This is a genomic window from Paraburkholderia sp. IMGN_8, assembly GCF_038050405.1.
Taxonomy (GTDB): domain Bacteria; phylum Pseudomonadota; class Gammaproteobacteria; order Burkholderiales; family Burkholderiaceae; genus Paraburkholderia.
Map to the genome: position 1 here is coordinate 228557 of NZ_CP150901.1, position 115343 is coordinate 343899.

At 60.9% G+C, this 115343-nt stretch carries 103 protein-coding genes, 3 pseudogenes and 1 riboswitch (2 of these 107 running past the window's edge); of the genes and pseudogenes, 66 read left to right on the top strand and 40 right to left on the bottom strand.

The genetic code is table 11. The features are described 5' to 3' along the window. Together WN982_RS22275 and WN982_RS22280 are read right to left on the bottom strand one after the other, a co-directional pair. Nucleotides 1–605: the 5' portion of a transporter substrate-binding domain-containing protein gene (locus WN982_RS22275; protein WP_341317859.1), read on the bottom strand. The gene continues 214 nt to the left of window position 1, outside the view; the window shows 605 of its 819 coding nt (coding positions 1–605); it begins with the start codon at nucleotides 603–605; its stop codon lies beyond the left edge, outside the window. A 37-nt stretch (nucleotides 606–642) separates the two neighbouring features. Further along, complete coding sequence (locus WN982_RS22280; protein ID WP_341317860.1) at nucleotides 643–1965, bottom strand: FAD-binding oxidoreductase; 1323 nt, start codon at nucleotides 1963–1965, stop codon at nucleotides 643–645. Between the two features lie 139 nt (nucleotides 1966–2104). Between WN982_RS22280 and WN982_RS22285 the strand changes: the two genes are divergently transcribed. Continuing rightward, nucleotides 2105–3007 carry a LysR substrate-binding domain-containing protein gene (locus WN982_RS22285; protein ID WP_341317861.1) on the top strand — a complete coding sequence of 301 codons (903 nt, stop codon included), beginning with the start codon at nucleotides 2105–2107 and terminating at the stop codon, nucleotides 3005–3007. 172 nt (nucleotides 3008–3179) lie between these two features. Here WN982_RS22285 and WN982_RS22290 read toward each other — a convergent pair whose 3' ends face one another. Both WN982_RS22290 and WN982_RS22295 read right to left on the bottom strand, forming a co-directional pair. Beyond that, the gene (locus tag WN982_RS22290) at nucleotides 3180–3725 is read right to left on the bottom strand and encodes an SRPBCC family protein (protein WP_341317862.1); all 546 of its coding nucleotides are present in this window, start codon (nucleotides 3723–3725) and stop codon (nucleotides 3180–3182) included. A 106-nt stretch (nucleotides 3726–3831) separates the two neighbouring features. Next, the gene (locus tag WN982_RS22295) at nucleotides 3832–5979 is read right to left on the bottom strand and encodes a SulP family inorganic anion transporter (RefSeq protein ID WP_341319595.1); all 2148 of its coding nucleotides are present in this window, start codon (nucleotides 5977–5979) and stop codon (nucleotides 3832–3834) included. A 557-nt stretch (nucleotides 5980–6536) separates the two neighbouring features. On the opposite strand from WN982_RS22295, the gene WN982_RS22300 reads away from it, so the two are divergent. From WN982_RS22300 to WN982_RS22315, 4 genes and pseudogenes are all read left to right on the top strand, one after another. Beyond that, a complete protein-coding gene (locus WN982_RS22300; RefSeq protein WP_341317863.1) occupies nucleotides 6537–9821 on the top strand; it encodes an adenylate/guanylate cyclase domain-containing protein in 3285 nt (1094 codons plus the stop codon). 396 nt (nucleotides 9822–10217) lie between these two features. Then, the gene (locus WN982_RS22305) at nucleotides 10218–11621 is read left to right on the top strand and encodes a GGDEF domain-containing protein (protein WP_341317864.1); all 1404 of its coding nucleotides are present in this window, start codon (nucleotides 10218–10220) and stop codon (nucleotides 11619–11621) included. Between the two features lie 428 nt (nucleotides 11622–12049). Then, a pseudogene (locus tag WN982_RS22310) lies at nucleotides 12050–12766 on the top strand (PLP-dependent aminotransferase family protein); the annotation flags it as partial. 112 nt (nucleotides 12767–12878) lie between these two features. Further along, nucleotides 12879–13085, top strand: a complete 207-nt coding sequence (locus WN982_RS22315; protein WP_341317865.1) for a hypothetical protein — start codon at nucleotides 12879–12881, stop codon at nucleotides 13083–13085. A 153-nt stretch (nucleotides 13086–13238) separates the two neighbouring features. Here WN982_RS22315 and WN982_RS22320 read toward each other — a convergent pair whose 3' ends face one another. Further along, nucleotides 13239–13373, bottom strand: a complete 135-nt coding sequence (locus WN982_RS22320; protein WP_341317866.1) for an entericidin A/B family lipoprotein — start codon at nucleotides 13371–13373, stop codon at nucleotides 13239–13241. 534 nt (nucleotides 13374–13907) lie between these two features. Between WN982_RS22320 and WN982_RS22325 the strand changes: the two genes are divergently transcribed. Next, nucleotides 13908–15875, top strand: coding sequence for an SMP-30/gluconolaconase/LRE-like region family protein (locus tag WN982_RS22325; protein WP_341317867.1), 1968 nt, complete (start codon nucleotides 13908–13910; stop codon nucleotides 15873–15875). Between the two features lie 142 nt (nucleotides 15876–16017). On the opposite strand, the gene WN982_RS22330 is transcribed toward WN982_RS22325, so the two are convergent. Continuing rightward, a complete protein-coding gene (locus WN982_RS22330; RefSeq protein ID WP_341317868.1) occupies nucleotides 16018–16416 on the bottom strand; it encodes an alpha/beta hydrolase in 399 nt (132 codons plus the stop codon). A gap of 477 nt (nucleotides 16417–16893) precedes the next feature. Between WN982_RS22330 and WN982_RS22335 the strand changes: the two genes are divergently transcribed. Both WN982_RS22335 and WN982_RS22340 read left to right on the top strand, forming a co-directional pair. Continuing rightward, nucleotides 16894–17895 carry a winged helix-turn-helix domain-containing protein gene (locus tag WN982_RS22335; protein WP_341317869.1) on the top strand — a complete coding sequence of 334 codons (1002 nt, stop codon included), beginning with the start codon at nucleotides 16894–16896 and terminating at the stop codon, nucleotides 17893–17895. Nucleotides 17896–17942: 47 nt separating this feature from the next. After that, nucleotides 17943–18452: a hypothetical protein gene (locus WN982_RS22340; RefSeq protein ID WP_341317870.1), complete on the top strand. Its 510-nt coding sequence runs from the start codon at nucleotides 17943–17945 to the stop codon at nucleotides 18450–18452. A gap of 67 nt (nucleotides 18453–18519) precedes the next feature. On the opposite strand, the gene WN982_RS22345 is transcribed toward WN982_RS22340, so the two are convergent. Continuing rightward, complete coding sequence (locus WN982_RS22345) at nucleotides 18520–18783, bottom strand: hypothetical protein (RefSeq protein ID WP_341317871.1); 264 nt, start codon at nucleotides 18781–18783, stop codon at nucleotides 18520–18522. 737 nt (nucleotides 18784–19520) lie between these two features. On the opposite strand from WN982_RS22345, the gene WN982_RS22350 reads away from it, so the two are divergent. Then, nucleotides 19521–20213 carry a phosphatase PAP2 family protein gene (locus WN982_RS22350; RefSeq protein ID WP_341317872.1) on the top strand — a complete coding sequence of 231 codons (693 nt, stop codon included), beginning with the start codon at nucleotides 19521–19523 and terminating at the stop codon, nucleotides 20211–20213. 491 nt (nucleotides 20214–20704) lie between these two features. Then, nucleotides 20705–21694, top strand: a complete 990-nt coding sequence (locus tag WN982_RS22355; RefSeq protein ID WP_341317873.1) for a helix-turn-helix domain-containing protein — start codon at nucleotides 20705–20707, stop codon at nucleotides 21692–21694. A gap of 124 nt (nucleotides 21695–21818) precedes the next feature. Here WN982_RS22355 and WN982_RS22360 read toward each other — a convergent pair whose 3' ends face one another. After that, complete coding sequence (locus WN982_RS22360) at nucleotides 21819–22952, bottom strand: LacI family DNA-binding transcriptional regulator (protein WP_341317874.1); 1134 nt, start codon at nucleotides 22950–22952, stop codon at nucleotides 21819–21821. Between the two features lie 133 nt (nucleotides 22953–23085). Between WN982_RS22360 and WN982_RS22365 the strand changes: the two genes are divergently transcribed. The 7 genes from WN982_RS22365 (at nucleotide 23086) to WN982_RS22395 (ending at nucleotide 31017) form a co-directional block, all read left to right on the top strand. Continuing rightward, complete coding sequence (locus WN982_RS22365) at nucleotides 23086–24240, top strand: ATP-binding cassette domain-containing protein (protein WP_341317875.1); 1155 nt, start codon at nucleotides 23086–23088, stop codon at nucleotides 24238–24240. Nucleotides 24241–24260: 20 nt separating this feature from the next. Beyond that, nucleotides 24261–25496: an ABC transporter substrate-binding protein gene (locus WN982_RS22370; RefSeq protein WP_341317876.1), complete on the top strand. Its 1236-nt coding sequence runs from the start codon at nucleotides 24261–24263 to the stop codon at nucleotides 25494–25496. Nucleotides 25497–25512: 16 nt separating this feature from the next. After that, entirely contained in the window at nucleotides 25513–26460 is a 948-nt protein-coding gene (locus tag WN982_RS22375) for a sugar ABC transporter permease (RefSeq protein WP_341317877.1), read from the top strand. 16 nt (nucleotides 26461–26476) lie between these two features. Beyond that, the gene (locus WN982_RS22380; RefSeq protein WP_341317878.1) at nucleotides 26477–27328 is read left to right on the top strand and encodes a carbohydrate ABC transporter permease; all 852 of its coding nucleotides are present in this window, start codon (nucleotides 26477–26479) and stop codon (nucleotides 27326–27328) included. A gap of 83 nt (nucleotides 27329–27411) precedes the next feature. After that, complete coding sequence (locus WN982_RS22385; protein ID WP_341317879.1) at nucleotides 27412–29421, top strand: beta-galactosidase; 2010 nt, start codon at nucleotides 27412–27414, stop codon at nucleotides 29419–29421. A 539-nt stretch (nucleotides 29422–29960) separates the two neighbouring features. Then, complete coding sequence (locus WN982_RS22390; RefSeq protein WP_341317880.1) at nucleotides 29961–30242, top strand: DUF3303 family protein; 282 nt, start codon at nucleotides 29961–29963, stop codon at nucleotides 30240–30242. Between the two features lie 37 nt (nucleotides 30243–30279). Further along, on the top strand, nucleotides 30280–31017 hold the full coding sequence (locus tag WN982_RS22395) for a hypothetical protein (RefSeq protein WP_341317881.1): 738 nt from the start codon (nucleotides 30280–30282) through the stop codon (nucleotides 31015–31017). A 240-nt stretch (nucleotides 31018–31257) separates the two neighbouring features. Here WN982_RS22395 and WN982_RS22400 read toward each other — a convergent pair whose 3' ends face one another. Further along, on the bottom strand, nucleotides 31258–32028 hold the full coding sequence (locus tag WN982_RS22400; protein ID WP_341317882.1) for an SDR family oxidoreductase: 771 nt from the start codon (nucleotides 32026–32028) through the stop codon (nucleotides 31258–31260). A 108-nt stretch (nucleotides 32029–32136) separates the two neighbouring features. Here WN982_RS22400 and WN982_RS22405 point away from each other — a divergent pair, with 108 nt between their 5' ends. Continuing rightward, nucleotides 32137–32547 carry a helix-turn-helix domain-containing protein gene (locus WN982_RS22405; protein ID WP_341317883.1) on the top strand — a complete coding sequence of 137 codons (411 nt, stop codon included), beginning with the start codon at nucleotides 32137–32139 and terminating at the stop codon, nucleotides 32545–32547. Between the two features lie 588 nt (nucleotides 32548–33135). Here WN982_RS22405 and WN982_RS22410 read toward each other — a convergent pair. Next, nucleotides 33136–33867, bottom strand: coding sequence for a GntR family transcriptional regulator (locus WN982_RS22410; protein WP_341317884.1), 732 nt, complete (start codon nucleotides 33865–33867; stop codon nucleotides 33136–33138). Between the two features lie 160 nt (nucleotides 33868–34027). Between WN982_RS22410 and pcaB the strand changes: the two genes are divergently transcribed. Together pcaB and WN982_RS22420 are read left to right on the top strand one after the other, a co-directional pair. Next, complete coding sequence (gene pcaB, locus WN982_RS22415) at nucleotides 34028–35398, top strand: 3-carboxy-cis,cis-muconate cycloisomerase (protein ID WP_341317885.1); 1371 nt, start codon at nucleotides 34028–34030, stop codon at nucleotides 35396–35398. Between the two features lie 26 nt (nucleotides 35399–35424). Beyond that, nucleotides 35425–36840: a cation:dicarboxylase symporter family transporter gene (locus WN982_RS22420; RefSeq protein WP_341317886.1), complete on the top strand. Its 1416-nt coding sequence runs from the start codon at nucleotides 35425–35427 to the stop codon at nucleotides 36838–36840. 555 nt (nucleotides 36841–37395) lie between these two features. On the opposite strand, the gene WN982_RS22425 is transcribed toward WN982_RS22420, so the two are convergent. Both WN982_RS22425 and WN982_RS22430 read right to left on the bottom strand, forming a co-directional pair. Next, on the bottom strand, nucleotides 37396–37632 hold the full coding sequence (locus WN982_RS22425) for a PhzF family phenazine biosynthesis protein (protein WP_341317887.1): 237 nt from the start codon (nucleotides 37630–37632) through the stop codon (nucleotides 37396–37398). 83 nt (nucleotides 37633–37715) lie between these two features. Further along, nucleotides 37716–38666, bottom strand: coding sequence for a LysR family transcriptional regulator (locus tag WN982_RS22430; RefSeq protein WP_341317888.1), 951 nt, complete (start codon nucleotides 38664–38666; stop codon nucleotides 37716–37718). A gap of 222 nt (nucleotides 38667–38888) precedes the next feature. Between WN982_RS22430 and WN982_RS22435 the strand changes: the two genes are divergently transcribed. The 6 genes from WN982_RS22435 (at nucleotide 38889) to WN982_RS22460 (ending at nucleotide 46609) form a co-directional block, all read left to right on the top strand. After that, nucleotides 38889–40244 (top strand): MFS transporter, encoded by a 1356-nt coding sequence (locus WN982_RS22435; protein WP_341317889.1) that lies wholly within the window; start codon nucleotides 38889–38891, stop codon nucleotides 40242–40244. Nucleotides 40245–40272: 28 nt separating this feature from the next. Continuing rightward, entirely contained in the window at nucleotides 40273–41064 is a 792-nt protein-coding gene (locus tag WN982_RS22440; RefSeq protein WP_341317890.1) for an SDR family oxidoreductase, read from the top strand. Nucleotides 41065–41140: 76 nt separating this feature from the next. Next, entirely contained in the window at nucleotides 41141–42898 is a 1758-nt protein-coding gene (ilvD, locus tag WN982_RS22445) for a dihydroxy-acid dehydratase (protein ID WP_341317891.1), read from the top strand. Beyond that, on the top strand, nucleotides 42895–43827 hold the full coding sequence (locus tag WN982_RS22450) for an NAD(P)-dependent oxidoreductase (protein WP_341317892.1): 933 nt from the start codon (nucleotides 42895–42897) through the stop codon (nucleotides 43825–43827). The genes ilvD and WN982_RS22450 overlap by 4 nt, the downstream gene beginning before the upstream one ends. A 127-nt stretch (nucleotides 43828–43954) precedes the next feature. Continuing rightward, nucleotides 43955–45262 carry an MFS transporter gene (locus WN982_RS22455; RefSeq protein ID WP_341317893.1) on the top strand — a complete coding sequence of 436 codons (1308 nt, stop codon included), beginning with the start codon at nucleotides 43955–43957 and terminating at the stop codon, nucleotides 45260–45262. Between the two features lie 105 nt (nucleotides 45263–45367). Beyond that, entirely contained in the window at nucleotides 45368–46609 is a 1242-nt protein-coding gene (locus WN982_RS22460) for an L-dopachrome tautomerase-related protein (RefSeq protein WP_341317894.1), read from the top strand. Between the two features lie 88 nt (nucleotides 46610–46697). On the opposite strand, the gene WN982_RS22465 is transcribed toward WN982_RS22460, so the two are convergent. After that, on the bottom strand, nucleotides 46698–47192 hold the full coding sequence (locus WN982_RS22465) for a nuclear transport factor 2 family protein (protein WP_341317895.1): 495 nt from the start codon (nucleotides 47190–47192) through the stop codon (nucleotides 46698–46700). 460 nt (nucleotides 47193–47652) lie between these two features. Between WN982_RS22465 and WN982_RS22470 the strand changes: the two genes are divergently transcribed. Then, nucleotides 47653–48243 carry a DUF2867 domain-containing protein gene (locus WN982_RS22470; RefSeq protein WP_341317896.1) on the top strand — a complete coding sequence of 197 codons (591 nt, stop codon included), beginning with the start codon at nucleotides 47653–47655 and terminating at the stop codon, nucleotides 48241–48243. A gap of 173 nt (nucleotides 48244–48416) precedes the next feature. On the opposite strand, the gene WN982_RS22475 is transcribed toward WN982_RS22470, so the two are convergent. Continuing rightward, a complete protein-coding gene (locus tag WN982_RS22475; protein WP_341317897.1) occupies nucleotides 48417–49076 on the bottom strand; it encodes a M24 family metallopeptidase in 660 nt (219 codons plus the stop codon). 142 nt (nucleotides 49077–49218) lie between these two features. On the opposite strand from WN982_RS22475, the pseudogene WN982_RS22480 reads away from it, so the two are divergent. Further along, nucleotides 49219–50247: pseudogene (locus WN982_RS22480) on the top strand (NAD-dependent formate dehydrogenase); the annotation flags it as partial. A gap of 8 nt (nucleotides 50248–50255) precedes the next feature. Further along, complete coding sequence (locus tag WN982_RS22485) at nucleotides 50256–50768, top strand: HPP family protein (protein ID WP_341317898.1); 513 nt, start codon at nucleotides 50256–50258, stop codon at nucleotides 50766–50768. An 18-nt stretch (nucleotides 50769–50786) separates the two neighbouring features. Here the strand turns inward: WN982_RS22485 and WN982_RS22490 are convergent, their stop codons facing one another. Continuing rightward, complete coding sequence (locus tag WN982_RS22490) at nucleotides 50787–51245, bottom strand: MEKHLA domain-containing protein (RefSeq protein ID WP_341317899.1); 459 nt, start codon at nucleotides 51243–51245, stop codon at nucleotides 50787–50789. Between the two features lie 565 nt (nucleotides 51246–51810). On the opposite strand from WN982_RS22490, the gene WN982_RS22495 reads away from it, so the two are divergent. After that, on the top strand, nucleotides 51811–52095 hold the full coding sequence (locus WN982_RS22495; RefSeq protein WP_341317900.1) for a cupin domain-containing protein: 285 nt from the start codon (nucleotides 51811–51813) through the stop codon (nucleotides 52093–52095). Between the two features lie 250 nt (nucleotides 52096–52345). On the opposite strand, the gene WN982_RS22500 is transcribed toward WN982_RS22495, so the two are convergent. Both WN982_RS22500 and WN982_RS22505 read right to left on the bottom strand, forming a co-directional pair. Next, entirely contained in the window at nucleotides 52346–53449 is a 1104-nt protein-coding gene (locus tag WN982_RS22500) for an alpha/beta hydrolase (RefSeq protein ID WP_341317901.1), read from the bottom strand. Between the two features lie 410 nt (nucleotides 53450–53859). Then, nucleotides 53860–54861 (bottom strand): AraC family transcriptional regulator, encoded by a 1002-nt coding sequence (locus WN982_RS22505; protein WP_341317902.1) that lies wholly within the window; start codon nucleotides 54859–54861, stop codon nucleotides 53860–53862. Nucleotides 54862–55103: 242 nt separating this feature from the next. Here WN982_RS22505 and WN982_RS22510 point away from each other — a divergent pair, with 242 nt between their 5' ends. The 9 genes from WN982_RS22510 to WN982_RS22550 all read left to right on the top strand — a co-directional run bounded on the left by WN982_RS22510 (nucleotide 55104) and on the right by WN982_RS22550 (nucleotide 63840). After that, nucleotides 55104–56159 (top strand): 3-keto-5-aminohexanoate cleavage protein, encoded by a 1056-nt coding sequence (locus tag WN982_RS22510; RefSeq protein WP_341317903.1) that lies wholly within the window; start codon nucleotides 55104–55106, stop codon nucleotides 56157–56159. Nucleotides 56160–56313: 154 nt separating this feature from the next. After that, a complete protein-coding gene (locus tag WN982_RS22515) occupies nucleotides 56314–57633 on the top strand; it encodes an MFS transporter (protein ID WP_341317904.1) in 1320 nt (439 codons plus the stop codon). 112 nt (nucleotides 57634–57745) lie between these two features. Beyond that, nucleotides 57746–58726 (top strand): quinone oxidoreductase, encoded by a 981-nt coding sequence (locus WN982_RS22520; protein WP_341317905.1) that lies wholly within the window; start codon nucleotides 57746–57748, stop codon nucleotides 58724–58726. A gap of 10 nt (nucleotides 58727–58736) precedes the next feature. Then, on the top strand, nucleotides 58737–59585 hold the full coding sequence (locus WN982_RS22525; protein WP_341317906.1) for a TauD/TfdA family dioxygenase: 849 nt from the start codon (nucleotides 58737–58739) through the stop codon (nucleotides 59583–59585). A 19-nt stretch (nucleotides 59586–59604) separates the two neighbouring features. After that, complete coding sequence (locus WN982_RS22530) at nucleotides 59605–60165, top strand: alpha/beta hydrolase (protein WP_341317907.1); 561 nt, start codon at nucleotides 59605–59607, stop codon at nucleotides 60163–60165. Next, nucleotides 60152–60514 carry a Rieske 2Fe-2S domain-containing protein gene (locus WN982_RS22535; RefSeq protein WP_341317908.1) on the top strand — a complete coding sequence of 121 codons (363 nt, stop codon included), beginning with the start codon at nucleotides 60152–60154 and terminating at the stop codon, nucleotides 60512–60514. The genes WN982_RS22530 and WN982_RS22535 overlap by 14 nt, the downstream gene beginning before the upstream one ends. A 42-nt stretch (nucleotides 60515–60556) precedes the next feature. Then, on the top strand, nucleotides 60557–62185 hold the full coding sequence (locus tag WN982_RS22540) for a 3-(methylthio)propionyl-CoA ligase (RefSeq protein ID WP_341317909.1): 1629 nt from the start codon (nucleotides 60557–60559) through the stop codon (nucleotides 62183–62185). Nucleotides 62186–62277: 92 nt separating this feature from the next. Beyond that, nucleotides 62278–63423, top strand: a complete 1146-nt coding sequence (locus WN982_RS22545; protein WP_341317910.1) for a porin — start codon at nucleotides 62278–62280, stop codon at nucleotides 63421–63423. A 30-nt stretch (nucleotides 63424–63453) separates the two neighbouring features. After that, a complete protein-coding gene (locus WN982_RS22550) occupies nucleotides 63454–63840 on the top strand; it encodes a BON domain-containing protein (protein ID WP_341317911.1) in 387 nt (128 codons plus the stop codon). 321 nt (nucleotides 63841–64161) lie between these two features. Here the strand turns inward: WN982_RS22550 and WN982_RS22555 are convergent, their stop codons facing one another. Next, nucleotides 64162–64401 (bottom strand): hypothetical protein, encoded by a 240-nt coding sequence (locus WN982_RS22555; RefSeq protein ID WP_341317912.1) that lies wholly within the window; start codon nucleotides 64399–64401, stop codon nucleotides 64162–64164. A gap of 434 nt (nucleotides 64402–64835) precedes the next feature. Here WN982_RS22555 and WN982_RS22560 point away from each other — a divergent pair. Further along, a pseudogene (locus WN982_RS22560) lies at nucleotides 64836–65045 on the top strand (IS5/IS1182 family transposase); the annotation flags it as partial. A 1088-nt stretch (nucleotides 65046–66133) separates the two neighbouring features. Next, nucleotides 66134–66811, top strand: a complete 678-nt coding sequence (locus WN982_RS22565; protein WP_341317913.1) for a hypothetical protein — start codon at nucleotides 66134–66136, stop codon at nucleotides 66809–66811. A 216-nt stretch (nucleotides 66812–67027) separates the two neighbouring features. Here the strand turns inward: WN982_RS22565 and WN982_RS22570 are convergent, their stop codons facing one another. The 3 genes from WN982_RS22570 to WN982_RS22580 all read right to left on the bottom strand — a co-directional run bounded on the left by WN982_RS22570 (nucleotide 67028) and on the right by WN982_RS22580 (nucleotide 71017). Continuing rightward, entirely contained in the window at nucleotides 67028–67690 is a 663-nt protein-coding gene (locus WN982_RS22570) for a hypothetical protein (RefSeq protein ID WP_341317914.1), read from the bottom strand. Between the two features lie 196 nt (nucleotides 67691–67886). Then, nucleotides 67887–69428: a hypothetical protein gene (locus WN982_RS22575; RefSeq protein ID WP_341317915.1), complete on the bottom strand. Its 1542-nt coding sequence runs from the start codon at nucleotides 69426–69428 to the stop codon at nucleotides 67887–67889. Between the two features lie 20 nt (nucleotides 69429–69448). Then, complete coding sequence (locus WN982_RS22580; protein WP_341317916.1) at nucleotides 69449–71017, bottom strand: OmpA family protein; 1569 nt, start codon at nucleotides 71015–71017, stop codon at nucleotides 69449–69451. 729 nt (nucleotides 71018–71746) lie between these two features. Here WN982_RS22580 and WN982_RS22585 point away from each other — a divergent pair. Together WN982_RS22585 and WN982_RS22590 are read left to right on the top strand one after the other, a co-directional pair. After that, a complete protein-coding gene (locus WN982_RS22585; protein ID WP_341317917.1) occupies nucleotides 71747–72754 on the top strand; it encodes a DUF2167 domain-containing protein in 1008 nt (335 codons plus the stop codon). 10 nt (nucleotides 72755–72764) lie between these two features. Beyond that, nucleotides 72765–73493 (top strand): site-2 protease family protein, encoded by a 729-nt coding sequence (locus WN982_RS22590; protein WP_341317918.1) that lies wholly within the window; start codon nucleotides 72765–72767, stop codon nucleotides 73491–73493. A 346-nt stretch (nucleotides 73494–73839) separates the two neighbouring features. Here the strand turns inward: WN982_RS22590 and WN982_RS22595 are convergent, their stop codons facing one another. Continuing rightward, nucleotides 73840–74154, bottom strand: coding sequence for a DUF3303 family protein (locus WN982_RS22595; protein WP_341317919.1), 315 nt, complete (start codon nucleotides 74152–74154; stop codon nucleotides 73840–73842). Nucleotides 74155–74718: 564 nt separating this feature from the next. On the opposite strand from WN982_RS22595, the gene WN982_RS22600 reads away from it, so the two are divergent. The 10 genes from WN982_RS22600 (at nucleotide 74719) to WN982_RS22645 (ending at nucleotide 81592) form a co-directional block, all read left to right on the top strand. After that, complete coding sequence (locus WN982_RS22600) at nucleotides 74719–74970, top strand: hypothetical protein (protein ID WP_341317920.1); 252 nt, start codon at nucleotides 74719–74721, stop codon at nucleotides 74968–74970. A gap of 146 nt (nucleotides 74971–75116) precedes the next feature. Continuing rightward, nucleotides 75117–75557: a DUF3237 family protein gene (locus WN982_RS22605; protein WP_341317921.1), complete on the top strand. Its 441-nt coding sequence runs from the start codon at nucleotides 75117–75119 to the stop codon at nucleotides 75555–75557. Between the two features lie 120 nt (nucleotides 75558–75677). Next, nucleotides 75678–76439, top strand: coding sequence for an SDR family oxidoreductase (locus WN982_RS22610; RefSeq protein ID WP_341317922.1), 762 nt, complete (start codon nucleotides 75678–75680; stop codon nucleotides 76437–76439). A gap of 49 nt (nucleotides 76440–76488) precedes the next feature. Next, the gene (locus WN982_RS22615; RefSeq protein ID WP_341317923.1) at nucleotides 76489–77511 is read left to right on the top strand and encodes a sigma-70 family RNA polymerase sigma factor; all 1023 of its coding nucleotides are present in this window, start codon (nucleotides 76489–76491) and stop codon (nucleotides 77509–77511) included. A gap of 28 nt (nucleotides 77512–77539) precedes the next feature. Beyond that, entirely contained in the window at nucleotides 77540–77761 is a 222-nt protein-coding gene (locus tag WN982_RS22620) for a hypothetical protein (RefSeq protein ID WP_341317924.1), read from the top strand. Between the two features lie 97 nt (nucleotides 77762–77858). Beyond that, complete coding sequence (locus WN982_RS22625; protein ID WP_341317925.1) at nucleotides 77859–78275, top strand: hypothetical protein; 417 nt, start codon at nucleotides 77859–77861, stop codon at nucleotides 78273–78275. Nucleotides 78276–78366: 91 nt separating this feature from the next. Further along, nucleotides 78367–78975 (top strand): isochorismatase family protein, encoded by a 609-nt coding sequence (locus WN982_RS22630; protein ID WP_341317926.1) that lies wholly within the window; start codon nucleotides 78367–78369, stop codon nucleotides 78973–78975. Between the two features lie 66 nt (nucleotides 78976–79041). Further along, nucleotides 79042–79257, top strand: a complete 216-nt coding sequence (locus tag WN982_RS22635; RefSeq protein WP_341317927.1) for a glutathione binding-like protein — start codon at nucleotides 79042–79044, stop codon at nucleotides 79255–79257. A 183-nt stretch (nucleotides 79258–79440) separates the two neighbouring features. Further along, complete coding sequence (locus tag WN982_RS22640) at nucleotides 79441–80130, top strand: NAD(P)H-binding protein (RefSeq protein ID WP_341317928.1); 690 nt, start codon at nucleotides 79441–79443, stop codon at nucleotides 80128–80130. A gap of 994 nt (nucleotides 80131–81124) precedes the next feature. Further along, a complete protein-coding gene (locus WN982_RS22645; RefSeq protein WP_341317929.1) occupies nucleotides 81125–81592 on the top strand; it encodes a hypothetical protein in 468 nt (155 codons plus the stop codon). Nucleotides 81593–81695: 103 nt separating this feature from the next. Here WN982_RS22645 and WN982_RS22650 read toward each other — a convergent pair whose 3' ends face one another. From WN982_RS22650 to WN982_RS22670, 5 genes are all read right to left on the bottom strand, one after another. After that, a complete protein-coding gene (locus WN982_RS22650; protein ID WP_341317930.1) occupies nucleotides 81696–82058 on the bottom strand; it encodes a cupin domain-containing protein in 363 nt (120 codons plus the stop codon). Between the two features lie 126 nt (nucleotides 82059–82184). After that, nucleotides 82185–83231: a polyamine ABC transporter substrate-binding protein gene (locus tag WN982_RS22655; RefSeq protein WP_341319596.1), complete on the bottom strand. Its 1047-nt coding sequence runs from the start codon at nucleotides 83229–83231 to the stop codon at nucleotides 82185–82187. Nucleotides 83232–84032: 801 nt separating this feature from the next. Further along, nucleotides 84033–84362 (bottom strand): DUF4148 domain-containing protein, encoded by a 330-nt coding sequence (locus WN982_RS22660; RefSeq protein WP_341317931.1) that lies wholly within the window; start codon nucleotides 84360–84362, stop codon nucleotides 84033–84035. A gap of 175 nt (nucleotides 84363–84537) precedes the next feature. Next, entirely contained in the window at nucleotides 84538–85608 is a 1071-nt protein-coding gene (locus WN982_RS22665; RefSeq protein ID WP_341317932.1) for an aldose epimerase family protein, read from the bottom strand. A gap of 32 nt (nucleotides 85609–85640) precedes the next feature. Beyond that, a complete protein-coding gene (locus WN982_RS22670) occupies nucleotides 85641–86858 on the bottom strand; it encodes a DNA-binding transcriptional regulator (RefSeq protein WP_341317933.1) in 1218 nt (405 codons plus the stop codon). Between the two features lie 273 nt (nucleotides 86859–87131). Here WN982_RS22670 and xylA point away from each other — a divergent pair, with 273 nt between their 5' ends. From xylA to WN982_RS22690, 4 genes are all read left to right on the top strand, one after another. Continuing rightward, a complete protein-coding gene (xylA, locus tag WN982_RS22675) occupies nucleotides 87132–88454 on the top strand; it encodes a xylose isomerase (protein WP_341317934.1) in 1323 nt (440 codons plus the stop codon). 171 nt (nucleotides 88455–88625) lie between these two features. Then, nucleotides 88626–89654, top strand: a complete 1029-nt coding sequence (gene xylF, locus WN982_RS22680; protein WP_341317935.1) for a D-xylose ABC transporter substrate-binding protein — start codon at nucleotides 88626–88628, stop codon at nucleotides 89652–89654. A 79-nt stretch (nucleotides 89655–89733) separates the two neighbouring features. Beyond that, complete coding sequence (gene xylG / locus WN982_RS22685) at nucleotides 89734–91302, top strand: D-xylose ABC transporter ATP-binding protein (RefSeq protein ID WP_341317936.1); 1569 nt, start codon at nucleotides 89734–89736, stop codon at nucleotides 91300–91302. Further along, nucleotides 91299–92498 (top strand): sugar ABC transporter permease, encoded by a 1200-nt coding sequence (locus WN982_RS22690; protein WP_341317937.1) that lies wholly within the window; start codon nucleotides 91299–91301, stop codon nucleotides 92496–92498. Before xylG ends, WN982_RS22690 begins: the two co-directional genes overlap by 4 nt. A gap of 24 nt (nucleotides 92499–92522) precedes the next feature. On the opposite strand, the gene WN982_RS22695 is transcribed toward WN982_RS22690, so the two are convergent. Continuing rightward, complete coding sequence (locus WN982_RS22695; RefSeq protein ID WP_341317938.1) at nucleotides 92523–93965, bottom strand: aldehyde dehydrogenase family protein; 1443 nt, start codon at nucleotides 93963–93965, stop codon at nucleotides 92523–92525. A gap of 104 nt (nucleotides 93966–94069) precedes the next feature. Between WN982_RS22695 and WN982_RS22700 the strand changes: the two genes are divergently transcribed. Further along, the gene (locus tag WN982_RS22700) at nucleotides 94070–94957 is read left to right on the top strand and encodes a LysR family transcriptional regulator (protein WP_341317939.1); all 888 of its coding nucleotides are present in this window, start codon (nucleotides 94070–94072) and stop codon (nucleotides 94955–94957) included. A 58-nt stretch (nucleotides 94958–95015) separates the two neighbouring features. Here the strand turns inward: WN982_RS22700 and WN982_RS22705 are convergent, their stop codons facing one another. Continuing rightward, entirely contained in the window at nucleotides 95016–95183 is a 168-nt protein-coding gene (locus WN982_RS22705; protein WP_341317940.1) for a hypothetical protein, read from the bottom strand. Between the two features lie 487 nt (nucleotides 95184–95670). On the opposite strand from WN982_RS22705, the gene WN982_RS22710 reads away from it, so the two are divergent. Next, nucleotides 95671–97941, top strand: a complete 2271-nt coding sequence (locus WN982_RS22710) for a xanthine dehydrogenase family protein molybdopterin-binding subunit (protein ID WP_341317941.1) — start codon at nucleotides 95671–95673, stop codon at nucleotides 97939–97941. A gap of 38 nt (nucleotides 97942–97979) precedes the next feature. Further along, the gene (locus tag WN982_RS22715; protein ID WP_341317942.1) at nucleotides 97980–98441 is read left to right on the top strand and encodes a (2Fe-2S)-binding protein; all 462 of its coding nucleotides are present in this window, start codon (nucleotides 97980–97982) and stop codon (nucleotides 98439–98441) included. A gap of 280 nt (nucleotides 98442–98721) precedes the next feature. On the opposite strand, the gene WN982_RS22720 is transcribed toward WN982_RS22715, so the two are convergent. The 6 genes from WN982_RS22720 to WN982_RS22745 form a co-directional block, all read right to left on the bottom strand. Beyond that, the gene (locus WN982_RS22720; RefSeq protein WP_341317943.1) at nucleotides 98722–100227 is read right to left on the bottom strand and encodes an efflux transporter outer membrane subunit; all 1506 of its coding nucleotides are present in this window, start codon (nucleotides 100225–100227) and stop codon (nucleotides 98722–98724) included. After that, nucleotides 100224–101237, bottom strand: coding sequence for an HlyD family secretion protein (locus WN982_RS22725; protein WP_341317944.1), 1014 nt, complete (start codon nucleotides 101235–101237; stop codon nucleotides 100224–100226). The genes WN982_RS22720 and WN982_RS22725 overlap by 4 nt, the downstream gene beginning before the upstream one ends. After that, a complete protein-coding gene (locus WN982_RS22730) occupies nucleotides 101234–101443 on the bottom strand; it encodes a DUF1656 domain-containing protein (RefSeq protein ID WP_341317945.1) in 210 nt (69 codons plus the stop codon). Before WN982_RS22730 ends, WN982_RS22725 begins: the two co-directional genes overlap by 4 nt. Nucleotides 101444–101489: 46 nt before the next feature. Continuing rightward, nucleotides 101490–103592, bottom strand: a complete 2103-nt coding sequence (locus tag WN982_RS22735) for an FUSC family protein (protein ID WP_341317946.1) — start codon at nucleotides 103590–103592, stop codon at nucleotides 101490–101492. Nucleotides 103593–103598: 6 nt separating this feature from the next. Beyond that, nucleotides 103599–104159: a MarR family transcriptional regulator gene (locus WN982_RS22740; RefSeq protein WP_341317947.1), complete on the bottom strand. Its 561-nt coding sequence runs from the start codon at nucleotides 104157–104159 to the stop codon at nucleotides 103599–103601. Between the two features lie 652 nt (nucleotides 104160–104811). After that, the gene (locus WN982_RS22745; RefSeq protein ID WP_341317948.1) at nucleotides 104812–105384 is read right to left on the bottom strand and encodes a histidine phosphatase family protein; all 573 of its coding nucleotides are present in this window, start codon (nucleotides 105382–105384) and stop codon (nucleotides 104812–104814) included. Between the two features lie 54 nt (nucleotides 105385–105438). Next, a riboswitch (cobalamin riboswitch) is annotated at nucleotides 105439–105579 on the top strand. A gap of 42 nt (nucleotides 105580–105621) precedes the next feature. Between WN982_RS22745 and WN982_RS22750 the strand changes: the two genes are divergently transcribed. Both WN982_RS22750 and WN982_RS22755 read left to right on the top strand, forming a co-directional pair. Continuing rightward, nucleotides 105622–105843 carry a CbtB-domain containing protein gene (locus WN982_RS22750; protein ID WP_341317949.1) on the top strand — a complete coding sequence of 74 codons (222 nt, stop codon included), beginning with the start codon at nucleotides 105622–105624 and terminating at the stop codon, nucleotides 105841–105843. Between the two features lie 11 nt (nucleotides 105844–105854). Then, on the top strand, nucleotides 105855–106604 hold the full coding sequence (locus tag WN982_RS22755; RefSeq protein ID WP_341317950.1) for a CbtA family protein: 750 nt from the start codon (nucleotides 105855–105857) through the stop codon (nucleotides 106602–106604). Between the two features lie 185 nt (nucleotides 106605–106789). Here WN982_RS22755 and WN982_RS22760 read toward each other — a convergent pair whose 3' ends face one another. Then, nucleotides 106790–108712, bottom strand: a complete 1923-nt coding sequence (locus tag WN982_RS22760; RefSeq protein WP_341317951.1) for an FUSC family protein — start codon at nucleotides 108710–108712, stop codon at nucleotides 106790–106792. Nucleotides 108713–109099: 387 nt separating this feature from the next. After that, nucleotides 109100–109888, bottom strand: a complete 789-nt coding sequence (locus tag WN982_RS22765; protein WP_341317952.1) for a 2OG-Fe(II) oxygenase — start codon at nucleotides 109886–109888, stop codon at nucleotides 109100–109102. 74 nt (nucleotides 109889–109962) lie between these two features. Between WN982_RS22765 and WN982_RS22770 the strand changes: the two genes are divergently transcribed. Further along, nucleotides 109963–110136 carry a hypothetical protein gene (locus WN982_RS22770; RefSeq protein WP_341317953.1) on the top strand — a complete coding sequence of 58 codons (174 nt, stop codon included), beginning with the start codon at nucleotides 109963–109965 and terminating at the stop codon, nucleotides 110134–110136. A 93-nt stretch (nucleotides 110137–110229) separates the two neighbouring features. Here WN982_RS22770 and WN982_RS22775 read toward each other — a convergent pair whose 3' ends face one another. Genes WN982_RS22775 through WN982_RS22785 form a run of 3 tightly spaced genes read right to left on the bottom strand, consistent with a single transcriptional unit; the run spans nucleotide 110230 to nucleotide 111589 of the window. Continuing rightward, complete coding sequence (locus WN982_RS22775; RefSeq protein WP_341317954.1) at nucleotides 110230–110793, bottom strand: cytochrome b/b6 domain-containing protein; 564 nt, start codon at nucleotides 110791–110793, stop codon at nucleotides 110230–110232. A gap of 32 nt (nucleotides 110794–110825) precedes the next feature. After that, nucleotides 110826–111269: an SRPBCC domain-containing protein gene (locus WN982_RS22780; protein ID WP_341317955.1), complete on the bottom strand. Its 444-nt coding sequence runs from the start codon at nucleotides 111267–111269 to the stop codon at nucleotides 110826–110828. After that, the gene (locus WN982_RS22785) at nucleotides 111266–111589 is read right to left on the bottom strand and encodes a metalloregulator ArsR/SmtB family transcription factor (protein ID WP_341317956.1); all 324 of its coding nucleotides are present in this window, start codon (nucleotides 111587–111589) and stop codon (nucleotides 111266–111268) included. Before WN982_RS22785 ends, WN982_RS22780 begins: the two co-directional genes overlap by 4 nt. 326 nt (nucleotides 111590–111915) lie before the next feature. Between WN982_RS22785 and WN982_RS22790 the strand changes: the two genes are divergently transcribed. The 3 genes from WN982_RS22790 to WN982_RS22800 form a co-directional block, all read left to right on the top strand. Beyond that, nucleotides 111916–113415, top strand: a complete 1500-nt coding sequence (locus WN982_RS22790) for an aldehyde dehydrogenase family protein (RefSeq protein WP_341317957.1) — start codon at nucleotides 111916–111918, stop codon at nucleotides 113413–113415. Nucleotides 113416–113548: 133 nt separating this feature from the next. After that, nucleotides 113549–114721, top strand: a complete 1173-nt coding sequence (locus WN982_RS22795; RefSeq protein ID WP_341317958.1) for an FAD-binding oxidoreductase — start codon at nucleotides 113549–113551, stop codon at nucleotides 114719–114721. Nucleotides 114722–114842: 121 nt separating this feature from the next. Then, nucleotides 114843–115343, top strand: partial view of a PLP-dependent aminotransferase family protein gene (locus WN982_RS22800; RefSeq protein ID WP_341319381.1) — the start only. Its footprint extends 696 nt past the window's final position; the window shows 501 of its 1197 coding nt (coding positions 1–501); it begins with the start codon at nucleotides 114843–114845; its stop codon lies beyond the right edge, outside the window.

Here is a 115343-nt window from a genome sequence, read left to right on the forward strand (position 1 = left end):
TGCGGATACTTGCCCTGCAAGCCCTCTACGAGCGTTTTGTCCACGAAGTAGCCGTCGATGTATTTCGAGCGCATCGCCAGGAAACCCGCGTTCAGGTTCGGAAAGCGCACGATCTGCGCGCCCGGCAGGTAGCTGTCCGAATACGTGTCCTCGATGGTGCCCTGCACGACGCCGATCCGTTTGCCTTTCACCGATGACGGATCGCTCGTGATCGTGCTGTCGGGCAAGGTTGCTACGCTCAGAAGACCCGTCAGATAGCCCTCTGAGAAATCGACCATCTTCAGGCGTTCCTTCGTGATCGAAATCGACCCGGCGGCCAGATCGATCTGCTGGTTCGCGACGCTCGGCAGCAGTCCGCTGAAATCCTGCGCGCGGAACTCGGCGCTCAGGCCGAGTTTCGCCGCGACGGCGCGCAGCAATTCGACGTCGAAGCCCGTCATCTTGCCGTTGTCGATATACGAATACGGCTTGTTGTTCGCATCGACGCCGGCGACCAGCTTGCCGGGCGTCAGCGTGCCGACGTCGTCGGCACGCGCGTTGCCTGTCAACGTGAACGATAGGGGCACGACAACCGCAATGAGGCTGAGAAGATGGCGAAAACGCATGATATTTGCCCCGTCGAAAGGACCTGCGGTGAAAACGTCAGGAAAGGGCGGCGCGCACGCGGCCGCTCCAGAGATCGTCGAACGTATAGAGCGCCGTGCCGACCGGCACGCTCAGGCGGCTCGCCATGCCGGCCGGACTGACCGGAAACGCGCCTTCGCCGAATGCGCCGGGCAGTGCGTCGAGCCCGAGCATGTGTTTCACGACCCGCGCGCCCAGATAGCTCATCAGCGCGACGCCGTTGCCGTTGCAGCCCAGCGCGTAGTGAATGCCGTCCTGTTCGCCGATATGCGCGAGCTTGTCGCCCGTCATCGCGACATAACCCTTCCACGCGTGCGTGATGCGCACGTCGCGCAATGCGGGCCACAATTCGATCAGCTTCGCGTGCAGCATCCTCGCCGCGTCACGCTCGCTCACTTCGCGGATCGCCGGGCGCGAGCCGAACAGCATCCGCGTGCCGTCGGGCGACGGCCTTGTGTAGAACAGATTGCGCTTCGAATCGCTAATCATCCGTCGCCCGGGATTCAGCACGACCATTAGTCCAGGCGGCAGCGGTTCCGTCGCGATCTGGTAACTCGCAACCGGCAGCACGCGCCGCGAGAAGAACGGCAGCAGCCGTCCGGTATAGCCGTTGGTCGCGACCAGCACATGCTTCGCGTCGATTTTTCCCCGCGTTGCGTGAACCCTAAAACCCGCGCGATTGCGTTCGATCCGTTCCACGCCTGCATGCGAATGCAAAGTCGCGCCGCAACGCCGTGCGAGATCGCGCAGCGCGCGATGATATTTGGCCGTATGCAGACCGCCGTATTCATCGACGAGAATCCCGCCGTAGTAGTAGTCGGAGCCGATCACCGCATGCTGATCCGCGCGCGGCACGACATGCACCGTTACGCCGGTCTTGTCGCGCAACAGATCGCCCTGGCGCCGCAGGCGGTCGAAGTGACGCGGGGTGAATGCGCCGAAGAAGCGACCGGTGATCTGCAGATCGGCGTCGAGCGATTCGTCGGCGACAAGGCGCTTCAGATAGTCGAAGCTCGCCATCGACTCGCACATCAGCCGTCCCAACCGTTCAGCCGACACCCCACGAATCGCGTTGGTCAGCGCGAGCTTCTGCCCGCTCGACACCATACCGCCGCTGCGCGTGCTGCCACCCGCGCCGATCTCGGCGGCATCGAGCACGGCGACACTCGCGCCGAGTCGCGCAGCTTCCGCTGCCGCGGACAAGCCGCAATACCCGCTGCCGACGACCACCACGTCGACGCCGGACGGCAACGCGTCGCGGACCGTCTCGGGCGGCGCGGCGTCCCACCAGTACGGGGCCACGCGAAAATCGTCATGAAACAGCAGGGTGTCGGAGCGCATCGCGTATCGCCGGTGACGGAATGCGGACCAGTCTAGGTTTTCGTCCTCCATCCGGTCAAATACGACCAAAAACGCCTGCCATTCAATTTTGATATGGCAAGCTGAGAATTGGATCGACGAAAGCAGACGAGGCGAGCGGATGAATCAACGGCAAATCGAAGCGTTCAGGCTGGTCATGTTGCGCGGCTCGATGACCGCCGCCGCCGAGGAACTCGGCACCTCGCAGCCGAGCATCAGCCGGTTGATTGCGGAACTGGAAGCATCGACGGGACTCGCGCTGTTCACGCGCAACGGCGGACGGATTCAGGCCACGGACGCGGGGAGTGCGTTCTATCGCGAAGTGGACCGGAGTTTTGTGGGCCTCGAAAAACTCGCGCATTCCGCACGTGAAATCCGCCAGTTCGGCAATGGCCGTCTGCGGCTCGTCGCGGCGCCGGTGCTGGCGTTGTCATTCGTGCCGATGGTGATCGAGCGTTTTCTTGCCGCGTATCCCCGCATCGCGATATCGCTGGAAATGCGCAGCGAAGGCACGATCCAGCGGTGGGCTTCGTCGGCCTATTGCGATATCGGATTCGCCACGACGACGCCCGATGCGTTCGGTGTGACGAGCGCCGAGTTATACCGGCTGCCGGGTGTGTGCGCACTGCCGACCGGGCATCCGCTGGCTGCGCGCAAACGTATCCACGCGCGCGATCTGCGCGGTGAAAGCCTGATCCTGCCCTCGTATGCGGACGACACGCGTTCGTCGCTGGATCGCGTGTTGCGTCAGGCGGAAGTCAATCAGGTGCCGACGATTGAAACGCCATACGGCGCGACGATTTGCGCGATGGTGTCGCGCGGTTTGGGAGTCGGCATCGTGAATCCGCTTGCGACTTTCGATGCCAATACCACGAAGATCCAGTTCCGGCCGTTTTCACCGGACGTCATGTTTCGGGGATTCACAGTGTGCCCGCAGCTTCAATATACGAATCCGATCGTCGACAGCTTTCTGAAGATCGCAGACGACACAATGATGCTTGAAGCAAAACGCTGGGCAAAATAATGTGACGGGCAGGTCCCGGTAGTCTGGCCCTGTGCTGACTCGTATGCTCTCGGCATATGACGCTCCACTCCTACGCTTCGTTCCTCCTTGCGAGAGGCCGTCAGTCGGTTTGCATTGGTCGATCGCGGCTGGGCGCCAAGCGGCAAGCCGGAACGCCAGCCGAACAAGATTGCTAATGCTGCGGCGTAACTTCGAGAAGGCTCTTAAGTCGCAAAACTGCCTCGTCGGATTCCGATTGAATCCGCGCGCGCAGAACAAGCCAGTTGAGTATCGCGAACCACATCGACGGTGCGCGATAAGTGAACGCTCGCTCGAAGCGTGTTCCGCTCGCGGTCGACGTCAGTGAATACGTCACGGTGCCAGCCGGTCTGCCATCAATTTTTCCCTCTATCGTCCATTTGCCTGGAGGCTCCCGTGCAGTGACTGTCCACACGACGCTGCCGCGTCGGCCCGCCACACGAAACTCCTCCGCCACCTGCTCGCCCAGATCGAGCGGATGGTCAACGGAGCCACTGACCGCGAGCGATGACGGATGCCACACTGGCCAGTGAGCGGGTGTCGTGACATAGTCGAACACGACTTTGGAGGGACGTTGGATCGACGCAACCGTAACGATTCGCGTGTCGAGTCCAACCTGCTGCGGCAATGGCATAAAGAGCAACGCGATGACAACGAGCACGGCCAATATTGCCGTTACGTACCGAGTAGGGTTTCTCATAGCGATTTGTACCCTACGCGCTCAGGACGAAGGTATCTGACTGCGAATAGCCCCCCACGGCGGAGGCGCTCCTTTGATGGTCAGCCTCAATGATCAGGGTTGCCTTTCAATGAGCCGCGCGCAAGGCTTCGTCCGCAACAGCCAGCCGCGACGCCATGACCTTGACGACAAAACGATGGATTTGCCGCGCGGTCACGGGATCGTCCTGCTCGAGTGCATGCAACGAGTCAAGTGTCAAACGCCGGACACGCGCGGGACCCTCTGCGAGCACATCCGCACTACGCGAGCGCTGCGTGTACACCGCCATTTCGCCGACGATCGTACCTGGCCCGAACGAGCGCAGCCTGAGGGATCTGCCGTCCGCAAGCGGCAGTAAGACGGTGACACGGCCGCGCTCGACAAAGTACATGGCGTCCCCCGGCTCGCCGTGACGGAACACTGGCTGCCCCGCGCCAAGCTCGCGCACTTCCAGAAGGGCCAACAGCCTTTCGAGCGCGTATGACGTGAAATGCGGCGCGAGCAGCGCCTGAAAATCCTCTTCGCCGCAAGGCAGCACGCGTGAATCCGACGCGAGAAGCGTATCTTCGATCCATTCCAGCCCTGCATCCAGCGTAGCGAACTCGTGAATCCGGAGGTTCAGCGTGCCGGTCTTCATGAGCAGTTCACGCGATCGTGTCGGCAGCCCCGTCAACACCAGGTCCGCATCAAGCGTCGCACACAGCTGCCTGAGCTTGACGAAGCTGACCGATACCGACGCGTCCATGCCGTTGGTCGAAGCGAAGTCGAGCACGACAAAGCGAACCGGTAGCGGCCCGTGCCTGGCCAGCCGTTCGCGTACGCGTTGCAAGATCGAATTGGCGGTGCCAAAGAACAGGAACCCCTGCAGACACGTTCCGCACACCTGTACACCGAGTTCGTGAAGCCGTTCGGTTGCCTCGATACTGCGCTCGACATTCGATGTGCGGGTACTGCCATCGAACTCCATACGAACGCAACTGACGCGGCCGTACAGCAGGGCGAACATCACACATGCGGCGATGATTCCCGCCACGACGCCCGTGATGACGCCGTAGAACGCAATCGCGCCCAGAATAAGCGGTACAAGTAGATACTCATGCCAGTTGAGCTTGCGATACGCACCGACTAGCCACTGGATCAACAGACGCAGTCCCATGAAGAGCTGCAGCCCGACCAGCACCGGCACCGGGAATAGCGCCACCATGTCAGGCGAGACGGCCAGCACGAACAGGCACGCGAGGGAGGCGAATACGCCCGCCATACGGCTTGTCGCGCCCGTGCGCGCGTTGAGCATCGATCGGTTGAACGATTGGTAACCGACCATCCCGCCTAACATCCCGCTCGCGATGTTAGCTATTCCGGCGGCCCTCATTTCGCGGTTCAGATCGACGTCTTCGCCCGTGGCTGCGCCAATCGCTGTCGAATTCATCAGGATCGTGATCGCCGAAATCGAGGTGACCACGAGCGTCTCCGGCAAGTGCGCAGCGATTGCCGGCCAGTCGACGCTCCCGCGCGTCAGCAATGCCGGAACATGCAGTTCTGGAATCCGGATCGGGTGCAGTGCCACACGCGGAAGCAATAATCCCGTGTTGCGGGCGTCGTCGATCGACAGGCCTGCAGCAAGCAGGAACAGGTAGAACAGCGCGACACCGAGTACAAGGGTGATCGGCAGCGCCGCAGCGTGTTTCCAGGTGCGTGACAGGAGCGTGGCTGACGCGCACACCAGCACAGCGGGTGTCCACACCAGCCAGTTCAGGTGCGTCATCAGCGCCAATGTGTGCCAGTTCGAGGGCGCGCCGGTCGCGACCCGAAACGCGCCGGCAAGCAGGAGGTAGCCAGTACCGGCAAGGAAGCCACCTACGACCGGGTAGGGCAGGAATTGCAGGGAACGGCTGCGCTTCGACGAACCGACCGCATACAGAATGACGCCCGTCACCACGGAACACAGCGCGATGGCGATCAACACCGTCATCAGAATTGTCTGGGGCGTACCGCCGTCAGCCCGCACGCTGCTCGCGACGCCTGCCGCCACACCGGCAAGAAACGCCGTCGCGTTGCCGTCGGGTCCGGCGATATTCATGCGCATCGAACTTGTCAAGGCGATCACCAGTGCCGTTACCACGCAACTGATGAAGGCGGTGGGCACGCCAAGCTCGGCGTAACGGGCGAGATCCGCACTAAAGATCAGGGTGCCCAGGCTCATTGCATAGCAGAGCATGACCAACGTCGACACCATGCCGGCCGACAGGTCTCCGACCAGGCCCGTGATGCGTGGCCCGGAGCGGGCATCGGGTGAGGAACCTGTCGCAGCTGGCTTCACAGTGCTTCCCGGTGAGGGCGGACGGAATCTGGCCTGGGCCGTGCGGTTCGCGTGGCGCGCGGCGGTTGGGCTTTACCCGGACGTCACCCATCGTCTCGAACGACGAACGACTGCACGTTGCGCTTGCCTGCTCGCCCGACACTGTGGCCGATTCGCTAAGCAGTATCCGTCGTGGCCGCAGCCAGTGTCAAACGCACTGCGGCGCGCCGTCGCGCTCCTGGCCGAATCTGCATCCACCTCGTCGCTCATGCCGGGTATCCGTTTCCTTCGCGCTGGACGTACACTGTATTTTCGGCAGGAAGGCCTTGAGCATGGAGTACGTTGCACCGTCACGGCCAGGCAACCGGCGGTGCGTCGATTCGTATGATCTGTTGGTGCAACGCGGCCTGGTTGGGGTATACGGTTCGCAGCCTGCGCGGCCACGAACTGCGACGGAGTATGCGTGTTCGAACGCACCGGATTGGGCGGCGGCGATGGATATCGATCAGTGGCTATATGCATTGGGGCTTGAACAATACGCACCTGCATTTGCCGAGAACGACATCGATCTCGCGATGCTGGCACAGCTCGACGACGCGGACCTGAAGGAACTCGGCGTCGTCTCGCTCGGCCACCGTAAGCGCCTGCTGGCGGCGATTGCCGATCAGCGCGACGCCGTATTGTGCGCAGCGTCGCCTGCTGTGAATGCGCCGGCAAGCGAGCGCCGACAAGTCACCATTCTCTTCGCCGATCTGTGCGGTTTTACCGCGCTGTCGCAAACGCTCGATCCTGAAGAGTTGCGCGAGTTAACCGGTCGTTACACAGCGCTCGTCGATGGGATCGTCCTCAGTTACGGCGGCACGATCGACAAGCACATCGGCGATGCCGTCATGGCAATCTTCGGTGCACCGCGCGCGCACGATACCGATCCGCTGCGCGCGGCGCGTGCCGCGTTGGAGATTCATGAGGCCCTCAACGGACTGGGCAAGCAAGTGTCGCCTCCGCTGAGGGCGCATGTGGGCATTGCCAGCGGCGAAGTGGTAGCGGGTCCGCTCGACCGCGCAGACGTTCAGGACTATACGGTCCTCGGCGACTCCGTGAACCTCGCCGCCCGGTTGGTTGCCGCCGCCGGTCCCGGGGAAACGCTGCTCTCCGATAGCGTGCATCGCGCGCTCGGCAACTGCGTGATGAGCGACGCCGTCGGTGCGATGCGCTTCAAGGGGATCGACTCGCCGGTACGAGTATGGCGTCTGCGCGGTCTCGCCTTTGAACCCGTCACGCCAAGCCGCAGTGTGTTTGTCGGCCGCAAGGCTGAACTCGAGCAGTTCAAGGGCCTCGCCCGCGCGTGCCTCGAACAGCGGGCCGGCCAAGTCGTCTATGTCCGCGGTGAGGCGGGCATTGGCAAGACGCGGCTCGTCGACGAGATGCGCCGCTTCGTCGAAACGCTGGGCTTTGTCAGTCACCGCGGCCTCGTACTGGATTTCGGCGTGGGCAAAGGCCAGGACCCCATCCGCACCATCGTCGGCAGCCTGCTGGACCTGCGGCCCGCGGCCGGGTCCGATGAACAGCGCGCCGCCGCCGGACGGGTTGCCGCATCCGGGGCCGTCGGCCCCGATCAGCTGATGTTTCTCCACGACATCCTCGACCTCACGCAAACCGGCGAATGGCGCACGCTTTACGACGCGATGGACAATGCTGCACGCACGCGCGGCAAGCGCGCGGTCACCGCAGCGATCACGGAGAATGTCTGCCGGCACCAGCCAACCATGATTGTCGTGGAAGACCTGCATTGGGCCGACCCGCAGGTGCTCGGTTATCTCGCCGCCCTTGCCGGTGCCATCGCGAACGGTCCAGGCCTGCTTGCGATGACGTCGCGCGTGGACGGCGATCCGCTCGACGCGGCCTGGCGTGCAAGTTGCCGCGGCACGCCCTTCACCACGATAGACCTCGGCCCGCTGCGCAGCGACGAGGCGCTGAACCTTGCCGGCAGCTTTATCGATGCGACCGAGCGTGTCGCGCGTGCCTGCATCGAGCGAGCCGGCGGCAATCCGCTGTTCCTCGAGCAACTCCTGCATAACGCCGAGGAAGGCAGCGAGGAAGCGGTCCCCGCGACGATCCAGAGCCTCGTGCTGGCGCGCATGGACCGGCTGACTCCGCGCGACCGCGAGGCGTTCCAGGCTGCCTCGGTAATCGGACAGCGCTTTGGCCTCGCCTTGCTCCGGCGGTTGATCGATGCACCGGAGTATGTCTGTGACGGTCTCGTCGCCAACGCGCTCGTCCTGCCCGAAGGCGAAGATTTCCTATTTTCGCACGCGCTCATCCAGGAGAGCGCCTACTCGACGCTTTTGCGGGCGCGCCGGCGCGACTTGCACCGCCTGGCGGCCGACTGGTTTGTGGCGACCGACCCGGTGCTGCGCGCCCAGCATCTCGATCGCGCCGAGGACAAGCGCGCACCGCAGGCCTATCTCGACGCCGCGATCGCACAACGCGCCGCCTATTTCACCGAGGCGGCATTGCGGCTAGTCGAGCGAGGTCTGCAAATCGCACAATCGGATACGGATCGCCACGCGCTGATCTGTTTCAGGGGCGAACTCCAACGAGATCTCGGCGACATCGCCGCATCTATCGCGACGTACCGTGCGGCCGTGGCCGCCGCTCCTGACGAAGCGAGTCTCTGTCAGTCCCAACTTGGGCTCGCCGAGGGTCTGCGGGTGAGCGAAGGCCTCGCCGAAGCCCTCTCGCTGCTCGACGCCGCCCAGCAAGTGGCGCAACGTCTGGATAAGGTGCCTGAACTCGCGCGCCTGCATCACCTGCGCGGCAACATCCTCTTTCCGCTTGGCAGGATCGAAGATTGCCGCACCGAGCATGAGCGCGGGCTTGCCTATGCACAGCGCCTCGGCTTGCCGGAAGCCGAGGCGCGCGCGCTCGGCGGCCTCGCGGATGCTGCCTACGCGCAAGGGCGCATGCGCACCGCTTTCGGGCACTTTAGCCGGTGCGTTGCGTTAAGCCGCGAACACGGCTTCGGCCGCATCGAGGTCGCTAATCGTTCGATGGCCGGCTTCAGCAGGATCTACCTCAACCAGGCACGCGCGGCGCGCGAGGACGTAAGCGCCGCCGCACCGGCCGCCGCGCTGGTCGGTCAGCCGCGTGCGCAGATGCTGTGCGAAACGTTGGGCGCCTTTGCCTGCTACGAAATGGGCGACATGGCGGCGGCCCTCACCCATCTCGAACGCGAGACGCAGATCATCCGTCAACTGGGAGCTCGCCGCTTCGAGGCCCAGAATCTGGAAATGCGGGCGCGAGTGCTGCTCGATAGCGGGCGTCGGCGAGAGGCCGCCGAATTGTTGCGTGAAGCGCTGGCGATTTGCCGCGAGGTGGGAACGCAGTTCAGCGCGCCCAAGGCCGTGGGTGCACTGAGCCGCGCTGTCGAGGACGACGGCGAACGGGTGCGTCTGCTCGCCGAAGGTGCCGATATGTTGCATCGCGGCGCGGTTGGTCACAATCACCTGTGGTTCTATCGCGATGCGATCGAAGCGATGCTGTCCGCCGGCGACGCAGCCGGCGCACTGCGCTATGTCACCGCGCTCGAAGACTATACGCGCGCTGAGCCGCTGCCGTGGGCGGAGCTGTTTGTGGCGCGCGGCCGCGCCCTCGCTCGCGCGCAGCAAGACCATCCTGGGGAAGAAGCGCAGCGCGAACTCAAGCGTGCACGCGCAGCCCTCGTGGAAGCCGGCTTCAACAGCTATCTGCCTGCGGTGGACGCTGCGCTCGTCGCGTAGCGGAGGCGTTGCCCGAAGCGTTCCATCGAATCGGCTCGCTCAACTGTCAATGCGCGGAGCTGATCGACAGCCCCTGCGTTATCTGACGTCGCCGCCGTCCTCCCCCGTCGCTACAGCCGAAACAACTATGCACTGCGCATAGAGGGTGCTTATTGCCGCCATCCTCCTTGACGTTGCGCTACCGGGGATGCCGTCAAGGTTCGGATTATTGGGTGCATCATTGAACGCCTTGTCAGATGAAACCTGACGCTTATACTTCCAATTGCCTGAAGATAGTCCGCTGCGCGGTATGTTTGGCTCTGCACGACGGCGTGGTCCCGTGTCCGAGTCGGCCGATTCACGCGTCAATCGCTCGGCGATGCGAAAAACCACAACAATATTGTCGGAGACCGGCACATGAGCACGACCATCTCAATCGAAGAGCCGCCCCGCATTATCGGGATCGTGACCAAGGTCTACTCGGGCTTGCTGATCATTGGTTTTGCGCTCATTCCCGCCTACCTGATTGCTTATCTGGCTTTCTTTCAAGACCCGAGCCTGAAGTTCGAAAACCACGCGTTCCACGAAATCGCGATCGCGGCCGCGACGCTCGAGGGGCTGTTTGTCACCTATGTAACCTGGCGTTGTTATCTGTCGTCGGGTGAACCGCAACTGCGGTGGCTGACTTTGGGCTTTCTAGGCTTTGTGCTGGTCTATGCGCTACACGGCGTATTCACCGGCATGGCTCACCACAATATCTGGCTGTTCCTGCTCTACGGACCAGCATCGCGTCTGGTGATGTCGGTGCTGCTGCTGGTCGGGCTTCTCTCGTATCACCACGCGCCGGACGCGGTCGAGCGGCGCTCGAAGCCGCGCCCGTGGCTGACCGCGATCGCCGGGTTCGTCCTGATCGACCTGGTCGTTGGACTCATCGCGAACTCGTCAATTGCGGGCAGCCTTTCGGTGCGACTGTCGATGGAGGGCGGGGCGCTCATCTTCTCGACGCTGAACGTCATGGCGCTGCTGCTGCGTCGCATTCGCTCGCCGCTGATGGTGATCTACGGCATCTCGATCACCTCCTTCGCGCTTGCGTCTCTCGCGTTCATTCTCGGCAAGCCCTGGAATCACATGTGGTGGCTGGCGCACGCGATCTTTGCCGCCGGCTTTTTCCTGCTAAGTTATGGCGTCGTTCAAGCGTTTCGCACGACGCGGTCCTTTTCGACGATCTACGGGCAGGAAGAATTGATGGCTCGCCTCGCGGAGGCGATGGCACGCACAGAAAGCGCGCTGCAGGAGCTCCAACGCACCAATCACAAGCTCGAGCACCTCGCCGCAACCGATCCGCTGACGGGTGCCGCGAATCGGCGCGAGTTTATTCAACAAGTGGAAACGGAAATCGCACGAGCCAGGCGAGGCGGTGCGCCGTTCTCGCTGCTGGCGCTGGATCTCGACCACTTCAAATTGATCAACGACAACTATGGCCATCAGGTGGGTGACGAGGTGTTGCAACGATTCGTGCAGAAATGCCTCGGTGCCATTCGTCCCTATGACGGCGTGGCGCGGGTTGGTGGCGAAGAGTTTATGGTGCTGCTGCCCAAAGCCGCGCTAGACGCGGCCCGTTCGATCGCGGAGCGCGTGCGGGGCGCCGTGGCCACCGAGGACTTCTATACCGGAACCGGGCGGGCCGTCGCCGTTACCGTCAGTGTTGGCATCTCGGAGTTCGGCCGCGACGGAGACACGATCGACACCCTCTTACGAGTCGCCGATGAGCGACTCTATCGAGCCAAGCACGATGGCCGTAACCGCGTGGTGGCCGGATAGCGGTTTACTCTCCATAGCTGTAGCAGCTTGCAATCGACGGCGGCCATGCTCGCAATCAGCGCGGTTTTCGGCTCAGAATAGTTGCAACTGACATAGTCCGCGCGCGAAGATCCGGTGTCCGGGCGCAGCCGACGTTCAACCGTCCGAATGAAAGCGCGAGCCAACGGCCGCTCCTGGCCGCACTGAGGCGGATGGCGACCGTCTCAGCTCGACCCCGCCTGCTCGTCGTAAATTACCCGTGCAAAGCACGCACACATGGCTTCTTAAGGCCGCAGTGCCCATCGGAGCGATCCGCTCAGCTGAGCCTCGGGATTGCAGCCGACCAAAGTTTGATGATCGTCCTGTCAGCGCTGGGCCACGTAGAATGCCAGTCCACTGGATTTCGACGAGAAATTCACCTTGGCGCCGGCGGAAAACTGGATAAGGTCGGCCCTGACCTGAAGGCCCTGGAGCGGCTATGCAAGAATCGGCAAGTGCGTGCCGTTTATGCGATGCCTACGCTGCACAACCCGCTGGGATGGGTGATGAATGCCCAACAGCGACACGAATTGGTGTCGATTGCCCGTCGACATGGGCTGCTCATCATCGAGGACGCGGCCTATGCCTTCCTGGCCGAAGACCCGCCTGCTCCACTGGCAGCGCTCGCGCCTGAGACAACGGTATACGTCTCGGGACTGTCAAAAAGTGTAGCCACCGGACTCCGGGTCGGATTTGTCGCAGCCCCGCGTCAGTGGGTGCCTCTGATCGAGCGGGCGATCAGGGCCACTACCTGGAACACGGCCGGCGTGATGACTGCTATTGCCTGTGGCTGGCTCGACGATGGCACGGTCACCCGGCTCGAGATCGAAAAGCGTCATGATGCGATGGTCCGTCAATCGATGGCTGCCGAAGTTCTCTTCGGACTGCGACGCGTCTCTCATCCGGCGTCATACTTTCTCTGGCTCCCTTTGGCCGAGGAGGTTCGTGCCGACCTGGTTGCGATGGCGCTCGTTCGCGAGCACATCTCCGTGTCGACCGCTGAACCCTTCGCGACATCGGAACATGCGCCGCATGCGATTCGCCTCGCACTCGGATCCGTAGATTTGGCCACGCTCCGACAGGCGTTGAAAAAGGTTAAAGACGTGATCGGCGCTTACACGTATTAAAGCGTACTCACCAGGCCGTAGTCGCCCAGAACAGGTTGCCGCATGCAAATGAGGATTGTGACCGCGATATGAGCGCTTTTGTTGGCCGAACTTCGTCCGACGTCGAACTTCCGTGGTCAAGCCGTTGCGGCCGGTCGAGCGACGAGAAAGCGGCCTCTCGCTGACTTCGATGGACTGCCGGAACGGACGGTTCTGGTTCTACGATGTACTTCACCATGTCGCTGCTTTGCTTTGCTTTGCTTTGCTTTGCTCGGCGATGGCGCGGCGATGGCGCGGCGAGACGGGCAATATGAAAATTGGACGGGATGGCGCCGCCTGACGAAGCCGGCCTTCGCGGACTTCACTAATAAACAGCCACGTCCCGCCGTTGGTCGGGCAGTTGCCCACTTCCATAAACCAAACGGGCAGAGAAGGGCAGGCGCGCGAAGGTGCGGCACGATGTCGGACAGTTGGCGCGTGGCGCTAGCGTCGCTTATTTGGCTTGCTCGGCCGAGTTACGGATGGTCTGGCCACCTTTCGATATGTCCTCGCCGGCTCCAGCTATCGTGTTGCAGCCCGCAAGGACAGCAGTACCAGCGACTAGAAGCAAAACAATGAGTCGTGTCATGTTGGCTCCTCCGAGAGGTCCCTGGTGTTGGATGCGGTGCCGACACCAGACCGCCATGGGTGTCGCGGGTTCATCGGGACCACCGCAAGCATGCATGCTTGTATGAATCTTATTGTAAGCGAGACGTTGGGCCAGCAGTGACATCAAACTTACGTAAGACTTGCGGTTCGAAACGCGAATCCCTATGGCGCTCAAAAGAGCGCGCCATCTTCGCCATTAACGGGTTATTTACTGCGCCGAATCCGAACCCAGGATTTGACTCCGTTGCGCACGGATCGACCATCTGCCGCGGGGCATTGACCGGTGCCGGCGCGAGCTGGCGCCCCGGCGTAGCGGCAAAGGCCGGCCCTCAACTCCGGCGGCGAATAGCCGTTAACCCGGTCGATATCCCGCACAAAATCAAGGCATCGGCTGCCGTGAACGGGCTGTACTGGCTCGGATTGTTCGGACCCCAGACTGGAAGCTTGCCGGGATTGGCAGGACTGCACGTTAGACACCTGCACAGTACGGCAGGTGCTTAAGAGAGCACCACTCATGATTGTGAAACGAATCTATACCGCGTTGCTTGCGGCAATCCTGGTCGCAACGATTGCACCGGAATGTCAGGCGCAGTACACCACCGCCTGGATGGCGAACACATTCGGGACCAACGCCAACCGCGTGGGTAATGCCGCCCGTTCCATGTGGGTAGCGTCTGAGGGCGTTATCTATACGGCGTCCATGTGGGACGAGAACGAGGGCGGCGTTGCGATGTATCAGAATGGCCAGAACATCGGTTCCCTGGGCGCGCACGGCGAATTTCAGGGCGGCGCCATTACGGGCAATGCAACTTCGATCTTCGCTGCTTTGCAATTTAACAAGACTCACGGCAGCGGCAAGGTGGGCCGATACGACCGAACCAGTCGCACTTCCGATCTTCTCATCGCCGTCAGCGCGACGACCACCGAGCGGCGGGCGGATGTCATCACCGGACTCGCGACCTCAGGCTCACTCCTCTATGCGAGCGACTTTCCAGGCAATCGGGTCCGGGTCTTCACCACCGCCGGCGTCTGGCAGCGGGATATTAGCGTCTCAGGTCCGGGCGCGCTCGCCGTGGACGGCGCAGGAAATATCTGGGTTGCGCAGAAGAACTTGGGCACCATCGTCGAATTCAATCCGGCCGGCGCGTCGCTGAACACCATCCAGATGTCGGCTGCCTCTCGACCGTCCGCGCTATTTTTCGATGCGGTGAACACGCAGCTCATGGTCGGCGACGAGGGGCCCGACATGAACATCAAGATCTACAACGTAGCGAGTACACCATTTCGGGCCGGCACGTTCGGCATTCGGGGCGGTTATCTCGACACTACGGCTGGCATCAAAGGCCAGGTGGGTGACAAGCGGTTTACCCGCGTCACCGGCATCGGCAAAGACTCCGCCGGCAACCTGTATGTGCTGAACAATCCATGGGGCGGAACCTGGGACCTCGGTCGCGACGGCGGCACCGACATCCACGCCTACGACGGCGCAGGACACCTTCGATGGACGCTTCAGTCGCTCAACTTCGAAGGGAACGCCGCGCCTGATCCGGCCACAGACGGCGCTTACTTCTATGGAGGCACCAACATCTACGCTGGTACCAATGGAGGAACCTTCGTAGCGAACACCGTCGATCCAATCGATTATCCAGGCGACCCACGAATCGACATTCACGATCACGGACGCGGTGAGCACTTTGCTCAACTCGCCACCGTCGGCGCAAAGCGGATCCTTGTGGCGGCCGGCCAGAATCCCGATATCTTCTACTTCTTCCACTTCAACGCTGCGAATGGCTACATCGCCATTCCAGACGCGACGATTCCGGGTACTGCATTCAATACGAGTGCAAGGATCCGCAATGGGTTCTGCCTTGATAACAAAGGGGACGTCTGGGCGGGCTTGGACAAGACGAATACCATCTCGCACTATCCGCTGACCGGCTTTGACGCGAGCGGTAAGCCGAATTGGGGAGCAGCGATTTCAAAGCCCATTCCGGGCACCATCGCACCGCTGACGCGAATCATTTACTTGCCCGAGACCGACACCATGATTCTGGCGCAAGGCATTGTCGGCAGCATAGACTGGACGGCGATCGGGTCGAGGGTTGAGGTGTATCACGGCTGGCTCGCAGGCAACACCACCGTTCCCAATCCGGTGATCAACATTACCAGCGCGAATCCCAAGTCGATCACGGCAGCCGGCAACTACCTCTTTGTTGGGTACGTGCACACCGTGCCCAACATCGACGCCTTCAATCTCACCACAGGCAAGCTGGACAACACGTTGGTCAACAGCAGTCCCAATACCGTGTACCCCGGCAATGACGTAGATTCGATGTACGGCCTTAGATCGTACCTTCGCTCGACCGGAGAGTACGTGGTGACGAAGGACAACTACAACGGCTCCGGCATCGTTGTTTATCGTTGGACCCCGAAATCAACCACCGTGCTCGCCACGAAAACACTGGTTTCTCCTTTCAAATGATGACGAGGCTACTGTTGCTGCTTTAGGCCCGACATAGGCGGCTGCGCGAAACAATTCCTGGTCTGAGAATAGACGTGACTTGTAAGGCCCGCTTGGCAAAACGCCCTTCAAGGCTCAGCTCGAAGGGCGTCATGCGCTGTGCCTAGTTTCTCGAAGTAGCGGCTTGCTCGATGAGGGCCGCGACAGCAGCAGGCTTCGACTCGTATACGGCATGGCTGCCCGGCGTTTCAACTACCGTGGCGCCGGCGCGCCTGGACATCTCGCGCTGAGCGTCCGGTGGAATCATCTTGTCGTCCTTGGTGACCAGGTACCAGCTCGGCTTCGCGCGCCAGGCAGCCGAGGCGACTTCACCAGCCAGAGCGTCCACTCCCCATGGCACTTGGGCGTTCGCCAGGAAGGCGGCACGTTCAGCTTTCACGTCGCCAGCGAAGGCCGCAGCGAACTTCGTCTTGTCCAGCATCAGGAAGCCATTGACCGGCGGCAGGATGGGGGCCACCACCGTCGACGAAGCCGCCGTGGACCAGCACCACGTTGTTGACACGCTCGGCGGCGGCAGGGCTTGGCGCCATGACGCCGATGGCCATCGACGTGAAACCGAGCATGCCAAGAATGGTGCGCCAGGAGGGGAAAGAATTGGGTCGCATCGGATACCTCATTGATAGAGTTTGATGGAAGTGTGCGCTCGTCAGGCGTGACTGCCGTCCGAGGTCAATCGCACGGCGGAATTCAGATCCTGGAAACCGTAACCGCTTCGGCGGCCGCCTCGATCAGTTCGGCCACACGACCACGCCATATACGAGCACGATGGCCGTCCGGCTCGCGACTGACGGCGCGGGCGATGGTAGGATTGTCAATTCGTCTGCCCCTCCTTTTTGTATGGCGGTTGTATTTGTGCGGCGACCAGAATTGATCAAAGGGCCGCAGCGTGGAGCAGTATCGCGACAGCAAGCGCTGACGTATTGAAGGGCTGCCGAATAATGTCCGAATAATTCCCGAATCTGTTGCGGCACGGAGTCATATGCAGGGACAGCGTTTCACCTTCGGTCCGTTCTTACTTAATCTCGACAACGGAACGCTGCAGCGGCAAGGGGAGCGCGTGGCGGTTGGGCGCCGGGGCATCCTGCTTTTGGCCGCTCTGCTCAAGCGGCCGGGAGAGATTGTCACCAAAGCGGAGCTCATGGACGCGGCTTGGCCTGGGACCGCTGTCGAGGAGAGCAATCTTTCGGTCCAGATCGCTCTGCTGCGAAAGGCGGTTGGCCTCGCGTCCGATGGCGAGGGGTGGATCACCACCATTCCGCGCATTGGATATTGTTTGAAGGGCTCTGTTGCGACTTCTGAAGAAGCTGTCGACCAGCCTTCAAAAAAGCCGTCACTGGCAATCCTCCCGTTCGCCAATCTCAGCAACGATACCGATCAGGACTTCTTCGCCGACGGGCTGGCGGACGAGATCATCACAACGTTATCGAAGATCCCGGGCCTGGTCGTGATCGCCCGAAGCTCCAGCTTTGCCTACAAGGGCATGTCCATAGACGTGCGACGCATCGCAAGCGAGCTCGGCGCCCGCTACATTGTCGACGGGAGTATTCGGAAAAGCGGCGACCGCATTCGCGTGGTCGCACAATTGAGTGATGGGGTAAGCGGTAGCCATCTGTGGGCCGAACGATACGACCGGGAACTTCATGACATGTTCGCGGTACAGGACGAGGTCGCTCGAAAGATCGTTGCTGAGCTAAACGCCGCGTTGAGCCCAGTTGAGGTCGCCCTATACCCCGGCGTTGCATCCGGCGGAACGACGCATATGGAAGCCTACCAGTGCTTCCTGCGAGGCCGCGCGATGCAGCGGGGCGCGACGCAGAATGTTGCCGTCTTCGAGCGAACGAGCGACCTGTTCCGGCAGGCGATCGCTCTCGATCCGGACTATCCGGCCCCCTATGCGGCGCTAGGCATGGCCCTCGCCTATGCCTATTACAACCGCTGGACCGACGACCCCGAACGCTCGCTCACCGAAGCCGAGAGCTGATCGACAACGCGATCGAGCGCGATCCGGGCGAGCCGTTCGCGCACGGCGTGGCCGCATTGGTCGCGATGTACCGGAAAGACTTCAGGCGCTGGGCTCTCGAAGTCGACGAAGCGCTTTCGCTCAACCCCAACTTCGCCCCAGCGCTGTCTCTCCGGGCAACGCTGAACATCTATTCGGGGCACCCTCGGGTGGCGATTCGCGATCTGGAGCGGGCCATGCGGCTCGATCCCTATTTCACCCAGGGCTATCTGCACCATCTCGGCGTGGCCCATATCGTTGCCGGCGACTATGAAACAGCCGTAGCGATCCTGCGGGAGCGCATTCTTCTTGTCCCTCAGACAGACATGAGCCGGGCTTATCTCGCTTCGGCACTCGGGAACCTTGGTTACCTCGACGAAGCGCGTGGCATCTGGGACGAGCTCATCGCCATCAACCCGGCCTACTCGTTCGCCGACCGCATCGCTCGTATGCCATTCAGGAATCCGGAGGATCTGGCCCGTATCGCGAAGGGTCTGGACAGAGCTGGATTGCTTACATCCTCCAACACGCTTCCCTGAGTATGGGCTATACCGCGGTCGCGCGACGATAGGCAACCGGGGAACAAGTTCGTAGATCGCCTGGCCGTCACGCCCTCGAGACGACGAACGCGCAATCGACGAAAGTATGAGCACGACGCTGACCGTAGGCAACAGCCTCCTCCGGCCATGCAAATTCAAGCGGCTCTGCATAACTCGCAATCACGTTTTCCGGAAAGAAGCGATTTTCCTCATGAACATACCAGGTGACGGTATAGCGTGGCTCGACACCGTTGAACGAAAGCGCGGCGTTCTCGGCGACGCGCACGTGCACTCCGAGGCCTCGGTAAGGTTGGCAGTTGTGGTCGCTCATGTTTCCTCCTCAGCGTTCGGACAGCGGATGAACGCCTCTTTGCAACGGCCGGGACTGTCGACGGCTCGCACTGCGCAACGCGGCAATCGGAGCGCCGGGGGTATAAAAGGCGGCGTCACCAACCGGGAATTGGGACGCCGTTGAAACACACACCCGCGGGACTGGGTAGACCGCACGAGTGACTTGAAGATATCGTCCGTCCTTCCTCGCCTCAAGATGAAAAATCTTCGTTTGTAACAGCGTCCAAAGTATTTTTTGCATCATTAAATCTGATGATTCTGGTTGAGCAACTGGCCACGATGCTCCGCTGGCGTCAGCGCGCGCAGGTCGCGTTTGTGAATTTACAAATTCGAAAATTTCTTACAAAACTGCTTATCGGTTGAATCCGGCCGGCGCTACCATGGCTGACAAGATGGAGGGCCGTTGTGCACCCGTCACGAATCCATGCTTTGTCTTTTCGAATATTGATGAGTCCGCCCGCCTCAGGCCGACCGAGCCCGCGTCGACGCTGAACTTCCGTGGCCGACCCGCAACCGCCACTCGGAATTGATGTGTGAATGTCCGAAGGGGGGCTCGTAGTGGTCACTCGACCAAAGCCCAGCGCTAGTTATCGGATCTCGGGAATAGTTTATGCGTGGTCTCTGGCTTTTACGTTTGCGGTGACTTACTGTCCGGACCTCCTCCAGGAGAGAGGGCGGCCCCATTCTGCTCGCACTGCTCCCATATTGCCTACAAATATGAACAGCTTAGATACGGTCATCGAGACACTTCTTACAAACCTGAGCTTTGGCTTTCTACTTAACCATGCAATAAGAGCCGTCACAGATCTGTATACGTTCAAGGGTCTCGTGCTCATCCCCGTTTTGTGGTGGATATGGTTCCAACCTGGCGAGCGTCGCGAATGGCAGCGCGAAATTGTCATCGCAACGATCGTGAGTGGTCTGTTGGCACTCGCTACGGGAAGACTACTCGCTGATTTATTGCCATTCCGGGTACGTCCTGTCTACGACCCCAACCTCAATCTGCACTTTGCATTTGACCCGCAACGGGATGCCGTGCTGACAACATGGAGTTCGTTTCCGAGCGATCACGCAATGCTGTGGATGTCGGTCGCGACAGGCATTTTCATTGTCTGGCGCCGAGTTGGTGTGCTGGCGCTTCTGTACACCGTTATCTTCATTTGCATCCCGCGCGCCTATCTCGGCTATCACCACCCGACCGATTTACTCGCGGGGGCCGCGATTGGGATCGCCATTACCTACGTCATGACGCGGGACTCCGTTAGAGCGCGTTATGCGCCTCAATCGTTGCGATGGATTGAACGCTACCCAGGACAGTTTTCGATGCTGGCGTTCGTCCTTTGCCTCGAACTGGTCACCCAGTTCGACGAACTACGGAAGTTAGCGAGCTCCGCTTCCAAATTTCTGTGATTCCTTTCATCCCCCGCAATATTACCTGGAGCCATCCGGAACAACATCGGCCGCGTTGGACCTGTCGAACTCGAAGAGCGGTACGCAACCACTTCCCGGGATCTCAGCGCGTTATGTTGACTTCCCGAATTCGTGATTTCAAAAACCCCGCCGACTCAGGAAGAGTCATTCTCCCGTTCATCTAACGGCTCTCCTCTCAAGGTGCCTGGAAAATCTGGCTAAAGATTGGCTTTTCGGACGCCGTTAAGCGTATAACGCCACGAGGTACCGCGACCGGAGGTTTTGTCGTGTCCGGCCCTCGCGTCAATCGGTGCAGGCGTAAATTGGCGATATTAAGATAAGCTTGTGTGGCTAAAAGCGCTAACTGGTTGCGCGGAGGCGGCGGGGCGCCACCTCGGCACTCGCCCGAAACTCAGCTGCGAGATCGTTGCGACCGGTTTCTCGTTGCCGGATCGCATCCTCATCGTCCTACTTTGCCACGGGATCACGATATGCTCGCGAATGGCATCGCTTACAACCGATTCGATGTTTCCGGGCTGCCGCCGCAACAGCAATTGCTGGCTTATTGGGAGCAGCTTGGCCAGATTATCGAGATCGTGCCGTTGCGTGAGCAGGTTCTACAGCCCTTTATCTGCATCAACGACCGTTACGACATCGGCGAATTCCGTATCAGCGACACCTATACCGATCACGTCATGATCGAACGCACCGTCGCCCGCATTTCGCGCGATAGCGCGCGCGGCATCGGTTTTACCATCTTCCTGGACGGTGAAGCTCATTCGGCAACGACGCTCGCCAAGAAGCGCGAGTACCTCTTGTGTGGGGGCAGCGTACTTGCCACCGACTTTGAACAACCCATACGTTTGCGGCGGCAGGCGTGCCGGTACATCACGCTCGTTGTGCCCTCCAACCTGCTGCGACACGTGTTCTCTGACCCGGGAGCACTACACGGACGCGTGCTCGACCCGAGCAGGCCTGCCACGCGGCTTATCGTCGAGTGCGCTACGACGCTAGTCGAGAACTTCCGATACATGCCGTTCGAGGATGGTCATCGCAAGCTCACCGGCCTCATTGAACTGATCGCAGCCGCATTCGGGGAAGAGGCTGGTTTGAGTGGCAGCAAACGAGCCGTCGGCCGTGCGCTCATGTTCGAATATACGCGACGCTACGTTCGCGAAAACATACAGGAATACGAACTATCGCCCGATAGCGTAATTGAATCGTTGGGGCTCCCACGCAGCACGATTTATCGGCTATTCGAACATGAAGGCGGGCTTGGTGCTTATATCCGTCATCTTCGCTTGCGCGCCGCCGCAGACGAGCTCGTTCGATTTCCGAACGTTCCGATCAAGGACGTTGGCTATTCAGTCGGCTTTAAAAGCGCATCCGACTTTACGCGTGCCTTTCGGCGCGCCTACGAGATAACACCTCAAGAAATGCGCCTGAACGACTACCGATATCTTCATGCTGAACAGCGGTAGCCAGCCGTATCGGCGTCTATCACTGCCTGCGCAGGCAGTGATAGTCGATCTCGCAAGGTCCGCTCTTCGGTACAAAGCGGACGTGCCATTTCATCGTTTAAGCGGCGTCGGAACGCCCAGAACTTCAAGGAGATACCGTCGCTCGAGCTGTGGACCCTCGAACGATAAGCTTCGGAGGCGATGTGTGGATGACCGTTGACTCGTTCGCCCGCCCGGCCATGAGCTCGATGAGAAGGCCTATCCCCTGCTCGGCCAGTTCGGCCGTTGGTATCGCGACAGTAGTCAGGCCCGGGCGCGATTGGCGTGCGGGGATAATATCGGTGATGCTCACAATGGATAAATCGTCGGGCACCGAGTATCCAAGGTCCGATGCAGCGTTCAACACACCAAGCGCCGGAAGGTCGTTGGAGACAAAGAGCGCCGTCAGGTCGGGACGGGCCGAAAGCAAATGCTTTGCAGCTTCGTAGCCGTCTTCGAAGGAATCCTGTGTGAATCGCTCGTCCGCTGCTAAATGCCGAATTCTGGCTTCTCGCATGACCTCCCGAAACCCATCATATCGTGCTCGGTGGATTCCGTTTCTCGAGCTACCAATAATAGCGCCGATGCGCCGGTGCCCATATTCAACCAGGTGCTGTGCGGCGAGTTTGCCCGCACCCTTTGAATCGAACGTGACGCACGGAATGCCAGGCGGTTCGTCTGGCAGTTCCCACACGGATATGACCACCGGAACGCCTCGACGCTGGAGCCTGCGTAGCTCGTCAATCGGTAGGTCCGCATAGTTCGCAACGAGAACCCCATCGGAAAGAGAGCCGGCGACTTGCTCCAGGAAACGCGTACCGCGGTCCGGCTCATGGTCTGTGTTGCAGACGAGCAGATGGCGCTGGTGCTTTAACGCTGACAGATTCGCCGCGAGCGTAAATTCCGGATAGAACGGGTTGGTGATGCAACTGAGCATCAACGCAAGAGTCGGCGCCTTGCGTTCCACGAGTGCGCGTGCCGTAAGGTTCGGCCGGTAGCCTTGGCGCTCTACCACCTCGAGAACTCGCTGCCGCGTCTCTTCACTCACGCGTCCCCGACCGCGCAACACATTCGAGACGGTCATGACCGAGACGCCAGCGTGTTCAGCTACGTCCTTGATCGTCGCGGCAGGGGTGAATTGTTTGCTGCTCATAGTAAAAACACTCTTCGGCGAAGCTGCAACAGGATTTTTAGCATCATTCAATCGACGCGACACGGCGTTGTCAATCATATTGCCCATGAAAAAGCTCTTGCGCCTGTCGGGAAACGGGCGTAGAGTCCATCGCAAATACAAGGACAGTTGCTCCCGGTCAGGCCTCGCGGCCTTTTTTTAAACCCCGTTGGTGTAACGTTAAATCAAGCTGGACGGAGACATGGCAGCCATCACACTGAGAAGCGTGACTAAGGCGTATGGAGAGCACGCGCCTGTACTACGCGGAATCGACCTTGATATCGGGGAAAACGAGTTCTGTGTTTTCCTGGGGCCATCTGGCTGCGGGAAGTCGACGCTGCTGCGCATCATTGCTGGACTCGAAGACGCGACGTCTGGTGACGTGCACATTGGTGGGAAGCTCGTGAGCGCCGTACCCCCTGCCAAACGAGGGGTAGCGATGGTCTTTCAAAGCTACGCCTTGTTTCCCCACATGACCGTCGAACAGAACATGGGGTTCGGCTTGAAGTTGGCCGGTCTGCCCGCGGGCGAAATCACGCAAAAGGTCAACCAGGCGGCGAAGATACTGCAATTGGATGTTCTGCTCAATAGAAAACCAGCGGCGCTCTCCGGTGGCCAACGCCAACGCGTCGCCATCGGCAGAGCGATCGTGCGCGAGCCGGGCGTGTTCCTGTTTGATGAACCGCTCTCGAACCTCGACGCAATGCTTCGGGGCCAGACACGCGTCGAGATCGCGAGGCTCCATCGTCAATTCGCGCAAGCCAGTACAGTCTACGTTACTCACGATCAGGTAGAAGCCATGACACTCGGGGACAAGATTGTCCTGTTGCGTGCCGGGCAAGACGCTGAGCGCTTCGGCAGCATCGCGCAGGTCGGTTCACCGTTGGAACTTTATCACCGTCCAGACAGCCGATTCGTCGCCGAGTTCATCGGCAGCCCGAAGATGAACTTTCTATCTGCGTCGGTCATATCCTTGGGGTCCCAAGATGTCACCGTGAAATTGACGAAGTCCAACGACGTAGTGGTGGCGAAGGTCGATGGTTCGCCCCTGGAGGTCGGGCAATCGGTTACGGTCGGAATCCGACCTGAACACATCGAGAATGCCTCGCTTCGCGACACCTCAACGGCCCCTGAACCTCACGGGGAGATGCAAGTTTTGTGGCGCGATGTCGCTCTGGTCGAACGACTCGGTGAGCACAGCTATCTGCACGCCGATGACCCCGGCGGAACGACAATCATTGCAAAGCAGCCAGGCGACGCGAACCACCTGACCGGCGCTCGCGTCGCACTGGCCTTCAGGTCCCATTCTTGCCACATGTTCACCGCCGACGGCCGCGCAGTGCCGAAACTTCAATAGAACGACATCCGGAGACATCGATGAAACGACTGCTTGTGCTCTCAGCCTTGGGTGCGACCCTCTCTTTCGCGAGTGTGGTCGATGCGGGGACTCTCCAGTTGAATATCGCTTTCAAAGGCGCCGACCAGCGCGCGGTATGGGAGCGGCTGATTCAGGGATTCGAAAAGGCCAACCCGGATGTGACGGCGAAAGTCGCATTCGTCGAGGAAGAGACGTACAAGGTGCAGCTTCCCGGTTGGTTGACATCGGTCGCACCCGACGTGATTAATTGGCATGAAGGCGAGCGCATGGCCTACTACGCACGCCGTGGTTTGCTCGAAGACCAGTCTGCGGATTGGCAAAAGAACGACTGGAACACGCAGTTCGCGTCACTCAAGACTGCGTCCTCGTACGATGGCAAGCAATATGCGATGCCTACGCAGTATTTTGCGTGGGGGCTGTTCTACAGGAAGGATCTGTTCGAGAAAGCTGGTATCAAAGGTGAACCGGCCACGTGGGACGAGTTTCTTGAGGCGTGTCGTAAGCTCAAAGCGGCGGGTATTGCGCCGATTGCAGTGGGTGGGCGCGACTCATGGACGCTGGCAGCGTGGTTTGATTACCTCGACCTCCGCATGAATGGTTACGACTTCCACATGCAACTCATGAACGGTGACATTCAGTACACCGACGCCCGCGTGAAGAAGGTCTATCTGGCGTGGAAAACGCTCATTGATAGTAAATACTTCATCGACAACCCGCTCTCCTACAGTCTCGACTCCGTGCAGCCGCTCTATATTCAAGGCCAGGCAGCGATGATGTTGATGGGCACATTCCTCTCGCCCGGTTTGCCCCCTGCGACGAAGACACAGACAGGCTTTTTCCGGTTTCCGACGGTCGACCCCAAAATTGCCGCTGCAGAGGACGGCTCTGCCGAATGCCTCAATATTCCAAAGAGGGCTGCGAACAAGACTGACGCTCGAAAATTCCTTGCGTTCATAGGCCGACCGAATATCGACGGGGAACTCGCAAAGGGCGTAGGTACGCTGCCGGCCAACAATCAGTCTGCAATGCCTGAAGACCCGATTGCAAAAATCGGCTTCCAGATTCTCTCGAAGACCACCGGCGGTGTCGCACAATTCTATGACCGTGACATGACCAAGGAAATGGCCGATGAGGGCATGAAGGGTATGCAGCGGTTCATCAGCGATCCGTCCAAGCTCGACGAGATTCTTGGACAACTCGAAAAGACGCGCAAGCGCATTTACAACAAGTCTTAACAGTGCGAGGCTTGCCATGGCTACAGCCGAGACGAGAACGTCAGTGCGAGAGAGTTCGCCCACAGACCAGCCTTCTCGCACCAAACGCGCGTTGGCGGGACGGCAGGCTACACCTCTGGCGAGCAGGCGCAAGCGAGCAGCCTTCCTGTTCCTGCTGCCCGCTTGCGCGATGTTTTGCATGTATGTGATTTACCCGATCATCAGCAGCATCGTGCTCAGTTTTTATAACTGGGATGGCATGAGCGACAAGGTCTTTGTGGGATTCGCGAACTACAGGGAGCTCTTTCATACCGACACGTTCTACATCGCACTGGAAAACAACTTGTTGTGGCTTGTGCTCTTTCTGCTTGCGCCACCTCTGGGACTGGTCTTCGCGCTATATCTGAACCAAAGCGTTAGAGGCATGCGGCTGGTCAAGTCGCTATTCTTCTCGCCTTTCGTGCTGTCCGGAGTGGTGGTTGGCCTTGTCTTCAGCTGGTTCTATGACCCGGCCTTTGGTCTTTTGAAGGTGTTCGTTGGGCACGGAATACCCATTCTCGGTGACGAACACTACGCAACGTTCGGAATCATCGCGGCAGCATTATGGCCACAGATTCCGTTCTGCATGCTGCTTTATCTAACCAACCTAACAAGCATCAATCCCGAAATCGTTGAGGCAGGTCGCATGGAGGGGGCAACAGGTTGGTCTCTCTTGTGGCACGTCGTACTGCCTCAGTTGAGGCCCGCTACCTTCCTGTCCGTCGTATTGACCATCATTGGTGCGTTGCGTAGTTTCGACCTCATCGCTGTTATGACCGGCGGTGGTCCATTCGATAGCTCGACTGTGCTTGCGTATTTCATGTATGACCAGGCCATCAAGTACTTCCGATTCGGTTATTCGGCGGCCATTGCGGTTGTGTTGTTTCTCATCATGCTGGTTTTCATCGTGTATCAGCTGCGCCGCCTCCTCCACGTGGAACGGTAACGAAGGAAGATTATCTATGTATCCAACTCCCGTTAGCAGATGGAGCCCAGTTGGACGGACTGTCTACAAGGCTTCTTTACCGGTTGCACTCGTCATCTGGCTACTTCCGTTGTTCGCAGTTCTGGTGACTTCCGTTCGCTCGTCAAGCGAGCTCATGAAGGGAAATTATTGGGGTTGGCCAGAGGGATTCGCCTTCTTCGAGAACTTCAGGACAGTCCTCGTCGACTCCCCAATGCTTCACTACTTTCTGAATAGTTGCCTCATTACCGTGCCATCGGTGCTGGGCTCCATCGCTTTGGCTGCCATGGCGGGCTTTGCTCTTGCAACATACCCGTTCAAGGGGAACAACGCGATCCTTGGCGCATTTGTGGCAGGTAACTTTGTTCCCATTCAGGTCTTGATGATTCCCGTGCGCCAACTGACGCTGCAACTGGGATTGTTCAACACCCTTGAGGGGCTGATTCTCTTTCACGTGTCGTTTCAGACAGGCTTCTGCACGCTGTTCCTGCGAAATTTCATCAAGGAACTGCCCTATGAGCTTGTCGAGGCTGCACGTATCGAAGGGGCAAATGAATGGCAACTATTCTACAAAATTATCCTACCCCTTATTGCGCCTGCGCTCGCAGCGCTAGCGATTCTTGTCTTCACATTCGTGTGGAACGACTACTTCTGGGCGTTATGCCTGACGCAAGGTGATGATGCGGCGCCTATCACAGTGGGCGTCGCCGCGCTCAAAGGGCAGTGGACCACCGCCTGGAACCTCGTTTCCGCTGGCTCGCTACTTGCCGCCCTCCCGTCAGTCGTTTTGTTCTTTGCCATGCAGAAGCACTTCGTTGCCGGTCTGACCTTCGGCGCCACGAAGGGCTAAGCAAGCCGTTCATTCCATATTCAATGCGAGCGATGGGCTCGTAGGGCGCGCTGCGTCCATAACATCCATAAAGGAACAATTCCATGAAGGTGGGAGTCGACTACTACCCCGAGCATTGGGACGTCGCGCTGTGGGAACAGGATGCGCAGCAGATGCACGATGCTGGCATTACTATCGTTCGCCTCGCGGAGTTTGCGTGGTCAAGGCTTGAGCCTACAGAAGGCGCTTTCGATTTCGACTGGCTTGACCAGGCCATTGCAGTCCTTGCACGTCACGGCATGGGCGTTGTGCTCGGCACGCCCACGGCTACGCCGCCAGTTTGGCTCACGCACAATTATCGAGACGTTCTTCCGGTCGACAACAAAGGTCACACCCATTACGCGGGCGTGCGCCTTCATCGTTGTTACAACAGTCCTTCTTTGCGCAAGTATGGCGAACGAATTATCGACCGGCTGACGCAGCATTGCAGCCGGCATCCGGCTGTCATTGGCTGGCAGACGGATAACGAGCTCGCAGCAAACGATTGCCATTGCGAGAATTGCACGCGACTCTTTCGTACTTGGCTCCAAAGCAAATATGGAACGCTGGAGAATTTGAACCGCGAGTGGGGTACCGTCGTTTGGAGCGGTGAATATAGCGACTGGACGCAGGTCAATACACCGCTTGGTGGATCGCCACATCTTAACCCGTCGTTCCTGCTGGACTTCCGGCGGTTCTCCTCCGACTCGGTTGCTGACTTCAATCGGTTCCAGGCGGCCCTTATACGCAAGAACAGTCCCGGCAAGTTCGTGACCCACAATCTGTGGGGCTACCCCGTCACGGCCGACTACTACGACATGTTCGACAGCATGGACTTCGCGTCTGTCGACTACTATCCGGCCACCGACCTCGCCGATAGCTCGAAGTCCCGGATGTATCACGGAGCTCTGACACTTGACCTGACGCGTGGCTTGAAGCGACAAAACTTCTGGGTGATGGAGCAATTGAGCGGGACGCCGGGATGTTGGTACCCGATGTCACGTACACCGTTTCCCGGAATGATTCGAGCGTACGCATGGCAAAGTGTATCTCGTGGTGCCGATACGGTGGTCCAATTCCGATGGCGTTCGGCTCGCATCGGCGCAGAGCAATTCTGGCATGGTCTGCTGGACCACCACGGCGTGCCCGGCCGCCGTTTCGACGAGTTCGTCCGGTTCAGCCAGGAAGCAAGAAAACTCGCTCCACTGCTGGAGGGCACGACATTACATCACGATGTAGCGATGCTCTTTTCGCACGAGCAACTCAACGCCTTCCAGATTCAACCGCAGTCGGATGGGTTCGATTACCTCGACAACTTCAAGCGTGTGCACTCGGCACTCTTGCGAATGGGCATCGGCACGGACGTGCTTAACTGGAGGGATGACTTCGAACAATACAAACTTGTCATCGCCCCGATGCTCTACCTTATTGACGACGCCATGGCGGCTAAGCTGCGCCAGTATGTGGACAATGGCGGTACGCTCATCTTGACAACGCGCTCCGGTGTCAAGAACATGAACAATGTATGTTTGCCAGACCGCTTGCCGAACTTGTTGACGGAGCTCGCTGGTGTGTTCGTAGACGAGTACGACCCAATTGGCAAGGACGTGCAGAAAATTGAATTCGAAGGTGGTGAGCTATTCAAGTGTAGTCAATGGTGTGACATCCTTTCACCGGTCACTGCAGAGACAATAGCAACATATTCGAGCGAATACTTTGCTGGCCGCGCCGCCGTCACGAGGAATGTTGCCAGCAACGGCACTGTGTATTACATCGGAACAGTGCTCGATGATGAAGCTTATAGGGTTTTGCTCGGTCGGATTGCGGTGGATGTGGGCCTCGATTGTGAGCTGGATCTCCCCGAAGGCGTAGAACTCGCCGTGAGAACCTCTGATGCGACAAGGCTTCTGTTCGTAATGAACCTCTCAAAGGAATCGAAGCAGATCACGCTCGATGACCGCGAGTGCGTAAGTGCCCTGTCAGGTAAGCGATTGCAGGGAGGGCGCATTGAGCTCCAACCTGGAGATGTAGAAATCCTTGTTGAAACACTTTCGGAAGTGGCTATCACTTTGTGACACATCCGTTTCCGAAGGGGCTGCGAAAGCTAACGCTTGTCCGTTAGCGCTGCAGCCTCCGCTCGACGAGATTTGCGGTACCCGCCTTGGGGCAATTAATCAGTATTTACACTACAAAATCTTCAAGCGCGAGGAGCGTGGTGCGGAGGCTTTATTAAACAACGAAAGGCGCTCCACGAACGACCGCAACTGTTGTGATAAGCGGCCGTTGGACGTAGGGCGAAGGTCGCCTTGTGTGGTGAGCTGAGATGAGGTCAACCCGCTGCCACGGGGGCCGCAGGCATGCAACGGCGGGACCGCACGAGCAGGACGGCGGGCTATTTTCGTTTCCCATTGGGGCAGCATGATTGAAAGGCGACCTTCTTAGGCGACGCCTGCAATCAGAATGACTGCCGGTTTCCCTGCCGATGTAAGTGTTCGTCCCGACCTGCTTCCTGTGGCGACTGGCGTTGCAGTGCACACGCCCAATTGCATCCGTATGCCGCCAACGAGCGTATATATTGAAACAGGTGGACGAGCCACCGTCAGGAGACACAACCATGAAATTCATGATGACCTTCCACTGGGCACCGGATACCCAGCAGCGTGCCGAAGCCATCGCGCGCTTTCAGCGAACCGGCGGGCTCCCGCCTGACGGCGTCCGGTTGGTGGGCCGGTGGACGCGAGCCGATCTGGGCGCAGGATTCGATCTGCTCGAAACAGATGATATGAAGAAACTCACCGAGTTCGCCTATCAGTGGAGCGATCTGATGGAGCTGGACATTGTCCCGGTGCTTGACGACGCCGAGCTGGGCGAGGTGCTGGGGCGCGTAGTGAAATAGAGGGTTCAACGCACGTTCGATATCGACGCTATTCGACATGAACACAACCGGGCGCGCCCGCAGCCACGGCCTGCGGCACCGCGTGATCCTTGCAGCCGGACCCGGACGCTGGCGACGGACGATCCTGGTCCTGCTTGTCGTTCTGATCGGCTATGCCGCTGCCGATCTCTTCTGGCCGTTGCACCGTGACCTGAGCCGCTTCGATCCCATCGCGACGGGGACACTCGAAACGAAAATATGGCGCTCCTACTATGACCGCCAGCACGTGGCGCTCTTTCTCGAACTGGCGCAAACCCTGCGCACGCAATACCGCTTTCCGTGGCTAAGGTCGTACGTCGGCGCTTACTACGGCGCATCAGCCGCATTCACCTTCAAGGAGGGCAGGGAACGCAGCGATTACGAAAAAGCGTTGCCGGCGCTGCAAACCTATTTCAGCCTGATCCGCAATACGGGGAACCGCGACTTCGATGTCTCGCGCACCACCGCACTCGAACTGGAATGGTGGATCGTGCACCGGCAGCGTGAACGTTATCCGCCCGGCGCGTTGGGCAGCGCGTGCGCTGAAGCTGCCGCATCGCTGTATAGGGTGCCCGCGGGTTCGACACTCGAACACGGCCAGTTGCGCGCGCAAGCGATGCTGCTTCGCGACGCCCGTGAAGAAGCGGGCAGCGTCACCGACGCCGATTGGGCAACCATCGAATCGCTACTGCACCGGAGCTACCTGTCGCTTGGCCGTGCCGTTTCATCGACAAACGCCGTCGCCGGCGCGCGATGAGCGACGCGCCAGCCCGCTCGAGAGGCCACATTGATGCTTCGGCCATTGCCGTTACTCGAGTACCGGCGCTGGCCACTGGCGTGGTCGTGTTCGGGTTTTGCAGATTTCACTGCGTTCGAACGCTGTCATCGCCCGGCTGTTCTCCTCGAAGGTAACGGCGTTCGCGTCGTGGTCGCAGGACCTGTTTGCTTCGCCCAGGCACGTGAGTGCCGCCGCTTAGGCACCTGCCGCGCGGCGGTTCTACTTGGCAGCGAAATGGTCGTTCAGGCCCGCGAACTGCTTTGCGTAACCGTCGTAGCCCTGCTCGGCCGCAAAGCGCAGCGGAAGCACGCGTTTGACGAGCACTTCGCGAACGCCCGGCTGCGCATCCAGAATCGACATAACTTCGTCGATGAACTCCGCGAGCGGCATCGCATCGGGATCGTTTGCCTGCTGCTCGCCCATCAGTTCGGTCTGAACGTACGGCGGGACGATCTCGACGACGTCCACGCCCGTGCTGGCGAGCTGATAGCGCAAAGACTCACTGAACGAATGAATGGCCGCCTTGGTGGCGCTGTAGGTAGGTGTGAATGCGAGCGGCAGGAATGCCAGTCCCGACGAAACGTTCAGCACAGTCGATTTTGCCTGTTTGCGCAGCAACGGCAACAGCGCGGCCGTGAGGCGAATGGGAGCGAGCAGGTTCGTGGCGATCGTCGTCTCGGCGATGCCGGCGTTGACGTCCATCGCGCGCCAGTCTTCGGGCTGCATGATGCCGGCGTTGTTGACGAGCGCGTTCAACGTCGGATACTCGCCAGCGATCTTCGCCGCGACGCGGGCGATGTCCTGCGGGTCTGTGACGTCCAGCACGACAGTCTCGATGCCCGGATTCGCGCGTGCGACGTCGTCCAGTGCCGACGCGCGACGCCCTGCAACGATGACCCGGTTGCCGCGACGATGAAATGCTTCCGCCAGCGCGCGCCCGATGCCTGAGCCGCCACCGGTGATCAGAATGGTGTTTCCGCTAGTCTGCATGACTGTTCTCCTGTATGAGGCTGTGCTAGCGTATGGCAAATACTCTCAACAGGGAAGTAGGCACTGCTTTGTGCAGTACGAACACATATGTAACTAATGGATCGGGCAATGGCGAAAGACAAACAACCGCGTCGTCGGGTGGTGTTCAAATCTGCACAGGGACGCTCGTCCACTGCGGAGTTGGATGCGCTCGTGCTCGACGTGCTCGGTCGCGTGGCGGACAAGTGGACGATGTGCGTGCTTGAGGTACTGGCTCAGAACGGCGTGTTGCGCTTTACGCGCGTCGGCGAGTTGGTGGGTTCGATCAGCCAGCGCATGCTGACAAAGACATTGCGGGAAATGGAGGCGGACGGGCTCGTGCTGCGAACTGTGTATCCGGAGGTTCCACCGCGCGTCGAGTATTCGTTGACCGAACTGGGAACGAGCCTGTGCGCTGCGTTTTGCGGCGTTTGGCAATGGGCCGAAAAGCATGAGCCGGAATTGCGCGTGCTGCGCAAGAAAAGAGAGGCAGGTGATTGACGTTTCAACCACGACAGACAAAGAGACTGTCATGACCGGACTCGGTCGAGAGAAGATTCGCGCCTTCAAATGAGCTAGTTGCACACAACAAGAGCATCGTCAGAGTCACTCTTGCCTGGAAGATGCGATCCGATTTGCTTCTCGCATCACACATAGTGCTCGGTCAGGTCGACGTGACTTCAGTCGTTGTTGCATTCTGGCGCGCCCATTTGGGTGCACGACCGGTGACGCGCTTGAACGCTTCTGATCCCCTGCATTTGACGGCAAGAGCTAACGGCTGCTGACGGAACCGTATGAGCCATTGGAGTGAGCAACCGAACGTATAAGCGAGCGACTGGCTCTGGCCGCGTACTGCCTCATGCGAAGGGCATACGCAATGTGGGACGCGCAAGTCTGCGATCGGCAGCAGCCGACCCGCACCTGCCCTTCATGGAGACATTTCCGTCGTCAGTAATGACATTCATAGCGGACACTGAGCGTCGATTGCCTTAAGCGTTGCTGTGGGTCGGGTTTGGAACGGAGCAGCCAATTGGCCGCAAAATGCGGTCGATTGGCCCACCTACACCGCCCCTACAACGCCTGCGACGCCTAAGCGTCGGAGCGCTTCAGTCGCATCGAAACCGAGAAGCGTTCAGCCGGATGGACGCTGATCGACACCTCAAAGGTTTCCCCCGTAGAGTCGAGATAGCGCCGCACAATCTCAAGTGCTGCAGTCCCCTTCTCGACTTTCAGCCTTTCCGCCATCTCCTGCGAAATCAGCGCCGCGTGCACGTCCTGCTGGATCTCCGCGATGCAGCGACCATAGCGCGCTTCGATTAACGAACTGATCAGCGTATCCGGTTGAGCTCGCGCAGCCTCTGCGACTTCCGTATAAGCCGGATCGATATACACGTCGGTCCAGCCGACCGGCGGACTCTCTTTGTCGCCGTCGATGCGCAGGCTCGAAACGCGCAGCCATCGCGCACCTTCTGCACATTTCAGCGTCCTTGCGAGCTTGCCGCTTGCGGAGATCTCCTCGGTTGATTGCACTAGGCGCAAGTGCTCGGAGCCGAATTGCACGAGATCGTCCACCGATGCGAGCGACGGCCGAAACTCGTTCTTCGGCTGCGCCGATTCGACGCGCGTTCCCGCATTCTTGCGCCGCGACACGAGCCCCAACTGCTGCAATTCATGCAGCGCGGCGCGAACCGTATGCCGGCTCGTCTGATAGTTGTCACGCAGTTCAAGTTCGGTAGGCAGATACGAGCCGACCGGAAAGCGGCCGGATGCAATGCCCTCAGTCAAGTCGCGAGCGATGTCGGCGAAGTGCGGTCTGTTCATTTTTTGGGTGGCGAGCAGTCAATTTATCAGCGCTAGGGTAAATCATAGCTTGCTCAACATGTCCGAACATATTAATTTTCATTATGTCCGGACATATCGTTGATTTCGCGAATCAGTCCGGACCTTTTTAATCCGGTTTTCTGCACTTCAAGAGGTCGTCATGACGAGCCGCACTATCCCTATGGCCAGCACTGTGGTCGATTCCATCCTGTTCCGCGACGCCTTCGGCACGGCGAAGATGCGTGCGCTGTTCTCCGACTACGCGCTCGTGCAGCGCTACATCGACGTGGAAGTGGCGCTAGCCAGGGCTGAAGCGCGCGTCGGCGTGATTCCGGCCGACGCGGCGGAAGTGATCGCCCGTGAATCGACGATCGACCGGATCGATTTCGATCACATGCGCGAGGAGACAGACATCGTCGGCTATCCGATTCTGCCGCTCGTTCACCAGCTCGTCGGCATGTGCGGCGAAGCGGGCCGCTACGTCCATTGGGGCGCGACGACACAAGACATCATGGATACGGCGGTCTCGCTGCAGGTGCGCGATGCGCTCGATGTGATCGACAGCGACATACGCGAACTGCGCACGATTCTGGTCGACCTTGCAAAGAAACACCGCGATACGCCGATGGCGGGCCGCACACACTTGCAGCAGGCGCTGCCCGTCACGTTTGGCTACAAGGTCGCGATCTGGCTGGCGATGTTCGACCGGCATCAGCAACGCCTCGCAGAGCTGCGCCCCAGGGTGGCCGTAGTCGAATTCGCGGGGGCCGCGGGCACGTTGGCCTCGCTCGGCGATAAGGGTTTCGAGGTTCAGAAGGCGCTCGCCGACGAACTGAAGCTCGGTGTACCCACAACCACGTGGCACGTGGCGCGCGATGGTTTCGCCGAAGCGGTCAACCTGCTCGCGCTCGTGACTGGCTCACTTGGCAAGATCGCGCTCGACATCATGATCATGGCGTCGACGGAGTTTGCTGAAGTATACGAGCCGTTCGTCAAGGGGCGCGGAGCGAGCAGCACCATGCCGCAGAAGCGCAATCCGATTTCCAGCGAACTGATGCTTGCTGCGGCGAAAGCGGTGCGTCAGCAGGCGGGTCTAATGGTCGACGCGATGATCCAGGATTTCGAGCGCGCCACGGGCCCATGGCACGCGGAATGGATCGCGATTCCGGAGAGCTTCATCCTTTCGGCTGGCGCGCTGCATCAGGCGAAGTTCGCGCTCGGGGGATTGATCGTCGACACCGAGCGCATGAAACACAACCTGGGCATCACCAGGGGGTTGATCGTCGCGGAGGCGGTCATGATGGGAATGGCACCTTTTACCGGCCGCCAGCAGGCGCACGACGTTGTCTACGACGCCTGCCGGACCGTGAACGAGAAAGGCGGCACGCTCGCCGACGCGCTTGCGGCGCTGCCAGAAGTCACCACGCACTTCGACCGCGCGGCGATCGATCGAATGACCGATCCAGCCAACTATCTCGGCCTCGCGCCGCAAATGGTCGATCGCGCCGTCGAATTGTCGAGCGGCATCTGAGTGAAAGGCGTGGAGGAGTACACATCATGAACAACGATATCGCATCAAACGAAACGCCGGACGTCCCGCCGCCCAGAAGGCTGCCGTGGTACCGCAAGCTGGGCATGCAGGTTCTGGTCGGGCTGATTCTCGGGATTGCCTTCGGTCTGATTTTCCCGAAGGTGGGTGGACAGCTTAAGATACTGGGCGACATCTTCCTGTCGCTTATTAAAGCCGGTGTTGCGCCGCTGGTGTTTCTCACCATCGTGCATGGCATCGCGTCGGCCGGTGACGTCAAGAGCGCGGGCCGCGTAGGATGGCGCTCGATTGTCTATTTCGAAGTGGTGTCGACCATTGCCTTGATGGTCGGCCTGCTGGCGGGCAACCTGCTGCAAACCGGAAAAGGCATGACGGCCGTCGCCGTCGGAGCGGCACCGCCGGTGGTTGCAAAGATGGAGTCACAAGGCTTCGTCGCGTTTGTCATGCACATCGTGCCCGACAACTTCATCGGCGCCTTCGTGAAGGGTGAACTGCTGCAGGTGGTGGTGCTGGCTGTGATGGTCGGTATCGGGATACTCGCGATTCCTGAACGCCGCCGCGTCAGGATCAACGAGGGACTCGATCTTGTTTCCGAAGTCCTGTTCTCATTCATCAATCTGGTGATGAAGCTGGCGCCGCTCGGCACCTTCGGCGCCGTCGCTTACGCGGTGGGCAGCAACGGTACTGCTGTGCTGTTTGCGCTTGCCCAGCTCGTGTTCAGTTTCTACGCGGTCGTGATCCTGTTCATCGTCGTGGTCATGGGAATCATCGCGAAGCTGGCGGGTTTTAGTCTGTGGCGCTTCCTGCGCTATATCAAGGATGAGATCTTCATCGTGCTCGGTACGGCGTCGTCCGAGAGCGCGCTGCCGCGTCTTCTGATCAAACTCGAGCGGCTTGGCTGCGCGAAGCAGACGGTCGGGCTCGTGTTGCCGACGGGCTACGCGTTCAACCTTGACGGGACGTCCCTGTTCATGTCGATGGGGGTGCTGTTCATTGCTCACGCGTATGGCGTGCCACTTACGCTGCAGCATCAGGTGGGCCTGCTCCTGCTGATGCTGTTGACCTCAAAGGGCGCGGCCACGGTGTCGGGTGGATCGTTTGTGGTGTTTGCCGCGACGGTCACGTCGACCGGCATCCTGCCTGTTGAAGGGGTTGCGGTGATCTTCGGTGTGTACCGCTTCATGTCAATGGCGATCGCCACCTGCAACACGATCGGTAACAGCCTTGCTACGGTCGTGATTGCAAAATGGTCGCATACGTTCGATGCGCAGGTTGCCGAGCGTCATTTCTATCCGGAGCGTTACCCGGCCACCGCGCAGGCCGACGAAAGTCTTACTGACGGTAACTTGCTGCCCGAAGACACGAGCGACGCAAATCCGCACCCGAGCGGCATCCCTATGAAAAGTGCGGGCACAGCACGATGATCTGTTCCGCTGAACTGCCGGAGTCTGTCGGGGGCTGGTGCTTCAGTGCAATATCAGTGGCTGCCGGGCTGCCACTGATGTAGGCTGCCACCGTCCGAAATGGCCGAGGGACCGGCCATTCGCGCAGCGAGTGATTGTTCCTTGATGGCCGGGCACTGCCTCATGCGATCGGCATATGTCGACCCTGAACGGCCCTTCAGATTTGCCGAAAACGGCCGTTCAAAGTCGAAGGCTACACTGTAGTTAAACTTGGGAATGGCAGCGATTTGCTTTTACAACTGCGATGCCAACGGGTTCGTGTCACACAGACCTGGATTAAGCGAAAGATCTGCGTGCTCTTTCCGTCGGACACGGACCAGAGAGTCATATCGGTGAGATAGTTTACCTAACCGATTTCAACGGCGGCCCCCAGCACTACACTGCTTCAAAACGGGGCAGGCCGTCGTCCTCCCGGTGCACAAAAGTTATATATCCACCTTCACCGAGGATCCGACCTTCGCCGTACCTCCGGCCATAAGGCGAGCGATTTCGGTGTCTTCAACTTCCAGGCGGACTTCAATAATGCTCGGCGACGGGGGCAAGCTCAATCTGCCTGGCGGTCGTAAAGAACTCCAGTTTGATCGTGGCCTGTTCCGATCCGGAGACGAAGGCCGTCTCGGAGAGTCCAACCTGCCGGGCGACCGCCAGCTTCTGCGCCGAGGTCAATGTGTTCGCGTCCGTCACTACGCCAGCCGGGTTCCCACCGGCTGCTCCATCCACAAAGGCATTTACGACGTGCACATCGATTTGCATCAATTCTCCAGAATGCGCTGACGGCCATTGTTAGCAGATAAGAACTATAGCGCCGGCGGCCACGAAGAAGCCACGCCTGCCACTTATTCCGTGCGAATTTCGTTTGCGGCTTCCGTGAGGCAGTCGATGAACAATTGCCCTGCTTCTTGCAACGCGTCGGCGCGCCAGTACACGACGACTTCGCTCAATGGTTCGAGCGGCGCCAGCGGCAGAATGCGCATATGGCCCCGCATAGCGTGCTGACGCGCCGTTGAAATCGGCAGGATCCCGACGAATTCGCCGTGCGTCAGCAGCGTGACGTTGAGCGACAACGAGCTGGATTCGATGTTGCTCGCACCCGGCACGATGCCGTGGGACGCGAGTGTTTCGATTAGAGTCGCATAGGCGGGCGAACCGTGCAGCGGCGTGATCCAGCGGCAGTTGCGCAGGTCCGCCCATTCAGTGGGCTTGTCGAGCTGCCACAGCGGATGCTGCGCGCTCGCCACGAACACGAACGGTTCGCTGTGCAACGTCTCCTGGCGCAATAGCGTCTGCGCGGTCGCGATGCGGTTGCGTCCGATGGCGATATCGAGCTCACCCTCATCGAGCGCCTTGATGAGCCGGTCAAGCGTGCCTTCGACGAACGACAGCGAAGCCGTCGGCGCGCGGCGCAGAAAAAGCTGCACGGCATTGGTGGTCAACAGTTCGGGGATCGTCACGACGGCGCCAAGGCGAACATGTCCGCCCGCGCCCACTGCAAGCGCGTTCACGTCGCGGCGCGCGAGTTCGAGATGGCGCAATATCTCGCGCCCGCACGCGACGATCACCTCGCCGATGCTCGTGAACTCCAGCGCGTTGCCAACGCGATTCACGACGTTTACGCCCATCGCCTGCTCGATTTCCGCGATCTGTTTCGAAACGGCAGGCTGCGTGACGTGGAAGGCCGCTGCCACGCGCGTCACCTGCCCGAGGTCGGCCAGCGCGACGAGGATGCGCAGATGCGGGAGCTTCAGTCCACTGCGGAAGAAGCGGTCAATGGAGACGTCGTTTTGCATAAGAGATGAGAGGTTTCCCGAATATTCTATAACCCTCCGGTTATGCGCAACACCGAAAGAGTGATTTGCGACAACCCGGCGCACTCGACTACGCTTGCGTTTCATCTGGGCCGCCGATTTTTTGCTTGGGCAAAGCATAACAAGGCCTCTCATAAAAGACATCGGTCGCGCTGCACGCCGCTCGTCGGCAGACAGCGGAGACAGCGACACATTGGAGACGACATGAGTGCCAATTCATTCGGGCGGGACGTAGCGTCGGACGAACCGGCCGACGTGGACCTTAGGGCGCACGTCCATGTCGCCCCGGCGCGCCTCGCGCTGTACAGCAAGCTGACCCGCCACATCGTGCCGATTCTGTTTCTGGCGTTCGTCGTCGCCTATATCGATCGCGTCAACGTCAGCTTCGCGAAGTTGCAGATGCTCACCGACCTGAACCTCAGCGAGACGGTCTATGGGATCGGCGCGGGCATTTTCTTCGTCGGCTATTTCCTCTTCGAGGTGCCTAGCAACCTGATCTTGAACCGCGTCGGCGCTCGGCTCTGGATCTCGCGCATCGTGATCACGTGGTCGATCGTCTCGAGCCTCATGGTGTTCGCGAGCGGCCCCGCGTCGTTCTATTTGCTGCGCTTGCTGCTGGGTATCGCCGAGGCAGGCTTCTTTCCAGGCGTCGTGCTGTATCTGTCGAACTGGATTCCGTCCGCGCGGCGCTCGCAGATCATGGCGCTCTTTATGGCGGCGATTCCCGTTTCGGGTGCCGTCGGCGGACCGCTCTCGGGCTGGGTGATGGCGCATATGGGCGGCGCGTACGGTCTCCCGGGCTGGAAGTGGCTATTCCTCATCGAAGGACTCGCCTCGCTGCTCGTGGGCTTCGCCGCGTTCTTCATGCTGCACGACCGTATCGATTCCGTGCGCTGGCTCAGCGCTGCCGAAAAAACGCTCCTTGTTTCCGATCTGGCGCGCGAGGCGCACACGCGCGTCGAGCAGTCGGTGCGCGGTGCGTTCGCGAATCCGCGCGTCTGGCTGCTCGGCTTGCTGTATTTCTGCATCGCGATGGGCAACTACGGCCTCGCGTTCTGGGTGCCGACGATCATCAAGGCGAGCGGCGTCGCGAGCGTGAGCAACATCGGCTGGCTCTCGGCGGTGCCTTCGCTATTCAGCGTCGTGGCGATGGTGGTGATCGCGCGTTATGCCGATCGCCGCGGCGAGCGCCGCCGCACCGTTGCGGCGTGCTGCGTAGTCGGCGCGTGCGGGTTGCTCGCTTCTGTGCTGTTCGCGTCCACGCCGGCGGCGGCCGTCGCCGCGCTGATCGTCGCCGCCATCGGGATCAATTCGATCGCGCCGGTGTTCTGGGGCATCCCGACCGCACTGATGGGCGGCGCGGGCGCCGCCGCGGCCATCGCGCTCATCAATTGCACGGGAAATCTCGCAGGCTTCGTGAGCCCGTTCATCGTCGGCTGGCTTTCCGATCTGGGCGGCAGGACGCTGCTGCCGGGCATGCTCGCCATCGCCATTGCGCTGCTGACCGGCGCCGCGCTCGCACTGCGCGTGCCACAACAGGTACCGGCAGACCGCAGCTGACTTACGGCATCGTTCGAGGACTTTCACCATGACGTATCCTTCAACGCCAGTCTGCGTGATCACGGGTGCGGCGAGCGGCATAGGTGCCGCCACGGCAGTGCGCTTCGCGCGCGCGGGCTGGCATGTCGCGATCGGCAACTTCGACGACGCTACGCGGTCCGGAGCGCTCGACGTCGAAGCCGAGTGCCGCGCGCTCGGCGTGGACACGCTGATCTTCGACGCCGATGTCCGCGACGACTCAGCCTGCCGCCGCGCAGCCGGCGCGGTCGCGACGCGCTGGCGCCGCATCGACGCGCTGATTAACTGCGCGGGCACGACATGCGTGATTCCGCATCACGCGCTCGACGAAATCGACGCCGCCGAGTTCGAGCGCGTCTATCGTGTGAACACGATCGGACTGTTCCAGATGACGCGGGCGGCAGCGCCCTTGCTGCGCGAGTCGGCGAGCGCGGCGCGTAGCGCGAGCGTCGTCAATGTGTCGTCGCTGGCAGCGCTGAACGGCACCGGTTCGTCGCTTGCATACGCGGCCTCGAAAGGCGCGGTCAATACGATGACGCTCTCGCTCGCCCGTTCACTCGCCCCGCACGTGCGAGTGAATGCGATCGCGCCCGGCATGGTCGACGACGGCCTGCTGCTGCGCTCGCTCGACACCTCGCAGTATCGCGACGTGCTGGCGCGCATGACCGGGAACTCGCCGCTCAAGCGTGTCTCGCAACCCGTCGAGATCGCAGACCTTGCGTTCTTCCTGACCGATCGGGCGCCTGCCATCACTGGCCAGGTCATCGCGGCGGAAAACGGCTTATTGCTCACGGCCGCCTGATCTTGCCGCAGGCGGCGAACCGCTCGGCCGCATTGCGCCGAGCAGACAACGAAACATCACACACCACGATACGAACATGACCGATCTCCACAAGCACCGCTCCCGCATGGTGACTGTCGGCGTTACGCGCACGCCGCATCGCGCCTTCCTTCGCGCGACCGGACTCGACGACACGTCGATGCAAAGGCCCTTCGTCGCCATTGTTGATACGTTCGGCGAGAACACACCGTGCTCGATGTCGCTCAACCAGATCTCCGACAACGTGCGGCTCGGTGTCGCCGCCGGCGGCGGCGTGCCGATTCGCGGCACGGCGATCTCGGTTTCCGACGGCACTTCGATGAATCACGCCGGCATGCGGATGAGCCTTGTCTCGCGCGAAGTGATCGCGGACAGCGTCGAGCTCTTCGTGCGCGCACACGGCTATGACGCGATCGTTGGGGTCGCCGGCTGCGACAAGACGCTGCCCGGTGTGCTGATGGGCATGGTGCGCGTGAACGTGCCGGGCGTGTTCCTGTTCGGCGGCGCGATGCTGCCGGGTGCTGCACCTGGCACGATTCCGGGCGGCACGGGCCACAACCTGCAGCGCCAGGCGACCGTCCTCAACGCGATCGAGGCTGTGGGCGCGGCGCAGCGCGGCGAGATCACACGCAGCGAACTCGATGCCATCGAAAAGCGCTGCACACCGACGGCCGGCTCGTGCCCCGGCCAGTTCACCGCGAACACAATGGCAATGGTCGCCGAAACGCTCGGCCTCGCGCCGCTCGGTTCGGCGATGGTGCCGGCCGTCTACAGCGAGCGCATCGCCATCGCGCGGCGCGCCGGCGAAACCGTGATGTACGCCTTGCGTTCCGGCGGCCCGCTGCCGCGCGATCTCGTCACTGTGAAGAGCCTCGAAAACGCGTGCGCGGCCGTCGCGGCGACAGGCGGCTCCACCAACGCGTGTCTGCATATTCCGGCAATCGCCCATGAAGCGGGCATCCGCTTCACGCTCGACGATATCGAGCGCGTGTTTGCGCGCATTCCGCTGATCGGCGACCTGCAGCCGGGTGGACGTTATCTGGCGCAAGACCTGCATCACGCGGGCGGCGTGCCCGCCGTGCTCAACGCGCTGCTAGCAGGCGGTTATCTGCACGGCGACGCGCTCACGCTCGAAGGCACGAAACTCGCCGAGGCGCTCGCGCACTTCGGCGGCCCCGACGGCGAAGTGGTGCGCACCTGCGACGCCCCGCTCTCACGAAACGGTGGCCTTGTGATCCTGCGCGGCAATCTCGCGCCGGACGGCGCATGTCTGAAGATCGCGGGCCTCAAATCGCTGACGTTCGCGGGCACCGCGCGCATCTTCGAATGCGAGGAGGACTGCATGGCGGTTGTCGCGGCGCGCAACTATCGCGAAGGCGACGTACTCGTGATCCGCTACGAAGGGCCGCGCGGCGGCCCCGGCATGCGCGAAATGCTCAGCGTGACGGCAGCGATCTATGGTCAGGGCATGGGCGAAAAAGTCGCACTACTTACCGACGGACGCTTCTCCGGCGCAACGCGCGGCATGTGCGTCGGCTACGTCGGCCCCGAGGCAGCCGAAGGGGGGCCGATCGCGCTTCTGCGCGATGGCGACCGCATTCGCATCGATGCGCGCGAGGGCGTCCTCCACGTCCAGCTTTCCGACGATGAGCTCGCGCAGCGCCGCGCGCAGACGCCGCCCCGCGAGCCGAAGCTGCTTGCGGGTGTGCTCGAGAAATACGCGGCGCTGGTGCGGCCGGCGCATCTCGGCGCGGTGACGCACTCGGGCAACCTCGACTGGCCGTACGACGCGCCGACGCACGGAGACACCGAATGAACGCGATCACGACGGCAAATGAAACACCGCACGTCGGCTTCTGCGGACTCGGCAAGATGGGGCTGCCAATGGCGAAGCGGCTCGTCGAAACAGGATATCGCGTCGCGCTCTGGAACCGCTCGGTGGAAAAAGCGCTGAGGTTGAGCGCGACGGCGCAGGGAACGTCCACCATCGGCGAAACGCCCGCCGACGTGGCCATGCGAAGCGACATCCTGATGCTTTGCCTCGCCGATCACGCGGCGGTCGAAGCGGTGGCGTTCGGCCCGCAAGGGCTGGCGCGCGGTGCGAAGCGTGGTGTCAGCGTCGTCGATCATTCGACCATGGCTCCCGCGCAGACGAGAACGCTTGCGCAACGCTGGCACGAAGAGACCGGCGGCGCATGGATCGACGCGCCGGTTTCCGGCGGCACCGCCGGCGCGACCGCCGGCACGCTCGCGGTGATGGCAGGCGGCGACGCATGCAGCATCGCAGCAGCAACCGCACCGATGTACGCCTACGCCGCACGCGTGACGCGTATGGGCGAGAGCGGCGCGGGCCAAGCGACCAAGCTTGCGAACCAGATCGTCGTGGTGACGACCATTGCCGCGATCGCGGAGGCCACGCGGCTCGCGCAACGCACGGGTATCGACACCAGGCGCATGCCTTCGGCGCTGGCGGGCGGCTGGGCGGACTCCGTTCTGCTGCAGACGCTCCAGCCGCGCATGGTCGAGGCGCCCGCGCAACCGAGCGGCACGATCCGCACCATGCTGAAGGATCTGGACGCCGTCGAAGCTTTCGCGCGCGAACACGACATCGCGTTGCCTGTCATATCGCTCGTGCGCCGATGGCTTGCGCGCGCCGTCGAAGAAGGCCTTGCCGACGCGGACATTTCGCAGATCGTGACGGTAGAGCTCGCAGCTCGTGTCCCGAGTGAGAAGTTCGCAATTTAAAGCTTGGTGGTTACTTTTTAATTAAGACTCCTTGAAGATTGGCCGTACGAATAGGACTACGCGAGCGTTAAACCGGCCTGACCGGTGAACGTGACGTAGGAGATCAACGTTTAACATGAAGACAACCATGCCCACTCTCGAATCGAGCCCCGTACTCGGCGCGGCCAAAGAGCGCCTCACCGTGAGTCAAATGCGGCTGATTATTCTCGCGAGCCTCGGTGGCGCGCTCGAGTTCTACGATTTCGTTGTCTACGGCGTGTTCGCTCAATTCATCGGCGCGGCGTTCTTTTCGATGCTCGACCCGATGATGTCGCTCGTGATGTCCTTCGCTGTGTTTGCGATTGGCTACCTCTCGCGGCCTGTGGGCGGCGCGGTGCTGAGCTGGTTCGGCGACCGCTACGGTAGGCGGCGCGTTTTCATCGTCTCTGTGATCGTCGTTTCACTTTCTACTATCGGCATGGGTCTCGTGCCCACCTATTCGAGCTGGGGTCTCGCGGCCACGTTCACGATGATCGGCTTGCGCCTGATTCAGGGCTTCTGCCTCGGCGGCGAACTGCCGGGCTCGATCACCTATGTCGTCGAAACGGTGCCGCGCCGCGCGGGCTACGTCTGCGGCATCGTGTTCTTCTGCGTCAACTCCGGCGTGCTGCTCGCGGCGAGCATGAACCTATTCGTGCATTCGGCGCTCGCGCCCTCGCAAGTGCCCATATACGGGTGGCGCATCGCGTTCGTGTTCGGCGGACTGGTCGGCCTGCTTGGTTTCTGGCTGCGTCGCAAGCTCGAAGAGACGCCTGAATTTGCCGAAATGAAGCACCTCGCGTCGAAGCATCCGTTCGCAGAACTCTGGCGCGAACATTGGCGTGCCGTGGTGCTCGGCATTGCCACGACGGCGGCGACCGCGGGCTATAACGGCTTGCTGTTCGCGCACATGCCCGCGTATCTCGACAAGGTGTTGCGCTACGATCCGCACACGGTCGCGGTCGCGCAGAACGTCGCGCTCGCGACGGCCTCGCTGGGCATACTTATCGTCGGCTATATCGGCGACAGTATGCCGCGGCGATATCTGATGCGTGCAGGCGCGCTGGTTCTCGTCGTGCTCTCAATGCCGTTCTACGCGACCCTCGTCGCGCACGGCATGGACCTGATCGTGCTGATGCTGCTGGGTGGTCTCGGCGCTGCGCTCATCAACGGCACGTTCGCGTGCATCATCGCCGACATGTTTCCCACGCGCGTACGCTTTAGCGGCATCGCGATTACGTTCAACCTAAGCTTTACGATTTTCAGCGGCACCGCCCCGTTGATCGGGACGTGGCTCATTGGCAAGACTGGCTCGTCCGCAGCCCCGGCTTACTTCATGATCGCGTGCGCGGCCCTGACCTTTGTCGGGACGTTCTTTCTGAAAAGGGTGAGCGGGAACATTGGCGCTGCAGGCTAGATACGCGCTGCCCAGGGCGGCCACCTGTAGAACTTCGACGTGAAGAGAGTCCGCGCGCATGCTGCCGCCGCGAGGCGTACCAGGAAACAAGGAGAATCGATCCTCATGATATTTGACTCGATCCACGCGCCGCACCTCACGCGGCGCATCGTGCTCGCGGCCGCGCTGGTCGCGCCGCTGTTTGGCGCGGCCGTTGCGCAGCCAGCGAAGAACGACGCGTCAGCTGCGTCTGCATCCCGACACGCGGCTGATCGTCAGGCTGTCGATCGCAGCATCGGCCACCTCGAACAGGTGTTCTCATTTACCGGTGCGATGCCAACCGGTGTCGCGATCGACCCGCACACGCACCGAATCTTCGTCAACTTTCCGCGTTGGGGCGACAAGAACGTGCCCTATACAGTCGGCGAAATTGTCGGTGACAAGGTTGTTCCGTACCCGGACGCGCAAATGAATCGCGCGACGACGGATGTGCCGGCAGCCCATTTCATCAGCGTGCAGAGCGTTGTTGCGGATGGACGCGGCAGGCTATGGGTACTCGATCCCGCAGTCCTCGATCCGACCACGCCGAGTTCCGCGGCGCCGGTTCCGGGTGGAGCGAAGCTCGTCGCGATCGACCTGAAGACCAATCAGGTCGCGCGGACCTACGTGCTGCCTTCCGACGCCGTTCTGCCGACGACATATCTGAACGACGTGCGCTTCGACTTCCGAGCAGGCAAGAGCGGATTTGCGTACATCACGGATTCGGCGGCGGGCAGCGAGCCGGGCAGCATCATCGTCATCGATCTCGCGAGCGGCGACGCATGGCGGAGACTGTCTGGTCATCCGTCGGTGCAACCCGATCCGTCGTTCGTACCGATCGTAGAGGGCGAGCAACTGATGATTCGCGCGTCCGGCAAGCCTCCCGTGCCGTTCCGCGTTGCATCCGACGGAATCACATTGTCCGCCGATGGCACGACTTTGTATTATGGGCCGCTGACGAGCCGGAATCTATATGCAGTACCGACTAACCTATTGAGCGACAGGTCAGTGTCCGACGAGAAGGTTGCAGCAGCCGTCGTCGATCTCGGTGACAAAGGCGCGTCGGACGGACTTGAGACCGACGATCGCGGGCGTATCTATGCGACCGATTATGAACACAACGCAATCAGAAGGCTCGACAACGGCCGCTGGACCACGATCGCACACGACGCGCGGATGCTGTGGCCCGATTCGATGTCGATCGCACCCGGCTATTTGTACTTCACCGCGAACCAGATCGACCGGCTACCGCTGTTCCACGAAGGCCACGACGGTCGCGTGAAGCCATACGCACTCTTTCGCGTGAAGATCGACGCGGGGCCACGCTGACTCGGTCACTGTCAATCGCCGCTGCCCGCGCTGTACCCCGGCGCGCACGAAACTCGAGCACTGCAACGAAGTGTGAAGCAAGGATCATCTAAAACATCGTGTTGCCATTAGCTGACGTAGAGGGGACGGGCTCGACTACATCCCAATGTTCAGCAATCTTCCCATCTCGAATACGGTAAATGTCCATTGTTGCTTGGCCAAGCTGACCTGGAGCCGGGATCTGGTGAGTATGCACCCAAACAAGGTCTCCTTCAGCGGCCAAATGGTCGATTTCCGAAACGGATTGCGGCGACTGAGAAAAGTATGTTTGGAAAAATTTTTTAAGGGCTTCTCGGCCCGTCGCTAAATTCGGATTATGTTGAATGTAGTCCTCTCGCACGACCTCGTCAGCGTAATTGATGTTATGTTGATTGAAGAATTCATAGTAAAACCGCAGTATTAGAGCTCGGTTTCGCGCCTCTGTTGTCACTACGGCAGCATCATTGATTGATCCTCCTTGAGCCCAAACCGGCGGTGTCGCCATAAGAGCAATCAGTAACCCAGTGCTTGCCCCGAGCTGGCGAGCGAACGTCTTGATCATCATGTGAACCCTCATAAAGTAAATGAAACGGTACGCAACGAGAGAAGCGTCGGCCGGTGTGAAGTGGGAGAGTAGCCGAGTGCGCAGGGTCGCCGCAAATCACTCTTTCAGTGCCGCGCATAACCGATAGGTTATCGACGACAACATCGACCGGCACCGTCGCGAGATCGCGCGTGGCCGGCGATGTTGTGATCGGACATTCGCGTGAAATGGATGTACGGGAACGCCGGATAGAGCTGATGGCCGTCGCGCGCGGCCCCGCGGCGCGGAGCGCGGGCGAACGCATCCTGCGACCAATGACCGCCGCTCGGCCGCAGGCGCTCGCATTGGTGCGGGTAGCCTTGCGGCTCTAGCGGCCTCGAGTGTCGTATAGGTTGAAAATCGTATGAGCCTTGGCCAGATAGGCGGCGGTTCATGAGGTCTCCGTCTTCTCCGATGCCAAGGTTGCTTTGGTTGCGGTATCTTGAGGCTGCTTACGGAAAAGCCCCCGCATGCGGTATCCGTCTACACAACGGAGCAATCGGCCATGACAAGCTGCGCAGTACGAGCCGTCCCACTCCCCCGGGAAAGCGAACTCGCCGGCCTCTTTAACGGCGCGCATCTCGCGGACGCATTTGCAATCACTCTGTCCGCGGGCGCACCGCTCGACATTGATTTGCTGGCGCGCGCCTTTCTCGGTGATCCTTCGCCGTGGTTTCGCGCGCTGCTGGCATGCCGCGATGCCTTGGTGACACCATTTGGCGTCAAGACATCGGCGCGACTACGCAGTGAGCTGCGCGCCAGGTCCGCACCACACATCGATTTTTTCCCCATCATCTCTCGCGAAGGCCACGAATTGGTGATCGGCGAGGATGACCGCCATCTCGACTTCAGGACATCGGTGCTACTGCGCGGCGCGGCGGTGGACGGGAAACACGAAGTCGTCGCAACTACGGTCGTGCGCTGTCACAATTCCTTTGGCCATCTTTACTTGTTTCTGATCGCACCGTTTCACCGGCTCGTCGTGCGCTCAAATCTGGCAAGGGCGGCGGCGAAGGGGTGGCGGCACACCTAATCTGCGCTGAACGGCCGGTTCCGAGGGGACAAAGGTCAGTCAACCGTCGTCGCAACCGGCCGCATTCCAGGTAATCGCATTACTACAATTCAGATTTTTCACGCCTTCATTGATTGCATAGCTTCATTGTATACAGTGAAATATAACGCAATGGAGCAAGCGCAAGTGCGTCATCAGACCAGCAGGTCCTCGTAGAACGAACCGAACGGCCGGGTCGGGTGCGCGAGCTGAATCTCAAGGATCCAGAGGCCGGCGTCGGGACACTCCGCAAAATCGCCCAGATTGCCCGCTTTGTAGATGGCGTGCGGGAAATCGCTGACGCGGTGCCCTTTGATGTCCAGATTCAGACGCCAACCGAGCGCCTTCGCACGCTGCGCTGCGAAGTCATAGAGCGCTTTGCCGCCGGCGCGGGTCGACCGCCAGTGCTGCTCCACTTCGTCGAACACAGTCTTCGCGGCATCCGCGCAGGCTTTCATCTCCGCATCGTTGCCGACCACGAAGGTCGCGCCAGCATCGCCCTCGTGCTGATCCCACACTACCCCAAGGTCGACGAAGAAAATATCGTTCTGCTTGAGCCGCGGGTCGCCCTCCGATCGCTCCTTGAAGGTCTTCAGCGTGTTCTCGCCGAAGCGCACCAGTACGGGATGCCAGATCCGATCCATGCCCATTTCGTTCAGCACGTCCTTGCATAAAGCGGTCACCTCCGACTCGAGCATGCCGGGCTGGACCCGCTGCGCCAGTCGGTCCACCACTTCCCAGGTTTTGCCCTGGGCATATTTCATCGACTCGAGCACGTATTTGCTTCCGACCGCCTGCTTCGCCGCTGCTTCCATCTATTCCCTCCGGGTATATCCGTTCGAATATAACGATAGAACGCTCCAGTGTCCACGTCCTGCTCCGGTTGTATGTGCATCGGAGAGACGACAATGCCGTGCGAAATGATTTGCGTAGATCCCGTCGGGACACACGCACTCGGGGCTGCGCAATTATCTCGAATCGAACGATCACCAGTTGGTCGTGACTTCGAGTAAAGTCGGTGCCGACAGCGTGCTCGACCGGGAACTGCACGACGCTGAAATCGTCATTTCGCAACCGTTCTGGCCGGCCTATATGACCGCCGAACGCATCGCGAAGGCACCCAAGCTCAAAATGATCGTCACCGCCGGGATCGGTTCGGATCACACCGATCTGCAGGCGGCGATGGATCGGGGCATCACGGTGGCCGAAGTCACCTATTGCAACAGCAATAGCGTGGCCGAACACGTCGTGATGACGACGCTTGCCTTGGTGCGCAACTATCTCCCGTCGTACGACTGGGTCATTAAAAGCGGCTGGAACATTGCCGATTGCGTTGAGCGTTCTTACGACCTCGAAGGGATGAACGTCGGCACCGTCGCTGCCGGCCGTATCGGTCTGCGCGTATTGCGACTGCTCAGGCCTTTCGACGTGAAGCTGCACTACCTGGATCGTCATCGCCTGCCGGAGTCGGTCGAGAAGGAGCTCAACCTTACCCATCACACCAGTCTGGAGAGCCTGACCAAAGTGTGCGACGTCGTGACACTGAACTGTCCGCTGCATCCCGAGACGGAGCACATGATCAACACGCAGACGCTTGCAAATTTCAAGCGTGGCGCTTATCTGATCAATACGGCACGTGGCAAACTGTGCGACCGCGATGCAATCGCCGCAGCGCTGAAAAGTGGTCAGTTGGCTGGCTATGGCGGCGACGTGTGGTTCCCTCAGCCTGCGCCGGCCGACCATCCGTGGCGCAGCATGCCACACCATGGCATGACGCCCCACATCTCCGGTACCAGCCTGTCGGCGCAGGCTCGCTATGCTGCCGGCACCCGCGAAATCCTCGAGTGCTTCTTCGAAGGCAGGCCAATCCGCAATGAATACCTGATCGTGCAAGGCGGCAAACTTGCCGGTGTCGGCGCGCACTCGTATAGCGCGGGCAACGCAACGAAGGGCTCGGAAGAAGCCGCGCGCTTCAAGACGAGCTGACCCTGCATATGGCATCTCCGTCCGCCGCTACCTCGGGCGTCAACGGGGCCTCGACGCGGCGCGTCCGGACCGGCAGCATCATGCTCGCCGGCTTGGGCGCGTTCGCGGCCCTGGCTCTCGTCGGCATGCTGGCACAGAAAACCTCGCAACCGTGGATCCTCGGCTCGTTTGGGGCAACCTGCGTGCTGCTATTCGGATTTCCGGTCAGCCCGTTTTCACAACCGCGCAACATCGTCGGAGGTCACGTTCTGACATCACTGGTCGGTTTGCTGTTTCTTCATCTATTCGGCCCGGGATGTCTGCCAATGGCCGCCGCCGCTGCATGTGCAACGATGCTGATGATGATTACGCGCACCGTCCATCCGCCGGCCGGCAGCAATCCGGTCATCATCTTCGTGGCTCAGCCAAGCTGGTCTTTCTTGCTGTTGCCGACGCTCTTTGGGGCCGGCGCGCTGGTTTTGATCGGATGGCTCTACTGGAAAATACTTAAGCGAGGTTCGTGGCCAACGCCGCCGAAGTGACTCTGCGATTATGCGCGATCAAATGTCGCGCGTGCGCGGAATGACAACTGCTTGGCCGTGCAATTTGCCTTCCGCGTCGAGAAGTTGCCACAGTGTTGCTTCCTCGATTATGAAGCGCTGGCCTGACTTGGTGACACGCACGCCCTTGTAGCCCGCCTCATAGCCGAGCCGCTGTACACGTGCGAGGAACTGCTGTCGCTCCTCGCGATTCGGGGCTTCAGCTGAGAGCCGGGACGGCAGTCGGGTGATTTCATCCCAGCTATATTCAAAGCGGCGTTGCGCGGCCTTATTGCCATAAATAAAGAGCGGGTCGGGATCGGTGTTGTGCGCAAGTACTGCGAACGGTGCACTCTCATAGAGCCATTCGGTAGCTTCGACCACGGGCATGGCCTGCGGCACTAGGGGGAGACCAAGCAGCCGGGTGTAACTATCGGTAAGAAGCTGGTAGAAAGCTGGATTGCGGTGGAGTGGGGTCATCTAAGGCATCTCTATGGATATCGTGGGCTCTATGCAAAGGCGGAGGCGTTCACGATACAGCATCTTCAGGCGAAGTCTTGCGTCCAGCGGTTGAATCCGCCGGGCGAAGCGGACACTCCGCTATCCGAGGTACGCAAGCGGCCAAGGACCGTTCTTGGCCGACCCGGTCCGACACAGATCTCGATCAATCGCCGATCGCGGCGATTATGTGAAGGGCATGAGTCGATCCTGAGCGGCCGGTCGCAGTCCGGCGAAGCAGCCGTTCAACACTCGGCGAGGGGTGTACCAGTTCGCTACTGGCTATGTTTCCGACGCGTGGGTCGTGTTCCGTCTTCAATGCCGGCCCTCTTGTATCGCATAGGTGAATGCAACTGTGTTGGTAAGAGCAAAGGCACTGTACATGTCAAACGAAGGGCTTCACCTTCAGAATGATTAATAGATGTATTGAGCCTGGAAGCATGTTGACGCACGGCGGAGTCGCCACTAACAGGCGATAGCGCGCCTATCGATGCGGCCTGACGGCTATCTGACGAACCTCGTCGCCCACTCCGCTGAGGAAACTCTCATGAATCGTCCGCAGGCAGTGCCAAAGCAGCAGGTATTGAATGAACGCGTGATCGTCACCGAGTGGCGATTTGCACCCGGTGCTGAGACCGGCTGGCATGTTCATGGGCATGACTATGTCGTGGTGCCGCAAACGGACGGCCAACTTCTCCTTGAGACAGCGGAAGGCAACCGGGAGTCGCAACTGCGCGCCGGGCACAGTTACGCTGGCTTGAAGGGGGTGGAACACAACGTCGTCAACGCGACCGACCACGAGGTGGTATTTATCGAGGTGGAGATTCGCTGAGGCAGCTCATGAGAAGAAGCACAACCGAATGGCCGCTTCGAAGCGGCCCAGCCGACTGACCGCTTGTGACCGGTCACTGCCATACGCAGACGGCATGCACCGCCCGAATCCCGCAAGGTAGCGATCGGCGGCACGCGACCCGTTCCGGACCCTCAGATTTGCCTAAGGCGGCCGTTCGCATGGTAACCAATCGGCACCAACGCGTCAGATGGCACCTCCTGAAACTACTCGGCCAGGCCTAACTGCAGATTCAACCGTGATCCCGGCCCAACACCGCAATGACTTGCTGGATCGCTGCGGGGTCGAGAATGATGCCCGTATGACCGACTTTTGGCACGATGCTCACCGGGATGTCAGGCCGAACCCCGTGAACCAGGGGCGCAAATTTATCCGCATAGAAGAACTCATCATCGGCCCCTACGAGCAATTCCGTGGGTCTGGCGATGTGGCGCAGATCGTCAAGATAATGCGTATCCTGCGTGAAATTTTCGCTCAACCGGTAGGAATAGAGTGGCGTCATCATGTTCCCTGGCGCAGCAGGCACAGCGAAGGCGAGGACCGGCAGCGCCTCGAAACCATGAACACCAAGCCGATCCAGGGTGGTCAGCCCCACGTAGCGCGCCTTGAACGGTTTAGCAAAGCCTCCAACGTCAGGCCGCACTGTTGTCGCATCACGTGCCAACATCGGTGATAACAGCACGTATCGTCCGAATAGCGCGCCATCCGGCCCACCTGCAAAGCGCAATGCCAGCCCGCCGCCGGCCGAATGCCCCAGCAGCGACAGGCTGGCGCTGGGCTGGGCCCGGTGCACGAAGCGCGCGAAGTCCGCCACATCGTCTTGAAGCTGGCCGTTGTAGGCGATGTCGCCATTGCCCCCTGAGGCGCCGTGGCCGCGCAGGTCTTGAACATAGACCGTGAATCCCGAAGCCTGAACCGCCTTGGCCAGCACATGAAGCATGAAGCTGCTGGCGGCCGCCCCGTGCAGCATCACCACAGCTTTGTTGCCGTGACCTGGATAAACGCGATAAGCAAGCGCGACCCCATCACGTGCCCGAAACGATTGGAGCGGTGGCAGATCGTGGAAATCGACCTTCTTGAACGGCGCGTCAGCGTCAGGCAACGGCTGTGGCAAAGACGAGGTTCCAAACGCAATGATCCCGGCCAGAGCGACGGCGGCCAAAAGAGCAGTGGTACCGATGAGGACGAGGAGTTTTGTCGCGATTCGGGATGGCGTCACGCTGGAAGCTTTCAAAGGATGGTTGAGAGTGGTGTGGTAATAGCAACGAGCCGGCGGGAAACTCTCAAAACGGAAAAATCGCGCGCTCAGCGAGATTGTCGCCGATTCATGTGGCATTGTCGGATGTCCGAAAATGGGCGAACCCGGGAGTTCGATGAAGGACCGAGTTCGACCCACTGCCGCCGTTCGGTACGTCGCAGTCGCAACGGCTGCTTCAAAACCTACTGCGGCCATAGAAGCGGTCGAATCTCAAGACGAGTTATTGGCCGTTCGCGGTCACTTGCGCGACCGGTGGGCCAAAATGATTGGCGCGCCCCAAGGAAGTCCGGTGCGAAGAACAGCTTATGCTTGAGCGGCTTATTGGCTTATTCGACCAGGCTTCGCAGCACTGTCCGAGCAGGACGAGTCGACTATTGAGCGGCGGATGTCTGCGCCGGGGGGGCCAGGTGATTTGTGGTTCCGAGCTTTCGGTGAATTGACGACCTGCTTGCGACCGAAACCTTCGAAGGCGCCAAGGCACAGCGCGCTCATTTCAAATGGCTGTTGCGCCAGTCACGAGGCGTCACACCAAAGCGTGAATTAAACCAGTTTGTGAAGGAACCCTGCTGCGAATAGCCAAGCAGTGCGGAAACCCGCCCGATGGGATAGCGTGGGTTGCTCATATAGCGCAGGGCAAGTTCACCCCTGACTTCCTCGACCAGACGCGAGAAGCTGGTATGCGCAAGTTCAAGTTGGCGCTGCATGGTGCGAACGCTCAGACGTAAATGGCGGGCAACCAGTTCGACGGTGGCCTGCTCGACGGGCAGCAACAAGTAGATCGCCTTGCGCACTTCCAGCGCGGTCGAATCGACACCGGTCACGTTGAGTGAATCCGCGAGGCTCTCGGCATATCGCACCAGTTCCGGGTCAGCGGAGGGATTTGGGTAGTCGAGATCGGCGGCCGAACACACGAAGCCGTTGAAATCGCTGCCGAACTCCAACGGACAGCCGAAAAATCGTCGATGAAACGTCAGGTCCTTCGATCCCTGATGAACAAAATGGACCGAGCGTGGTTTCCAGTGATCGCCAAGCAGAGCGCTGGAGTGGCGCCAGAGGACACCGACCGCGAGTTCGATCGCCTGATTCGTTGGGGTACCCGGTTCGACGACCAGTTCTTCGCGGATGGTAACCGTTTCGCCCACGTCCTCGACATACACAGCCAGGGCTTCGTTCAACAGATGCCGGTATTCGGCCGTGGCCAGCAATACCTCGCGCAGCGTGCGCTTGTGCGCGAGCAGGACATTGACCACACCGGTACCGAACTTCTGCCGGGTCTCGGCCATCTGCAGCGCGAAAGTCGGGCATGACGCCTTTTCGGCCGTAAGTTCCAGCAACCGGCACGCGGCGGCCGCCGGAATGCGATCGTCCGGATTTGCAAGCGCCGCGGTATCGATCCCGACCTGCTGTGCAAGCTCGACGGGGTTCAGTCCGACCCGCCGCGTCACATCGAAATAGCCGCTCATGGCTACCGAGCGCAACATCGTTTCCATCGCTTTGTCTCCGTATATGCGTCGCAGGCGGCCTCCCTGCGTCTGGTATTGGAATGTCTACCGCACGCACCGGTGTTAACGCGTAGTGGCATGAAATGCTAAAAGAATGGCGCCATATCATAAAAGTGTAACGCAGGATTGCCGTATGGTGGGATCTCAACGGTTCATCATGTTCCGACCAGTCTTCATGCGGCCAGCCGTGTCGCGAGCGTCGGAACACCGTACTCATATTGGAGAACACGATGCAATTCCTCGACGATTCGCTGCACCCTGAGAACCAGGACAAGGTTGTCATCACGACCGCTCCGTACGGCCCGGAATGGATGCCCGAAGACTTTCCGGAAGACATTCCGGTAACGATGGAGGAGCAGATCCAAAAGGCCGTCGACTGCTACGAGGCCGGCGCGACCGTGCTGCACCTGCATGTGCGCGAACTGGATGGCAAAGGCTCCAAGCGCCTGTCGAAATTCAACGAACTGATCGCCGGGGTGCGTGCGGCCGTGCCGGACATGATCATCCAGGTGGGTGGCTCGATCTCGTTTGCACCGGAAGACGATGGTCAGGCCGCGAAGTGGTTGTCCGACGACACGCGTCACATGCTAGCCGATCTCGACCCGAAGCCCGATCAGGTGACGGTCGCGATCAACACCACGCAGATGAACATCATGGAGTTGCTCTATCCGGAGTACCTGGAAGGCACGTCGCTGTCCAATCCTGCGCTTATGGCCGCCTACAGCGAAATGACGGTACCCGCGGGTCCGGCCTGGGTTGAGGAGCATCTGCGTCGCCTGCAGGCCTCGGGCATCCAGCCGCACTTCCAGCTTACCGGTATCCATGCGCTCGAAACGCTCGACCGCCTGGTGCGCAGGGGCGTCTACAAGGGGCCGCTGAACCTGACGTGGATCGGCATCGGCGGCGGCTTCGACGGTCCGAACCCGCACAACTTCTTCAACTTCGTCCACCGTGCACCGGACGGTGGCACGGTCACGGCCGAGTCGTTGCTGAAGAACGTGCTGCCGTTCAACATGATGGCGATGGCCATGGGCCTGCATCCGCGCTGCGGCATCGAGGACACGATCATTGACCAGCACGGCAATCGCATGAGCTCGGTGCAGCAGATCGAGCAGTGTGTGCGCGTGGCGCGCGAATTGGGCCGTGAAATCGCGAGCGGCAAGGAAGCGCGCGAGATCTACAAGATTGGTGTGCAGTACAAGACGGTCGACGAGACACTCGCGGCCAACGGCATGGCGCCGAATCGCAAGGCCGGTGTGAAGAACCTGCCGCTGCGCGCGGCGTAAGGGTTTGAAGCGCGGCTGACGTTTCGCGGACGTCGGGCTTCAAAGGCAGGGCTCGCCGGCAAGCCGGGGAGAGTTTTGCAGTATCCATAAAGGCTGCCTTTGTCCTGTAGGGCAAAGGCGGTCGCCAACGAGCTGGACACGAAGGAGACAACTCATGTTCACGCATGCCGAGCCCTTGACGGGCGATGTTTCGACGACGCAAAAAGGCGTGCACGCGTATGCGTGGGTGGTATTTGTCCTGACGGTGGGGTTGCTGCTATCCGACTACATGTCGCGGCAGGTGTTGAATGCGGTGTTTCCGATGCTCAAGGCGGCATGGAACCTTTCCGACACCCGGCTCGGTTCGCTGAGCAGCGTGGTCGCGCTGATGGTCGGCGTGCTCACCTTTCCGCTGTCGGTACTCGCCGACCGCTGGGGCCGCGTGAAGAGCATTGTCCTGATGGCGGCGATGTGGAGTCTCGCGACGCTCGGCTGCGCGCTCGCGACGAACTATGGCGAGATGCTACTCGCGCGCGCCTTCGTCGGTATCGGTGAAGCCGCCTATGGCAGCGTCGGCATCGCGGTCGTCCTCAGCATCTTTCCGGCGCGGCTGCGCTCCACGCTCACCGCCGCGTTCATGGCTGGCGGGGCGTTTGGTTCAGTGCTGGGCATGGCGCTAGGCGGTGCCGTCGCGGCTCGCTTCGGCTGGCGCGCGGCGTTCGGCGCAATGGCGGCCCTTGGAATCATCCTGGTCGTTTTCTACCGGTTTGCCATCACCGAAAAACGACTCGCGCCGCTGCAACCGGCAAACGTGGGCCGTCAGACGCAGGGGGCCGGTGTGTGCATGAGCTTGCGCACGTTGGTCCAAGGACTCTTTTCAACAAAGTCGGTCGTGTGTGCCTACGTCGGCAGCGGCATCCATCTGCTGGTTCCGGCCGCTGTGTGGGCGTGGATGCCCAGCTTCCTGAACCGCTACTACGGCATGTCTGCAGGCAAGGCGGCCATGGGCGCGGCCGTGTTCGTGCTGGCCACCGCTTTCGGCATGGTGGTGTGCGGAAATCTGGCCGACCGGCTCAGCAAGCATGCGCGGGAAAGGAAGTGGAGCACCGCCGTCGCCTTCTGTCTGATCTGCTTCGTGCTGCTCACAATCGGCTTCCGCATGCCGGCGGGTCCGGCACAGCTCGTCGTGATCGGCGCCGGCATGTTCTTCTGCGCCGGCGCGACCGGCCCCTCGGGTGCGATGGTGGCAAACCTCACCCCACCGTCAATCCATGCATCGGCGTTTGCCACCCTGACGTTGGCGAACAACCTGCTGGGGTTGGCACCCGCTGCCGTCCTGACGGGCATCGTGGCCGATCGGATCGGGCTGCTCGGCGCGTTGCAACTCGTGCCGTTTGCACCCCTGGTCGCGGCAATCGCCTTCTTCATCGGCAAGCGGAACTATGGCGTCGACCTCGATCGCTTGAGTGCCCTGCGTGAGCAGGCCGGGAGCTGACCCGATGGTCGCCCGCGAGCTTTAGACCTGGCAAGTGCGCCTGAGAGCAAATTGGGCAGCCCATCACAGGCGAAATAAATTTGTAGTTCGAGTAATGAATAGGAGATTTGATATGGCGAAAGCAGTGCGCTTCCATGAAACCGGCGGTCCCGAAGTGTTGCGCTATGAAAATGTTGAAGTGGGCGACCCCGGCCCCGCACAGGTTCGCTTGCGCCATGAGGCAGTGGGCCTGAATTTCGCCGACACCTACTTCCGCACCGGCCTGTACCCCGTGCCACTGCCTGCGGGCATGGGTGTCGAGGCTGCAGGTGTGGTCGAAGCCATCGGCCCCGACGTGACCAACGTTGCGGTCGGCGATCGCGTGACCTACACCGGCTTTCTCAACACGCTCGGCGCTTACAGTACAGAACGCCTGATCCCGGCCGCGCCGCTCATCAAGCTGCCTGATGCGATCCCCTGCGAAACAGCTGCCGGCATGACGATGCGAGGCCTGACCTCGTCGTACCTGATGCGCCGCATTCATGACTTCAAGGCGGGCGACACCATCCTGCTGCATGCCGCCGCCGGCGGAGTGGGTCTGATCGTGTCGCAATGGGCAAAGTTGTTGGGTCTCACCGTGATCGGCACGGTATCGAACGAGGCCAAGGGCGAGGTGGCCAGCGCGCATGGCTGCGATCACATCATTTACTACAGCCGGGAGGATGTTGCGAAGCGTGTGCGCGAACTGACCAATGGCATGGGCGTGGACGTCGTGTTCGACAGCGTCGGCAAGGATACCTTCGAGGCGTCACTCGATTCGCTCAGGCGCCGTGGCCTGATGGTCTGCGTCGGCACGGCGTCCGGACCAATCCCGCCGTTCAATCCGCAGATGCTCGCGATGAAGGGCTCGCTCTACCTGACACGGCCCGCGCTGGCGGACTACATAGCCGACCCCGTCGAGAAGAACGAACTTGCGGGCGAACTCTTCGGGCATGTCGCCACAGGCCGCATCAAGATCGAACTCAACCAGCGTTACGCGCTGGAGGACGCGGCGCAGGCCCACCGCGACCTCGAAACGCGCAAGACGACCGGCTCGTCGGTCTTCGTTATCTGAGGAGTAGGTCATGCGAGTCGAACAATTGACGTGTGCCATCGGTGCCGAACTGGTCGGGGTAAATCTCGCCGATGCCATCCACGATGACAGCCTGTTTGCCGGAATCCGGGCGGCGCTGCTTGAGCACAGGGTGCTGTTCCTGCGCGACCAGGACATTTCGCGCGGCGAGCACGTCGCATTCGCTCGCCGTTTCGGCGCACTGGAAGACCATCCCGTCGCCGGCAGCGATCCCGAATATCCGGGCCTCGTGCGCATCTACAAGAACCCGGATCAGCCCAACGACCGGTATGAAAACGCGTGGCACGCGGATGCCACCTGGCGCGAGGCGCCGCAGTTCGGCGCTGTCCTGCGCTGCGTGGAGTGCCCGCCAGTCGGCGGCGACACGATGTGGGCGAACATGGTCCTCGCCTACGAGAACCTGCCGGACCACATCAAGACCCAGATCGCGGACCTGCGCGCCCGCCACAGCATCGAGGCGAGCTTCGGAGCCGCGATGCCGATCGAAAAACGTCTCGCTCTTAAAGCGCAATTCCCGGACGCTGAGCATCCGGTCGTGCGCATGCACCCGGAGACCGGTGAGAAGGTGTTATTCGTGAGCGCCTTCACCACCCATTTCACCAATTACCACACGCCGGCGCGCGTGCGCTTCGGGCAGGACGCCAATCCGGGCGCGGGTGACCTGCTGCGCTATCTCATCAGCCAGGCCTACATCCCCGAGTACCAGGTCCGCTGGCGCTGGAAACCCAACAGCATCGCGATCTGGGACAACCGCAGCACGCAGCACTATGCAGTGATGGACTACCCGCCGTGTCACCGCAGGATGGAGCGCGCCGGAATTATCGGCGACAAGCCGTACTGATCGGACTGGAGACCGCTTCATGACTCTCAATACGACGCCAACCATTCTGATGGTGCCCGGCTTGCGCGACCACGTCGCGGAGCACTGGCAAACTCTGCTGGAGCGGAAGTTGCCCAAGGCGGCCTCGGTAGCACCGCTCGAGCACGACAAACTCAGTTGCGCCGCACGCGTCGCGGCGCTCGATGCTGCTCTCGCGAAAATCGACGGCCCGGTGATCCTGGTCGCGCATAGCGCGGGGGTGATGATCACGGTGCATTGGGCCCAGCAGCACAGCCGCAAGATTCACGGTGCACTGCTCGCCGCTCCGGCCGACCTCGACACGCCGCTGCCGGCAGGCTATCCGGCCTTCGATGCGCTCGCTCAGAACGGTTGGCAGCCGGTTCCACGAGAGCCGCTGCCGTTTCCGAGCATCGTCGGTGCGAGCCGCAACGATCCGCTCGCGCAGTTCGAGCGTACTGCGACGATGGCGAAAGACTGGGGCAGTCGGCTCGTCGACCTTGGCGAAGTCGGTCACCTGAATCCGGCCGCAGGGTTTGGTGAATGGCCTATGGCAGAGACACTGATCCATGAACTCGTCTGATCAGATACCGGTTGGCGCGGTCGACGAACTCGCGCCCGGTCAGCGAAAACTGGCCTTCATCGATGGCCGCAGCATTGTCCTGTTCAACATTGATGGGACGATCCACGCAATCGACAACGCGTGTCCCCACAACGGGGCCTCGGTCGCAAGCGGTCAGCTGGAGGGGTGCGTGCTGCGCTGCCCGGCGCACGGTCTGCGTTTCGACCTGCGCACCGGCTGCATGCCGGGCGTAGGCGGGTTGAGCCTGACGACTTTCCCGGTTCGGGTCATCGACGGGAAGCTGGTCGTGAGTCTCGAGGATCCGGCCGCCCGTCCCGCGCAGGCACCGGCGTGCAATTCGGCACCGTGATCCGGGCCGCGCGGGAACATACAGCCATTCAGGGGAACAGGGATGCAAGGTTTGATGATGCAGCAACCGCTGCTGGTTGCTTCGCTGCTCATGCACGCGGAACGCCATCACGGCGGCCAGGAAATCGTGTCACGACGGGTCGAAGGCGACATTCACCGGTATCGGTACCGGGATTTTGCGCAACGCGCGCGCCGCATGGCAAACGCCCTCGCAAGCCTCGGCATCCAGCCCGGTGAGCGACTAGGCACGCTGGCGTGGAATGGCTACCGGCACATGGAGCTGTACTTCGCAGTGTCGGGGTCAGGGTCCGTATTGCATACGATCAACCCCCGGCTTCACATCGACCAGCTCGCGTACATCATCGAACATGCGGAAGATCGCGTCGTGTTCTTTGACCTCACGTTTCTACCGCTGATCGAGAGCGTCGCGCCGCGGGTCAAGAGCCCGAAGGTCTTCGTTGCAATGACCGATCGCGCGCACATGCCGCGAGATCATGGCCTGTCGGCGATGCTGCTGTGCTACGAGGATCTCGTCGACGGCCAAAGCGACGCTTTCGACTGGCCGCTGCTGGATGAAAACAGCGCGTCATCGCTGTGCTACACGTCCGGGACGACCGGCAATCCGAAGGGGGTGCTATACAGCCACCGCTCGACCCTGTTGCACACCTACGCGGCGGCGCTGCCGGATTCGCTGAACTGTTCGGCGCGCGATGTGATCCTCCCCGTCGTGCCGATGTTCCATGTGAACGCGTGGGGACTGCCGTATATCGCCTGCATGGTGGGTGCGAAGCTGGTGTTTCCGGGGCCGGCGCTGGACGGCAAGTCGCTCCATGAACTGATCGAGGGCGAACAGGTCACGCTGTCGGCCGGCGTGCCGACAGTCTGGCAGGGACTGCTTGCGCATGTCGACGCGATCACGGGTTCGTTTTCGTCGATGAAGCGCACGATTATCGGCGGCGCTCCCTGCCCGACAGCGATGACGACGGCGTTCCAGGAGCGCCATCGCGTCGACGTCGTGCATGCATGGGGCATGACGGAGTTGAGCCCGGTTGGCACCGTCTGCAGTTTCAAGGCACATCAGGTGTCTCTGCACGTGGAAGAGCGCTACGCGCTTCTGGCGAAGCAGGGGCGCCCGGTGTTCGGCATCGACATGAAAATCGTCGACCTGGAAGGCAAGGCGTTGCCGTGGGACAGTACCGCAACTGGCGACCTTCTCGTGCGCGGTCATTGGGTCGCGCGGGAGTATTTCGGCAGTGACGACACACCGCCGCTGCGCGACGGCTGGTTCCCGACCGGCGATGTGGCCAGGATCGATCCCGACGGCTTCATGCAGATTACGGATCGCAGCAAGGACGTCATCAAGTCCGGCGGCGAATGGATCAGTTCGACCGACATCGAAAACGTCGCGTACCTGCACCCCGAAGTCACGACGGCGGTATGCATCGCCGCGCGGCATCCGAAGTGGGACGAGCGGCCGCTGCTCCTGATCGTGAAGAAGCCTGGTAGCGCGCTCGCCGCGGACGAACTGCTCACGTTCTTTGACGCCCGGGTTGCGAAGTGGTGGAAGCCGGACGCCGTGGTGTTCGTCGACTCGGTTCCGCTCGGTGCAACGGGCAAGGTGCTCAAGAACCAGTTACGGAATCAGTTCGGTGATTACTACCTGTCGGCCTGAGACACCGACGTAGCGGCAACACAGTTTCATTCGAACAACAAGCCATAAGCCGCCGGGTCCACCCGGCGCGCCCCAAACCAGGAGGAGACACAATGAAATTGAAGTCAAGCAGCCTGGCAGTGCTGATAGTTTTTTCAGCGTCAGCCCATGCCCAGTCGTCGGTTACGCTCTATGGCGTACTCGACAATGGATTCCTGTATCAGAGCACCTCGGCCGCAACGTTCCTGCCGACCGCGCATAACCTGGGGCATGTCTATCAACTCAAGGACGGCGGCATCTATGCCAGCTACTGGGGCCTGAAGGGAAGCGAAGACATCGGCGGCGGCTACAAGATCACGTTCAAGCTGCAAGGCTCGTTCAACACCACAAACGGCAAGTTTGGGCTGTCCGACGCGCCGGGCACGACCGCGCTCTTCAACCAGTATGCAACGGTCGGGGCAATCGGGCCGTTTGGCACGTTCGACGCCGGCCGGCAGATCATCCCGATGATCTACGCGATGGCGGAAACCGACGTACGCGGCGCACAGTATTTCGGCAGTATCCTGACTGCGTGGCTCGGCATCAATCAGGCGGCCGGCTGGCCCGGCACCAGCACAAATGCTCCAATCGGCGCCCTCTATGACAGCAACGCGCTGGTCTACAGTTCGCCAAAATTCTATGGCGCGTCGCTTGCGCTAGAGTATGCGCCGGGTGGCGTCGCGGGGCAGTTCCAGGGCGGCACGCGTGAGTCGGCTGTGCTCAAGTATTCGAATTACGGCCTGAACCTGTCCGCTGTGTACTACAACGGACATGACACCAATCCGTTCCCACTGACCTATCCGGCGGCTCCGGCTGCGCCAGCGACAGGCCAGAGCAATAACCGCTTCTACTATTTCGGTGCGATGTATACGATCAGCGGGTTTTCTATATCCGCCTCGTACGGGATCGGCAAGAACCCGGCGAAGAACAACAGCGTTGACTTCGAAATGGCGTCGGGTGGCCTCGGCTACCAGTTCAATCCGCGCTTCAAGATCACGTCCGGTTACTACTACCTGAAGGATCGGAATAATTCAGCGAATCATTCGAGCGAATTCGCAGTAGGTGCGGAATACAACCTGTCACTGAGGACCAGGGTGTACGCGCAGGTCGGGTATGTCGACAACAAGGGGACGATGAACCAGACGATCATCTATGGGGCTCCGGTTGCGCCGGGTGTCTCCACCACTGCGGCCATGGTCGGCATTCGCCATAGCTTCTGATTCCGTCACCCTCATGAACCGGAGTAATCCATGAAAACAATCAAGGCACTCAAGCTGGCGGTCGTCGCATGGTTTGTTGCAGCGTCCACGACGGTGTGGTCCCAGACCGGTGAAGCAGCCAGTGCACCGGTCAGTGCGCAAGGTGCGTCCGTGACGGCAGCATCGGGCGCTGTGGCACCCGCGGGCAGGAAAGCAGACCGTGCCCTGCGCCGCAGGGTCTATGCCGCCATCGGGAAGGACAAGGAAATCAGCGCCGGAGACATCAGTGTCATCGCGAAAGACGGCGCGGTGACACTGAATGGCACGGTCACGGAAGCTGCCCAGGTCGGCAAAACCGAGGCGATCGCCAGGGGCGTTCCCGGAGTGACGTCGGTGACCAACAAGCTGACGGTGAAGAAACCGTTTGGCGGCATGTAAACTGCCGTAGTCAAGCACGGAGTACGGCGAGGCCGAAGACAACGGGCCACGCCGACTTCTACTCATCAGTGGCGACGCCGATTAGGCGGCCTCGCGCAGCCACTGCCTCCTTGCGAGACTGAAGCAGACACTCAAATGTCTTGGGTTACCTCCCGCCCAACGTCTGTAACTGGCCGACAGCCGTCTTATCCGGGCACGCCCGGATCCGTTGGAGTGACACTTTTTTCGCGTCCTGCGGACCCTTGTCCCGTAAGGCTTGCTGGCTGCCGGTAAGCGGCGACCGCGCGAAGTGACAATTTTATTGTCGCAACGGTGACAGATTTAATACGGTCTACGTCCGCCGCCGGCCAGAACCTGCTCGACGGCCATCGAGCGTGCCGCTTCTTCGGCCTCTTCAGGGGTGTCGAACACGCTTCCCGACACGTGGACCTGATGCCATTCGGGTTTGTCGGAAGCGTCGCGGAAAATGCGGAAGCGCGCGCAATAGCCGCGCGGCTTGACCGGGACCACGTCGATATCGACGGATGCGCCTTCTATCTGATGTCTGACGAAGCCGTCCATGCTGCCCTCCTGACGCCTGCGTTGAACGCAGAAATCCTAGCATGACGGGTTCGATGCGGTGGGTGCATTGCAGCATGCGGGGGTCACCTTCAGCGGCTTCCAGGACGACGCCGGACCGCGCAACAGGTGCCGTCGGCACGGCACCGCCTGAATCATTCGGTCGCATTCGGCGGCCTCGGGCACGACGGTCTTCTGCGGCTTGGCCTTGGAGATAGCGGCCGTGATGGGCGCGAGCAACCCGGCTTCGAGGATGTTCGTATTGGGAGGCTTCGCGGCGGCCGCTTCCGACGCCGTCTGAGAGCAAATTAATGCACCTACGATGCAACGGATCTGACCACGTTCCGCTGGCTGGCGCCGGCGCGTCTCGTGAAGGCGACATCGCCAGCCGGCGAGGACGAGTCGGCGCTTATGGGTAGGCACGACCGGCGCTTCACGACCTACGGGCATGCGATCTGAACGACATCAGTGCATACGTTCCCAAGCCGCTCACCTCCGCATCGCGGAAGAAAGGTCTGTTCACCAAGGCCGACTTTGTCTACGTGGCAAAAAGCGATGTGTATAGATGTCCTGCCGGCGAGCGAGCCATCCTTCGATTTACCACCGTTGAGCATGATATGAATCTGCGGGTTTATTGGCCGGCTGCATCAAAGGGGAGACAGCGGAGGAGAGGGAATCGGGCCGCAAGGGGCGAATGGAGTGCAGCAATCCTGAGGTCATACCAGGGCCAATCAGCGCTACGTCCGCAGCCAACCCATATCCGCCTTGCTAACGGCTCTCAACAATCGAGTTCTTCGAATTCGAATTGATGCCCGATTGTCAACGATTCGCACGTCCGAACTGACCGGCCGGTTGTGGCCGGACTGAGGCCGACGACGACTGGGTCAGGTCGACCCCGAGCGGTCCGTCGTTCTTCCGTAAAGCGGCCATTCTCGTGCAACAGCTCAAGAAAACGCTCGATCTGGCCGATATCCGAGGAATAGAAATGAATGATCAAGAGAGAATTTAACTCTATCCAACAGGCACTCGGCATCGCGTTTTGGGGTGCGGGTCGCCTACCCGGTGTTTTGCGTTGTGAGATAAAGCATGACGCGCTTGGCCTAGAAAATTAAATGAAGCATTCAAGAATTTATCTTTACCTGGCGATAATGTTGCTTTGTTGGAGCGCGTTCATGCTGGTATCACGATCCAGTAACGACCAGGAAGGGTGCATAAAGGAGAGGTATGGAAGAATATGCCGCTCTGACAATGCAGATCGCTTTCAGCGAGCATTGGATCTTGAATTGTTTTTAGCCTGCGCTATGGGGGCGGGAGCGATCGTTCTTTTAGTGGCGGCCTCGCGCGCAGCGAAAAAAAACCGTTGATACGCAGTAAGTAAAGCAATGCAGATCAGCTCACAGCGTGGTAACGATCTTTGCCGCTTCCTTCCTTGCACATGGATTGCTGACAATCTAGGAAGTGAAGTCGAGTGACCGCAAGTGGCCGAAGCCGAAGGTTCGATGAAAGACCGAGTTCGCCCCACAAGAGACATTCATCTTTCTCAATAGCCTCCATTCGGTTAACTTTCAGAACAATAAATCGACAAAACGCTCAAGTTATTTCCCTTCCTGTCGTTTACATGGCATGTGTCGCGTGTCGAATCATTTGCGCCGCATAATCGAGGCCGGCGATTCCTCAGCTCGGCAAATCCAAAGTCTGGCCAAAATCTTAACCACTCCAATAAATCCAATCTGCAATGAGAAAGTACATCGCAATTTGCGCCATCGTAGGCACGCTGTTGACTTCCGGCTGTGCGACCGTTTCTACAATGTCACCGACGACGACAACGAGTTCCGTTGATACGGCGAAGAACTCGTACGCGTTGATGACGGTGACACTAAAGAACGCGTATCACACCAGCTATCAGCCGAGCCCTATCGTGGTGAACTTGGAACGCGGAGCGGCAGATAGTCGCGAAGACCGGTTGAATTTCAAGTTTGACGACCAGGCAACAACTACAGGCGACGCCGGTAACCACTATTTCATTCGACTTCCGCTGGCTCCAGGAAAGTATGTGATGCGCGGAATCACGGGTCAAAGTGGGATATTCCCGTTCCACGGCATGTTCTTCACACCGCTTCACGAGGTCGTCGAAATTAAGCCGAATTCCATCGTGTACCTTGGTCACATCGACGCCACGGTTGTCGAACGCAAAGACGGCGAGTTGCGCGCAGGGCCGGTCATTCCGCTAATTGATCAGGCGGCAACAGGGTTTAGCGGCGGGACTTGGGACATCAGTGTGTCAGACCAGTACGACGACGACATTACGGCGTTCAAAAAGGACTTTCCGGCGCTGAGCAATGCGTCCATCGATCGCAACGTGCTTCCCGCTTGGGATAAGAAAAAAGCGACTGAGTGGTGGGCTAGCCACTGATCCAAATATCGAAGGTAGCCGGTGCGCACAACTGACGTTCCAAATCTGCGCACCGGCCGGGGCTTTTGCGGCAGCCAGTGTCGAGTGCCATCGCTGATACCTCTTGCAGTATGCGCACACGTCGATTGACGACTACCCGCAGAACACATACGTCGAAAAACAGCGATGTCGTCGACGCCCCCCATAATGCATGATCCACGCCCCAATCCAACCGCATTAATAACTAACCGCTCCAAGCAGTGCCGGCGCCCCAAACTCACCAACGGTTGCATTCGATCGCTGGAAGTAAAGTGTCCAGAACTGCTTCAACGCGCTCATCGTCTGCGGATCGCGGTAGACATTCTTTATCTTCGCATCCCCGGCCAGGAGACCAGCGCCGATCACGTAGATTCGAGCGCCGCCGAAATCGCCGATTAGACCGGCTGCCGTCGCTTTCTTCATCTCCGCCTGAGGATCGATACGGCGAACGGCGTTGTGTGAGTAGAAGCTCGACACCGAGCTGTTCTCAAGCATATCCGAGGCAATAAGCACGACCTTATCGGAAGCAGGTGAAGCCCGAACCTTGTCGCTGATATCCTTCAACGCCGCCAGAATGTCCGACTTCGCGAGATCATTGGTCGCCACCGACTCGACACGCACGATCGCGGCAAGCAATGCCTTCTTCGCGTAGGCAGACTGCCCCGTCATACACGCGTCGAAGCTACGCAACGCACGTTCGCTGATGTCGTCTCGCAACTTCTCCAGTATCGGTGACTCGATGACACCGCGCGTCACAACTTCCGTGTAGTGCCCTTGCGAGAAAGCCGAGAAATCGAACAGCGTATAAGCGCCCCCTGGTTTGACGGATTTCCCTGCCATTTCCGCGATCTGTGCCTGCAACTTCTCGTCGAAAACCGTCGTCTGGTCGATGGCGATGAAAAGTTCGTGATCGGCGCCGCCGGCAGCCGGCTTGATGTGGTTGGCGGCGTAACAGCTCGGGATATCGTTCGTGACGCCAGCATATGCGGGCACTGCTACCGCAGTCAGACATGTTGCCGCGGCTGCGTAAGTGAGATGTTTGAACATGAGCGTGAGATCAGGCCTTGAAAAGATCATCGAGTTCGGACTCAAGCGCAAGCTTTGCTTTCTCAGCACGCTCTTTACGGAGCTTGATCTCGTTGACGACTTCGACTCGCACGGACTCATCGAGGCTGTATATCAGTTCCTTCTTGCGTGCTACGTCGCACTCAGCCTCGATTTTCGCGACCAGCGTGTCGATTGCTGCGTTCGTCGATACTTCATCGGACGGCGTTGCCGATGCCGCGACTACCTTCGCAGGCGCGTCGGTCACAACGCGTCCAGCTTCGGTGTGCGGTGCCGTCACCTGAGGCTGGAGTGCATCGAGAGTCGTCGCGCCGGCTGCCGGGCGAACCAGGCCGCTTTCCAGATCCGTGAAATTGCGATGCTCGAGCACGTAATCCCTGAACGTCTTCGAGAACGTCTTACCCGAGATGTCAGCGTTCTCAGCCATCCGCTTCTGGAGGTTTTCGAGCTGCGACTGCGCGATTGCCCGGAACGGCGCGTAGTAGTTGTTGTAGTCCTCAAACGTCTTGAAGCCTTTTGTCGTCTTCCATGCGGCGAGACTTTCGCGGCCGCCGAAACCCCACGCGAAGCCACCGAAAATGCCCACGATCTGCGTGACGACAAAAATCACAGCCAGCGTGATGAAGGCCGCAGCGCCTTCGCTTCGGGTCGACGACGACTCTTCTGCTTTCGCGCGGTCGTCGGCCGCTTTCTGGCTTGCAACGAGTTCGGCCGGCATCGAACCTGTTGTTGCGAATGGATTGCCGGCGTCAGCACTCTGGCTCACGCCCATCGCTTCACGTGTCTGCTCCGCGTTGAGGTTGCTCCAACGCATCCACGTCGACGTTCCCGCGATCACGATAATGACGGCTACCGTCAATCCCACCATGAAATAGCTGTGACTCGTGCCGACCCGATTCGCAACCTGCGTGTAGTCGGGTTCGCCATCGTCGACGGATTGATTGTCATCGAGTTTGACCTTGCGGCTCGAAAAGCGCTCCTGCGCTTTGTCCTGCTTCCATTGCTTCCGGCATCGTGCAACGAGATTCGAACGATAGAGCTGATGTCCAGCGACGTGCGTCAAAAACACCATAATCACGCACAGCACGAACACGATGGCCACCATCAGCAAAGTATGAGTATTCGCGCTGCCATCGCGAGCCATCCAACTGCCGAGCAGATACGAAAACCCGAGACCCTCTGCGATCACGAGCACGGACAGCAGTGTCAGGAGCCACAACGGCGTAGGCGAGCGTCCGCTGTCGTCTGCCTTCGCGAGGTATTCATTGCGCTTGCTGAATTCGGCTTTTGACAGGTATGAGATGAACTTGTTGTAGTCGCCGCACAGCGTGCGCTCGGAATCAGTCCAGCCGTCTTTTCCGTGAATTCCGTGGCGCGACAGGCGCGCAGTCTTCCCTAGAACGGGAAACGTGTACTTCCAGTGATTCAGCCAGAACTCGAGCGTCGAGCGGAACGAAAATGCGCCCACTGCGAGCAGCACCACGACGACGCACCAGATAGCGGGGCCCAGATTGGCCTGAATAAAGTCCATCATGATCGTTTATTACCCTCTTGTTAGGTGCGTGCGATGACAGGCACGTAATTCACCGTGAAATACTGACTGCTCTTGCGGCGAACGAGCTCACCGGATGTCGCCTTGCCGTTGGAGAAAATGATGTCGGCGCAGTCGAACACGCCGCTGTTGTTGACGAAGACCCGATACAAGACGCCTCCCTTCACTGCATAGGCATTCACGTCAGGAGATAACGTCACCTGCGGCGAACCGTTCAGGCCGGCGTTGCGGTCGATGTCTTTCCACACTAGCAGCGTTGGCTTTGCGCCCGCCGTGGCGCCGTTTCGAAGGACGGAGACATCCTTGAGCGCAAGATACTGTCCGTTCAGCGTTGCGCCCCAACTGCTTCCATACAGATTCGGCAGGTGATCGCGCACAGGAACCGCCCGGTCATCGGCGACGGACTTCATCGCCCGCGAAACGCGCGGGCGGTCGTTCACGCAGCTCTTCGATACCGGCACCTCATCGGCAACCGCCGAAGACAGGAACGAGAATGTCGAGGACGGTGCAGGCGTGGCAGCGAATTGGAGGCCGAGTGTCGCGGACGGTGTCTCACGCCATCCGAAATCGATGCCGTCGGATGGCCCGGAATGAGCGGACGCAACCGGAGTGGCAGGCGCGGGGCTCGATGTAGCGGCCGTGTTCGCCGAACCTGCGGCTGACGTCGAACGCGCGGGCGGCGTTCCCGCCACCGGGCTCTCTGTCGCCGTGCGGTTTCTGGCGGCGACCGTTCGACGCGGCGCTTTGGCGCTCGTCCCGCTCGATGTCGCAGGCACCACACTCGCCGGAGATTGATCGGGCTGAACCGTCACCGCACGGTAGTACTGATATTTGGGTACGCGGCTGCTTGCGTAGCTCTGCAGAATGTCAGGCTTGGCACCGCTGAGATCGACAATCTCGACCCGGCGGTTAGCCGAGCGTCCCTCCACCGTATGATTGTCGGCAATCGGCAACGTCTCCCCGGCGCCCTGATAGAACACATTTTCCGGCGCAATGCCGTGATCCGCGAACAGGCGCGCTACGGTTCGAGCGCGGCGCTCTGACAGGTCTGCGTTAAGTTCTGAGCTGCCGGTGTCGTCTGTGTGGCCGATGAGCAGGATTTTCGTTTGGGCCGCAGCTGCTTTGTCGGCGGCGCTCGACGCTTCCGCCACGCGATTGGACGTGCGATATTGCTCGGCAATCTCACCGAAGTAGATCACCGCATCTGGTGTCAATTGGGCCGAGCCCGTTTCAAATTGCGTGTGTCGCGCGGTGTCGACGATCGCAAAAGAGCTGCCGACCTGCTCAGTCTTGCCAGTATCCGGAGCACGCGCCTCGAGCGCGGTCGCTGTGTACGTGAGGTTGTGCTTTGCGGCGATTTTGGACAATGCGCAGCGCCGACTATCGACCGCATGTCCAATGAGGCCGCCAGCCAGGCCGCCTGCGGCGCCACCGATCGCCGCGGCCGCAACCTTGTTCTTGTTGGCGATCACTGCGCCTAGAACAGCACCAAGCCCCACTCCGACTGCGATGCCAATGTTCCGGTTGCTGTTCGCGCATGGATCGGGGTTTGCAAATGTGCTTTCGAACACATTTAAGTCCCCGTTTTTCTCCGGATCGCCGCTTGTCCCGCTCGTCTGCTGGAACCCACCAGGATTGGCACACCCAGACAATGCGAAAACGGTGATCGTAGCGAGCCAAAGCGGCCGCGCTTTTCCTATTCCTCTCACTGAGAAACCCCTCGGTCGATTTATTTTTAGTTGCTCCAACGCGAGCGTCGGCAAAAGAAGCGCTATCCCGGCTATCGAAACAGGCGCCCTCATATCGATAACGGCATAGGTGCGGTGAACTTTAGAAATGTTTTGGGTAGGGGACTGAGGTAATTGCGGCGAATGGGCATGACGCTGATGGCGCGTCAGGTGCTCGAATGTTTGTGGCTACGGGGGAGGAGGGCGTCGAGTATCTGTGTGAAAGTACAGACCTACGATCACAGCTGGTCGACTACTGTCGATTATTCGTTTCGCATAATCGGCGAGCATTGAGTATCGTTATTGGTACGCGAGGGGCTCTTGATCGGCCTTTGCGGGCGATCGGACTCTGACAGACACCCCACGAAAACCGCAACCATTTCTCTCTTTGCTGCCCCATATCGGTCAGGAAAATTGTCCTAAATAGACGTATTTCGGAATCTCGACTCGGACACCATGAATCGACATATAAGTAGATTCCTCAAGAGTTGTTTCGGGTTGCCGTTACACAAAGATAGCCCGAAAATGCGTGGTTTGGCACGAAAGTCTCTCGACACGGAACAGACAATAACTATGAAAGCGCTGACCAAATTCCTCCTTTGTCTTTGTTGCATTGCAATGGCCACGACTGGGTTCGCTCAAACTGAAGCGACTCAGACCGAATTGAACGCTGCTGTGAAGGAAGCCAATGCGGCGTTGATTCACGGCCCCAAAAAGATCGCGGTTCTCGACGAGGCTAGCTTTGCGCTGCCCGCAAACAGCGGATTCGTACCAGCCGCCGCGGCCATCCGTTACTTGCGCTCGCTTGGAAACACCGTAGATGAGAAGTCGCTCGTTGGTTTGATCGTACCGCTGACTGACAAAGCCGACTGGCTTGCTGTTCTTAGCTTTGAGAAAGCTGGCTACGTTCGTGACGACGACGCACGGGACTGGAATGCCGACGATATTTTGAAGAACCTTCGCGACGGAACCGAGCAATCCAATACAGCACGCAAGAACCGTGGGCTGCCGGAGTTGGAAGTGACAGGCTGGGCCGAGCCGCCGGCATACGATGCAAAGACACATCGCCTCGTTTGGTCGGCTATCGTACGGGGCAAAGGACAGAATGCAAGTTCGCCAACCGGGGTCAACTATCGGACACTTGCCCTCGGGCGCAATGGCTATCTTTCGCTGACGATGGTGACGCAACTTTCGTTGCTGGCAACTACCAAGCCAACAGCGAACGCACTGCTTGCCGACACCGACTATCTGGACGGCAAGCGTTATGCGGATTTCAACGCCACCACCGACCATGTCGCGGAATACGGGCTTGCCGCGTTGATCGCCGGCGTCGCCGTGAAGAAACTCGGCTTGTTCGCGATCATCGCCGCGTTCGTGGCGAAGTTCTTCAAAGTTGGGCTGATAGCGTTCGTCGCGTTCGGCGCGTCGATCAGGCGGTTTTTCAAACGCAAGCCCAAAATTATCCCGCCGGTTGCCGTCAGCTCGCCGGTCCCCGAACCTGCCAGCAAACCGGCGCCCGTTGCCTCCACACGGGCTGACGACGTAACTTCGTCGTCGGCAGGAACGGACGAGCGCCGGTGATAGATCCATCGTGACGAAACTGCTGATTTTGCTGCTGGGCGGACTAAAGCTCGGCAAGATACTGACCACGACAGGCACGATGCTGCTGTCGATTGCCGTCTATGCGATCTTTTACGGCTGGCGGTTCGCTGCGGGATTCGTGCTGTTGCTATTCGTGCATGAGGGCGGCCACTACGTGGCCGCGCGGCGACGGGGGCTCGATGTGGGGGCGCCGACTTTTGTTCCGTTTGTGGGCGCGTGGATTCAGATGAAAGCCATGCCGCACGATGCGGAAACAGAGGCGTATGTCGGTCTCGCAGGACCATTCACGGGGACGCTGGGCGCGCTTGGCTGCTACTTTCTTGCACGCCACTTCGATAGCGCCTGGCTACTGGCGCTGTCTTACGCGGGCTTCTTTCTGAACCTGTTCAATATGATCCCACTATCGCCATTCGACGGTGGCCGTATCACCGCAGTGCTCTCGCCGCGAATCTGGTTCGCGGGCGTTCCTGTACTCGTCGGATTGTTCGCGTGGCATCCTAGTCCACTCCTCATCGTCATGGCTATCCTGGCGATGCCGCAACTCAAGCGCGCATGGCACTACGATCCGACCAGTCCGGAGAACGCTCGGTACTATGGTATTGCGCCGTCGGTGAAGTTCACCTATGCGTTCTACTATCTGGCGCTTCTGGCGTTTCTTGCGACGATGACGTTTGGCATCCACGACATGCTAGGACCGTCGCGTGACGGCATGCGCTGATCTGCACTTTGATTTTGTCCGGCGCCTCATCGACCATTGCCGACATTCGAGTATCGGCGTTGGTCAGGCGGCTACGGGTCGCTTTCCGGACATTCGCAGGTCGGCGGGCGCGAATGACCGGTCTCACGGAAGCCGAATTCGTACTTTCGACCCGCTCCAGCCGTTCATCCTTCCCTGAAGCGGACGCTTACGGTCAACGACGGCCGGCGGGTGCAGGCCGTTGGCCGTCCGACTGAGCGGGGATCAGCCCGCGGCTCGGCGGCAGTGCCAAGACGCTGGCCACCTCAAAAAGGAGGACCGTGTCTCGGGTTCAATCGCAGTATAGGCGACATGATCCTCTCGGATGTCACTTACTTTTCAGTCCGTCTCGCCAGGCGATCGCTTCGAGTTCGACCCGGACTGCGTCCTCGACGGCAACTACGGGGTGCGCCCGAAATTCAAATGCAGGGAATGTCGAGCAAACTTTGTGAACCGCCAACGGATCGTCGCAGTCAACCAACATGTGCCCACCCCACTCTCCCACACGCACCACGAAAAACTCGATCTTGAAGTTGTCTGGCGCCTTCCACTGACTAAACACATCAAGGATTCGCTTCTGCGCATTCTCGTACTCTACAGGCGAACCTTGTGTGCGTTCGAACCAGCTAATCATGTACTTCATTGCCATCCTCCTTTTAAACATTGATGTCGCCGGAACGCTTGCCGTTTGGACGGGCTAGCGAATCAGCAAGCTACAACTGGGAGCAGCGGCGACGAATGCCCATTGCTTTTGGCCCTTCTTATGAACCGCTTCAAAGCGGCCAATGAGGGTCGTTTTACGTGTTCAGAACCGGACGCCAACGTACGACGACCAGCGACGGCGGCCCCGAAACCGTCCCTCAAACGACGATGGCGTTGGTCCGATCGCCATCAAGTCAGCTTAGCTCATCGCCAAAGGAATTCGATGGAAATGTAACTGCGAGCGGCAGTTCATGGCCGGTTGCACCCGCTGAAATATGAGCCGAATAGCTGCCGCTAGCGCAGGGCGAATGCTCTCGACCGGCGGCTTACGGCGAAGGGGCTGAGCGCGTACAGTCGGCCAATTGCCGCCGTTCGCCATGACCGTCACACGATCAACGGAACGGCTACTTTGGTTCAAACAGCGGACCCTCAGTGCGTAAACCGTGTTGAACCGGTCATCGGCCAACTCGATCCGTCGCTACAGACGGGAGTTGACCATCTACGGATGCCGATTCGTCGCATCCGCTCGACCGGTATGCCGGAGACGGAGACGATTGACGTGGTGATCGCGCTGCATGCCGATGCCATGGGCATCACCCGGGAACAGTTCCAAGGCTTCGTCGAAGGCATGACGCACCGCCGGCGTTCGACCACCGTCGCCGAAGTGGCGGAGACAGCCGCCTTCTTGGCCTCGAACCGCGGCAGCGGTTTCACCGGGACCGTGGCCAACCTGACGGGCGGGCTGATCGTCGACTAAGGGGCGGGCCATGCGAGGGACTTCAGGCGTCAGCCGCGCGGCATTCCGAGCCTAGAAATCGCGATCGACCGATGACTTTCTCGCAGTCCCCGGTCTCCACAACATCCACGGCGGCAATGGTTGCGCCGGCACTCAGGAGAGAAGCCATGAGCTACGAAAAAATCTTCGAATACGATCTCGATATCACCGGTGTGACGGACTACGGCGCCGACATGGAGGCGTTGTTTACGGGACGACAGAGCGTGCCGCTGCAAGGCGCGCAATTCGACGTCACCCTCGCGGGCCCGGTCAATGGCCGCGTGACGGGCAATATGCGCGGCATCGACTACCTGCGTATGCGTCCGGACGGCCGCCGCGAGCTCGAGCTCCGGGGCGCCATCGAAACCGATGACGGCAGCCGGATCGCGTTCTCGGCAGTAGGCGTCGGGTCCCCGCGCGAAGGTGAGCCGATGGTCGACCTCGCCGTGAAGATCGATCTCCTAACGGCCGCGACCGCCTATTCGTGGGTCAATGCAAAGTCAGCCTGGGGCTCGGGATATGCGGACCTGGCCACCAACAAGATCCACGTCGAGGTCTATCTGCACTAAGCCGCGGGCTGCCGCTTGCTTCGGCGTGGCAGCCCAAAACCAAAAAGTCTCTGCCGGACCGATGAGTTTCCCGCCGCAGGCGGTCTCCACACCAACAGAGATATCAAAGGAGATCTGAACATGTCGCAGGAGAACGGTTTGCTGCGAGGCAAGCGGGTGGTCGTATTGGGCGCGAGCCGCGGCGTCGGCCGCGAGATCGTGCAGCGCGCGTCGGCTGAAGGCGCGAAGGTCCTGGCCGTCGCCAGGCAGGCGCGCGGCCTGGCCGAGGTCGCGAAGACCACTTCGGGCGTCGACACGATGGCGCTGGACGCTGCCTCTGAAGACGCGCCGCGGAAGGTCTTCCGCAAGGCGAGGCCCGACCTGCTGGTGATCTGCGGCGGCGCCACTCCTCCGGTCCGGCCGATACCCGAGCTCACCTGGGCCGAGTTCGGCGTGAACTGGGAGGTCGACGCCAAGATGGCCTTCCTGTTCTGCCGCGAGGCATTACGGGCGCCGCTCGCGCCGGGCTCGGTCGTGGTGATTATTTCGAGCGGTGCCGGCCTCGGCGGGTCGCCGATTTCCGGCGGCTACGCCGGCGCCAAGCGCATGCAGATGTTCATCGCCAAGTACTGCCAGGCCGAATCCGGCCGCCTCGAGCTCGGCATCCGTTTCGTCGCGCTTGTGCCGTCCCGCGTGATGCCGGAGACGGACCTCGGGCAGGCCGCAGTGAACGGCTATGCCAAATACCTCAGTGTTACGGCGGAAAAGTTCATCGAGAACATGGGCCCGCGACAGTCGCCCGCGGATGTCGCTAAGGCGGTCCTCGACATCGCAATGAAGCCACCGGCGGAGCCGGGATCGATTTTCACCATTTCGGCCGATGGCGTCGCGGCGGCGAGCTGAAAATGCCAAGATGGACGAGCTGCGCAGTCGGAGAGTCGAGGGTGTCGCCATGAAAGACAAGGAACTCGTGAGCTCTGTGGGCGACACTCTACCCAGTCGCGCCGACTTCGCTAGGGCGGCCGAGTTGCATCGCCGCGCGCTCAAGCTGCACTGCTATCGCATGCTTGGGTCTCTGCACGAGGCTGAGGACGCGGTCCAGGAAACCATGCTACGGGCCTGGCGGGGTTTCGACGACTTCGAGGCGCGCGCGTCGATTAAGAACTGGCTGTACCGGATTGCAACCAACGTGTCCCTGAACATGATTGCGAGCCGTTCGAGGCGCGGCCGGTTGATGCCCGATCAGCTGGATGGGCCGGCGACCCAGAGGCCGCAAGGGCGCCCGGATACCGGGACCCTGTGGATCGAGCCCTATCCCGACGCCGAGCTGGAAACACTCCCCGATACTGCCGCAGGGCCGGACGCCCGCTACGAGCTACGTGAGTCTGTCCGGCTCGCGTTCGTCGCGGCGATCCAGCAACTGCCCCCGCGCCAGCGGGCCGTGCTGTTGATGGCCGACGTCATGGGCTGGTCTGCGATCGACGTCGCCTCCATGCTCGATGCTTCGGTGGCGTCCGTGAACAGCGCCCTGCAGCGCGCGCGGGCCAAGCTGGCCACGCTCGACCGCGACGTTCGACAGGCCCCGATGACAGATGAACATCAGCGGAGCTTGCTCGAGCGCTACGTGCAGGCCTGGGAGAGCGAGGATTTGGAACGATTCGTGGCGCTTCTGAAGGAAGACGCCGTTTATGCGATGCCTCCCTGGCGAGAATGGTATCAGGGTCGCGGCTCTATCGGCGACTTCTTTGGGGCCGTCTGGCCGGCGTACCGGGGTTTTCGGCTTGTGCCGGTCGGCGCAAACCTGCAGCCGGCCTTCGCCCTCTACACCCTCGGCGCCGAGGGGCGCTGGAACGCGCACTCGATCCAGCTCCTGTCGTTGGACAAGGACGGGATCGCGGCGCTGACGATGTTCATGCAGCCGCTCGCCCAGAGGCTCCTTCCGGCGTTCCAGCTGCCGATGGTCCTGGAGGCCTGATGCGCCCGTCGCCCCAAGGAGAAACGACATGCCGAAGATCACCGAAGGCGTCCATCAGGTCGACGGGATCCTCCCCGAGCGCCAGTCCGCCATGGGCTCTAACCCAGGGAGAACAACCGCGATGCCGGCGCAGACCCCTGTCGAAATCTTCGGCACCCCGTTCAGCAACTTCGTGCGCGCTGTGCGCACGGCCATCGCGGAGAAGGGCCTTCCCTGCGACTATTACCCGGTCCGGCCTCATCCGTCTTAGCTGGGAGACGGTCTCGCCCTGTGGATTGGTCCCAGGGAGTCACGGACGAAGTCGTTCTGCACTGTTTCGCTGAGGAAACTTAAAAAGGACAAGTTAAATGCTGACAATTGGAGCCCTGCTAACCGAAGAGACGGGAAAGCTTACAGTCCGGCGCGTTCTGTCGGTCGAAACTGGATCGGCGAAAGTTGAGACGACGTACGAAACTGCTGGGTCATTTCGCGACGTTCACTATACCGATCTTGGAAGCCTCATATCTGTTATCCGCCCCGACGGTACGCTGTACGGAGAGTGGAAAGGCGGGTTGCGGACTGATGCAAATGATACGGCCGTCTACCGTGGAATTACCGGCGGCACGTATATCGAAAAATCCAAGCACTCGCGCATCTATCGAGGTGCCCTCACGTTCGAAAACGCCGGTGGGGCGCTAAGCGAACTGAATAGTGTGCTTGCCGTATTCGAAATGGAAATCGACGATGCCGGCAAGGTGAGTTACCGCACCTGGAATCTCGAGTAGTCGAAAACGATCTGACCGAACACCGACCATCGATGAGTATTGAAAGATATACCGTTGGCATTGTTCTTTAGAAGTTACCGAGGAGACCTGTATGTCCGCCCTACCAATCAATCCGAACGAAATCGCCTTCCTCTTAATTGATTTTCAAGAAGGCATCACCGAGCTGTCAAGAACGGTGGAGCAAGCCAGTCTGCGAGCTGCGGCCATATCGTTGGCGAAGCTTGCGCGTGTGTTCGGTGTGCCGACTATTGTCAGCACCGCGATGTTGGAGGGACCGACGCTCGTAACTCCGGAAATTGAAAATGCGCTAGGTAACTTAGGTCTTTCGGCGCCCGCGCGAACAACCTCAAACGCGTTCACGCACATTCCGACAACCGACAAAATCGCCAGCCTCGGACGCAAAACGTTGCTCGTCGCTGGCGTGCTCACAGAAGTGGCGGTCCAGCACTCTGCACTGTCGGGTGCCGAACGGGGCTATGACGTGCAGGTGGTTGTCGATGCCTGCGGCGGTCTTTCTCCCCGGACCGAAGAGGCTGCGTTTCTTCGTCTTACCCAATCTGGCGTCACACTTACGTCGTGTGCCTCAGTCGCAGGACAACTAATGGGGGATCTCATACAGAGTCCCACTGCAGGAGAAGCGATAAAAATTCTGTTCGAGATCTGTCAGATTGGGCAGTCCGCTGGACGCCGGACTCGCTGATCCAACTGGTGAGTGTCGTGGGTTGGTGCAAGTCCACAACACCCTCGCTGAGGCCATAAAGCCGCATTGAGCCTCACGGTGCTGGAGGCGCGGCTGAACGGCCGCGACTATCTGGCGGCGAACCGCTTCACCTTCGCCGACGCGTTGCTGCTCGCCACACTGAATCCAGCACTCCGCCGACCGGAAGCGGCCGAGATCGTCGCCGAAGCGCCCGCGGTCCGCCGGTACTTTGCGCTGCATTCCCAACGGCGGAGTTTCGTCGAGACCGCGCCGGCCTCCTGAGGGCTTGCACGCCACTGTCCTGGCCGAGGGGCCACAATCCCCCAGACGGACGCGAATTAGCTCATCTTGGCCTGACGAAAATATTCTCGCCCGTTGCCGATGAGTATGTCCCGGTCCGCCTGTCTACACGAGTGACGCGGCCTCTAATCCAACTGATCGCGTCATTGAACAAAGGAGGGTCACATGAAGATCGGGATCATCGGAGCGAGCGGGAATATTGGGTCGCGGATACACGCCGAGGCGACCACCCGCCGGCATGACGTCACAGCCTTCACGCGGAGCGGCGCGGTGGCGAAAGGCGCGATGTGGCGCGACCTCGATGTCTTCGACCTCGAGGCGCTGGGCGCGGTCGTGGCATCGGTCGACGTCGTGGTCAGCGCCTATCATCCGGGCAATTCGGCCCGGGACGTCGGCGACGCCCTCCAGCGGGCGATCGCCGATCCGACCGCATATGCGCGGGTCGCTCAGAACTTAGTCAGAGCGCTGGAGCGCCGGATCGCCACGCGCGCGATAGTGGTCGGCGGCGCAGCGAACCTTGAGATCGCGCCGGGCGTGACCACCGACGACGACGACGACCGGCTGCGCCAAGTGTTCCGAAGCATCGGGGTTCCGGAGGCCTATGCCGAGGCGGCCAAGGGGCACCGCGATGCGCTAAACGTCCTGCGCGTGTCGAACCGGCGCTGGACATGCGCCAGCCCCTCCGCCGAGGTCTACGCCGGCGATCGCACGGGCCGCTTCCGCATTGGCGGTGACCAGCTCCTCATCGATGACGCTGGCCGGAGCCACATCTCCTACGAGGACTTCGCGTTCGCCATTCTCGACGAGATCGAAGAGCCCCGCCACGTCCAGCGCCGCTTCACGGCGGGCTATTGAGCTCGGGCGGCCAACTGGAGCGCACCACCATGCGCGGGCGTGGCCCTCACGCTCATCCTGTACGCTGTTGCTCGTTTATTGGATGAAAATGGTCAAAAAGAGCGTTACGCCCCTGTTTGCCTACTCTTAGTTCGAAGTTCTTTTCCTAGGGAGGGCCATCGCGAACCACGGCACTGACAAAATGCACGTGCGACCGATACTCCCAAGAAAGCTGCCGTTGGAGTCATGCTTGGTCCAGTGGCCGGAGTGGGTCGAAAGTACGAATTCGGCTTCCGTGAGACCGGTCATTCGTGCCAGCCGACTTGCGAATGTCAGGAAGGCGACCCGTAGCCGCCTGACCAACGCCGATATTCGAATGACGGTAATGGCCGATGACCCGCCGGTGGCAGTACAGAATAAGCGGAACGTCGGCTAAAGCATCTCCTAGTTAGCTAATGTAGCGTGTTGACCGCCTGCCTCCGCCGGATGCGGAGGGCTGCTACCAGCCATACTGGATTGTGTGGGCTAACGTGCCGCAAGTTTGCTTTTCATCCATTTGCTTGCGTTCGGCTCCACAGAGAGCGTAGCCATCTTTAGGCCAAAACGGCGGGCCGACCACCGACGCCCTGAGCATCCGAGCGGCCGTCTTGGCCCCCTGCCAAACTTGAATTACCGCGCGGAATGAGTCCGTCGAAGCCTTATCCAATCGGCCAAACTTGACCGTTTAGCCCACCTGGTTGAAACCTACCCCCTCGCTCTGATTTATAATCATCAAGCCATCGGGAAACACCCGGCGGCCAGGTTTAGCAGCCTGTAGTCAGAAACCGCACACCCGCCCAGGCGGGTCGTGCGTCCACTCCTGCACGTCTATATTTCAATGGGCGGGTCGTGGTGGGGGAGCCGCAAGGCTCGCCGGTTGGTTTCTGACCCGGTCTGCTAACCCCGCTACGTGCCCGCTCACCCACTTTGCAAGCGAGTGTCGGGCGATCCGAGGAAGTAACAGGGAGATCGCACCATGAGCAAATCCGCAAAACAATCACGACGCGCTTCACGCCCGCCTGTCGACGCACTCCAGTACGAGAAGCTTGCGCTGTCGGCTTTTGGTCTCTGCGACCGGCAACTGAGCCAACTAGACACTTTGGTCACACTTGCGGCGTCGATATGTAGGAATCCTGCTGTGACGCTCGAAGAACGGCGGCGTCAACAGACCCTCCTTGAATTGCTCGTCGACACGGCAGAGCAATATCAGCAGGAGCTTGTATGCGACCGTGAACTGTTCCAGGTGATCGCGCTCGATGCTAAGGGAATTCCTCAAAGCCGAATCACGGCGAACCGCGCGGCGCGTCTTCTTGAAGAGGCCGCACAGTCGGCGAAGGAAGCGCCACCCAACGCGAACACAATACAGCGCAAACGAACTCCTGCTAAAAGCGCGACGACAAGCGTAAGAGCAGACGCGCAGCAGCCGGTTGCAGCACAGCACTAACCCACCAAAATAGCGGGCACCGCACCAACAAGAAGAGGCGCAACAGCTAGCGCCTCTTTCTTCATCCAGGTCACCGCCACCACCACGGCAAAAAAACAGCCACCTAAGCCTTAAACTCCACCGAAACAAAAATCTTCCGGCACGGTTCAACAACTTCCCAAGTCCCCCTAAACCCCGCCGGAATCAAAAACCGATCCCCAGCGCGCACGGTCTTCGCCGTGCCATCCGCATCCCGAATCACCGACACGCCTTCAAGAATCTCGCAGTACTCGCTCTCGGTGAAGTTCACAGTCCATTTACCGCACGCACCTTCCCAAACACCCGCCGCGAGCTGCCCACACGGACTAGCAAAGTGCGTATGAACCGCTTGCACGGGATCGCCCGAAAGAACCGCCTCAGGTTTCGGCATGTACTCAACACTTTCCTTAGCAGGCTGCGCGAAATCAACAATGTTCAAAATGCTCATAATGGCTCTAATACAACCAGAGTTAAAAAAACAAAGCTTCAAAAAGGGCGCAGCGCACACACCCACTGCATGCGCCACGCTCAAAAGGCGTCACCTAACAGCAGCAAAGCACAACAATTAAACCCCTCAACCTCCCGACTTCAACTGCGCCCACAGCCGATTCTCAAGCCGCATGATCGGTGCAGTCTGCGGGCGCATCAACGTCATCTTGTTCAGCACCGCCTCAGGCGGATACACATTCGTGTCCTGCTCAATGGCCGGCGTCACAAATTGCCGCGCCGCACGGTTGGCAGTCGGATAGAACACCTCATTCGTGATCGCAGCACTAACCTTCGGATCCTCGATATAGTTCATCCACTTCATCGCCGCTTCCGGATGCGGCGCGTCTTTCGGAATCACCATCACATCCATCCACAGCAAGCCCGCGTCCTTGATATTCGAGAACTTCACCTCATACGAACGCTTCGCTTCCGACGCACGCCTCCGCGCAATCCCAACATCGCCCGAATACCCGAACGCCACACAAATGTCGTTGTTCGCCAGATCGTTGATGTACCCGGACGAATTGAACTGCGTGATATACGGCCGCACCTTCTTCAGCACTTCATACGCGGCCTGGTAATCGCCGGGGTTTGCGCTGTTCGGGTCCTTATGCATGTACTGGAGCACGGCGGGGAAAACATCGGCGGCCGAGTCGAGGAACGACACGCCGCAGCTTTTGACCTTCGACAGATAGGCCGGGTCGAATAGCAGCGCCCAGCTATCCACAGGCGCATCCGCGCCGAGCGCTTTCTTCACTGACTGAACGTTATAGCCGACACCGCCGGTGCCCCACGCCCAAGGCACGCCATATTGATTGCCAGGGTCCGCGTCGGCGATCAGTTTCATCATGCCGGGGTCGAGGTTCGCGAGGTTCGGCATCTTCGATTTGTCGATCTTCTGATACACGCCGGCCTCGATCTGACGCGCCATATAACTCGATGTCGGCACCACAATGTCGTAGCCGGAACTGCCTGCCAGCAGTTTGGCCTGCAGCGTATCGTCGCTGTCGTAGTTGTCGTATTTCACCGTGATGCCGGATTGCTTTTCGAAGTTGGCAATCGTGTCTTTGGCGATGTAGTCCGACCAGTTGTAGACATTGAGCGTCGTGTCCGCGGCGCGCGCAGTGTCCATCGCGGTCAAAGCGGTCAGCGAGCACAGTATCGTGCCGGTGAGCGAAAGAAGCTTGGCATGACGAATCTTCATTTCACGATCTCCTGGATTTCAATCTTCAGTTTTCGACGCAGCGCAGATGCGCGACGGCCCACACGTTCCGCGCATCCCGCAAGGATGCGGACGAAAAGGAACGTGACGCCGCCTGCCGCAGCGCAAGCGCACAGCAGAGCTAAAAGGAATACGGATGGGCGAGCGCTATCAGCTGTCGAGCGTTAGCAAAACAACTTGCGATGCGCGGACATGCAAACGCATTGCAGGCGCTTGACCGCTTAACGAACGGTCCATCGCATGCAACACTGACTCGCGAAAACAGAAGGGGGACTAAGGCAGAAGCGACGCGATTTCGTCAGTTCGCACCGCAATGGCTGCAGGTGCTGCAATGACGTTGTGCCGCCGGACGGAGCGACGCGACAACACGGTATCGATGGACAGGGGGCGGGATGGCGAAGCGCAGTTGCTCCCCTGATGAGCGATCGAGCAGCCGGACAGGAACGTTCTTTCCCGACCAGGCTGGTATCTCACCAATGGACCACGGACTTTCACGATGGAACCCGAAGCGACGTTGAGTAGAAGTCCTCGCTGATGCAGATCGACCACACTGCAAGGACCACCGAACTTCCGCCTTAGGATATATGAGCCATTATTTTCGTCAAAGGATTTTCTGACACTGTGCTGTCATGGTCATGCACGCATGAAAATGCACTCATGCGAGCGCATGCGTGAAGCACGGCTCGCATCGAACTGCGCGACGGCAGCGCCTTACTGGCCGCCCATGACTGGCTCTTGCGGATTCGCGTTCACAGCGTCGCCGTTGTGACCGGCCTGCGACGCACCGCTCGCGGAAGGACCATAGCCGGTAGTGTCGGCTTGCGCGGTGGCATTTTGTGCCGCAACGCGTGCTTCTGCAGCCTGAATGTCCGCGGGGTAGCTTGAGTCGTTTGTGGCGGCAGGGTTGTAGCCTGCTTGCTCGAGTTGACGCAATTGAGCCTTGACCTCCGCACGCGTGAGCGGTTGCTCCGATTGCGCGAACGAAGCGACCGGGGCGGCGAAAACGACCGCCAGTGCCACTGCTTTGATCAGCGATTTCATGATGCTTCTCTCCGAGAATTGTTTTGTCCGGCGCCGCAACACGTGTTCGGCGACCGATGAACAGATTCTAGGAAGCGGGTGTCCCAGGGGAAACCCCTGATCTCGTAATTCAGTCTTGCAGGAAATAGCAAGTCGGAATTGTAAGGAAGCCTGCGTTAAAGCATGAGGAGTCGGCTTAAACGCCGCTGCGTACGCCGATCCGATACTGGGTCACCTGACGATACGCATTGCCGGCCCGCACGATGATCTGCTCCTGCTCAGCCATGTTGACCTGATTCGGAAAGCCGCCCGCTTCGAGGCAAAGCCCGGCGTGAGGCTGGTATGCGATGCCGCCGCGTCCCGTATCGCCATTCAGCGCATTACCAGTGTAAAACTGCAAGCCGCGCTGATCGGTCGACACGGTCAGCTCGCGTCCGCTGCCAGGATCGTATGCGCAGGCCACCCGGCGTACCTCCGATTCGCCGTCGGCGATGTCACGCAGCACGTAGCAATGATCGAAGCCACCCGCCCGCGCAAGCTGCGCATGCGGCCAGTCCAGCCGCGCGCCGATCGGCGCGCTTTGCCGAAAGTCGAACGCATTGCCTGCTACGTCGGCACGCTTGCAAGGAATCAGTGCCGCATCGACTTCAAAGAACGTATCGGCGTCGATAGACAACACATGTCCGCGGATGTCGCTGCCCGGCCGACCTGACAGGTTGAAGTAAGGATGGCTTGTCAGATTGAGCGGTGTCGGCGCATCGGTGACGGCTTCGTAGGCGATCGTCAACGTGCCGTCGTCGTCGAGCGTGTAGCGCACCTGCACCGTCACGTTGCCCGGAAATCCGGCGTCGCCTTCCGGCGATTCGAGCCGCATCACCAGCGAGCCGTTGTCCTCGCTGACGTCCCATAGCGCGCGATGAAAGCCCTGTGTGCCGCCATGCAACAGGTTGCTCCCTTCGTTGCGATCCAGCGTGTATTCGATGCCGTCGAGCGTGAAGCGCGCATCGGCAATGCGGTTCGCCCACCGGCCGACCAGACCGCCCATGTAGGTGATCGCCGTGACATATTCGGCGGGCGTGTCGTGCCCGAGCAGGATATCGCCGAGCCGTCCGGCGCGATCCGGTGCATGCCACGAGACCAGCGTCGCGCCCAGGTCGCTGATGGCGATTTTCATGCCGTGCGTGTTGCGCAGCGTGAAGAGCCGGACAGAATCGCCACCGGGCAATACGCCCCACGGCTCGGAAGAAATTGTTGCGATGCTGATCATGTCGTCGGTCGAGATAGAAGAAGAAAGCAGTTTCAGCCGGGTGCTGCCGCCGAATTCGCGCGATCCTGATACTCGCGCGGCGTACAGCCCAGTTCCCGGCGAAATACCGCGTACATGTACTGCAGCGACGAGAAGCCGCAACGGATCGCCACCTCCGCGCTCGACGCATCGCGCTTCGCAAGCAGCGCCTTCGCGACATCGAGTTTATGACGCAGGATTTCCTGATGCACGGTGCACTGCAATTCGCGCCGGAAATATTCTTCGAGCGACGAGCGCGATACGCCCACGTAATCGGCAACCTGTTCGGTGCGAATCCCCTGGCATGCGTACTGCCGGATGAAGTGCCGCGCACGCATCACATACGGGCTCGCGAGCGGCTGGTGTTTCGTCGATTCGAGCACGTTGATGCCGACCGGCGGCACGAGAATGCGGCGCCCCGGGAAGCGCGCGCCGCGCAGCATCTGGTGCAGCAGGTGCGCGGCGGTGCGGCCCATTTCTTCGGTGCCTTGAATCACCGAAGAAAGCGGAATGCGGGTCAACGTACGCGTGAGCGGATCGTTGTCGATGCCGATGATCGCCACTTCTTCAGGCACAGGGATACCGGCGATCAGACACGCTTGCAGCAGATGCCGCGCACGCGCGTCGGTCACCGCGACGATGCCGACCGGTTTCGGCAACTGGCGCAACCATGCCGTGAGTTGCTCGGTTGCCTGATTCCATGATGGCGCGCTGGTCGACAGGCCGCGATAGATCTCGGTGTCGATCTGCTTTGCGCTGTGGCCGTCCGCACTGCGCAGATGAGCGAACGCCAATTCGCGCTGCTGAGCCCAGCGGTTCTGCTGCGCCTGCGGAAGGCTATACAAAGCGAAGTGCTCCAGACCCACGCCGATCAGATGCGTATAAGCGAGCGAGACGAGCTTCGCGTTGTCGGTCGCGATATAGGGTAAGTCCGGAGGATAGTGAGCCGGATCTTCAAACGAAGAGCCGACCGCGACGACCGGCAACGGACTGTCGCGCAGCGCTTCGCCCACCGCGGGATCGTCGAAATCCGCGATGATGCCGTCGCCGTCGAAGCGCTCGATGCCCGCCAGCCGGCAACGAAAATCTTCTTCGAGGAACAGGTCCCAGGCCACGCGCGTCGACAGCAGGTAATTGCCGATGCCCGTGATGATCTCGCGGTCGTACACCTTGTTCGCGTTGAACAGCAGCGCGATCCGATGGGTCGTCTGTGGCGTTTGAGGGCGGGTCATGGCAGTGGCGGCGGGCGGATCGTCAGGAACCGCTGAGCCATCGTCTCCTGTTGGGTGGGCATCGAATGCCGCACGGGTTTTTTAAGCGTCTGGTTATTCTAGGCCCTGAAGATCGCGCCGGTGTGGACCAAACGCATAAGCGGTAAGAAACATCAAGCACGCTGTGCAATTTCGCAATTGCCGGTGCCTGTCGCAAGCGTCAGCATGGCGTCACCTTGTCGACCCGCACATGATGTTGCGCAGGTTGCAGTGCAACATAAACAGGAGACGCTGATGTCCTACTTCGAACACATTCCCGAAATTCGCTACGAAGGTCCGCAATCGGATAACCCGCTTGCGTATCACCATTACGACAAGAACAAGCCTGTGCTTGGCAAGACACTCGAAGAACATTTGCGTATCGCCGTCTGCTATTGGCACACGTTCGTCTGGCCCGGTGTCGATATCTTCGGGGAGGGAACGTTTCGGCGTCCATGGCAGCAAGCCGGCGACGCGATGGAGCGTGCACAGCAAAAGGCCGATTCCGCCTTTGAATTCTTCACGAAGCTCGGCACGCCTTACTACACCTTTCACGATACCGATGTCTCGCCCGAAGGCGAGACTCTGAAGGAATACAGCGAGAACTTCGGGCGCATTACCGACTATCTGGCGCGCAAGCAGCAGGACACCGGCATCAAATTGCTGTGGGGCACGGCCAATCTGTTCTCGCATCCGCGTTACGCGGCAGGGGCGGCAACCAGTCCGGATCCGGAAATTTTTGCATTTGCGGCGACTCAGGTGCGCCACGCGCTTGACGCGACGCAACGGCTCGGCGGCGAGAACTATGTATTGTGGGGCGGCCGCGAAGGTTATGACACGCTGCTCAATACCGACCTCGTGCGCGAACGCGATCAGTTCGCCCGCTTTCTCCACATGGTGGTCGAGCATGCGCATAAGATCGGCTTCAAAGGCACTTTGCTGATCGAACCGAAGCCGCAGGAGCCGACCAAACATCAATACGATCACGACGTGGCGACCGTGCATGGCTTCCTGCTGCAATACGGGCTGCAGGATGAAATCCGCGTGAATATCGAGGCCAATCACGCGACGCTTGCCGGCCACTCGTTTCATCACGAGATCGCGACCGCGTTTGCGCTCGGCATTTTCGGCAGCGTCGATGCGAATCGCGGCGATCCGCAAAACGGCTGGGACACCGACCAGTTTCCGAACAGCGTCGAGGAACTGACGCTGGCCTTCCACGAGATCCTCAAACACGGCGGCTTCACGACCGGCGGCATGAACTTCGATGCCAAAGTTCGGCGGCAAAGCGTTGATGCCGAGGATCTGTTTTACGGCCACATCGGTGCGATCGACAATCTGGCGCTCGCGGTCGAGCGCGCGGCAGCGTTGATTGAGAACGACCGTCTCGAACAGTTCAAGCGTCAGCGTTATGCGGGCTGGGACACGGAGTTCGGCCGCAAGATCCTGTCCGGCGGCTATTCGCTGTCGACGCTTGCTACGGACGCGCTGTCCCGTGGCCTGAATCCTCAGCATGCGAGCGGCCAGCAGGAACGGCTGGAAAACGTGGTGAATCAGGCGATTTATGGCGTGCGCTGAAGCACGCTGGTAGTGAAGGCCGCGAGACGCGGCCGGCAAAAAATTAAAAGAATCGCGTGGCCACGTTGACCGCGCGGAGACAGGAGTTTTGGGTTGTCGTTCGTCGGCTGTGTGGCTCGCAGCGCAGGCCGTCCAATCCGGTATTCCGGCTATCAGAAGAAGGAGACAGACATGAAAATCGCAACGCGCCGTACCGTTCTGAGTTCGCTCGTATGTGGAGCGATACTCGCCAGCCTGTCGCTTGTTGCGCCGCTCGCGCATGCAAGCAAGGATCATCCGGAAATTGGCTTCTGTATCGACGATCTGCGCGTCGAGCGCTGGTCGCGCGATCGAGATTACTTCGTCGCGGCTGCGGAAAAGCTCGGCGCGAAAGTGTCGGTGCAGTCGGCCGACGCAAGCGAGGAGCGACAGATCTCGCAGATCGAAAACCTGATTTCGCGCGGCGTCGACGTGATCGTCATCGTGCCGTTCAATTCGAAGACGCTCGGCAACGTGATCGCCGAAGCGAAGAAAGCGGGCATCAAGGTCGTCTCGTATGACCGGTTGATTCTCGATGCCGATGTCGATGCCTATATCTCGTTCGATAACGAGAAAGTGGGAGAAATGCAGGCACAGGGTGTCTTCAATGCACAACCGAAGGGCAATTACTTCCTGCTCGGCGGCGCGCCGACCGACAACAACGCGAAGATGCTGCGCGAGGGGCAGCTCAAAGTGTTGAAGCCCGCCATCGATAAAGGCGACATCAAGGTGGTCGGCCAGCAGTGGGTGCCTGAGTGGAGTGCGTCGACGGCGTTGCGCATCGTCGAGGATGCGCTGACGGCGAACAACAACAAGATCGATGCGATCGTCGCGTCGAACGACGGCACTGCGGGCGGCGCGATTCAGGCGCTTGCCGCACAGCATATGGCGGGCAAGGTGCCGATCTCGGGGCAGGACGCGGACCTCGCGGCGGTGAAGCGCGTGATCGCCGGCACGCAAACGATGACCGTGTACAAGCCGCTGAAGCTGATCGCAGGCGAAGCCGCGAAACTCTCGGTCGCGCTTGCGAAGGGCCAAAAGCCGGCCTATAACGCGCAGTACGACAACGGCAAGAAGAAGGTCGACACGGTACTGCTGCAACCAACATTGCTGACGAAGAGCAACGTCGATATCGTCGTCAAGGACGGCTTCTATACCCAGGCCCAGCTCGCGAGCCAATGAGCGTAACGCATGCGCGGTGGGCATCGGTGTGTATTACGCGTACCGGTGCCGCCGCGCGCCTTGCAGCGAGGCATAGCGAATGACGCAACCCTTACTGACGATGCGCGGCATTGTCAAAGCGTTCTCCGGCGTGAAGGCGCTCGACGGCATCGACCTGACGGTCGCGCGGGGCGAGTGCATCGGCTTGTGCGGCGAAAACGGCGCGGGAAAATCGACGCTGATGAAAGTGTTGTCCGGCGTTTACCCGTACGGTACCTGGGATGGCGAAATCATCTGGGAAGGCGAGCCGCTAAAGGCCGCAAGCGTACGCGACACCGAGCGGGCCGGCATCATCATCATTCACCAGGAATTGATGCTGGTGCCGGAATTGTCGGTAGCGGAGAACATCTTCCTCGGCAATGAAATCACGCTGCCAGGCGGCCGGATGAATTACGCCGCGATGTATCAGCGCGCCGACGAGTTGCTGCGTGAACTCGATATCGGCGGCATCAACGTCGCGCAGCCGGTGATGAATTACGGCGGCGGGCACCAGCAACTGATCGAGATCGCAAAGGCGCTGAACAAGCGCGCGAAGCTGCTGATTCTCGATGAACCGTCGTCGTCGCTGACGGCCTCGGAAACGCGCATCCTGCTCGACATCGTGCGCGATCTGAAGCGGCGCGGCGTAGCCTGCGTATACATCTCGCACAAGCTCGACGAAGTCGAAGCCGTGTGCGACACCATCAGCGTGATTCGCGACGGCCGGCACGTCGCAACCGAGCCGATGCGTGCGCTGACTACCGAGCGCATCATCGCGATGATGGTCGGCCGGGAAATCAAGAACCTGTTTCCACGCGAACCGCATCCGATCGGCGACGTGATCTTCGAAGCGCGCCACGTCACCTGTTTCGATGTCACCAATCCGCGTCGCAAGCGTGTGAACGACGTGTCGTTTGCGCTGCGGCGCGGTGAAATTCTCGGCGTCGCCGGTTTGGTGGGCGCGGGGCGCACGGAGTTGATGCAGGCGATCTTCGGCGCGTATCCGGGGGTGAGCGAAGCGACGGTTGTAATGGAAGGCAAGCCGTTGAAAATTCGCGCGCCGATAGATGCGATTCGTGCGGGCATCGGCATGGTGCCTGAGGACCGCAAGCGGCATGGCATCGTGCCGAATCTGAGCGTCGGTCACAACATCACGCTCGCAGTGTTGCAGCGCTTTGCGACGGGTGGCCGTATCGATTCCGCCGCCGAGCTCGATACGATTCACACGGAGATGAAGCGGCTGTCGGTGCGTGCCGCGCATCCGATGCTGTCGATTGCAAGCCTGTCAGGAGGCAATCAGCAAAAGGCCGTGCTGACGCGCATGCTGCTGACCGACCCCAAAGTGCTGATCCTCGACGAACCGACCCGCGGCGTCGACGTGGGCGCGAAATACGAAATCTACAAACTGATTTTTCAGCTTGCACAGCGCGGCGTGTCGATCGTGATGGTGTCGTCCGAATTGCCGGAAGTGCTCGGTATCAGCGATCGCGTGCTGGTAATCGGCGAAGGCGAATTGCGCGGCGATTTCATCAACGACGGCCTCACGCAGGAGGACATTCTCAGCGCCGCGATCCGTCCCGTGCAACGATCCCTAAACCCAACCGCACTAACCGCAGCGAGTGCCGCATGACTCCCGACGTCACTTCCCAACGCGCCGACAATGCCGCGCCGCAAGGCGCATTCGGCGGCCCGCAGCGCATTCAGCAACTGTTCGCGCGCTACAAGATTCTTGCGTTGCTGATCGCGGTGGCCGCGATCTGGATGTTCTTTTCGTTTCTCACACACGGTGCGTTCGTCACGCCACGCAATCTGTCGAATCTGCTGCGGCAAATGTCGATTACCGGCATGCTCGCGTGCGGCATGGTGTTCGTGATCATCGCCGGCGAGATCGATTTGTCGGTGGGCTCGTTGCTGGGTCTGCTCGGCGGCGTCGCGGCGATTCTCGACGTCAACCGCCATTGGCCGATCGGCGTAACACTGCCGGTTGTGATGCTGCTCGGCGTACTCATGGGCATGTTCAACGGATGGTGGTCGACCTACCGGCGCGTGCCGTCGTTCATCGTCGGCCTGGGCGGCATGCTGGCGTATCGCGGCATTCTGCTCGGCGTGACTGGCGGTTCGACCATCGCACCGGTCTCCGACAATTTCGTCTTCGTCGGTCAAGGGTATTTACCGCGACTTGCGGGCGATACGCTCGCCGTCGTGCTGTTTCTGCTGCTGACCTTTCTCACCGTGCGGCAACGGCGCAACCGCGAGCGCTATCAGTTGACGGTCGTGCCTGTCTGGCAGGACGTCGCGAAGGTTGTCGGCGCGGGCGTGATTCTGGCCGCGTTCGTCGCCACGCTGGATCGCTATGGCGGCATACCGGTGCCGGTTTTGCTGCTGCTCGCACTGCTCGGCGTCTTCACTTGGATCGCGACGCAGACCGTATTCGGCCGCCGCATCTATGCCGTGGGTTCGAATCTCGAAGCGACGCGGCTATCCGGTGTGAACACCAACCGTGTGAAGCTGGCGATCTTCGCGCTGATGGGGTTGATGTGCGCGTTCGGCGGTATCGTCAACACGGCGCGGCTCGCAGCCGGCTCGCCGTCGGCGGGTTCGATGGGCGAGCTGGATGCGATCGCGGCATGCTTTATCGGCGGGACGTCGATGCGCGGCGGCTCCGGCACGGTCTACGGGGCATTGATCGGCGCGCTGGTGATGGCGAGCCTCGACAACGGCATGTCGATGCTCGACGTCGATGCGTACTGGCAGATGATCGTGAAGGGCAGCATTCTCGTGCTCGCGGTGTGGATCGACGTAGTGTCGGGTTCGAACCGGCGCTGACCCTTCAACGGTGCCGACGGTGCATTAGGCCGATGCTGAGGATTCTCGGTTCACGCCGAGAATCGACTTCGGTTCCATGAACGCTTCCAGCCCGAATGTCCCGTATTCTCGCCCAATGCCCGATTGTTTGAACCCGCCGAACGGCGCGGCGGGTTCGTGCGCCAGCGTATTGACCAGCACGCGTCCTGCATCGATACGCGCGGCGACTGCGCGAGCCCGCGCCGCGTCGCTGGAGACCACGTAGGCTTGCAAGCCGTAGCTCGTGTCGTTGGCAATCGCAATCGCTTCTTCGGTGTCGCGATACGCGATGATCGACAGCACGGGGCCGAAGATTTCCTCGCGGGCGATCGTCATGTCGTTGCTAACGCCGCTGAACACCGTCGGCCGCACGAACCAGCCGCTCTTGAGGCCTTCCGGTCGGCCTTCGCCGCCAGCAAGTAAGCGCGCGCCTTCGTCGACGCCGATACGGATATAGCGCTGCACACGCTCCCATTGCTTGCGGCTGACCATCGGACCGATCTGCGTGGCCGGGTCGCGCGGATCGCCGGCTTGCACGCGTGCGGCCTCGTCGCGCACCCGTTCCTCGAACTCCGCGAGGCGGCTTTGCGGCACCAGAATTCGCGTGCCGGCGATACACGCCTGACCGCTATTCATGTAACCCGCCTGGAGCGCCAATGGCACCGCTTCGGCGAAATCCGCGTCGTCCAGTACCAGCATCGGCGATTTGCCGCCTAACTCCAGCGTGACGCGCTTCAACGTCTCGGCGCCGGTGCGCAGAATGGTCTTGCCGACAGCCGTGGACCCTGTGAAGGAAATCTTCGCGACGTCCGGATGCGCGCTGATTTCCGCGCCGACGGTTTCGCCCCTGCCCGTGATGATATTGAAGACGCCCGCGGGCAAGCCGGCATCGTGCAGTGCCTCGGTGACGATCTGCGTCTGGATTGCGCTCATCTCGCTCGGCTTGACGACGGCCGTGCAACCAGCCGCGAGCGCCGCCGCCAGTTTGCCGCAGATGAAGCCGGCATTGCTGTTCCACGGCGTAATCAGGCCGGCTACGCCGAGCGGTTGCATGACGACATCGGCGCTGCCGGCGCGGCGCGTGAAGTCATAAGTTCGCAGCACCTTGACGACTTCCGCCAGCACGTCGGCCGCATATTTCGCCATCCAGCGCGCGCGCGAAACCGGTGCGCCGTATTCTTCGACGATCGCTTCGAACAGGTCGTCTTCTCTGGCTTGCACCGCGTCGTGCATGCGTTCGAGCAGCGCGATCCGCTCTGCTGTGCGGGTGCGGGAAAACTGCGGGAAGGCGCGCCTGGCGGCTGCGATCGCGCGGCGCGCGTCTTCTTCGTCAGCCAGCCGGACCTGGCCGATTACCGCTTCGGTTGCCGGGTTGAACAGTTCGAACCATTCCTCGCCGTGCGGCGTGACGAACGCGCCGTCGATATAAATCTTGTCGATTTGTCGCATGAAAACTCCTGCCGTGGCGAATACGAATTGCCTTCACGATAGCCCTCGAGGATTGCGCTGACTAGCCATATAATCAAAGATGATTCGTTGAGCAGGATGGGATAATGAAAACGCCCGGTTTGAGTGAACTGGAAGGCGTGCTCGCGGTGGCGCGCCGTCGCAGCTTTCGCGCGGCGGCGACGGAACTCGGCGTGTCGACGTCGGCGCTCAGTCATGCGGTTGCAGCTTTGGAGGCGCGCATCGGCGTACGGCTCTTCAACCGCACCACGCGCAGCGTGTCGTTATCCGAGGCGGGTGCGCAGTTCGTCGACAGCGTCGCGCCTGCGTTGTCGACCATTCGCGTGGCTATCGAGCAGGCCGGCAGCTATCGCGATACGCCGGCGGGAACGCTGCGCCTCAACACATCCGCAGGTGCGGCGCGGCAGATCATGCCTTTGCTGCTGGAATATCTGCGCCGCTATCCGGAGATGAAACTCGACCTCGTCACCGAAGGGCGCATGATCGACATCGTGGTCGAAGGATTCGACGCCGGTGTTCGACTGGCGGAGAGCGTTCCGCAGGACATGATCGCGGTGCCGTTCAATCAACCGCAGCGTTTTGCGGTAGTTGGCAGTCCGGCTTATTTTGCCGAGCATCCAAAGCCGCGCACGCCGGATGATTTGCGTGCGCACCGTTGCATTCGGCTGCGCATGCCGAGTGGACGTATCTATCACTGGGAGTTCGAGCGCCGCGGCGAGACGATTAGCGTGGATGTGCAAGGCATGCTGACGCTCGATGAACCGACGCTGGTGATGGAGGCGGCGCGGGAGGGATTCGGGCTGGCTTATATGACCGAGTGGAATGTGGCTGCTGATCTTGAGGCGGGGACATTGCTGCGCGTGCTTAAAGATTGGACGCCGTCGTTCGAAGGGTTGTGTCTTTACTATCCCGGACGACGCCATGTGCCGGCGGGGCTGCGGGCGTTGATCGAGATGATTCGGGAGCGGGGGTGATCTGGTGTGGTGCCGTTCAAAACCCGACGTATCCCGAACGGCACCGCCCAACCCCTCACTACAACGCATCGATCCTCCCATACACCCCCGTCGTCTTGTACTTACCGGCCGTCGGCACACTCATATTGGACATGCTGGCCATGCCCGAATCCGAATGGCCGCCACACGCGGCCACGCCTAACGCTGTCGTTGCGGCGAGCGATAGCGCGATTGCAAGATCGCGCATGCAAGTCTCCTGATCGATTGATGAGCGGCTTGCATGACCATGCGACGTATCGCGCCGCAGTCGGAAGGCAAGCGCTGTTCTGAATGCGCGCAACTTTCCGCCGAACGTGCCGGGCATGAAATGCCCGTGAGGTTCGTCCAGGTAGTGTGAGCCGTCATTGGAATACTGAACGTGCGGGTCGTGCGTTTATTCCATGCGATGTGCAATGCCGGGCGCTAGCGAAAATGCGCCACGTCTTGCCGTTCAAGCCAGTTGCAATGCAGCGTGCCGTAGTGTCACGAATGTCATTTAATGAAACGACACACGGCTTGCCTGACATCCGACACCATCCGATGTCATCCGCCGGTGCCGCGCGGAAATGGCCTGAACGCGGGAGTTTCATTCGAGCAGGCCCTCGCACGTCTTATTACTGTTCCGAAGAAGTGGTCGGCGCCTATCTGCGCCCTTACAGCTTTTCTGTCATCGTGCACGCTCAGCGAACCATGTCATGTTAAAGCGCAGAACCTTCCTGCTCGGCGGCGCCGGCGCCGTCGGCGTGCTGCTGGTCGGCTGGTCGGTTCTGCCGCCGGGCCAGCGGCTGACCACGTCCACGCCGCTGCCGGCCGAAGGCACGCAGGTGGCGCTGAACGGCTGGGTCAAGATCGCCGCCGACAACAGCGTGACGATCATGATGAGCAAAGCGGAAATGGGGCAGGGTATTCACACGGGCCTCGCGATGCTGCTCGCCGAAGAACTGGACGCCGACTGGTTGCAGGTGCGGGTGGAGAGCTCGCCGATCGACAAGATCTATAACAGCGTGCAGGGCATCGTCGACGATCTGCCGTTTCGCCCGGACGACGACAGCGCCATCAAGCGCACCACGGCCTGGTTGACGAGCAAAGTAGCGCGCGACGCCGGCACGATGATGACGGGCGGTTCGTCGAGCATCAACGACCTGTGGACGCCGATGCGCGAAGCCGGCGCCTCGGCGCGCGCGATGCTGATCGGCGCGGCGGCCGCACAATGGCATGTGCCGGCCGGCGAATGCCGCGCGGAAGCGGGCCACGTGCTGCACGCATCAGGCCGCAAGGCGAGCTTCGGCGAATTGGCGGCATCGGCTGCGCAGCAACCGCTGCCGCGCAAAGTCGCGCTGAAAGATCCAACTGACTTCAAGCTGATCGGCAAACCGGTGCGGCGCATCGAGGCCGCGTCGAAAATCAACGGCACGGCGCGCTTTGGCATCGACGCGTTGCCCGATGGCCTCCTGTACGCCAGTGTGGTCATGTGCCCAACGCTAGGCGGCACCGTGTCGCATTTCGATGCGTCGGCTGCGATGAAAATGCCGGGCTTCATCAAGGCGTTCTCGTTGAAGCCACACAACGGCGGCAGTGGCGGCGTCGCCGTGATTGCCGATAATCCGTTCCGCGCGATGAACGCGGTCGATGCAGTCACAGTGGAGTGGCATCACGGCGCCGCAGCCAAGTTGTCCACCGCCGATGTGAAGCGCCGCCTCGCACAAGCGCTGGATGATGGCGACGGCTTCGCCTACTACCACCGCGGCGACGTCGATGCGGCGTTGCACGGCGCGGCGCGAACCATCACGGCCGAGTACTATGCGCCGTATCTCGCACACGGGGCGGTCGAACCGATCAATTGCACGGTGCAATTCGCGGACGGTGCGGCCACCGTCTGGGTCTCGACGCAAATGCCCGCCCTCGCGCGCCACCACGTCGCGAAAGTGCTGGACATCGACGCCGACAAAGTCGACATGCACACGCAACTGCTCGGCGGCGGCTTCGGGCGCCGTCTCGAACTCGATTTCATTTCGCAGGCGGCGGCGATTGCGCGCGAGGGCGGCGGCCGTCCGGTGCAAACGATCTGGTCGCGCGCGCAGGACTTCACGCACGACTTTTATCGCCCGGCGTGCCTGTCGCGCTTCAAGGCGGGGCTGGACGGCGCGGGCAAGCTGGTCGCGTGGCACAGCACCTCGGCGAGTCAGGCGATCGTGCCGGATTCGCTCGCGCGTTACTACGGACTGCCGCGCATTCCGATCGACAAGACCACCTGCGAAGGCGCCTTCGATCAGCCCTATGAATGGCCGACCGCACGTGTGGCCCACGAGATCGTCGAATTGCCGGTGCCGGTCGGATTCTGGCGGTCGGTCGGCCATTCGCACCAGGCGTTTTTCACCGAGAGTTTCACCGACGAACTCGCCGCGTCCACCGGCCAGGATCCGATCGCGTTTCGCGCGGCGCTGCTCGCACAGCATCCGCGCCATCTGGCCGTGCTGCGGCGTGTGGCGGCACTATCCGGTTGGGGACATCCACTGAAGCACACCGCAGATGGCGCCCCGCAAGCGCGCGGCGTCGCGCTGCACGAGGCGTTCGGCAGCGTCGTTGCGCAAGTGGCGGAGGTGTCGCTCGGGCCGGACAAGCGGATTCGCGTGCATCGCGTGGTCTGTGTGATCGATTGCGGAATGCCGGTGAATCCGAACCTGATCCGTCAGCAGATGGAGAGCGCGATCGTGTTCGGTCTCTCGGCCGCGTTGCAGGATGAAGTCACGATCGTCGACGGCCAGGTGCAGCAGAAGAACTTCCTCGACTTCCCGGTGGTGCGTATGAACGATTGTCCGGTGATCGAAACCGACATCATGCCGAGCCAGATGCACCCACAAGGCGTCGGTGAACCGGGCACGCCGCCGATCGCGCCGGCAGTCGCCAATGCGCTGTTCGCGCTGACCGGCCAGCGGCTGCGCGCGTTGCCTTTGAAGCTCGCGTGAAGCTCATGGTGAAGCCTGCCGCACTCACGGAGAAAAGCATGGGATCGCTGAACATCAACGGCCGGGCAGTGGCCGTACAAGCCGAGCCGGATATGCCGCTGCTGTGGGTGCTGCGCTGCGAGCTCGGCATGACGGGCACAAAGTTCGGCTGCGGCGTGGGGATTTGCGGCGCGTGCATGATCCATCTGGACGGCAAGGCGTGCCTCGCCTGCCAGACGCCGATGTCGAGCTTGCACACGCAGAAGGTGACGACCATTGAAGGCGTGCAGGGCGCCGAGGCGCAGGCGCTGAAGGCGGCGTGGCTCGATCTCGACGTGGTGCAATGCGGTTATTGCCAAAGCGCGCAGCTGATGGCGGCCTGTGCGCTCCTCAAGCAGAAGCCCGATCCCACCGACGCCGACATCGACGCGGCAATGTCGAACATCGTGTGCCGTTGCGGCACTTATCCGCGGGTGCGGGCCGCGATTCACCAGGCGGCGGCGAAGCGGCGGGCTGCCTGAAGCCGCCGCCGCATACGCATGCCGCTCAGTTCGCCAGCATCTCCACCATCGCGACAACCACCGTGAATACGCCGATGCAGCCGCCCAACGTGGCTGCGCCTTGCATGAAGTTCGACATCCGTGCCCCCGAAACGTGTAGATGAAGGCCCGTATTTAAACCGAATTGAAAGGTAAAAGAAAGCTTTTCAAAAATAACTTCTGGACCGGCTTGGGTCAGCGCGCGCGGCGCGGTGCCGCCGCCGCGCTAGCACGGCTCATCGTCAGAAGCGATTGAGGCTGGTCAAGGCGCTTTGGCTGCCGCGGTCGGCACGGCCTTGGCAGGCGTTGCAGTGGCAGGCGCCGTCTGCGGATTGGTTTCCCAGCCGCCGCCGAGCGCGAGGAACAGGTTGACCTGATCGATCGCCACCTGACCTTGCGCCGCCGCCACCTGAGATTTCGTCGACGTCAGCGTGCGCGTCGCATCCAGATCCGAAATGAACGACTCGCGTCCGGCGAGATACAGCCGATGCGTTTCATCCGCCGACTCCGTAGCCGACTTCAGCGCGGCACGCAATGCGTCGGCGCGGGCGTAGTCGGCGGCGTAGGTGGCGAGGCTGGTTTCGGTCTCTCGCAACGCGGTCAGCACCACGCCGTCGAATTTCGCCAACGCCACATTGCTCGACGCTTCCGATTCGCGCACACGTCCGCGCGCACCGTTTGTCGGGAAGGTCCAGCTGATCAGCGGACCGAAGCCCCAGCGCGCGGTCGGCGAGGTGCCGAGGTCTTCGAGGACCCCGGTCAAACCGGCCGATGCACCGATGCTCACCGTCGGATACAACGCGCCGGTGGCGACACCGATTCGCGCCGTCGAAGCCGCCAGTTCACGCTCGGCCTCGCGCACGTCTGGGCGGCGTTTGAGCAGCGCGGCGCCGTCGCCGACTGGAATCGGCTGACGGATTTGCGGCAACGTATTGCAAGCCAGCACCGCCGGCGGCAGATCGGACGGTGCGCGAGCGAGCAGGGCAGCCAGCCGGTATTGCGCGATCTTGCGGCGCGCCGTATAGCGCGGAATATCCGCCGCCAGGGTATCGACCTGCGTCTGGCCACGCGTCACTTCGGTCTGATTGCCGCGGCCCGCATCGCGCAAACGGCGCGACACGTCCACGCGCTGCTTCTGCAACGTCAGCGATTGCTGCGCGATCCTGAGTTCCTCGGCCGCCGAGCATTGTTCGACATAAGAGCGCACCACGTCCGCAACCACCGTGATCCGCGCGAGATCGCCGGCGGCCTGCACGGACTCGGTGTCCGCTTGCGCCGCTTCGACACCGCGCCGCAATTTGCCGAACAGATCGATTTCGTACGAGATGCTGATGCCGATGTCGCCTTCATTGACGACCGGCAGTTTCTTCGTGAGCAGAAATTGCTCGGCCGATTCCTGCGCACGCTCGATCGCTGCCGAAGTCTTGCCGGAGAAACCGCCCTGCGCTTGCGCGACGCCCAACGCTTCACGCGCGCGCGCCAGATTCGCCGCTGCGACGCGCAAGTCGGTGTTCGATTGCAGCGCTTCGTCGACGAGGCTGTTCAGTACCGGATCGTCGTACAGCTTCCACCACACGGCCGGCACGTTCTGCCGTGACGTCAACGTGGTGTCGGCGCCTTCGAGCGGTGCATTGGCGAGCGGCGCGTTGACCAGCGCCTGCTTCGGCAGCGAGTAATCGGGGCCGACGTTGACGCAGCCGTTGAGCGCGAGGGCGAGCGGCAATAGAGGCAACAGCGGCAATAAGGGCAAGGCACGCGAGCGTTTCATTTCGAGGCGCCCGAGATGACAGCCGTGGACGTCGCCTGTGCAGCAGAGACAGCCGGAACAGCGGACGCAGACGAAGCCGCCGGGGCTTCCACTGCACCCGACGTGCCCGTCGTGTCGGAAAGGCGCCGTGGCTTGCCGGCCGGCGACAGGTCGCGCACCGACACCGTCGCGGTGCGTCCCGCGATCATGCGGAAGTCGGCGGGGATTTCATCGAGCGCGACGCGCACCGGAATCCGCTGCGCGAGCCGCACCCAGCTAAACGCCGGGTTCACGTTCGGCAGCAGATTCGAGCCTTGCGTGCGGTCGCGGTCTTCAATCGCGGCGACGATGCTTTGCACGTGACCGCGCAGCACGCTCGGCTCGCCCATCACCGTGATATCGACCGGCTGGCCGATGTCGATGCCGCGCAGCTTGGTTTCCTCGAAGTAGCCGTCGATACGGAACGAATGCATATCGACCACCGCCAGCACCGGCCGGCCCGCCGCGACGAACTCGCCGGTACGCGGCGCGCGGTCGTTCAGATAACCGTCGACCGGACTCACGATGGTGGTGCGTTGCAGATTCAGCTTGGCGGTATCGATCGCGACGTTCGCATCGGCGAACGCGGCTTCGGCTTGTTCGACACGCGAGCGGCTTTCTTCGCCGACTTCCGCCGCGACCAGATTGCCGAGCTTGCGATTGCGTGCGTCTTCGCGGCGCGCCTGTTCGAGCGTCGCGCGGCGTTGCTGCGCGGTGGCTTGTGCCTGGCGCAGTGCGAGCGCGTAACGCGCCTGGTCGATGACGAACAACACCTGGCCTTGCTTGACCTGCTGGTTGTCCACTACATCGACAGATGAAATCAGCCCCGAGATATCCGGCGCGACCTGGATCACGTCGGCGCGCACATGCCCGTCGCGGGTCCACGGCGCGAACATGTAATAGCTGACCAGTTTCCACAGCACGAGGGCCGCGATCACGACGACGATCAGGGTCAGCAGAATTTGACCGACGGAGAACCAGGTTTTTTTCACGTTATTAGTCTGTGCGAAACGACGACGACAAGGCCCAGCACCAGCACATAGATGCCGAGATCGAAGATGGAACGGTGCCACACGAAGCGGTAAAAGCCGACGCGTGCGAGCGCCGTGCGTATGACCAGGTTGATCAGATAAGCGATCAACATCAGCACGAGCACGGCCGGCACGAACACGCCGAAGATATCGATTTCACCGATCATCGCGGGGAGTGAGTCAGGAGGAAGAACAGGTTGCGGGACGGGCGCATCAGGCGGCGGGCTCCGGTTCGGGCGGCGTGGGTGTGGTTAGCGTGGCCGGAAACAGCGACAGACGCAAGCCGACCAGCGCGTGCAGTGCGTCGCGTAATTGCCGTGCCGAAGTCTGCGAGGTCGCGCTCGGCGCGCCGGCATTGGCGAGTCCCTGTGCGATGACGCGCGCCACGGCTGCATCGATCGACGACATCAGGCTGTCGGGCACCGGTTGGCGTACGCGCCGGTCGACGCAGGTTTCGAAGTGTTCGCGCACACCTTCGAGCACGTGGTCGATTGCGGCCGGCGCTTCGCCGCCGAGTTTGTGGGTCAGGCGGCGCAGGTCGAGCGCGTTGAAGGCGATGCGCAGATCGCGGAAACTTTCGATCGACGGATGGCGATGATCGTCGGTGGCGGCGAGGCGCGGGATCAATTGCATCAGGCGGTCGAGCATGCGCGCGGCGAGATTGCGCGGATCGTCGATCGTGCGCGTCGAGGCGGTCAGCGCCACGTCGGCCCAGCTCGAACGCAACAGCCGCGCCGCCGCGAGTTCGGCGCCGAACGGGCGCGTCACGCGGGTCCACAGAAACGCGTACAGCAGCCCGGCGAGGCCCGCGAGATTGCTGTTCAGGAACACCAGGAAGTCGGCATCGTAGGCATCCTGAATGCTGATGAAGGTGGCCGTGTTGACGGCGACCAGCATCGTGGCGAGATTGAATTGCGGGCGCGGGATCAGCGTGCCGACGAAAATGAATGGCGCGGCGAACATGACCACCAGCATCGGAAAGTCATGCACGTGCGGCAGCACGACGAACAGATAGAGGCCCGCGAACACGACGCTGGCCGCGGTCGACGTAAAGAACTTGAAGACCATCGGCGCGGGTTCGTCGAGCGCGGCGAAGAAGCAGCATGCGACCGCCGCGAGCGTCACCGCGCCGGCGCCGTCCGCCCAGCCTGAACTGATCCACAAACTGCACGCGAGGATGATCGCGCCGACTGCGGAGCCGGTCGAAAACAGCATGATGCCGCGGTCGAAGTAGCGCTCGGTGCCGCCCAGGCGCCAATGGCGGAAACGCGGCCGCCACGAACCTTCTTCGCGCGTGATGATGATGCGCAGCGTGCGGCAGTCCTGCCAGACATTGATGACCTGCTTCAGGCGCCACAGCGCGCTCGACAGCAGCGCGCCATCCCAGCTCGCCATCGCTGCCGGCGGCGGCTGCATCGCCGCGATCCGCGCGCGCAGCGCGTCGGCTACGGGGTCGGGGTGGTTGCCCTTGCTGGCGACGGGAACCGGCGCATTGAACCACTTGGTGACATCGGCAAGCAATGCTTCAAGGCCCTCGGGCCATGAATGCCGGCCGCTGTTGTAGAGCGCGATCAGCGGATCGGCCAGCGCCGACATGAGGGGCAGCAGCAATTGCATGCGTCCGCGCAACTCGTGAGTGCGCGCCAGAATGTCCGGCCGGGTGTGGTCGTAGGCGAGCTGGCTCAGCAGCAGTTCCAGCCCGTTGATGGTGGCCGCGAGCCGCTGGCGGGCCGCCGAGATCGCCGAGCCGGCAATGCGTCCCGAGAGCGTTTCGGTCGCATAGAACGCGGCGTCGCGAAACCATGCGTCGGTCCGCTCGATGATGGTGGGCGCGAGCCGGCTCGGAAACACCGCCCCGCCGACAATGCTCGCGCACACGATGCCGAGCGTGATCTCCTCGGTGCGGGTGATCGCGAGGTCGAACACGCCGCCCGGATTGGTCACCGAAGGCAAGGCGATCATCGGCAGCGTATAGCCCGCCAGCAGGAACACGTAGCTGCGCGCGGTGCGGTCGGAGATCGCCAGATATAGCAGCGTGCCGGTCCATAACGCGACGACTACGCTGAACAGGTACGGCGATTCGACGAATGGCGGCACCACCAGGATCGCGCCTGCCGCGCCGATCGCGGTGCCGAGCGCACGATAGAGCGCCTTTGAACGGGTCGCGCCGACAAACGGATTCGACACGATGTAGACCGTGGCCATCGCCCAGTACGGTCGCGGTAGTTCGAGCGCGAGACCAAGGTAGAGCGCCAGCATGGCTGCGGCAAAAGTTTTGACCGAGAACAGCAAGTCGCGGATGGTGGGGTAGACCATAAGCGGTTACGCCGTGTTCCTGGTGTTGTGTGGCGTTGCTGAGTTTGCTTTGTCTTTGTTTAATTTTTTTGTTTTGGTCGGTTTGGTTGGCTTACCTGCGGTACTCGTGTTGTCTGGGGAATCGTCGCGATCGGTGGGGGCGTCGGCCACGAAGGCGGCCAGTACCCGCAAGGTCGCTTCGAGATCGCTGCGCGTGACGTTTCTCAAAGCCTGCGTGCGTAGGGTGACCAGTTCTTCTTCTATCTTTGCGGTGACGGCGCGGCCTTCGTCGGTCAGGGTGACCGTTTTCGCGCGCCGGTCGTCTGGGTCTTCGTCGCGGCGCATGAGGCCCGCTGCGCATAGTTGATCTAGCAATCGGACTAGTGATGGGCCTTCGATGCCGATCAGATCGGCCAGTGTTACCTGACGGACTGCTTCGCCCAGGCGGCTCGCCGTTAGCAGCGGCGTGGCGCATGCTTCGGAGACGTTGAAGGTCGTGAGCACGCCATGGCTTGTGCGCCGCCATTTTCTGGCGGCTACGATCAAGGTGCTGCTGACTGTGCGGCGTAAGGTGTCGAGGGTCGGCATGGGCGGTATTGTATTTCTAAAATATTCGTTAGCAAACTATTGAATTTGGGGTTTTTGCCTTGCGGGGCGCTTTTTAGCTGTGCGCCTGCGGCGTTGGCCTTTCCTTGATTTCTTAGTGGTCTATTAGCTTCGCCCCTGTGCGGGGCAGGCACTTACTTTCTTTGCCCACCAAGTGGACTTCCTTCGGGGCGCCGCCGCAAAGAAAGTAAGCAAAGAAAGCTTCACACCGCTAATACTTAATCGGGTCCCCTGGCCTGGAGGAGGTAGTGGAGCATCTGGAATCAGTGTTCTCGCACACTCCGCGCTGGTGACAAGGCAGTCATACTTCCGGCGGCGCTGCGCGCGCCGCAGCGGTGCTTCATCGGTGGCACTTCATGTCGATGCGCCGCGTTCTCGACAGTGCACGGTTATCAGGAGCAAGCTGCATGATTTTTAATCTCTCACGACGGCGCGCGCATGCTTACGTCGGTCTGTGCGCTAGCGGCGATGTTCGGCACCAAAGGATGTGAACAATGAGCGAGGTGACCTTCAGTATGCAGGCGCACTCGCCAGGTGGACCGAGATTACCGCGACGCCGGTGGGATCGAACAAACTGCGGCTGGTCGTCTCGGGCAAGTGAGTCTTGATCTGGCTGCCCACGCGGCCGCCATCTCTACCGCGCCGGCCACCACGTCCAACCGCGCTGCGAGCGTCGCAACTCGACTACCGAGAGCGGCGCGATTTCGATGCGTGGAAACACTGCGGACGACGCACCCAGCGCGTGAACAATCGCGGCCCGGATCACCGGCGCATGCGTGACACCGACGACGCTGTGTGCATCGTTTGGTGCATCGCCTGGCGCGTCGAGCCATTGGCCTATCCGTTTCACGAGCTGACTAAACGACTCGCCGCCATGCGCGGCCGCATCCGGATCGCGCGTCCATGCGGCGAGGTCCTGCGGTGCCTCGACGGCGAGGTCCGCGAGGCGCCGGCCATGCCATTGTCCGTAGTCGATATCGGCCAGTTCGGATGCAACCGTCGCCGCGAGCCCTAATGCCGATGCCGTCTCGCGTGCGCAAAGGGCCGGGCTGACGAAGGCTGTTGCGTCGCGAGCGATCGACAGACGCTCACGCGCGGCGGTGGCTTCGGCGAGGCCGCGTTCGTCGAGCGGATCGTCGGCGGGGAAGCGGCCTGCGCGCATGGCGGCAGTCGACGCGTGGCTGACCAGTAACAGCCTGATGTCCATTCAATTCCTTTCCATAGAGGCCGGGCAAAAGCTGGACGCTGCGTGCATGCTTTGCGCTACCGAGGGGCAAAGTTTAGCGCGTAGAATAGCGGGACTGCGAAGCGCGGAAGCCGGTGAGAGCCCGGCGCGGTCGCGCCACTGTAATCGGTGATTCACACGCCGAAAGCCAGACCTGAGCTTCGCATCATTCCTCTTCAATCGACTATCGGGGCGCGTTACCCCCAGGAGATGTCCATCATGACCGATGCTGTTTTCGATCCGGCTGCTCAGCCTGCCACTCAACCCACGCCGATACCTCTGCGTGAGCTGCTGCCTTGGGTAGTGTTCGGCGGCTTGCTGCTGTTGCTCGCGCTTTATTTCGTGGGTGCCGAACAGGGCGCCACGTCGCTGATTCCTGGCATGTATGTGCATGAGTTCGTGCACGATGGCCGTCATTTGCTCGGCTTTCCCTGCCACTAACGGAGTCGAACATGGTTGGTAAATTGTTGGTACGCGGCATGCTTGCAGGCATCGCCGCGGGACTGCTCACGTTCGGCTTCGCCAGAGTCGTTGGCGAACCGCAGGTCGAGCAGGCGATTTCGTTCGAGGAAAAGGCCGCAGTAGCGAGCGGCGACGCGCACGAACACGACGAACTGGTGAGCCGCGGCACGCAAGCGGGCTTGGGGTTGCTGACAGGCGTGGTGACGTATGGCGCGGCGTTCGGCGGACTGTTTTCGCTGGTGTTCGCGTATGCGTATGGCCGGGCTGGTACGTTGAGCGCGCGCGCGTTGTCTGCATGGCTTGCACTTGGCGCGTTCATTGCAGTGGTGATCGTCCCGAACATCAAGTACCCGGCGAATCCACCGTCGGTGGGCGATCCTGAGACGATCGGGGCGCGAACGGGCTTGTTCTTCCTGATGATTGCTGTTTCGCTGACCGCGATGGTCTTTTCGCTGAAGGTACGGCGTCGCGAGGTGATGAAGTTGGGCGCGTGGAATGGGTCGATTGTGGCTGGCGTGGTGTTTATCGTGATTATCGGCGCGGTGCAGTTGTCGATGCCTACGATCAACGAAGTGCCGGGTGGTTTCCCTGCTGTGCTGTTGTGGAAGTTTCGCGTCGCGGCGATTGGGATGCAGGTGATCATGTGGACGACGATTGGGCTGCTGTTCGGCGCGATGGTGGAGCGGAGCCGGTTGTTGGACGCGGGGGGCCGCGCGGCGGCGAAATCTGTTTATCTCTGATGTGAGGGGCGCAATCGCTGAGGTGGTTGCGCTTACGTGCAGCGCGCAAGAGTTTAATTACATCAAGCACTTGGCACGGTTGTGTGGATGTTATCCACAGGCTTGCGAACATTTTCTGTGGACAAGTCCACAGGAGCAACAATCGCCCAACGCAGCAGGCAAAAAACCGAAACCCCAATCGTCGCCTACGCGCTTCTACCTCTCAGTGCCCAGTTGAACACCCGCCGCGTTTCGGCAACTGGCTGCGTCAGCCGATCAAACAACTGCGCGACTGAGCCATCAAGCTGAGCAAGCGCCGGCGCCATAGCCGGGTCAATATCGAAACCGTTTGGTACCGCTGCGCCTTCATTCAACTCGCTGCGCGAGGCATCACCCAAACCGCCGCTATACCGCGCAATCAACACGTCAAGCCGTGCAATGATCGATTCCGCATGGGCAGCACCCACAACTGCAGCATTGAGCGCCACATCGCCTGACGCGCCGCGGCGCAAAGGATCACTCAACATCCGCGCCCAATGCAAACAACAAAGCAGTGAACCGGTAGCGAGCTCCACATCGGGATTCCACACCACCACACGCTGCGTCTGCAACGGCTTCAGCGCGATGCGCAGATCATGCCAACCGCGATCGAGCTTGCGCATTGCCACCACCGCTGCACGCGGTTGATCGTCGGTGACGGAACCGGCGGTAATCCGCACCACGTCCCTCAGCGCGCCAAGCACAGCCCCAAGCCTCATCTCGACATGCCGGGTCGCCGCAAGCGGCATCATCAAAATCGCGACCGCAAACGACACGAGACAACCCACCAAAACTTCTTCGATCCGCAATTCGACCAGCGGCCCCATCGCGAAACCCAACTCGCCGTACACAAGCCCTACCAGCACGGTAATAAAAAACACCCCCGGCGCATAAGCGCTCAGGATGTAGTAAGCCCAGCCGAATACGCCTAACGTCATCACCGCAACCAGCAGCACCGGCGAGTCGTGCAGCGGCGCAACCAGCAACACGCTGACGAGCGCGCCGGCCAACGTCCCAACTAGGCGCTGCGCGCCGCGATAAACCGTGTCAGCGCGGGATCGCGTGCCGAGAAACACCACGAACGTCGTGATGACCGCCCAGAACCAGCGCTCTGGCGAAAGCGAGTGCCCGATCAGCATCGCGAGAAACGCGGCTGTCGTGGCGCGCGTGGCGGGCAGCCAGCAGAGCTTGGCGCGTAGGTCGGCGAATCGTTGCGCCACGGACGGAGCAGCAGTGCCGTGCGCTGACAAAGGCGAAGCGCGACGCGTATGACCTCGATGCGCGATCTCCTTGAGCCGGGCAATCGCGTGACGCAGCACATCGGCACTTGCTTGCGCGCTGTCGCGCGCAGGCGCCAAAGCAAACGCATGCTGTCCAGCCGCAACTTCCACTTCGACAATCCGCTCGCGAATCGTCTCGGCATCGGGCGGATTCAGCAACGCCAATTGTTCTTCGAGTGAGAGCGCCGCTTCGTTCAACGCCGAAAGATGCACCGCGCCCGGAGTTGCGAGCACACGCGATGCGCGCAGCGTCACCGTATGAACGGCAAGCCGGAAACTGGCAACCGCCCGCATCGGCACGATTACGCGGCCGACCAGCGCCACCATCAGCGGCCCGAACGCCGACAGCCAAAGAGACTGCACAAGATGTACAGACGAAGGATGCAGATACAAGCCGAGGTAGAAACACACCACCCCCAGCATCGCGCAACCCAGCGCGCGCGGCCCGCAAGCCTGGCACAGCATGCCGGCGAACATCACGACGAGAAAGCCCGCATCCCCAGCTAGCGGATAGCGGCTCAGCACGGCCGCCACAGCGAAGCACACGCAGGCGCTCAGATAAAGACAGAAGAGGGTGCTAAACCACGCAGGCCGCCGCGCGTCGCGTACGAACAGTGGCGCAACCATCCCAAACAGGACGCCGGGTGCGGCGAGGGTGATCGGCTGGTGATGAGAGACAGTCCACGCGATGCTGGCAATGCCGGTCAGCAGGCAGGCGAGCGCGGCGCGCAGCGCGGTGTGGAGACGCACGAGCCCCGGGTCCGCAACCAGCAGGCGGTCGGCGACGCGCGAAAACGCGGCAGCAATCATGATCGATGATATCCAGGCTAAATGACCGCGACCGGCTTTTGACCGATTGCGACAGAGCGGGCATGCGGCCCGCCACCTTCATATCGCCGAATGAGGCTGCCATGCCGGGATCACCGGCTGAAAGCCCCGTCCGACGACGGGCAATGAACTCGCGAACAGGCATGCCGACGCGCTGCAAAGGGTGGCGCAACGCGTCGGCGGGTTCGGGTTTTCCCGGATGATACCGGTTCAAAATTACCGTTGTTGAATTTTCGCGGCGGCGCAGCAGCGCTGCGGCCGGCAAGGACGGAGGGCGGAGGTCGGAGGACGGAGGTCGGAGTCAGGCGGCGGCACCAGCGTGGCGGCCGCCACGGCTGGCGGTTCGTCGGCTCGACGGGTCAGGCAGGATCAGGTCGCGTCGTGGAAAATGACCCCCAGCGTATGCCGATGGCCCGACCGCAGCCGGCTCACGCCATGCCGCAGATTCACCCGATACGCCCCCCGCGTGCCTTGCACCGGCCGATGATGAACCGCAAACACCACCGCATCGCCCTTGCCGAGCGGCACGACTTCCGCGCGCGACTGCATCCGCGGACGCTGTTCCGTTATCACGAACTCGCCGCCGGTGAAGTCCTTGCCTGGCTCGGACAGCAGAATCGCGACCTGAAGCGGGAACACGTGTTCGCCGTACAGATCCTGATGCAGACAGTTGTAATCGTCCTTGGCGTATTGAAGGATCAACGGCGTCGGGCGCAGCTGGCCGGCGGCGTGACAGCGCTCGATATATTCAGCGTGCGTGGCCGGATAGCGGACGTCGATATCCATGACCGCATTCCAGCGATTCGCGACGGGCGCCAGACGCGGATAGAGCGCGCTGCGCAAACCGCCCACCAGCAGTGGCAGCGGATACGCGTAGTACTTGTATTCGCCGCGGCCGAAACCATGCCGCGCCATCACGATGCGGCTGCGGTACAGGTCGTCTTGCGGATAGCGCGCGGTCAGCGCGTCGCATTCGTCGCGCGTGAGCAGATTGCGCAGGATCGCGCAGCCGTAGCCGTTCAGCTCTTCTTCGACATCGAACCAGTCGATCGCGTCCACGCGCTGCGTCGGAGAGCCGATGCCGGCATCCTGCTCAGCGGGAGGTTCCGGTTCCAAGTCCAGATCCAGCGAACGCGCGCGCTTCGCAACAGTATTCATGAGCATTCTCCGTCAGGCGATCATCGAGCGATGACGGAGTGTAAGCACGCGTTCAATTCCACGCACTCCGACTCTTGCTCTCCAATTCTCTGCGTCTGGCGAGCAGCGCAGGCGACGCACTCGGCGCTCGTCTGAAGCTGCGTATTCAAGTGTGGGCCGAACGCAAGCTCAAGATATGCGTGCGCAGCGTGAAGGATTTGCCGCCGTTTGCCCGAGTGCTGGTCGACAGGCTGATGGCGGGCGTTTGAGGGCGCGGCAAAGGCGAGGGGAGCACGGGGGATTGCGGTCTCCGCTGTGTGGCTCCCCGGCCTGGTGCACATACTGCCGCTGCTTCTCCGCCCTTATTGCCCCGCAGACGGCGAGATCGCCCGGCGCCCGAACCACATCCGGCCAAGCAGACGATCTTTTTTGCTGAACTGGTGATAAAACGCGGCCACCACATGCAACGCGATAAAGCCGACCAGCACAACGGCTAAGTAGCCATGCGCCACCCGGGTCGGATAGATCGTAAAGCTCGGCGGCAACGGAGCCCCCGAACCGGCGAACACGATCGCCGGCAGCCCGGCGAGAATGCCCGTCGCGAAGCCGGTCGCCACCGTCGCCACGATCAGTACATAAAATCCGTAGTGAAAGAGCGGCACGATTCGATCGAGCGATGGATGCCCACTCGTCGCGCGCGCCGGCCTCGCGGTCAGCATTCGCACGACGAAGCGAATCACCATCAAGCCGAGAATCAGCATGCCGCCAGCCATGTGCAAGCGTAAAACGCCGATCTTCTGGGGATCGATGTTCGGCGTTGCGGCAAGGCCGAAGAAACCGACAACCAGCGCGCCGGTGATCAATAGCGCGAGCAGCCAGTGCAGCGTCACCAGCAATGGGTGATAGCGGGATACGCGTGTCTTCATGTTTGTCTCCTTGTGATTTATCGCGTGCCGTGTCAGTCCAGGCCCGCCACCACACTTTCCAAACCGCCGAGGAACCGTTGCCAGCCGTAGTTCGCGCCCTGATAGTTTTGTTCGTCTTCAGGCCCGAAGCCGCTTTGCTCCATGCGCACGAGCACGCCGCACTGGGTCGGTGTGAGCGTCCACGTGACGACGGTTTTCAGTCCGTTGGCCGCTTCTTCGCCCGACGCGTTCCAGCTATAGGCAAGCGTTTCGTTCGGTTCGACGACCAGCACTTCACAGTCCGTCACGCCGTTCCAATGCGCCATCGGCGCGGCGCGGAACGTGAACTTGTGGCCGACGACCGGCAGAAAATCATTCGCCATCAGCCATTCTTCGATCAGCGGCCCTTGGGTGAGGGCGCGCCAGACCTTCTCCGGCGAATGAGGCATGTCCCGTTCGACGATAACGGAGCGCGTGGCGGCAGGGTTCGTGGTCATTGGTCCATCCGGTTCAATAGTGTTTCGAGGCGATCGAACCGGTCGCGCCAGAAAGCGGCATATAGACTCATCCAGTCGATCAACGGGGCCAGGCTTTGCGGGTCGGCGCTGTAGTAGACCGAGCGCCCTTGCGGACGATCGCGCACCAGTCCCGCGAGTTTGAGAATGCCGAGGTGCTTGGAGACCATGGGTTGCGATACGCCGGCCACATCGGTCAGCGCGCGTACGCTTTGCTCACCGTCACGCGCGAGGCGCTCGAAGATCGCCCGGCGGGTCGGATCGGCGAGCGCTTTGAAGAGATTGTCGGGATCGGTTTGCATGTCTTAATCATAATCATACGGTTATTGATTGGTCAAGAACGAACCGGCAGAAGGCGACACAGGCGCTCGTTCGGATGCGGGTTGTGAAAGGCTGTTATTTCCAATAAGAAACGAATGGGCTCGCAGCGAGGCGTCGCCGAAGCGTCTGCACCGGTGCGCCCGGCAGCCGTTCCGCGTTCGTGATCCGCATGGCCGACAAAGGCTGACACTGCCTGGAAGCGTGCTTCAGCCGTCAGCCTCGGGCAAATACCCTTGCCGCCACAAAAACCCACGTGTATAGTTTCCGAACTTACTCTTGTTTCGCATTGGAAATTAAAGGGATTCTCATGGACGCTTCCACCATCCTCGCCGACCTCGGCATCGCCCACGCGGCGCAAGCCGGCGACATCGCGGTTCATTCGCCGATTACGGGCGAACTCATTGGCCGTGTGGCCAGCAACACGGTGGCGGAAGTCGACGCGGCCCTCGCCAATGCGAAAGAGGCCTACGCCGCGTGGCGCAACGTCCCGGCGCCGCGCCGCGGCGAGCTGGTGCGCCTGCTCGGCAACCGTCTGCGCGAAAAGAAGCAGGCGCTCGGCAGCATCATCACGCTTGAAACCGGCAAGATCCTGCAGGAAGGCATGGGCGAAGTGCAGGAAATGATCGACATCTGCGACTTCGCTGTCGGTCTGTCGCGTCAGCTGTACGGTCTGACGATCGCCTCGGAGCGTCCGGGCCACCGGATGGCCGAAACCTGGCACCCGATGGGTACCTGCGTCGTGATCTCCGCGTTCAACTTCCCGGCGGCCGTGTGGTCGTGGAATGCGGCGCTTGCGCTGGTGTGCGGCAATGCGGTGATCTGGAAGCCGTCGGAAAAGACGCCGCTGACCGCGCTCGCCGTCAATCAGATTCTCAATGAGGCGCTGAGGGAATTCGGCGACGCACCGGCCGGCCTGACCGCGCTGATCAACGGCGGCCGCGATGTCGGCGCGAAGCTGGTGGCCGATCCGCGCGCGTCGATCGTCAGCGCGACGGGCAGCACGGAAATGGGCCGCACGGTCGGCGTGGAAGTAGCGAAGCGCTTTGGCCGCTCGCTGCTCGAACTCGGCGGCAACAATGCCGGCATCGTCACGCAAACCGCGGATCACGAACTCGCGATGCGCGGCATCCTGTTCTCGGCGGTGGGCACGGCAGGGCAGCGCTGCACATCGCTGCGGCGTTTGTTTGTGCACGAGAGCGTCTATGACAAGACCATCGAGCGTCTGAAACAGTTGTACAGCAAGGTGCCGATCGGCAATCCGCTCGAAAAGGGCACGCTGATGGGGCCGCTGATCGACAAGCAATCGTATGCGCGCATGCAGGAAGCGCTGCAGCAGGCCACGGCCGAAGGCGGCAAGGTGTTCGGCGGCGAGCGTGTCGAAGTGAAGGGTTATGAAGGCGGTCACTACGTGCGTCCGGCACTCGTTGAAATGCCGTCGCAAACGCCGGTGGTGTTGAAGGAAACGTTCGCACCGATTCTCTACGTGTTGCGCTATTCGGATTTCGCGGACGCAGTCGAGTCGAACAATGCGGCGGTGCATGGTCTGTCGTCGTGCGTGTTCACGACCGATCTGCGCGAAGCGGAACGCTTCCTGTCCGACTCGGGCAGCGATTGCGGTATCGCTAACGTGAACATCGGACCGAGTGGCGCGGAAATCGGCGGCGCGTTCGGCGGCGAGAAGGAAACCGGCGGCGGTCGCGAGTCGGGCTCGGATGCGTGGAAGGCGTACATGCGCCGCGCGACCAACACGGTCAACTACTCGTCGGCATTGCCGCTCGCGCAGGGCATCGACTTCAATATCGGCTGACAGCGGTAGAGCATTCAGCAGCTTCAGCAGAAAGCAGCGGCGCGTTCACGTGCCGCTGCGTACAACATCGCTTCAGCAATCCGTTTGCGCCGCCCGCCGTTTAAGAGCGGCCACGTTACTCGTGGGGTAGGACGTGAGTTCCAAAGTCGTGATCGTCGGCGGTGGGGTGATCGGCAGCTCGATTGCGTATTTTCTGCGGGCGTCGGACCCGACGGTCAGCGTCACCGTGATCGAACGCGATCCGACTTACGCACGCTCGTCGTCGGCGTTATCGGCGGCGTCGATCCGTCAGCAATTTTCCACGCCGCTTTCCATTCAGATGTCGCTGTTCGGCATCGAGTTTCTGCGCTCGATCGGCGAGCGGCTCGAGATCGACGGCGCGAAACCGTCGATCGATCTGCACGAAGGCGGCTATCTCTTTCTCGCGACGCCCGCCGGTGAGGCAACGCTGCGCGAGAATCACGCGCTGCAAAGAAGTCTGGGCGCCGATATCAGTCTGCTCGACAAAGCCGCATTGCAAGCGCGCTTTCCCTGGCTCAATACAGAAGACCTCGTGGCCGGCGCATATGGCGAAAGTGGCGAAGGCTGGTTCGACGGTTATGGTCTCGTGCAGGCGCTGCGCAAGAAAGCGCAGGCGCTCGGCGCGCGCTATGTCGCGGCAGACGTCACCGCGCTGCAGCGCGACGGCAAGCGCGTCACGCAAGTGCGTACCGCGAGCGGCGAAACCTACCCATGCGACGTAGTGGTGAACGCCGCGGGCGCCTGGTCACGCAAAGTCGCGCAGATGGTCGGCATCGACCTTCCGGTGTTCGCGCGCCGCCGCAGTATTTTTAACGTCAGTTCGCCCGCGCGGCTCGAACGTTGTCCGTTGCTGATCGACCCGGCTGGCGTGTATTTCCGTCCTGAAGGCCAATCGTTTATCTGCGGCACCTCGCCTTCAGCGGATAACGACCCCGACGACTTGCCGCTCGACGAAGTTGATCACGCGCTATTCGACGAAGTGATCTGGCCGACGCTCGCGCATCGGGTGCCGCAATTCGAAGCGCTGCGCGTGCAGAACTGCTGGTCCGGCTATTACGAGTACAACGTGCTCGACCAGAACGCGATCATCGGTTATCACCCGGACGTCGATAACTGCATTTTCGCCAACGGCTTTAGTGGCCATGGTTTGCAGCAAGGCCCGGCGACCGGCCGCGGCGTCAGCGAATTGATTCTGCATGGGCGCTATACGACGCTCGATCTCGGCACGCTCAGCTTTGCTCGCGTGCTCGAAAACCGGCCGATTGTGGAGAAGAACGTGGTCTAGGCGCACTCTGCAGATGATGCAGAAAACGCAATACGTAGTGCATAGATATCGTTTGCCGCGCACTTGGACGATGGCCACAATCGACGCCGATCCTTCATCGACAGAGAAACGGCCCGTCACCATGTTCACGTTCAACCCCGCATTCGAAGCGCCAACCGGTTCGCCGATCCGCAAGCTGTTCAGGTACCTGGCGCAACCCGGCATGATCTCGTTTGCGGGCGGCTATCCGGCAAGCGATCTGTTCGACCGCGAAGGGCTCGACGCCGCCGCGGCGCGTGCGTCGCAGCAGACCACGCTTTGCCTGCAATACGGCCCGACCGATGGGCTCGCCATCCTCAAGGACCAGCTCGCGCAATTGATGACACGTCGCGGCACGGCCTGCACGCCGCAGGAATTGCTCGTGACGACTGGTTCGCAACAAGGCTTCGATCTGTTGCTGCGCGTGATGGTCGCGCCGGGCGATGTCGTGCTGGTCGAACAACCGGCTTATCCGGCGACCTTGCAGGCGCTCAAGCTGCAGCAGGCCGACGTGGTAACCGTGCCGGTCGATCAGGACGGACTCGACGTCGCCGCCCTCGCTGCGTTGCTCGAAGCGGGCACCCTGGCCCGGCCGCCAAAGCTG

Bases quoted from the DNA above. Each gene is read 5' to 3' on its own strand.
- WN982_RS22280 (WP_341317860.1), bottom strand. From the start codon at position 1,965: ATGCGCTCCGACACCCTGCTGTTTCATGACGATTTTCGCGTGGCCCCG.
- WN982_RS22285 (WP_341317861.1), top strand. From the start codon at position 2,105: ATGAATCAACGGCAAATCGAAGCGTTCAGGCTGGTCATGTTGCGCGGC.
- WN982_RS22290 (WP_341317862.1), bottom strand. From the start codon at position 3,725: ATGAGAAACCCTACTCGGTACGTAACGGCAATATTGGCCGTGCTCGTT.
- WN982_RS22295 (WP_341319595.1), bottom strand. From the start codon at position 5,979: ATGGTGTCGACGTTGGTCATGCTCTGCTATGCAATGAGCCTGGGCACC.
- WN982_RS22300 (WP_341317863.1), top strand. From the start codon at position 6,537: ATGGATATCGATCAGTGGCTATATGCATTGGGGCTTGAACAATACGCA.
- WN982_RS22305 (WP_341317864.1), top strand. From the start codon at position 10,218: ATGAGCACGACCATCTCAATCGAAGAGCCGCCCCGCATTATCGGGATC.
- WN982_RS22320 (WP_341317866.1), bottom strand. From the start codon at position 13,373: ATGACACGACTCATTGTTTTGCTTCTAGTCGCTGGTACTGCTGTCCTT.
- WN982_RS22325 (WP_341317867.1), top strand. From the start codon at position 13,908: ATGATTGTGAAACGAATCTATACCGCGTTGCTTGCGGCAATCCTGGTC.
- WN982_RS22335 (WP_341317869.1), top strand. From the start codon at position 16,894: ATGCAGGGACAGCGTTTCACCTTCGGTCCGTTCTTACTTAATCTCGAC.
- WN982_RS22345 (WP_341317871.1), bottom strand. From the start codon at position 18,783: ATGAGCGACCACAACTGCCAACCTTACCGAGGCCTCGGAGTGCACGTG.
- WN982_RS22350 (WP_341317872.1), top strand. From the start codon at position 19,521: ATGAACAGCTTAGATACGGTCATCGAGACACTTCTTACAAACCTGAGC.
- WN982_RS22355 (WP_341317873.1), top strand. From the start codon at position 20,705: ATGCTCGCGAATGGCATCGCTTACAACCGATTCGATGTTTCCGGGCTG.
- WN982_RS22360 (WP_341317874.1), bottom strand. From the start codon at position 22,952: ATGGGCAATATGATTGACAACGCCGTGTCGCGTCGATTGAATGATGCT.
- WN982_RS22365 (WP_341317875.1), top strand. From the start codon at position 23,086: ATGGCAGCCATCACACTGAGAAGCGTGACTAAGGCGTATGGAGAGCAC.
- WN982_RS22370 (WP_341317876.1), top strand. From the start codon at position 24,261: ATGAAACGACTGCTTGTGCTCTCAGCCTTGGGTGCGACCCTCTCTTTC.
- WN982_RS22375 (WP_341317877.1), top strand. From the start codon at position 25,513: ATGGCTACAGCCGAGACGAGAACGTCAGTGCGAGAGAGTTCGCCCACA.
- WN982_RS22380 (WP_341317878.1), top strand. From the start codon at position 26,477: ATGTATCCAACTCCCGTTAGCAGATGGAGCCCAGTTGGACGGACTGTC.
- WN982_RS22385 (WP_341317879.1), top strand. From the start codon at position 27,412: ATGAAGGTGGGAGTCGACTACTACCCCGAGCATTGGGACGTCGCGCTG.
- WN982_RS22390 (WP_341317880.1), top strand. From the start codon at position 29,961: ATGAAATTCATGATGACCTTCCACTGGGCACCGGATACCCAGCAGCGT.
- WN982_RS22395 (WP_341317881.1), top strand. From the start codon at position 30,280: ATGAACACAACCGGGCGCGCCCGCAGCCACGGCCTGCGGCACCGCGTG.
- WN982_RS22400 (WP_341317882.1), bottom strand. From the start codon at position 32,028: ATGCAGACTAGCGGAAACACCATTCTGATCACCGGTGGCGGCTCAGGC.
- WN982_RS22405 (WP_341317883.1), top strand. From the start codon at position 32,137: ATGGCGAAAGACAAACAACCGCGTCGTCGGGTGGTGTTCAAATCTGCA.
- WN982_RS22410 (WP_341317884.1), bottom strand. From the start codon at position 33,867: ATGAACAGACCGCACTTCGCCGACATCGCTCGCGACTTGACTGAGGGC.
- pcaB (WP_341317885.1), top strand. From the start codon at position 34,028: ATGACGAGCCGCACTATCCCTATGGCCAGCACTGTGGTCGATTCCATC.
- WN982_RS22420 (WP_341317886.1), top strand. From the start codon at position 35,425: ATGAACAACGATATCGCATCAAACGAAACGCCGGACGTCCCGCCGCCC.
- WN982_RS22425 (WP_341317887.1), bottom strand. From the start codon at position 37,632: ATGCAAATCGATGTGCACGTCGTAAATGCCTTTGTGGATGGAGCAGCC.
- WN982_RS22430 (WP_341317888.1), bottom strand. From the start codon at position 38,666: ATGCAAAACGACGTCTCCATTGACCGCTTCTTCCGCAGTGGACTGAAG.
- WN982_RS22435 (WP_341317889.1), top strand. From the start codon at position 38,889: ATGAGTGCCAATTCATTCGGGCGGGACGTAGCGTCGGACGAACCGGCC.
- WN982_RS22440 (WP_341317890.1), top strand. From the start codon at position 40,273: ATGACGTATCCTTCAACGCCAGTCTGCGTGATCACGGGTGCGGCGAGC.
- ilvD (WP_341317891.1), top strand. From the start codon at position 41,141: ATGACCGATCTCCACAAGCACCGCTCCCGCATGGTGACTGTCGGCGTT.
- WN982_RS22450 (WP_341317892.1), top strand. From the start codon at position 42,895: ATGAACGCGATCACGACGGCAAATGAAACACCGCACGTCGGCTTCTGC.
- WN982_RS22455 (WP_341317893.1), top strand. From the start codon at position 43,955: ATGCCCACTCTCGAATCGAGCCCCGTACTCGGCGCGGCCAAAGAGCGC.
- WN982_RS22460 (WP_341317894.1), top strand. From the start codon at position 45,368: ATGATATTTGACTCGATCCACGCGCCGCACCTCACGCGGCGCATCGTG.
- WN982_RS22465 (WP_341317895.1), bottom strand. From the start codon at position 47,192: ATGATGATCAAGACGTTCGCTCGCCAGCTCGGGGCAAGCACTGGGTTA.
- WN982_RS22475 (WP_341317897.1), bottom strand. From the start codon at position 49,076: ATGGAAGCAGCGGCGAAGCAGGCGGTCGGAAGCAAATACGTGCTCGAG.
- WN982_RS22485 (WP_341317898.1), top strand. From the start codon at position 50,256: ATGGCATCTCCGTCCGCCGCTACCTCGGGCGTCAACGGGGCCTCGACG.
- WN982_RS22490 (WP_341317899.1), bottom strand. From the start codon at position 51,245: ATGACCCCACTCCACCGCAATCCAGCTTTCTACCAGCTTCTTACCGAT.
- WN982_RS22495 (WP_341317900.1), top strand. From the start codon at position 51,811: ATGAATCGTCCGCAGGCAGTGCCAAAGCAGCAGGTATTGAATGAACGC.
- WN982_RS22500 (WP_341317901.1), bottom strand. From the start codon at position 53,449: ATGCCACATGAATCGGCGACAATCTCGCTGAGCGCGCGATTTTTCCGT.
- WN982_RS22505 (WP_341317902.1), bottom strand. From the start codon at position 54,861: ATGGAAACGATGTTGCGCTCGGTAGCCATGAGCGGCTATTTCGATGTG.
- WN982_RS22510 (WP_341317903.1), top strand. From the start codon at position 55,104: ATGCAATTCCTCGACGATTCGCTGCACCCTGAGAACCAGGACAAGGTT.
- WN982_RS22515 (WP_341317904.1), top strand. From the start codon at position 56,314: ATGTTCACGCATGCCGAGCCCTTGACGGGCGATGTTTCGACGACGCAA.
- WN982_RS22520 (WP_341317905.1), top strand. From the start codon at position 57,746: ATGGCGAAAGCAGTGCGCTTCCATGAAACCGGCGGTCCCGAAGTGTTG.
- WN982_RS22525 (WP_341317906.1), top strand. From the start codon at position 58,737: ATGCGAGTCGAACAATTGACGTGTGCCATCGGTGCCGAACTGGTCGGG.
- WN982_RS22530 (WP_341317907.1), top strand. From the start codon at position 59,605: ATGACTCTCAATACGACGCCAACCATTCTGATGGTGCCCGGCTTGCGC.
- WN982_RS22535 (WP_341317908.1), top strand. From the start codon at position 60,152: ATGAACTCGTCTGATCAGATACCGGTTGGCGCGGTCGACGAACTCGCG.
- WN982_RS22540 (WP_341317909.1), top strand. From the start codon at position 60,557: ATGCAAGGTTTGATGATGCAGCAACCGCTGCTGGTTGCTTCGCTGCTC.
- WN982_RS22545 (WP_341317910.1), top strand. From the start codon at position 62,278: ATGAAATTGAAGTCAAGCAGCCTGGCAGTGCTGATAGTTTTTTCAGCG.
- WN982_RS22550 (WP_341317911.1), top strand. From the start codon at position 63,454: ATGAAAACAATCAAGGCACTCAAGCTGGCGGTCGTCGCATGGTTTGTT.
- WN982_RS22555 (WP_341317912.1), bottom strand. From the start codon at position 64,401: ATGGACGGCTTCGTCAGACATCAGATAGAAGGCGCATCCGTCGATATC.
- WN982_RS22565 (WP_341317913.1), top strand. From the start codon at position 66,134: ATGAGAAAGTACATCGCAATTTGCGCCATCGTAGGCACGCTGTTGACT.
- WN982_RS22575 (WP_341317915.1), bottom strand. From the start codon at position 69,428: ATGATGGACTTTATTCAGGCCAATCTGGGCCCCGCTATCTGGTGCGTC.
- WN982_RS22585 (WP_341317917.1), top strand. From the start codon at position 71,747: ATGAAAGCGCTGACCAAATTCCTCCTTTGTCTTTGTTGCATTGCAATG.
- WN982_RS22595 (WP_341317919.1), bottom strand. From the start codon at position 74,154: ATGAAGTACATGATTAGCTGGTTCGAACGCACACAAGGTTCGCCTGTA.
- WN982_RS22600 (WP_341317920.1), top strand. From the start codon at position 74,719: ATGCCGATTCGTCGCATCCGCTCGACCGGTATGCCGGAGACGGAGACG.
- WN982_RS22605 (WP_341317921.1), top strand. From the start codon at position 75,117: ATGAGCTACGAAAAAATCTTCGAATACGATCTCGATATCACCGGTGTG.
- WN982_RS22610 (WP_341317922.1), top strand. From the start codon at position 75,678: ATGTCGCAGGAGAACGGTTTGCTGCGAGGCAAGCGGGTGGTCGTATTG.
- WN982_RS22615 (WP_341317923.1), top strand. From the start codon at position 76,489: ATGAAAGACAAGGAACTCGTGAGCTCTGTGGGCGACACTCTACCCAGT.
- WN982_RS22620 (WP_341317924.1), top strand. From the start codon at position 77,540: ATGCCGAAGATCACCGAAGGCGTCCATCAGGTCGACGGGATCCTCCCC.
- WN982_RS22625 (WP_341317925.1), top strand. From the start codon at position 77,859: ATGCTGACAATTGGAGCCCTGCTAACCGAAGAGACGGGAAAGCTTACA.
- WN982_RS22630 (WP_341317926.1), top strand. From the start codon at position 78,367: ATGTCCGCCCTACCAATCAATCCGAACGAAATCGCCTTCCTCTTAATT.
- WN982_RS22640 (WP_341317928.1), top strand. From the start codon at position 79,441: ATGAAGATCGGGATCATCGGAGCGAGCGGGAATATTGGGTCGCGGATA.
- WN982_RS22645 (WP_341317929.1), top strand. From the start codon at position 81,125: ATGAGCAAATCCGCAAAACAATCACGACGCGCTTCACGCCCGCCTGTC.
- WN982_RS22650 (WP_341317930.1), bottom strand. From the start codon at position 82,058: ATGAGCATTTTGAACATTGTTGATTTCGCGCAGCCTGCTAAGGAAAGT.
- WN982_RS22655 (WP_341319596.1), bottom strand. From the start codon at position 83,231: ATGGACACTGCGCGCGCCGCGGACACGACGCTCAATGTCTACAACTGG.
- WN982_RS22660 (WP_341317931.1), bottom strand. From the start codon at position 84,362: ATGAAATCGCTGATCAAAGCAGTGGCACTGGCGGTCGTTTTCGCCGCC.
- WN982_RS22665 (WP_341317932.1), bottom strand. From the start codon at position 85,608: ATGATCAGCATCGCAACAATTTCTTCCGAGCCGTGGGGCGTATTGCCC.
- WN982_RS22670 (WP_341317933.1), bottom strand. From the start codon at position 86,858: ATGACCCGCCCTCAAACGCCACAGACGACCCATCGGATCGCGCTGCTG.
- xylA (WP_341317934.1), top strand. From the start codon at position 87,132: ATGTCCTACTTCGAACACATTCCCGAAATTCGCTACGAAGGTCCGCAA.
- xylF (WP_341317935.1), top strand. From the start codon at position 88,626: ATGAAAATCGCAACGCGCCGTACCGTTCTGAGTTCGCTCGTATGTGGA.
- xylG (WP_341317936.1), top strand. From the start codon at position 89,734: ATGACGCAACCCTTACTGACGATGCGCGGCATTGTCAAAGCGTTCTCC.
- WN982_RS22690 (WP_341317937.1), top strand. From the start codon at position 91,299: ATGACTCCCGACGTCACTTCCCAACGCGCCGACAATGCCGCGCCGCAA.
- WN982_RS22695 (WP_341317938.1), bottom strand. From the start codon at position 93,965: ATGCGACAAATCGACAAGATTTATATCGACGGCGCGTTCGTCACGCCG.
- WN982_RS22700 (WP_341317939.1), top strand. From the start codon at position 94,070: ATGAAAACGCCCGGTTTGAGTGAACTGGAAGGCGTGCTCGCGGTGGCG.
- WN982_RS22705 (WP_341317940.1), bottom strand. From the start codon at position 95,183: ATGCGCGATCTTGCAATCGCGCTATCGCTCGCCGCAACGACAGCGTTA.
- WN982_RS22710 (WP_341317941.1), top strand. From the start codon at position 95,671: ATGTTAAAGCGCAGAACCTTCCTGCTCGGCGGCGCCGGCGCCGTCGGC.
- WN982_RS22715 (WP_341317942.1), top strand. From the start codon at position 97,980: ATGGGATCGCTGAACATCAACGGCCGGGCAGTGGCCGTACAAGCCGAG.
- WN982_RS22720 (WP_341317943.1), bottom strand. From the start codon at position 100,227: ATGAAACGCTCGCGTGCCTTGCCCTTATTGCCGCTGTTGCCTCTATTG.
- WN982_RS22730 (WP_341317945.1), bottom strand. From the start codon at position 101,443: ATGATCGGTGAAATCGATATCTTCGGCGTGTTCGTGCCGGCCGTGCTC.
- WN982_RS22735 (WP_341317946.1), bottom strand. From the start codon at position 103,592: ATGGTCTACCCCACCATCCGCGACTTGCTGTTCTCGGTCAAAACTTTT.
- WN982_RS22740 (WP_341317947.1), bottom strand. From the start codon at position 104,159: ATGCCGACCCTCGACACCTTACGCCGCACAGTCAGCAGCACCTTGATC.
- WN982_RS22745 (WP_341317948.1), bottom strand. From the start codon at position 105,384: ATGGACATCAGGCTGTTACTGGTCAGCCACGCGTCGACTGCCGCCATG.
- WN982_RS22750 (WP_341317949.1), top strand. From the start codon at position 105,622: ATGACCGATGCTGTTTTCGATCCGGCTGCTCAGCCTGCCACTCAACCC.
- WN982_RS22755 (WP_341317950.1), top strand. From the start codon at position 105,855: ATGGTTGGTAAATTGTTGGTACGCGGCATGCTTGCAGGCATCGCCGCG.
- WN982_RS22760 (WP_341317951.1), bottom strand. From the start codon at position 108,712: ATGATTGCTGCCGCGTTTTCGCGCGTCGCCGACCGCCTGCTGGTTGCG.
- WN982_RS22765 (WP_341317952.1), bottom strand. From the start codon at position 109,888: ATGAATACTGTTGCGAAGCGCGCGCGTTCGCTGGATCTGGACTTGGAA.
- WN982_RS22775 (WP_341317954.1), bottom strand. From the start codon at position 110,793: ATGAAGACACGCGTATCCCGCTATCACCCATTGCTGGTGACGCTGCAC.
- WN982_RS22780 (WP_341317955.1), bottom strand. From the start codon at position 111,269: ATGACCACGAACCCTGCCGCCACGCGCTCCGTTATCGTCGAACGGGAC.
- WN982_RS22785 (WP_341317956.1), bottom strand. From the start codon at position 111,589: ATGCAAACCGATCCCGACAATCTCTTCAAAGCGCTCGCCGATCCGACC.
- WN982_RS22790 (WP_341317957.1), top strand. From the start codon at position 111,916: ATGGACGCTTCCACCATCCTCGCCGACCTCGGCATCGCCCACGCGGCG.